The 115,343-nt window shown below is 74.1% G+C and carries 99 protein-coding genes and 1 riboswitch (1 of these 100 running past the window's edge); of the genes, 37 read left to right on the forward strand and 62 right to left on the reverse strand.

Going from position 1 to position 115,343, the window contains the following annotated elements; translation table 11 throughout:
• The coding region (locus AB7F12_RS07760; RefSeq protein WP_428502857.1) for a CoA transferase at positions 1-242 on the reverse strand (242 nt) is incomplete at its 3' end.
• Complete coding sequence (locus tag AB7F12_RS07765) at positions 239-778, reverse strand: MaoC family dehydratase (RefSeq protein WP_428502858.1); 540 nt, start codon at positions 776-778, stop codon at positions 239-241. The genes AB7F12_RS07765 and AB7F12_RS07760, both read right to left, overlap by 4 nt.
• A 140-nt stretch (positions 779-918) precedes the next feature.
• On the opposite strand from AB7F12_RS07765, the gene AB7F12_RS07770 reads away from it, so the two are divergent.
• Entirely contained in the window at positions 919-1,683 is a 765-nt protein-coding gene (locus AB7F12_RS07770; RefSeq protein WP_428502859.1) for a FadR/GntR family transcriptional regulator, read from the forward strand.
• Positions 1,684-1,721: 38 nt separating this feature from the next.
• Here the strand turns inward: AB7F12_RS07770 and AB7F12_RS07775 are convergent, their stop codons facing one another.
• A complete protein-coding gene (locus tag AB7F12_RS07775; RefSeq protein ID WP_428502860.1) occupies positions 1,722-2,765 on the reverse strand; it encodes an LLM class flavin-dependent oxidoreductase in 1,044 nt (347 codons plus the stop codon).
• Between the two features lie 525 nt (positions 2,766-3,290).
• On the opposite strand from AB7F12_RS07775, the gene AB7F12_RS07780 reads away from it, so the two are divergent.
• A complete protein-coding gene (locus tag AB7F12_RS07780; protein ID WP_428516452.1) occupies positions 3,291-4,694 on the forward strand; it encodes an amidase in 1,404 nt (467 codons plus the stop codon).
• A gap of 147 nt (positions 4,695-4,841) precedes the next feature.
• Here the strand turns inward: AB7F12_RS07780 and AB7F12_RS07785 are convergent, their stop codons facing one another.
• Positions 4,842-5,708, reverse strand: coding sequence for a DUF1932 domain-containing protein (locus AB7F12_RS07785; protein WP_428501582.1), 867 nt, complete (start codon positions 5,706-5,708; stop codon positions 4,842-4,844).
• Between the two features lie 32 nt (positions 5,709-5,740).
• Positions 5,741-6,568 carry a metal-dependent hydrolase gene (locus AB7F12_RS07790; RefSeq protein WP_428501581.1) on the reverse strand — a complete coding sequence of 276 codons (828 nt, stop codon included), beginning with the start codon at positions 6,566-6,568 and terminating at the stop codon, positions 5,741-5,743.
• 108 nt (positions 6,569-6,676) lie between these two features.
• On the opposite strand from AB7F12_RS07790, the gene AB7F12_RS07795 reads away from it, so the two are divergent.
• Positions 6,677-7,438: an HpcH/HpaI aldolase family protein gene (locus AB7F12_RS07795; protein WP_428501580.1), complete on the forward strand. Its 762-nt coding sequence runs from the start codon at positions 6,677-6,679 to the stop codon at positions 7,436-7,438.
• Here AB7F12_RS07795 and AB7F12_RS07800 read toward each other — a convergent pair.
• The 4 genes from AB7F12_RS07800 to AB7F12_RS07815 all read right to left on the reverse strand — a co-directional run bounded on the left by AB7F12_RS07800 (position 7,418) and on the right by AB7F12_RS07815 (position 13,822).
• Entirely contained in the window at positions 7,418-8,569 is a 1,152-nt protein-coding gene (locus AB7F12_RS07800; RefSeq protein WP_428501579.1) for a YihY/virulence factor BrkB family protein, read from the reverse strand. The two genes, AB7F12_RS07795 and AB7F12_RS07800, sit on opposite strands and share 21 nt — an antisense overlap.
• A 90-nt stretch (positions 8,570-8,659) precedes the next feature.
• Positions 8,660-9,640: a methylmalonyl Co-A mutase-associated GTPase MeaB gene (gene meaB / locus AB7F12_RS07805; RefSeq protein ID WP_428501578.1), complete on the reverse strand. Its 981-nt coding sequence runs from the start codon at positions 9,638-9,640 to the stop codon at positions 8,660-8,662.
• 67 nt (positions 9,641-9,707) lie between these two features.
• Positions 9,708-11,906: a methylmalonyl-CoA mutase gene (gene scpA, locus AB7F12_RS07810; protein WP_428501577.1), complete on the reverse strand. Its 2,199-nt coding sequence runs from the start codon at positions 11,904-11,906 to the stop codon at positions 9,708-9,710.
• Positions 11,903-13,822 carry a methylmalonyl-CoA mutase family protein gene (locus AB7F12_RS07815; RefSeq protein WP_428501576.1) on the reverse strand — a complete coding sequence of 640 codons (1,920 nt, stop codon included), beginning with the start codon at positions 13,820-13,822 and terminating at the stop codon, positions 11,903-11,905. The genes scpA and AB7F12_RS07815 overlap by 4 nt, the downstream gene beginning before the upstream one ends.
• Before the next feature lie 199 nt (positions 13,823-14,021).
• Between AB7F12_RS07815 and AB7F12_RS07820 the strand changes: the two genes are divergently transcribed.
• The 4 genes from AB7F12_RS07820 to cydC are packed head-to-tail and all read left to right on the forward strand — an operon-like array spanning position 14,022 to position 19,977.
• Entirely contained in the window at positions 14,022-15,509 is a 1,488-nt protein-coding gene (locus AB7F12_RS07820) for a cytochrome ubiquinol oxidase subunit I (protein ID WP_428501575.1), read from the forward strand.
• A 13-nt stretch (positions 15,510-15,522) separates the two neighbouring features.
• Positions 15,523-16,524 (forward strand): cytochrome d ubiquinol oxidase subunit II, encoded by a 1,002-nt coding sequence (cydB, locus tag AB7F12_RS07825; protein WP_428501574.1) that lies wholly within the window; start codon positions 15,523-15,525, stop codon positions 16,522-16,524.
• Positions 16,525-16,549: 25 nt separating this feature from the next.
• Positions 16,550-18,265 (forward strand): thiol reductant ABC exporter subunit CydD, encoded by a 1,716-nt coding sequence (gene cydD / locus AB7F12_RS07830; protein WP_428501573.1) that lies wholly within the window; start codon positions 16,550-16,552, stop codon positions 18,263-18,265.
• Entirely contained in the window at positions 18,262-19,977 is a 1,716-nt protein-coding gene (gene cydC, locus AB7F12_RS07835; RefSeq protein ID WP_428501572.1) for a thiol reductant ABC exporter subunit CydC, read from the forward strand. Before cydD ends, cydC begins: the two co-directional genes overlap by 4 nt.
• On the opposite strand, the gene AB7F12_RS07840 is transcribed toward cydC, so the two are convergent.
• From AB7F12_RS07840 to AB7F12_RS07850, 3 genes are all read right to left on the reverse strand, one after another.
• Entirely contained in the window at positions 19,974-20,681 is a 708-nt protein-coding gene (locus AB7F12_RS07840; RefSeq protein WP_428501571.1) for a TetR/AcrR family transcriptional regulator, read from the reverse strand. The two genes, cydC and AB7F12_RS07840, sit on opposite strands and share 4 nt — an antisense overlap.
• Before the next feature lie 32 nt (positions 20,682-20,713).
• A complete protein-coding gene (locus AB7F12_RS07845) occupies positions 20,714-21,469 on the reverse strand; it encodes an SDR family oxidoreductase (protein WP_428501570.1) in 756 nt (251 codons plus the stop codon).
• A gap of 339 nt (positions 21,470-21,808) precedes the next feature.
• Positions 21,809-23,392, reverse strand: a complete 1,584-nt coding sequence (locus AB7F12_RS07850) for a Na+/H+ antiporter (protein WP_428516450.1) — start codon at positions 23,390-23,392, stop codon at positions 21,809-21,811.
• Positions 23,393-23,548: 156 nt separating this feature from the next.
• Between AB7F12_RS07850 and AB7F12_RS07855 the strand changes: the two genes are divergently transcribed.
• Complete coding sequence (locus AB7F12_RS07855; protein WP_428500277.1) at positions 23,549-24,073, forward strand: YbhB/YbcL family Raf kinase inhibitor-like protein; 525 nt, start codon at positions 23,549-23,551, stop codon at positions 24,071-24,073.
• On the opposite strand, the gene AB7F12_RS07860 is transcribed toward AB7F12_RS07855, so the two are convergent.
• Both AB7F12_RS07860 and AB7F12_RS07865 read right to left on the reverse strand, forming a co-directional pair.
• Positions 24,074-24,436 (reverse strand): hypothetical protein, encoded by a 363-nt coding sequence (locus AB7F12_RS07860; protein WP_428500278.1) that lies wholly within the window; start codon positions 24,434-24,436, stop codon positions 24,074-24,076.
• Positions 24,437-24,456: 20 nt separating this feature from the next.
• Positions 24,457-25,179 (reverse strand): DUF1990 family protein, encoded by a 723-nt coding sequence (locus tag AB7F12_RS07865; RefSeq protein ID WP_428500279.1) that lies wholly within the window; start codon positions 25,177-25,179, stop codon positions 24,457-24,459.
• Between the two features lie 6 nt (positions 25,180-25,185).
• Between AB7F12_RS07865 and AB7F12_RS07870 the strand changes: the two genes are divergently transcribed.
• From AB7F12_RS07870 to AB7F12_RS07885, 4 genes are read left to right on the forward strand one after another with little or no spacing between them, the layout of a single operon-like run.
• Positions 25,186-25,464, forward strand: coding sequence for a hypothetical protein (locus AB7F12_RS07870; RefSeq protein WP_428500280.1), 279 nt, complete (start codon positions 25,186-25,188; stop codon positions 25,462-25,464).
• Positions 25,461-26,285 (forward strand): DUF1990 family protein, encoded by an 825-nt coding sequence (locus AB7F12_RS07875; protein ID WP_428516448.1) that lies wholly within the window; start codon positions 25,461-25,463, stop codon positions 26,283-26,285. Before AB7F12_RS07870 ends, AB7F12_RS07875 begins: the two co-directional genes overlap by 4 nt.
• 10 nt (positions 26,286-26,295) lie before the next feature.
• The gene (locus AB7F12_RS07880) at positions 26,296-26,895 is read left to right on the forward strand and encodes a hemerythrin domain-containing protein (protein ID WP_428500282.1); all 600 of its coding nucleotides are present in this window, start codon (positions 26,296-26,298) and stop codon (positions 26,893-26,895) included.
• Positions 26,896-26,903: 8 nt separating this feature from the next.
• Positions 26,904-27,728, forward strand: coding sequence for a family 1 encapsulin nanocompartment shell protein (locus tag AB7F12_RS07885; protein ID WP_428500283.1), 825 nt, complete (start codon positions 26,904-26,906; stop codon positions 27,726-27,728).
• Positions 27,729-27,872: 144 nt separating this feature from the next.
• Here the strand turns inward: AB7F12_RS07885 and AB7F12_RS07890 are convergent, their stop codons facing one another.
• Positions 27,873-28,481, reverse strand: coding sequence for a hypothetical protein (locus AB7F12_RS07890; RefSeq protein WP_428500284.1), 609 nt, complete (start codon positions 28,479-28,481; stop codon positions 27,873-27,875).
• Positions 28,478-29,260, reverse strand: coding sequence for a hypothetical protein (locus AB7F12_RS07895; RefSeq protein WP_428516446.1), 783 nt, complete (start codon positions 29,258-29,260; stop codon positions 28,478-28,480). The genes AB7F12_RS07890 and AB7F12_RS07895 overlap by 4 nt, the downstream gene beginning before the upstream one ends.
• Positions 29,261-29,397: 137 nt before the next feature.
• On the opposite strand from AB7F12_RS07895, the gene AB7F12_RS07900 reads away from it, so the two are divergent.
• Positions 29,398-30,336 carry a hypothetical protein gene (locus AB7F12_RS07900; RefSeq protein WP_428500286.1) on the forward strand — a complete coding sequence of 313 codons (939 nt, stop codon included), beginning with the start codon at positions 29,398-29,400 and terminating at the stop codon, positions 30,334-30,336.
• Positions 30,337-30,358: 22 nt separating this feature from the next.
• Here the strand turns inward: AB7F12_RS07900 and AB7F12_RS07905 are convergent, their stop codons facing one another.
• Positions 30,359-32,296: an ABC transporter ATP-binding protein gene (locus AB7F12_RS07905; protein WP_428500287.1), complete on the reverse strand. Its 1,938-nt coding sequence runs from the start codon at positions 32,294-32,296 to the stop codon at positions 30,359-30,361.
• A gap of 91 nt (positions 32,297-32,387) precedes the next feature.
• Here AB7F12_RS07905 and AB7F12_RS07910 point away from each other — a divergent pair, with 91 nt between their 5' ends.
• Positions 32,388-33,515: an AbrB family transcriptional regulator gene (locus tag AB7F12_RS07910; RefSeq protein WP_428500288.1), complete on the forward strand. Its 1,128-nt coding sequence runs from the start codon at positions 32,388-32,390 to the stop codon at positions 33,513-33,515.
• Here the strand turns inward: AB7F12_RS07910 and AB7F12_RS07915 are convergent.
• Genes AB7F12_RS07915 through AB7F12_RS07935 form a run of 5 tightly spaced genes read right to left on the reverse strand, consistent with a single transcriptional unit; the run spans position 33,499 to position 37,935 of the window.
• Positions 33,499-34,383 carry an ABC transporter substrate-binding protein gene (locus tag AB7F12_RS07915; protein ID WP_428500289.1) on the reverse strand — a complete coding sequence of 295 codons (885 nt, stop codon included), beginning with the start codon at positions 34,381-34,383 and terminating at the stop codon, positions 33,499-33,501. The two genes, AB7F12_RS07910 and AB7F12_RS07915, sit on opposite strands and share 17 nt — an antisense overlap.
• On the reverse strand, positions 34,384-35,517 hold the full coding sequence (locus tag AB7F12_RS07920) for an epoxide hydrolase family protein (RefSeq protein ID WP_428500290.1): 1,134 nt from the start codon (positions 35,515-35,517) through the stop codon (positions 34,384-34,386).
• Between the two features lie 4 nt (positions 35,518-35,521).
• Positions 35,522-36,283 (reverse strand): SDR family NAD(P)-dependent oxidoreductase, encoded by a 762-nt coding sequence (locus AB7F12_RS07925; RefSeq protein ID WP_428500291.1) that lies wholly within the window; start codon positions 36,281-36,283, stop codon positions 35,522-35,524.
• A 12-nt stretch (positions 36,284-36,295) separates the two neighbouring features.
• Positions 36,296-37,297: an acetamidase/formamidase family protein gene (locus AB7F12_RS07930; RefSeq protein WP_428500292.1), complete on the reverse strand. Its 1,002-nt coding sequence runs from the start codon at positions 37,295-37,297 to the stop codon at positions 36,296-36,298.
• A gap of 41 nt (positions 37,298-37,338) precedes the next feature.
• Entirely contained in the window at positions 37,339-37,935 is a 597-nt protein-coding gene (locus AB7F12_RS07935; protein WP_428500293.1) for a class I SAM-dependent methyltransferase, read from the reverse strand.
• A 34-nt stretch (positions 37,936-37,969) separates the two neighbouring features.
• Between AB7F12_RS07935 and AB7F12_RS07940 the strand changes: the two genes are divergently transcribed.
• Positions 37,970-39,373 carry a PLP-dependent cysteine synthase family protein gene (locus AB7F12_RS07940; protein WP_428500294.1) on the forward strand — a complete coding sequence of 468 codons (1,404 nt, stop codon included), beginning with the start codon at positions 37,970-37,972 and terminating at the stop codon, positions 39,371-39,373.
• 200 nt (positions 39,374-39,573) lie between these two features.
• Complete coding sequence (locus tag AB7F12_RS07945) at positions 39,574-41,853, forward strand: bifunctional lysylphosphatidylglycerol flippase/synthetase MprF (RefSeq protein WP_428500295.1); 2,280 nt, start codon at positions 39,574-39,576, stop codon at positions 41,851-41,853.
• A 567-nt stretch (positions 41,854-42,420) separates the two neighbouring features.
• On the opposite strand, the gene AB7F12_RS07950 is transcribed toward AB7F12_RS07945, so the two are convergent.
• From AB7F12_RS07950 to AB7F12_RS07960, 3 genes are read right to left on the reverse strand one after another with little or no spacing between them, the layout of a single operon-like run.
• A complete protein-coding gene (locus tag AB7F12_RS07950) occupies positions 42,421-43,095 on the reverse strand; it encodes a hypothetical protein (protein ID WP_428500296.1) in 675 nt (224 codons plus the stop codon).
• A gap of 5 nt (positions 43,096-43,100) precedes the next feature.
• Entirely contained in the window at positions 43,101-44,786 is a 1,686-nt protein-coding gene (gene ilvD, locus AB7F12_RS07955; RefSeq protein WP_428500297.1) for a dihydroxy-acid dehydratase, read from the reverse strand.
• A complete protein-coding gene (locus AB7F12_RS07960; protein ID WP_428500298.1) occupies positions 44,783-46,129 on the reverse strand; it encodes an MFS transporter in 1,347 nt (448 codons plus the stop codon). The genes ilvD and AB7F12_RS07960 overlap by 4 nt, the downstream gene beginning before the upstream one ends.
• 200 nt (positions 46,130-46,329) lie before the next feature.
• Here AB7F12_RS07960 and AB7F12_RS07965 point away from each other — a divergent pair, with 200 nt between their 5' ends.
• Positions 46,330-46,845: a L,D-transpeptidase gene (locus AB7F12_RS07965; protein ID WP_428500299.1), complete on the forward strand. Its 516-nt coding sequence runs from the start codon at positions 46,330-46,332 to the stop codon at positions 46,843-46,845.
• 90 nt (positions 46,846-46,935) lie between these two features.
• On the opposite strand, the gene AB7F12_RS07970 is transcribed toward AB7F12_RS07965, so the two are convergent.
• From AB7F12_RS07970 to AB7F12_RS07990, 5 genes are all read right to left on the reverse strand, one after another.
• Positions 46,936-48,894 (reverse strand): DEAD/DEAH box helicase, encoded by a 1,959-nt coding sequence (locus AB7F12_RS07970; RefSeq protein WP_428500300.1) that lies wholly within the window; start codon positions 48,892-48,894, stop codon positions 46,936-46,938.
• A 311-nt stretch (positions 48,895-49,205) separates the two neighbouring features.
• Complete coding sequence (locus AB7F12_RS07975) at positions 49,206-51,677, reverse strand: Tex family protein (RefSeq protein WP_428500301.1); 2,472 nt, start codon at positions 51,675-51,677, stop codon at positions 49,206-49,208.
• A 128-nt stretch (positions 51,678-51,805) separates the two neighbouring features.
• Positions 51,806-52,675, reverse strand: a complete 870-nt coding sequence (locus tag AB7F12_RS07980) for an FAS1-like dehydratase domain-containing protein (protein ID WP_428516444.1) — start codon at positions 52,673-52,675, stop codon at positions 51,806-51,808.
• A gap of 12 nt (positions 52,676-52,687) precedes the next feature.
• A complete protein-coding gene (locus tag AB7F12_RS07985) occupies positions 52,688-53,884 on the reverse strand; it encodes a class I SAM-dependent RNA methyltransferase (RefSeq protein ID WP_428502848.1) in 1,197 nt (398 codons plus the stop codon).
• Position 53,885: 1 nt separating this feature from the next.
• Positions 53,886-55,958, reverse strand: coding sequence for an APC family permease (locus AB7F12_RS07990; protein WP_428516442.1), 2,073 nt, complete (start codon positions 55,956-55,958; stop codon positions 53,886-53,888).
• 98 nt (positions 55,959-56,056) lie between these two features.
• Between AB7F12_RS07990 and AB7F12_RS07995 the strand changes: the two genes are divergently transcribed.
• Together AB7F12_RS07995 and AB7F12_RS08000 are read left to right on the forward strand one after the other, a co-directional pair.
• Positions 56,057-56,719 (forward strand): potassium channel family protein, encoded by a 663-nt coding sequence (locus AB7F12_RS07995; protein WP_428502689.1) that lies wholly within the window; start codon positions 56,057-56,059, stop codon positions 56,717-56,719.
• A gap of 5 nt (positions 56,720-56,724) precedes the next feature.
• Positions 56,725-57,381, forward strand: a complete 657-nt coding sequence (locus AB7F12_RS08000; RefSeq protein ID WP_428502691.1) for a potassium channel family protein — start codon at positions 56,725-56,727, stop codon at positions 57,379-57,381.
• An 18-nt stretch (positions 57,382-57,399) separates the two neighbouring features.
• On the opposite strand, the gene AB7F12_RS08005 is transcribed toward AB7F12_RS08000, so the two are convergent.
• Both AB7F12_RS08005 and AB7F12_RS08010 read right to left on the reverse strand, forming a co-directional pair.
• The gene (locus AB7F12_RS08005; RefSeq protein ID WP_428502692.1) at positions 57,400-58,143 is read right to left on the reverse strand and encodes a DUF3159 domain-containing protein; all 744 of its coding nucleotides are present in this window, start codon (positions 58,141-58,143) and stop codon (positions 57,400-57,402) included.
• A 59-nt stretch (positions 58,144-58,202) separates the two neighbouring features.
• Positions 58,203-58,580, reverse strand: coding sequence for an OB-fold nucleic acid binding domain-containing protein (locus AB7F12_RS08010; RefSeq protein ID WP_428502693.1), 378 nt, complete (start codon positions 58,578-58,580; stop codon positions 58,203-58,205).
• Positions 58,581-58,953: 373 nt separating this feature from the next.
• Here AB7F12_RS08010 and AB7F12_RS08015 point away from each other — a divergent pair, with 373 nt between their 5' ends.
• A complete protein-coding gene (locus AB7F12_RS08015; protein ID WP_428516440.1) occupies positions 58,954-59,499 on the forward strand; it encodes an alpha/beta hydrolase in 546 nt (181 codons plus the stop codon).
• Between the two features lie 39 nt (positions 59,500-59,538).
• On the opposite strand, the gene AB7F12_RS08020 is transcribed toward AB7F12_RS08015, so the two are convergent.
• Together AB7F12_RS08020 and dut are read right to left on the reverse strand one after the other, a co-directional pair.
• Positions 59,539-63,117 (reverse strand): DUF3710 domain-containing protein, encoded by a 3,579-nt coding sequence (locus tag AB7F12_RS08020; RefSeq protein WP_428516438.1) that lies wholly within the window; start codon positions 63,115-63,117, stop codon positions 59,539-59,541.
• Positions 63,117-63,614: a dUTP diphosphatase gene (gene dut, locus AB7F12_RS08025; RefSeq protein ID WP_428501986.1), complete on the reverse strand. Its 498-nt coding sequence runs from the start codon at positions 63,612-63,614 to the stop codon at positions 63,117-63,119. Before dut ends, AB7F12_RS08020 begins: the two co-directional genes overlap by 1 nt.
• Positions 63,615-63,688: 74 nt before the next feature.
• Here dut and AB7F12_RS08030 point away from each other — a divergent pair, with 74 nt between their 5' ends.
• Positions 63,689-64,177 (forward strand): DUF3093 domain-containing protein, encoded by a 489-nt coding sequence (locus AB7F12_RS08030; RefSeq protein WP_428501973.1) that lies wholly within the window; start codon positions 63,689-63,691, stop codon positions 64,175-64,177.
• 74 nt (positions 64,178-64,251) lie between these two features.
• Here the strand turns inward: AB7F12_RS08030 and AB7F12_RS08035 are convergent, their stop codons facing one another.
• The gene (locus AB7F12_RS08035) at positions 64,252-64,554 is read right to left on the reverse strand and encodes a DUF4193 domain-containing protein (RefSeq protein WP_013675177.1); all 303 of its coding nucleotides are present in this window, start codon (positions 64,552-64,554) and stop codon (positions 64,252-64,254) included.
• A gap of 352 nt (positions 64,555-64,906) precedes the next feature.
• Here AB7F12_RS08035 and AB7F12_RS08040 point away from each other — a divergent pair, with 352 nt between their 5' ends.
• Both AB7F12_RS08040 and cei read left to right on the forward strand, forming a co-directional pair.
• Positions 64,907-66,004, forward strand: a complete 1,098-nt coding sequence (locus AB7F12_RS08040; RefSeq protein WP_428501974.1) for a phosphotransferase family protein — start codon at positions 64,907-64,909, stop codon at positions 66,002-66,004.
• Positions 66,004-66,669: an envelope integrity protein Cei gene (gene cei / locus AB7F12_RS08045; protein WP_428501975.1), complete on the forward strand. Its 666-nt coding sequence runs from the start codon at positions 66,004-66,006 to the stop codon at positions 66,667-66,669. The genes AB7F12_RS08040 and cei overlap by 1 nt, the downstream gene beginning before the upstream one ends.
• A gap of 23 nt (positions 66,670-66,692) precedes the next feature.
• On the opposite strand, the gene AB7F12_RS08050 is transcribed toward cei, so the two are convergent.
• Entirely contained in the window at positions 66,693-67,553 is an 861-nt protein-coding gene (locus AB7F12_RS08050) for an inositol monophosphatase family protein (protein WP_428501976.1), read from the reverse strand.
• 409 nt (positions 67,554-67,962) lie between these two features.
• Here AB7F12_RS08050 and AB7F12_RS08055 point away from each other — a divergent pair, with 409 nt between their 5' ends.
• From AB7F12_RS08055 to AB7F12_RS08065, 3 genes are all read left to right on the forward strand, one after another.
• Positions 67,963-69,345 (forward strand): RNA polymerase sigma factor, encoded by a 1,383-nt coding sequence (locus tag AB7F12_RS08055; RefSeq protein WP_428501977.1) that lies wholly within the window; start codon positions 67,963-67,965, stop codon positions 69,343-69,345.
• Positions 69,346-69,453: 108 nt separating this feature from the next.
• Positions 69,454-69,765 (forward strand): hypothetical protein, encoded by a 312-nt coding sequence (locus AB7F12_RS08060; RefSeq protein WP_428501978.1) that lies wholly within the window; start codon positions 69,454-69,456, stop codon positions 69,763-69,765.
• Positions 69,766-69,874: 109 nt separating this feature from the next.
• Positions 69,875-70,276: a hypothetical protein gene (locus tag AB7F12_RS08065; RefSeq protein ID WP_428501979.1), complete on the forward strand. Its 402-nt coding sequence runs from the start codon at positions 69,875-69,877 to the stop codon at positions 70,274-70,276.
• A gap of 45 nt (positions 70,277-70,321) precedes the next feature.
• Here AB7F12_RS08065 and AB7F12_RS08070 read toward each other — a convergent pair whose 3' ends face one another.
• The 5 genes from AB7F12_RS08070 to AB7F12_RS08090 form a co-directional block, all read right to left on the reverse strand.
• Complete coding sequence (locus AB7F12_RS08070) at positions 70,322-71,128, reverse strand: NAD(P)H-binding protein (RefSeq protein ID WP_428501981.1); 807 nt, start codon at positions 71,126-71,128, stop codon at positions 70,322-70,324.
• A gap of 135 nt (positions 71,129-71,263) precedes the next feature.
• Positions 71,264-72,517, reverse strand: a complete 1,254-nt coding sequence (gene fmdA / locus AB7F12_RS08075) for a formamidase (protein WP_428501982.1) — start codon at positions 72,515-72,517, stop codon at positions 71,264-71,266.
• Between the two features lie 94 nt (positions 72,518-72,611).
• On the reverse strand, positions 72,612-73,250 hold the full coding sequence (locus AB7F12_RS08080) for an AmiS/UreI family transporter (protein ID WP_428501983.1): 639 nt from the start codon (positions 73,248-73,250) through the stop codon (positions 72,612-72,614).
• Between the two features lies 1 nt (position 73,251).
• Positions 73,252-73,542, reverse strand: a complete 291-nt coding sequence (locus tag AB7F12_RS08085; protein WP_428501984.1) for a zinc ribbon domain-containing protein — start codon at positions 73,540-73,542, stop codon at positions 73,252-73,254.
• A gap of 156 nt (positions 73,543-73,698) precedes the next feature.
• Entirely contained in the window at positions 73,699-74,730 is a 1,032-nt protein-coding gene (locus AB7F12_RS08090; RefSeq protein WP_428501987.1) for a substrate-binding domain-containing protein, read from the reverse strand.
• 128 nt (positions 74,731-74,858) lie between these two features.
• Between AB7F12_RS08090 and AB7F12_RS08095 the strand changes: the two genes are divergently transcribed.
• Positions 74,859-75,347: a MarR family winged helix-turn-helix transcriptional regulator gene (locus AB7F12_RS08095; protein ID WP_428516436.1), complete on the forward strand. Its 489-nt coding sequence runs from the start codon at positions 74,859-74,861 to the stop codon at positions 75,345-75,347.
• Between the two features lie 6 nt (positions 75,348-75,353).
• On the opposite strand, the gene AB7F12_RS08100 is transcribed toward AB7F12_RS08095, so the two are convergent.
• The 9 genes from AB7F12_RS08100 to AB7F12_RS08140 all read right to left on the reverse strand — a co-directional run bounded on the left by AB7F12_RS08100 (position 75,354) and on the right by AB7F12_RS08140 (position 85,372).
• Positions 75,354-75,578 carry a formate dehydrogenase subunit delta gene (locus AB7F12_RS08100; protein ID WP_428502337.1) on the reverse strand — a complete coding sequence of 75 codons (225 nt, stop codon included), beginning with the start codon at positions 75,576-75,578 and terminating at the stop codon, positions 75,354-75,356.
• Complete coding sequence (gene fdhF / locus AB7F12_RS08105; protein ID WP_428502336.1) at positions 75,571-78,393, reverse strand: formate dehydrogenase subunit alpha; 2,823 nt, start codon at positions 78,391-78,393, stop codon at positions 75,571-75,573. The genes AB7F12_RS08100 and fdhF overlap by 8 nt, the downstream gene beginning before the upstream one ends.
• Positions 78,390-79,889, reverse strand: a complete 1,500-nt coding sequence (locus tag AB7F12_RS08110) for a formate dehydrogenase beta subunit (RefSeq protein WP_428502335.1) — start codon at positions 79,887-79,889, stop codon at positions 78,390-78,392. The genes fdhF and AB7F12_RS08110 overlap by 4 nt, the downstream gene beginning before the upstream one ends.
• On the reverse strand, positions 79,886-80,362 hold the full coding sequence (locus tag AB7F12_RS08115; RefSeq protein WP_428502333.1) for a formate dehydrogenase subunit gamma: 477 nt from the start codon (positions 80,360-80,362) through the stop codon (positions 79,886-79,888). The genes AB7F12_RS08110 and AB7F12_RS08115 overlap by 4 nt, the downstream gene beginning before the upstream one ends.
• 103 nt (positions 80,363-80,465) lie before the next feature.
• Entirely contained in the window at positions 80,466-81,146 is a 681-nt protein-coding gene (locus tag AB7F12_RS08120; protein ID WP_428502332.1) for a metal-dependent transcriptional regulator, read from the reverse strand.
• A gap of 57 nt (positions 81,147-81,203) precedes the next feature.
• A complete protein-coding gene (locus AB7F12_RS08125; protein ID WP_428502331.1) occupies positions 81,204-82,091 on the reverse strand; it encodes a metal ABC transporter permease in 888 nt (295 codons plus the stop codon).
• Positions 82,088-82,831 carry a metal ABC transporter ATP-binding protein gene (locus AB7F12_RS08130; RefSeq protein WP_428502330.1) on the reverse strand — a complete coding sequence of 248 codons (744 nt, stop codon included), beginning with the start codon at positions 82,829-82,831 and terminating at the stop codon, positions 82,088-82,090. Before AB7F12_RS08130 ends, AB7F12_RS08125 begins: the two co-directional genes overlap by 4 nt.
• Positions 82,828-83,706: a metal ABC transporter substrate-binding protein gene (locus AB7F12_RS08135; RefSeq protein WP_428502329.1), complete on the reverse strand. Its 879-nt coding sequence runs from the start codon at positions 83,704-83,706 to the stop codon at positions 82,828-82,830. Before AB7F12_RS08135 ends, AB7F12_RS08130 begins: the two co-directional genes overlap by 4 nt.
• Before the next feature lie 163 nt (positions 83,707-83,869).
• Entirely contained in the window at positions 83,870-85,372 is a 1,503-nt protein-coding gene (locus AB7F12_RS08140) for a glycosyltransferase family 39 protein (RefSeq protein WP_428502328.1), read from the reverse strand.
• Between the two features lie 94 nt (positions 85,373-85,466).
• Here AB7F12_RS08140 and AB7F12_RS08145 point away from each other — a divergent pair, with 94 nt between their 5' ends.
• Genes AB7F12_RS08145 through AB7F12_RS08160 form a run of 4 tightly spaced genes read left to right on the forward strand, consistent with a single transcriptional unit; the run spans position 85,467 to position 89,648 of the window.
• Positions 85,467-86,897, forward strand: coding sequence for an MFS transporter (locus AB7F12_RS08145; protein ID WP_428502214.1), 1,431 nt, complete (start codon positions 85,467-85,469; stop codon positions 86,895-86,897).
• Complete coding sequence (locus AB7F12_RS08150) at positions 86,894-87,079, forward strand: hypothetical protein (protein WP_428502213.1); 186 nt, start codon at positions 86,894-86,896, stop codon at positions 87,077-87,079. Before AB7F12_RS08145 ends, AB7F12_RS08150 begins: the two co-directional genes overlap by 4 nt.
• The gene (gene hydA, locus AB7F12_RS08155; RefSeq protein ID WP_428502215.1) at positions 87,079-88,539 is read left to right on the forward strand and encodes a dihydropyrimidinase; all 1,461 of its coding nucleotides are present in this window, start codon (positions 87,079-87,081) and stop codon (positions 88,537-88,539) included. Before AB7F12_RS08150 ends, hydA begins: the two co-directional genes overlap by 1 nt.
• 50 nt (positions 88,540-88,589) lie before the next feature.
• Positions 88,590-89,648: a maleylacetate reductase gene (locus AB7F12_RS08160; protein ID WP_428502212.1), complete on the forward strand. Its 1,059-nt coding sequence runs from the start codon at positions 88,590-88,592 to the stop codon at positions 89,646-89,648.
• A gap of 28 nt (positions 89,649-89,676) precedes the next feature.
• Here AB7F12_RS08160 and cobN read toward each other — a convergent pair whose 3' ends face one another.
• Positions 89,677-93,285, reverse strand: coding sequence for a cobaltochelatase subunit CobN (gene cobN / locus AB7F12_RS08165; protein WP_428502211.1), 3,609 nt, complete (start codon positions 93,283-93,285; stop codon positions 89,677-89,679).
• Positions 93,286-93,338: 53 nt separating this feature from the next.
• A riboswitch (cobalamin riboswitch) is annotated at positions 93,339-93,458 on the reverse strand.
• A gap of 133 nt (positions 93,459-93,591) precedes the next feature.
• Here cobN and AB7F12_RS08170 point away from each other — a divergent pair.
• The 3 genes from AB7F12_RS08170 to AB7F12_RS08180 are packed head-to-tail and all read left to right on the forward strand — an operon-like array spanning position 93,592 to position 96,928.
• Positions 93,592-94,770, forward strand: a complete 1,179-nt coding sequence (locus AB7F12_RS08170) for a precorrin-3B synthase (protein ID WP_428502210.1) — start codon at positions 93,592-93,594, stop codon at positions 94,768-94,770.
• On the forward strand, positions 94,767-95,393 hold the full coding sequence (locus AB7F12_RS08175) for a precorrin-8X methylmutase (protein ID WP_428502209.1): 627 nt from the start codon (positions 94,767-94,769) through the stop codon (positions 95,391-95,393). The genes AB7F12_RS08170 and AB7F12_RS08175 overlap by 4 nt, the downstream gene beginning before the upstream one ends.
• Before the next feature lie 2 nt (positions 95,394-95,395).
• Positions 95,396-96,928, forward strand: a complete 1,533-nt coding sequence (locus AB7F12_RS08180; RefSeq protein ID WP_428502208.1) for a precorrin-2 C(20)-methyltransferase — start codon at positions 95,396-95,398, stop codon at positions 96,926-96,928.
• Between the two features lie 134 nt (positions 96,929-97,062).
• Here the strand turns inward: AB7F12_RS08180 and AB7F12_RS08185 are convergent, their stop codons facing one another.
• The 3 genes from AB7F12_RS08185 to cbiE are packed head-to-tail and all read right to left on the reverse strand — an operon-like array spanning position 97,063 to position 99,787.
• Positions 97,063-97,833: a cobalt-precorrin-6A reductase gene (locus tag AB7F12_RS08185; RefSeq protein ID WP_428501747.1), complete on the reverse strand. Its 771-nt coding sequence runs from the start codon at positions 97,831-97,833 to the stop codon at positions 97,063-97,065.
• Positions 97,821-98,564, reverse strand: coding sequence for a precorrin-4 C(11)-methyltransferase (gene cobM / locus AB7F12_RS08190; protein WP_428501746.1), 744 nt, complete (start codon positions 98,562-98,564; stop codon positions 97,821-97,823). The genes AB7F12_RS08185 and cobM overlap by 13 nt, the downstream gene beginning before the upstream one ends.
• The gene (cbiE, locus tag AB7F12_RS08195; protein ID WP_428501745.1) at positions 98,561-99,787 is read right to left on the reverse strand and encodes a precorrin-6y C5,15-methyltransferase (decarboxylating) subunit CbiE; all 1,227 of its coding nucleotides are present in this window, start codon (positions 99,785-99,787) and stop codon (positions 98,561-98,563) included. Before cbiE ends, cobM begins: the two co-directional genes overlap by 4 nt.
• Positions 99,788-100,512: 725 nt before the next feature.
• Between cbiE and AB7F12_RS08200 the strand changes: the two genes are divergently transcribed.
• On the forward strand, positions 100,513-101,436 hold the full coding sequence (locus tag AB7F12_RS08200; RefSeq protein WP_428501744.1) for an IniB N-terminal domain-containing protein: 924 nt from the start codon (positions 100,513-100,515) through the stop codon (positions 101,434-101,436).
• Positions 101,437-101,524: 88 nt separating this feature from the next.
• Here the strand turns inward: AB7F12_RS08200 and AB7F12_RS08205 are convergent, their stop codons facing one another.
• The 4 genes from AB7F12_RS08205 to AB7F12_RS08220 all read right to left on the reverse strand — a co-directional run bounded on the left by AB7F12_RS08205 (position 101,525) and on the right by AB7F12_RS08220 (position 105,503).
• Entirely contained in the window at positions 101,525-102,265 is a 741-nt protein-coding gene (locus tag AB7F12_RS08205; protein ID WP_428501743.1) for an ABC transporter ATP-binding protein, read from the reverse strand.
• A gap of 47 nt (positions 102,266-102,312) precedes the next feature.
• Positions 102,313-103,182, reverse strand: coding sequence for an ABC transporter permease (locus AB7F12_RS08210; protein ID WP_428516434.1), 870 nt, complete (start codon positions 103,180-103,182; stop codon positions 102,313-102,315).
• The gene (locus tag AB7F12_RS08215; RefSeq protein ID WP_428501741.1) at positions 103,146-104,153 is read right to left on the reverse strand and encodes an ABC transporter substrate-binding protein; all 1,008 of its coding nucleotides are present in this window, start codon (positions 104,151-104,153) and stop codon (positions 103,146-103,148) included. Before AB7F12_RS08215 ends, AB7F12_RS08210 begins: the two co-directional genes overlap by 37 nt.
• A gap of 357 nt (positions 104,154-104,510) precedes the next feature.
• Positions 104,511-105,503: a GAF domain-containing protein gene (locus tag AB7F12_RS08220; protein ID WP_428516432.1), complete on the reverse strand. Its 993-nt coding sequence runs from the start codon at positions 105,501-105,503 to the stop codon at positions 104,511-104,513.
• A 286-nt stretch (positions 105,504-105,789) separates the two neighbouring features.
• Between AB7F12_RS08220 and AB7F12_RS08225 the strand changes: the two genes are divergently transcribed.
• Positions 105,790-106,971: an acyltransferase gene (locus tag AB7F12_RS08225; RefSeq protein WP_428501739.1), complete on the forward strand. Its 1,182-nt coding sequence runs from the start codon at positions 105,790-105,792 to the stop codon at positions 106,969-106,971.
• Positions 106,972-106,976: 5 nt separating this feature from the next.
• Here the strand turns inward: AB7F12_RS08225 and AB7F12_RS08230 are convergent, their stop codons facing one another.
• The 4 genes from AB7F12_RS08230 to AB7F12_RS08245 all read right to left on the reverse strand — a co-directional run bounded on the left by AB7F12_RS08230 (position 106,977) and on the right by AB7F12_RS08245 (position 115,026).
• Positions 106,977-112,118 (reverse strand): ATP-binding protein, encoded by a 5,142-nt coding sequence (locus AB7F12_RS08230; RefSeq protein ID WP_428501738.1) that lies wholly within the window; start codon positions 112,116-112,118, stop codon positions 106,977-106,979.
• A gap of 3 nt (positions 112,119-112,121) precedes the next feature.
• Positions 112,122-113,492, reverse strand: a complete 1,371-nt coding sequence (locus tag AB7F12_RS08235) for a hypothetical protein (RefSeq protein WP_428501737.1) — start codon at positions 113,490-113,492, stop codon at positions 112,122-112,124.
• 92 nt (positions 113,493-113,584) lie between these two features.
• Positions 113,585-114,250, reverse strand: coding sequence for a LuxR C-terminal-related transcriptional regulator (locus AB7F12_RS08240; RefSeq protein WP_428501736.1), 666 nt, complete (start codon positions 114,248-114,250; stop codon positions 113,585-113,587).
• Positions 114,241-115,026 carry a sensor histidine kinase gene (locus tag AB7F12_RS08245; protein ID WP_428502758.1) on the reverse strand — a complete coding sequence of 262 codons (786 nt, stop codon included), beginning with the start codon at positions 115,024-115,026 and terminating at the stop codon, positions 114,241-114,243. The genes AB7F12_RS08240 and AB7F12_RS08245 overlap by 10 nt, the downstream gene beginning before the upstream one ends.
• Before the next feature lie 221 nt (positions 115,027-115,247).
• Between AB7F12_RS08245 and AB7F12_RS08250 the strand changes: the two genes are divergently transcribed.
• Positions 115,248-115,343: the beginning of an Hsp70 family protein gene (locus tag AB7F12_RS08250; RefSeq protein ID WP_428502759.1), read on the forward strand. It continues 2,493 nt past the right edge of the window; only the first 96 of its 2,589 coding nucleotides appear in the window; the start codon lies at positions 115,248-115,250; its stop codon lies beyond the right edge, outside the window.

Genomic DNA, 115,343 nt, shown 5'->3' on the forward strand with positions numbered 1-115,343 from the left:
CCACGACCCTCCCGGGTGCGGATGTCGAGAGTGACCGACGACTTGTCCCGGTTGAACGACTCGAAGAACAACGAGTCCCCGTCCTCGGCAAACGGCGGGACGTGCCGGCCCACGTCCCCACCAACAGACGGGTCCTCGACCTTCACAATGTCCGCACCCAGCTCGGCCAGATGCATCGACCCGAACGGCCCGGCGCCGTACTGCTCCAAAGAGATGATCCGCACGTCCTCCAACGGCCTCACCGGCGCACCGGCTCGTTGTCCAGCGACAACGGCGTCGCAGCCTGGGGGAACGAGGAGGCAGCGCGCTCGGCGCCCCGCCGGTGCACGTAGAACGTGCGCCGGAACGTGAGCACCTCCACCGCGTCCTGGTTCAACGTCCGCGTCCGGATCGTGACGATCCCGGCTTGCGGCCGGCTCGCGGACTCCCGCTTGCCCAGCACGATCGATTCCGACCACAGGGTGTCGCCGGCGAACACGGGCGCCGTGAGCCTCAGGTCGTCCAGGCCCAGATTCGCGAACGCGTTCTGGGTGGTGTCGACCACCGACTGCCCGATCGCGACCGCGATCGTGAGGGGCGAGGCCACCAGCATCCGGCCGAACTCGGAGGACTCACCGACCTGCGCGTTGAAGTGCGCCTGGTTGGTGTTCATCGTCAGCAGCGTGAACCAGCTGTTGTCGGTCTCGGTGATCGTGCGGCCGAGCGGGTGCTGGTAGACGTCGCCGACCCCGAAGTCCTCGTAGAACCGACCGGTCCAGCCCTCGCGCAGCCCTGGCATGGCAACTCCTTGAAAAGGTCATATGTCTTACATAAGCTGGTATTGCTCGATGCGGTGAAAAGTGCTCCCGCACTCAGCCCCTCACGTCATGCGACGTAGGGTGGTGCCGCAGCGTCGATTTCTGGAGTGGTGGCTGGTCCATGGCAGAACACGTCACCGCGAGAACCGCACCCGCCGCGGCGCGCCGCAAGGTGCATCTGCGCGTGCAGCGCATCCGCCCCGCGTACCAGCAGATCGCCGACGAGCTACGCACCCAGATCGTCAGCGGGCAGATCGGCAGCGGGGACCGCCTCCCGAGCGAGCCCGAACTCGGCAAGGCGTTCGGGGTCGGCCGCGGCACCATTCGCGAGGCGCTGCGCGTGCTGGCCAGCCAGAACCTGATCGAGACCCGGCGCGGAGCGACCGGGGGGTCCTTCGTGTCCGCACCGGACCCGGAGCGGACCGTGGCCGCCCTCGGCGCCAGCCTCGGGATCCTGGTGGACACCCCGCGCCTGCGGCTCGAGGACCTCTTGGAGGCCAGGCTTCTCCTCGAACCCATGGCTGCACGCCTGGCGGCCGAGCGCGCGGATGCCGAGACGGTCAGCGCCGTGGTCGCGGCCGCGGAGTCCCAGCGGGAGCCGTTGGACCCCAAGAGCTACTCCGAACACTTCGACTTTCATGCCACGATCCTCATGGCGACCGGAAACCTCATGTTCACGATGATGGGTCAGCCGGTCGCCGATGTCCTGCGCACCCGGCTGCACCGGGCCGAGGTCGTCAAGAGTTCTGAATGGGACCAGGCCAACGAGTCGCATCGGGTTATCGCCGAGCACATCGCAGCGGGCGAGCCGGCCGCCGCGGAGCAAGAAATGCGGACGCATCTGAACGACCTCCGCTCGCTCTACCAACGCGCCGGGTCCTGGTAGAGCGAGCGGCCTGCGCTACCGCCGCCCGAATGCAACGGCTATTTCAACAGCGGCACGACTTCCTTGCCGAACCGGTCGATGTCGGTGAGATAGTCCTGGAACGTCAGCATCATCCCGGACACGCCGTTGACCGCACTCAGTTCCCTGATCTTGTCGGCAACGGTCTTCGCATCGCCCATGATCCGCCCGATGGTGAACATGAACCCGTCGGACCCGAGCATGATGTTCTTGGTCGAGGCCTCGTCGGTCGAGGTGTCGGTCGAGGCGATCCCCATCATGTTGGCGACGGCCTCGAAGTCCTGGTGTTCGCGCCAGCTCTCGACGGCGTCTTCGGCCTCGGCGACGGAGTCCCTCAGGACGACGGTGTACAGCGGGTAGGCCCCGACCCGACGACCGCTCGCCACAGTCGCCTTCTGCAGACGTTCTGACTGCATGGTCAGGTCCGCGACCTCCGGTTTTCCGACCAGGAACTGGTAGTCGCCGAGCTCGGCGCAGAACTCGATCCCGCGATCCGAGCCACCCGCGCAGACGAGCTCGATCGGATGCTTCGGCTCGGGGCCGAGCATGCAGTCGTCCATCTGGAAGAACTCGCCCTTGAAGTTCGAGCGTCCGGTCTCCCACAGCTCCTTCATGATCTTCACGTACTCGGTCGCGTGGTCGTAGCGGTTGGAGAAGTGCTCGTCGCCCGGCCAGATGCCCATCTGGGTGTACTCGGGCTTCTCCCAGCCGGTGACGATGTTGAGGCCGAACCGTCCGCCCGCCATGTCCTGGATGGTGGCGGCCTGCTTGGCACACAGAGGCGGGGGTGTCGTCAGTGTGGCCACCGAGGCGTACAGCTTGAGACGACTCGTCCGGACAGCGAGTCCCGCCATCACCGCGAAAGAGTCGAGGGTGTGGTTCCAGGGCTCGGTGGGGCCGTCGAACCCGCGCAGCTTGACCGGCGCGAGCAGGAAGTCGAAACCGTAGTGCTCCGCCTTCAGGGCGGTCTGCTCCATCAAGAACCAGTCCGGAACGAACTGCGGCGAGTTGGTGGAGAACACCCACCCGTTGTTCATCGTCGGCATGAAGAGTCCGAGCTTCAAATCGAGCCTCCCGTCGAGTGGAAAACCAGCGACCGCATGGCTGAAGAACGGATCGCGTCAATGTCCGACGCCATCCGATCAGCCGCACGTGACCGGGCCGCAGACCTCAGGCGACCGCGTCCTTGATGGGAAGGGACTTTAAACGTCCGACATATTGACGTCAAGGAGCACGGTGGGCGACGCTCTCCTCCGACGAGAGCGTCGTCGGTGCTCCTCGGAGCCCCGACGACGGAGCAGGAACCTGTTCGGAGGAAGCAAGATGTTGATGGACGACAGTGATCTCGCAGCTCCCGTCCTGAGGGCTCGTGCGGCTCGCCTCGGTCGAGACCTCAGCCCGAAGGAGACCGAGGACCTGGCAGCGGCCGTCGCGGGCAACGAGGCGACGAGCCAGGCGCTCCGCGCTCGACCGGTGCGGCTGATGTCGGGCCGAACCGACCACGCCCTCGGCGACGCATGGCTGCACCCCGACGCCTGCTGGAGCTCCCGTCCCGGTACGCCCGGCACGTCGACCACAGGGGCCGACCAGTGACCGCCGACTTCGCAACGCTGGGTATCGACGCACTTCTCGACGCGTACGCCCACGGCGACACCACGCCGATCGACGTGCTCGCCGCGAGCAGGGCGAGGATCGCGGCCTACGACGAGACACTCAACGCCATCGTCACCGTGATCGGAGAGCGCGCCGACAAGTCCGCCGAGGAGGCTGCTCGCCGCTGGGAGGCCGGCACGCCTCGCCCGCTCGAGGGCGTTCCGTTCGGCGTCAAGGACGTTCTCGACGTTGCCGGCGAACGGACCACCGCCGGCTCACGACTCCACGCCGACCGGGTCGCAACGCAGACCGCCACCGTCGTCAGACGCGCCGAAGCAGCCGGAGCCGTCCTGGTCGCCAAGGAGGGAACCACAGAGTTCGCGATCGGCGGACCGTGGAACCCCCTGAACGGCCCCGTCCGCAACCCCTGGGACACCACTCGTTGGAGCGGAGGGTCCTCGAGCGGATCCGGCGCTGCGCTGGCAGCGCGCTATTACCCGATCTCCATCGGATCCGACGCCGGCGGCTCCATCAGAGTCCCCTCGGCCTGGTGCGGCCTCACCGGGCTCAAACCCACACTCGGCGCTGTTCCCCGTACCGGGGCCGTGCCGCTGTCCCCGACCACGGAGACTGTGGGACCGATGTCGCGCAGCGCAGCCGACACCGCGCGCCTGTTCCAGGTGATCCGAGGCCACGACAACCTCGACCCGCGGTCACAACACTATCCGACACAGGTCGGCGACGCCCCGTGGCCGCCGAAGAACGTGACCATCGGCATCCCCGACTCCTACTTCTTCGACGTCTGTGACGACGCGGTGAAGGAGGGGTACGACGCCTTCGTCGACGTGCTCCGACAGGCCGGCGCCAGGACCACGCCCATCCGCCTGCCATCGGCAGGGCTCGCCCAGGCTGTCGGATACCAGGTGCTGTTCACCGAGGCCGCCGTGACCCACGCGGAGCACGCCGGCCGCCTCGGCGACTACGACCCCGTCCTGCTCCAGCGGATGCACGCCGGCCTCCTGACCTCTGCCGCTGACTACCTCCGAGCCCTGCAGTTCCGTCACGAACTCCAGTTGGAGCTCGCCGATGCCTTCCGCGACGTGGACGTCATCGCGTTGCCTGCGACTCCGTCCACCGCTCCCGACCTGGATGAGCTCACCGTCGACATCAACGGGCAGAAGCTTCCCCTCTACGAAGCGCAGTCGCGCTCGACGATGCTGTGCAACCTCTCCGGGGTGCCCGGCCTCGTCCTTCCGACAGGCCACGACGCACAGGGTTGTCCGACGTCGATCCAGCTCGTCGTGCCGCCGTTCCAGGAGGACGTCGCACTGACACTCGCACTGGGCTTCCAGGAACTGACGAACGTGCACTGCACCTTGCCGCGGTTGCTCGAGAAGTAGGCCACCGCTCAGCGGCAGCGGACAGGGAACGGCCCGCGGCCCGGTCGACACGGCGGAGCCGGTTGATCCGGCAACGGGTCGACACCCGGTGACCGGTTCGGGGGAGCGACCCCGACCCGGTCGGCGATCGCGACTCCCCGTTCACGATCACTCGGGTCGCTCCGGTCGGTACAGCTGGAGGTCGAGGGTTCCGGCGGCGAGCCGGCGGTATACCTCCGCCGCCGCGCGGGAGAAGCCGTCGGGCAGCCCCTTCGCCGCGACCGTGTCGGCGGCCTCGTCCATCTCCCCCGCCCAGCGCCAGGCCCGGTCGCCCGACCTCCCCCCGAGCGCGGCCAGCTGCGCGTCGAGGTCCCCGCCCATGCGTCCCACCTCGGCGCGCAGGTCCGCCAGCACGCCGTAGTCGCGCGCGGCGGCCGTCATGACGGCCCAGATCGTGGGCAACGCCTTGGTGTGCAACGCGAAGCACGCCTTCAGCGCGCTGGCCGCGCCGAGGTCCGCGTCGAGGACCCGCGCCGCGAACGGGGAGCCCTCGAACAGGGACGCGACGGCAGGCGCTGCCGTGCCCGCCAGCCACAGCACGGTCCGCCCCGCCTCCCACGCCGCGGGACCGATGACCGAGCCGTCGACGACCCGGTCCCGGTCGAACAGCGCGGCGATCTTCTCGACCGTGGCGGGCGAGACCGCGTTGGCGTCGACGTACAGCGGTGGGTGGGGGTGGTCGCGGACGGCGTCGGCGACCTGGCCCGCGACGTCGAGGGCCGCGTGCGGCGGGCAGATCGAGATGACGACGTCGCTGCGCCGGGCGAGCTCGGCGACGTCGGGGACCCCGACGAGGTCGGCGATCTCGGCGCGTTTGGACGTGACGTCGCTGCGCCCGGCCGCCGCCCACACCACCGCCCCCGCCCGCGGCTTGAGCGCGGACCCGAGGGCGGCGCCCATCGCGCCGGGATGCAGGATCCCGACGACGGGCCGGTCGGGCAGCACGGCTGCGTGGCTCACCTCGGCATTGCTCACCTCGGCATCATCACCCATCGCGCGACGCGCCGTCAGCGGGGCTCGCGGACGGCGAGCAGGTCCCCCACCCGGTCCCGCAGCTGCAGGGCGAGCTCACCCGCCCCCGGGACGACGAGCAGCACCAGCAGGAACACTGCGAGGGCCAGGGCCGGCGCGACCAGCAGCGTCTCGACCCGCCCGCCCGTGCGCATCCGCAACGGCCGCGGCCCGCCGACGGGGTACCAGCGGCGGCGGCGGATCGGCAGCGGCCACAGCAGCGGCGCCCCGGACTCGGTGACCGCGTCGCCGACCGAGTGGACGAGCACGCCGAGGGTGACCGCGGTGCCGAGCCAGCCGGCGGTGCCGTCGACACCGCCGGGCATCCAGGCGTCGACGGCGTAGGTGAGGCCGGCCGCGATCAGCAGCGACGGCGGGCCGGGGACGATCGCGTCGAGACCCTTGATGGCCAGCGCGATGCAGACGAAGAGGGTGCCGAGCAGCACCGGTGCGCCCCAGGCGGCCGAGGCGGCGTTGATCCCGAGCCCGAGGCCGACGGCGAACAGCGCGGTGTGGGTGAGCCCGCGGTGGGTGCCGCGGCCGGTGTCGCGCGGTGCGCGGGTGAGCCGGTAGGCGAACCCGGAGAGCGGGCGCACGACCTTCGAGGCCACGGCGGAGGCCCACGAGAACCGGGTCGTCGCCATCGACGAGGGATGGTCGAGGTCGGGCAGCAGCGCGGCGCCGGCGCACACGGCCGCGAACGTCAGCACCCCGCCCGCGTCGGGTGGCGCCCCCGACCAGCCGGTCGCGAACCCGGCGACGCCGAGCCCCAGAGCCGCTCCCGACAGGGCATGACTGACCCCGAGCACCGTGCGCCCCACCATTTCCCACCGCGCCCGGCCCTGCGCGCGGACGGCTCGAGGAACTGTAGGCGGCCCGGTCTGCACGCATCGTCAGGCGCGCCGGGGGGCCCGTGCGGCAGGGTGGGGATCATGGGTGAGAGCGGACTTGTGGACGTGCTGCGCGGTGACGCCGTCGGGGGCTGGCTGCAGCTGCCCGGATCGGCGACGGCCGAGGTGATCGGCTCGGTGGGGTTCGACGTGGTGTGCGTCGACACCCAGCACGGCCTCATCGGCTCCGACGCGCTGTTGCCGATGCTGCAGGCGCTGGCGGCGACCGGCACCCCGTCGATGGTGCGGGTCCACTGGAACGAGCCCTCCCCGATCACGGAGGCGCTCGACCGCGGCGCGGCCGGTGTCGTCGTCCCGATGGTGAACTCCGCGGCGGAGGCGGCCGCGGCGGCGTCGGCGTGCCGCTGGCCCCCGCGCGGCACCCGCAGCTACGGGCCGACGCGGCACGGGTTCATGACGTCGGCTCCCGCCGACCCGGTGTGCGCGGTGATGGTGGAGTCGGTCGCGGCCGTCGAGGCGGTGTCCGACATCGTCGCCGTCGACGGGGTGGACGCGGTGTTCGTGGGCCCGTCGGACCTGGCGCTGTCGATGGGCCTGCCGACGTCGGCCCAGGACGGCGACGCCGACTACGACGCACTGCTCGACACGGTGGTCAAGGCCTGCCGGGCCAGGGACATGCCGGTCGGGATCTTCTGCGCCTCGGCGGGGCACGTGCAGCGTTTCCGGGAGCTGGGGTTCACGTACTTCTTCGTGCGCGGCGACGGCGCGCTGCTCGCCGAGATGGCGGCCGCGGAGCTGGCGGCGAGCCGGCCCGGTGGCGCGTCAGCGCTGCGGCGCGGGTGACCCGCCGTCGGGGGTCGGGTCGGTCGGGCCGTCGGGGCCCTCGATCGGTTCGCGTTTCTCCAGCGCGCCCCGGCGGTCGGACAGCCGGGCGGGCCACAGCTCCTGGATGGCGGCGTTGAGGTGGGCGCCGAGCACGATCGCGAAGCCGATGAAGAACGCCGCCAGCAGGAACGCGATCGGCGCGGCCAGCGCACCGTAGGTGTAGCCGGTGCCGGTGAGCCAGTCGATGTAGACGCGCAGCCCCGTCACCCCGACCAGGAACACGACGGCGGCGAACAGCGCGCCGGGCAGCCCGCGCCACCACGGCGGCTTGGCCGGCAGCGCCACCTTGTAGAGCGTGGTGAGCGCGAGGACCAGGATGATGCCGATGACGGGGTAGTACAGGTCGGAGATCAGTGTGATCGCCGTGGGCCGCCACGGCTCGGGCAGGATGCCGGGCAGCCGGTCGGGGCCCAGGGCGAGCAGCGGCAGCGCGATGATCCCGCCGACGAGCCCCACCAGGTAGAGCAGCAGCGCCAGGATGCGCTGCCACACGGGGTTGCGGATGCCGTACTGGCCGTGGGCGCGGGTGATGGCGTCGACGAACGACGACATCGCCGAGGACCCCGACCACAGTGAGATGAGGAAGCCGAGCGAGATCAGCTCGCTGCGGCCCGTCGTCAGGATCTGGGAGACGGTCGGGGCGATGATCTCGTCGACGGCGTTGCGGCTGAAGATGCCGCTGGTCGCCGCCACGATCCGGTTCTCGACGATCTCCGCGGTGTCCGGGCCGAACCAGCCGCCGATGTAGCCGAGCGCCCCGAGCAGGCCCAGCAGCAGCGGGGGCAGCGACAGCGTCTGCCAGAACGCGGCCGCCGCCGACTCGGAGAAGATGTTGTCGTCCCAGGCGCCCCCGAGGGTGCGGGTGATCAGCCGCCGCGCCCCGGGTGCGCGCGTGCGTTTCCCGTCGTGGACCTCGGCGACGGCGGGGAGCTCCTCGGTCTCGTCCACGGGCTGCTCGACGGGAACGGCCGGCGCGGGGTCGGGGGTCGCGGGGTCGGGGGTCGCGGAATCGGGGGTCGCGGATGCCGGGCGTGGCTCGTCACCGGGCGGGGACGTGGACCCGTCCTTCCCGGTGTGCAGCTCGGTCACGCCGTCCAGGATGCTCCACCGCAGCATGTCGCGCCCGATCCGTGGCCGGGCCGTGACCGGCCCGAACGGGTCCTCGTGCGTCCGCCGGCGTCAGCCGAGCAGGTCGAGCACGGTGCGAGCGGCCACGCTCGGCGGCATCTCACCGGCGCGGACCTCCCGTTCGAGGGCCGGGAGCTGCTCCCGGACACCGGGGTCGGAACGCAGCCGGTCCATGAGCTGGTCGCGCACCATGGCCCACATCCACCCCACCTGTTGCGCCGCGCGGCGGTCGGCGAGCTCCCCGGTGCCGTCGAGGGTGGCGCGGTGCTTCTCGACGGCCGCCCAGACGTCGTCGAGGCCGGCGCCGGTCTGCGCGGAGCACGGCAGCACGGGCGGGCGCCACGACTCGCTGGCCGGCGTCATCAGCCGCAGCGCCGCACGCAGCTCGGCGGCCGCGCCGCGCGCCTCCTTCTCGTGCGGGCCGTCGGCCTTGTTGACGGCGACGACGTCGGCGATCTCGAGGATGCCCTTCTTGATGCCCTGCAACGCGTCGCCGGTGCGGGCGATGGTGAGGAACAGGAAGGTGTCGACCATCTCCGACACGGCGATCTCGGACTGCCCGACGCCGACGGTCTCCACGAGCACGACGTCGAACCCCGCCGCCTCCATGAGCACGATGGTCTCGCGGGTGGCGCGGGCGACGCCGCCGAGCGTGCCGGCGCTGGGTGAGGGCCGGACGAACGCGTTCTCGTCGACCGAGAGCCGGGCCATCCGGGTCTTGTCGCCCAGGATCGAGCCCTTGGTGCGGGTCGAGGACGGGTCGACGGCCAGCACGGCGACGCGGTGGCCGTCGGCGGTGAGCCGGGTGCCGAGGGCCTCGATGAACGTCGACTTGCCGACGCCGGGGACACCGCTGATCCCGACGCGGCGCGCTCCCCCGGCGTGCGGCTGCAGCCGCGAGAGCAGCTCCTGCGCCGCGAGCCGGTGGTCGGGCCGGTGGGACTCGACGAGGGTGATGGCCCGCGCGAGCAGCGACCGCGACCCGCCGAGCACGCCGTCGGTGAGCGCGTCGACGTCGATGCGCCGTGCCACGAGCCTCCTTCTGTCCCCCTGCGCCGGGTCCGGCGTCAGGCTGGTTCGATCATGATCCGGGGCTGCGTCAGGTCGAGCTCGGCGGGGTGTCGGTGTCGTCCCCGTGCAGCGTGGCGGTCAGCTTCCCGACGAGGTCGACGGCGGCCTCCGCGATCACCGTGCCGGGACCGAACACCGCGGCGGCGCCCATCTCCAGCAGGGTGGGGACGTCGGCGGGCGGGATGACGCCACCGACGACGACCATGATGTCCGCGCGGTCGAGCTCGGCCAGCGCCGAACGCAGCTCCGGCACCAGCGTGAGGTGCCCGGCGGCGAGCGAGCTGACGCCGACGACGTGCACGTCGGCCTCGACGGCCTGGCGCGCGACCTCGCCGGGGGTCTGGAACAGGGGGCCCACGTCGACGTCGAAGCCGAGGTCGGCGAACGCGGTGGCGATCACCTTCTGGCCGCGGTCGTGGCCGTCCTGGCCCATCTTGGCGACGAGGATGCGGGGCCGGCGGCCCTCCTCCTCGGCGAACTCGTCGACGAGCTCGCGGGCACGGGCGATCGCCGGGTTGCGCCCGGCCTCCTCGGAGTACACGCCGGAGATGATCCTGATCTGGCCGGAGTGCCGCCCGAACACCTTCTCCAGCGCGTCGGAGATCTCCCCGACGGTGGCCTTCGCGCGGGCGGCGTCCACGGCGAGGGCCAGCAGGTTCTGCGAGGCGTCGCGGGCCGATCCCTCGGCGATCGCGGCGGCGGCGCCGGTGAGCCTCTCCAGCGCGGTGTCGACCTCGCGGGAGTCGCGCTCGCGGCGCAGCCGCTCCAGCTTCTCCAGCTGCTCGCGGCGCACGCCGGCGTTGTCGACCTTGAGGACGTCGATCTGCTCGTCGGACCCGGTGACGAACTTGTTGACGCCGATGACGGGCTGGCGCCCGGAGTCGATGCGGGCCTGGGTGCGCGCCGCGGCCTCCTCGACGCGCAGCTTCGGGATGCCGGCGTCGATGGCCTGGGCCATGCCACCGGCCTTCTCGACCTCGCTGATGTGCGCCCACGCGCGGCGGGCGAGGTCGTAGGTGAGGCGCTCGACGTAGTAGCTGCCGCCCCACGGGTCGATGACGTCGGTGGTCCCCGACTCCTGCTGCAGCAGCAGCTGGGTGTTGCGGGCGATGCGGGCGGAGAAGTCCGTCGGCAGCGCGAGGGCCTCGTCGAGGGCGTTGGTGTGCAGCGACTGCGTGTGGCCCTGGGTGGCGGCCATCGCCTCGACGCAGGTGCGCACGACGTTGTTGTAGACGTCCTGCGCGGTCAGCGACCAGCCGGAGGTCTGCGAGTGCGTGCGCAGCGACAGCGACTTCGCGTTCTTCGGGTCGAACTGCGCCACCAGCTTGGCCCAGAGCAGGCGCGCGGCCCGCATCTTGGCGACCTCCATGAAGAAGTTCATGCCGATCGCCCAGAAGAAGCTCAGCCGCGGCGCGAACCTGTCGACGTCGAGTCCCGCGTCGATCCCGGCCCGCAGGTACTCCACGCCGTCGGCCAGGGTGTAGGCGAGCTCGAGGTCGTTGGTCGCTCCCGCCTCCTGGATGTGGTAGCCGGAGATGGAGATCGAGTTGAAGCGGGGCATCTTCTCCGACGTGAAGCGGAAGATGTCGGAGATGATCTGCATCGACGGCTGCGGCGGGTAGATGTAGGTGTTGCGGACCATGAACTCCTTGAGGATGTCGTTCTGGATCGTCCCCGTGAGCTGCTCCGGTGCCACCCCCTGCTCCTCGGCCGCCACGATGTAGAGGGCGAGCACGGGCAGGACCGCGCCGTTCATGGTCATCGACACCGACATCTTGTCCAGCGGGATGCCGTCGAAGAGCTGGCGCATGTCGTAGATGGAGTCGATCGCGACGCCCGCCATGCCGACGTCACCGGAGACCCGCGGGTGGTCGGAGTCGTAGCCGCGGTGGGTGGCCAGGTCGAACGCGATCGACAGGCCCTTCTGCCCGGCGGCGAGGTTGCGCCGGTAGAAGGCGTTGGACGCCGCGGCGGTGGAGAACCCGGCGTACTGGCGCACCGTCCACGGCTGGGTGACGTACATCGTCGGGTAGGGCCCGCGCAGGTAGGGCGCGATGCCCGGGAAGGTGGCGAGGAAGTCGACGTCGTCGAGGTCGGCGGCGGTGTAGAGCGGCGAGACGGGGATGCCCTCGGGCGAGTCCCACGGCGCCGGGCCGTCGCCGGCGGGGGCGGCCGCGGGGGCGGCGCCGCCGTCGAGGTCGATGCGGGTGAAGTCGGGAACGGTCATCGGGCGTCCTCCCCGTTCTCGAGAGCTGTGTAGACGTCGTCGATCACGGCGAGCGCGTCGCATCCCGCGAACAGCGTGGCGTCGACACCGTCGACGTCGGCCTTGCCCGCCAACAGGATCCGGGTCGCGCCCGCGCCCCGGAGCGCAGCGGCGGTCTCCGCGGCGCGCTCGGTGTAGGCGGTGTCGGTGCCGCAGACGACGGCGACGGTCGCGCCCGACTCGCGGAACGCGGCGACGACGTCGTCGGTCGACGCCGTGGCCCCCGCGTCGGGGGCGGCGATGCCGCCCGCGTTGAGCAGGTTGCGGGCGAACCCGGCGCGGGCGCTGTGTGCGGCGACCGGGCCCAGCGTCGCGAGGAACGCGGTCGGGCGGGCGCCCGTCTCGGCGAGGAAGGCGTCGGACCGGTCGCGGCGCTCCTCGAACGCGGCGGCGGCCCGGTACACGGGCAGTCCCCCGCTGTCGGCCGGGGCGGGATGGGGGTCGCGTTCGAGGGGTTTCTCGTCGAGGTCGGGGAACTCGCTGACCCCGGTGACGGGTGTGCGCCGGGTGGCGACGGCGCGTTCCCGGCGCGCGCGGACCGCGGCGACGGCGTCGGCCACGAATCCGGAGTCGAGCGCGGCGACCGCACCGCCCGCGCCCTCGACCTCCTGGAAGAACGCCCAGGCGGCCCGGGCGAGGTCGGCGGTGCGCGACTCGACGTACCAGGAGCCGCCCGCGGGGTCGACGACCCGCGCGAGGTGCGACTCCATGATCAGCAGCGACTGGGTGTTGCGGGCGATGCGCCGGGAGAACGGCGTCGCGATCCCGACCGCCTCGTCGAAGGGGGCCACGGTGACCGCGTCGGCGCCCCCGACTCCGGCCGCGAACCCGGAGACGGTGCCGCGCAGCAGGTTCACCCACGGGTCGCGGCGCGTGGTGCCGACGGGCGAGCTGACGGCGTGCTGGACCTGGCCGGGGGCGTCGGCGGCGCCGCAGGCCTCCAGGACCCGTGACCAGAGCCGCCGGGCGGCGCGCAGCAGCGCGATCGTCGCGAACTGGTCGGCGGTGGCGGCGTAGCGGAACTCCAGCAGGCGGGCGGCCCGTCCGATGTCCAGCCCGCCGCCGGTGAGCGCGCGCAGGTAGGCGACGCCCGCGGCCATCGACCAGCCGAGCTGCTGGGCGTCGGAGGCACCGGCACCGTGCACGGGCAGGGCGTCGACCACGATCGCGTGCAGTGCGGGGAAGCTCTCGGCGGCGCGGCGGGCGAGCCCGACGACGGAGTCGACGGCGGGGCCGTCGCCGGTGGCGGCGCGCAGGCCGATGGGGTCGAGACCGAGGTTGCCGCGGACCTGCGCGGGGTCGACGTCCGAGGCCTCGACGTGGGCGAGGAAGGCCTCGGCGGCGGCCTCGGCGTCGGCGCCCGCGTCGAGGGCGACGGGGGCGAGATCGAGCAGGACGCCGTCGAGGGCGGCGGGGATGGCGGCGACGGGGACGCCGCGCTCCCCAGCCCCGAGCCACAGCGAGGTGACCCCGTTGTCGAGGTCCTCGGCGACCGCGGCGGCGACGGCGGCGGGGTCGGCGGCGGTGTGGCGGGCGCGGACGTCCCAGCCGTCGGGGACGTGGCCGTGGGCGCGGCTGCCGCGGACGTAGGGCGCGGCGCCCGGGACGCCGGTCGCCTCGAGAGCGGCGGCCGGGGCGTCGTCGGCGGTGTAGAGCGGGCGGACCGCGATGCCGTCGAGGGTCTCGCGGACCAGCTTGCCGACCCCCGAGCCGGCGGGGGCGTCCTCGGCCAGGCGGCCGGCCTTGCGCAGCACCCCGTCGACCAGGACGGCCCACTCGTCGCGGGTGGGCGACGGGAACTCGGCGGCGAGGGCGAGCTCGTCGGGCTCCTCGGGAGCACCCCGCTCCACCACCTGGGGGTCGACCTGCGGGGTCATCGTTCTCCCTTCCTGCACCACGGGCCGCCGATGGCCGCGGGGTTGCGCGGAGTCTAGGTCGGTGCACCGGACCCCGGCACGGTCTGTGTCGCCGGGCTCACGCACGCGGACGCGGTGTCGCGCAGCACAACGACCGGCACCGGACTTTCTACGTGGTGTAGAACTACTACAGCTCGTAGAACATCAGGCCGGAGGCACCATGGACGCGCTCGACCTCGCCCGCTGGCAGTTCGGGATCACCACCGTCTACCACTTCCTCTTCGTCCCGCTCACGATCGGCCTGTCCGCGATCGTCGCGATCCTGCAGACGGCCTGGCACCGCACCGGCAAGGTCGAGTACCTGCGCGCCACCCGGTTCCTCGGGAAGCTCTTCCTGATCAACTTCGCGATGGGCGTCGTCACCGGCATCGTCCAGGAGTTCCAGTTCGGCATGAACTGGAGCAGCTACTCGACGTTCGTCGGCGACGTCTTCGGCGCCCCGTTGGCCATGGAGGCGCTGCTCGCGTTCTTCCTGGAGTCCACGTTCATCGGCCTGTGGATCTTCGGCTGGGACCGGCTCCCCCGGCGCATCCACCTGGCCTGCATCTGGATCGTCGCGATCGGCACCAACTTCTCCGCCTACTTCATCATCGCCGCCAACGCCTGGATGCGCCATCCCGTCGGCTTCGCCGTCGACCCCGTGACCGGCCGGGCCCGGCTCACCGACATCTGGGCCGTACTCACCAACGCCCAGGCCTGGTCGACCTACCTGCACGTCGTCTCGGGCGCCTTCATCGCCGCCGGCCTCTTCGTCGTCGCCGTCAGCGCGTTCAAGCTGATGCGCGCCCGGTGGCCCCGCCGTGCCGGCGACCCCGCGCCGCACCCGTCGGAGGACGGGCTGTTCCGCAAGACGCTGCGCCTCGGGCTCGCCGTCACCGCGATCGCCGGTGCGCTCGTCGTGTTCTCCGGCGACAACCAGGCCAAGCTCATGGCCCGGTACGAGCCGATGAAGCTCGCCGGCGCCGAGGCACTGTGGAACGACGAACAGGGCGCCGGGTTCTCGCTGTTCGCCGTCGGCGACATCCGCGAGGGCCGCAACCACATCAACGTCCAGGTCCCCGACGTCCTGAGCTTCCTGGCGACCGGTGACCTCGACGGCGACGTCCAGGGCATCAACGACGTCCAGCAGCGGCTCGAGCAGGAGTTCGGGCCCGGCGACTACCGGCCGAACATCGCCGTCCTCTACTGGTCGTTCCGGCTGATGATGGGCCTGGGCATGGCCGGCGTCGGGATCGGCGTCCTCGGGCTGTGGCTCACCCGCCGCGGCCGGCTCCCGTCGAAGCGCTGGATGTACCGCGTCGCGATCCTCGGGCTGCCCGCCGCGCTGGCCGCCAACGTCTTCGGCTGGATCCTCACCGAGATGGGCCGCCAGCCCTGGACCGTGGTCGGCGAGCTGCTGACCGCCGCGAGCGTCTCGCCCGGCGTGAGCCTCACCGAGGTCGCGATCTCGCTGTCGGCGTTCACCCTGCTCTACGCCGTGCTCGCCGTCATCGAGGTGAAGCTGCTGCTGCGCTACGTCGCCGCCGGCCCGGCCGCGGTCATGCCCTACCCCTCCGACGACCCGGACGACGACGACACAGGTGGCGCGCAGGGCGAGGTCCCCACGGCCCGCGACGGCGACGACCGCGTCCCCGCGTTCGTCTACTGACAGGAGCGCAGACATGGACCTGCAGACCATCTGGTTCCTCGCCATCGCCGTCCTCTGGACCGGCTACTTCGTCCTCGAGGGCTTCGACTTCGGCGTCGGCATGCTGCTGCCCGTCGTCGGCCGCGACGACACCGACCGCCGCGTCATGATCAACTCGATCGGGCCGGTCTGGGACGGCAACGAGGTCTGGCTCATCACCGCGGTCGGCGCGACCTTCGCCGCGTTCCCCGCCTGGTACGGCTCGATGCTGTCGGGCCTCTACCTGCCGTTCCTCGCGATCGTCCTCGCGCTGATCGCGCGCGGCGTCGCGTTCGAGTACCGCGGCAAGGTCGACGACGACCGCTGGCGGCGACGCTGGGACGTCGCGATCGTCGTGGGCAGCACCGTGCCCGCGCTGATGTGGGGCCTGATCTTCGCCAACCTGCTGCGCGGGCTGCCGATGGGCCCGAACCACGTCGTCGACGCCGGGCCCGCCGACCTGCTCACCCCCTACGCCCTGCTCGGCGCGCTCGTCACCGGCAGCCTGTTCCTGCTGCACGGCGCGGTGTTCCTGTCGCTCAAGACCGACGGCCCCGTGCGGGTCCTGGCCCGCGCCGTCGCGCTGCGCGCCGCCGTCGTCGCCGTCCCCGCCCTCGTCGGCTTCCTCGGCTGGACGCTGGCCCACCGCCCGACCGGCTGGACGCTGCCCGTCGCGGTCGTCGCCGTCGTCGCCCTCGTCGCCGGAGCCGGCCTGGCCGGACGCGGCCGGGAAGGCTGGGGGTTCGCGTCGACCGCCGTGGCGGTCCTGGGCACCTCGGTGGTGATCTTCGGGTCGATGTTCCCGGTGCTCATCGCGTCGACGACCGACCCGGCGCTGTCGCTGACCGTCGCCGGGGCCGCGTCCGGCCCCTACACCCTGCAGGTCATGAGCTGGATCGCGCTGGTGCTGCTGCCCCTCGTGATCGGCTACCAGGCCTGGTCCTACTGGGTGTTCCGGCGCCGGGTCACCCGCGCGCACATCGCCCCCGCGCACTGACACCCGCCGCCCTCCGGAGACCACCGTGAAGCCGCTCGATCCCCGCCTGCTGCGCGCGGCGCGCGCCGTGCGCACGCACGTCGCCGTCACCGCGGCCTGCGGGTTCGCGCTCACCGGGCTCATCCTCACCCAGGCCTGGCTCGTCGCCCACATCATCGGCGGAGCCACCGGCGGGCAGGGCCTCGACGAGCTCGGCCCCCTCGTCGCCGCGGTCGCCGGCGTCGCGATCGGGCGGGCCGTGCTCGCCTACGGCGCCGAGGCCGCGGCCCTGCGCAGCGCCGCCCGCGCCAAGTCCCAGCTGCGGCGCCGGATCGTCGCCCACGTCACCGCCGCCGACGGACGGCACGCGCCGGGCCGCGGCCCGGCCACCGCCGGCGAGGTCGCCACCCTCACCACCCGCGGCCTCGACGCCCTCGACGACTACCTCGCCCGCTACCTGCCCCAGCTCGTCCTCGCCGCGCTCGTCCCGATCGCGGTGCTGGTCGTCGTCGCCTCCGCCGACTGGGTCTCCGCGGTCGTCATCGCGGCCACACTGCCGCTGATCCCCCTGTTCATGGCGCTCGTGGGCATGCACACCCAGGCCCGCACCCGGAAGCAGTGGACGCTGCTGCAGCGCCTCGGCGGGCACTTCCTCGACGTGGTCGAGGGCCTGCCGACGCTCGCCCTGTTCCGCCGGGCCAAGGCCGAGGCCGCGCTCGTGCGCACGGTGACCGACCAGCACCGCGACGCGACGATGGGCACCCTCAAGGTCGCGTTCCTGTCGGCGTTCGTACTGGAGCTGCTCGCCACCCTCGCCGTCGCGCTCGTCGCCGTCGAGGTCGGGTTCCGGCTGCTCTACGGCCACATGGACCTGACGACGGCCCTGCTCGTGCTGATCCTCGCGCCCGAGGCCTACCTGCCGCTGCGCGAGGTCGGGGCCCGCTTCCACGCCAGCATGGAGGGCATCGCCGCCGCCGAGTCGGCGTTCGCCGTGCTGGAGGCCCCGCGCGCTGTCGTGCCCGGCAGCGCCCACACCGCGCGCCGCGGCACCGTCGCGCTCACCGTCGACGACGTCCGGTTCACCCATCCCGGCCGCGACACCCCGGTGCTCGACGGGCTGACGCTGCGGGTCGACGAGGGCCGCAGCGTGCTCGTGACCGGACGCAGCGGCGTCGGCAAGTCGACGCTGCTGTCACTGCTGCTGCGCTTCGCCGAACCGCAGGGCGGCGAGATCCGCGCCGACGGCGTCGCCCTGAGCGAGCTCGACGCCGACGCCTGGCGCACCCGCGTCGCCTGGGTGCCGCAGCATCCGCACCTGTTCGACGACACCGTCGCCGGCAACATCGCACTCGGCGACCCGTCCGCGACCTGCGAGGAGATCGCCGCCGCGGTCGCCGCCGCCGGGCTGACCGAGGTCGTCGCCGCGCTGCCCGACGGGCTCGACACCCGCGTCGGCGAGCGCGGAGCGCGCCTGTCGGCCGGGCAGCGCCAGCGTGTCGCCCTGGCCCGGGCGTTCCTGCGCGACCCCGACCTCGTCCTGCTCGACGAGCCCACCGCCCACCTCGACCCCGACAACGCCGCCGCGGTCCGCGCCGCCACCGCCCGGCTCCTGCAGGGCCGCACGGGCATCGTCGTGGCCCACGACGCGGGCTGGGCCGAGATCACCGACGAGGCCGTCGTCCTGCGCGAGGGCCGGATCGACAGCGCGCCGCCGGCCCTCGTGGGTGCCGACGCTCGCCACCCGCAGGGGGTGTCGTCGTGAGCGGGCCGTTGCGGCGCATGGTCGGGCTGGCCCGGCCGCGGGGGGCGCGGTTCGCGCTCGGGGTGCTCGCCGGGGCCGCCGCGACCGCCTCGGGGGCCGGGCTGCTCAGCCTCGCCGCCTGGCTCATCGCCACCGCCGCGACGCACCCCTCGGTGACCGCGCTGTCCGTCGCGGTCGTACTCACCCGCGCACTCGGCGTCACCCGCGGCGTGACCCGCTACCTCGAACGGCTCGTGACCCACGACGCCGCGCTGCGCACGCTCGCCGACGTCCGCGTCCGCGTCTACGAACGACTCGCCCACACCGAACCGGTCCGCAGGTTCCGCTCCCCCGACCTCGTCACCCGGCTGGTCAGCGACACCGACGCCACCCAGGACCTCCTGGTCCGCGGGCTGACCCCGCCGCTGGCCGCCGTCGTCGCCGGGGCGGGCGCGGTCGCCCTCGCGACGGCGCTGCTCGTCCCCGGCGGGCTGCTGCTCGCGGCGGGACTCGCCGTCGGCGGGCTCGTCGTGCCGGTCGTCGCGGCGGCGCTGAGCCGGGCGTCGGGAACCCGGCAGGCCGCGGCCCGGGCCGAGCTGAGCACCGCGCTGGTCGACGCACTGCACGGCGCCCCCGATCTCGCCGCCTACGGCGCCACCGGCCGCGCCGTCGCGCGCGTCGAGGCCGCCGACGCCGCGCTCACCACCGCCGCCCGCCGCGACGCCGGGCTGCTCGGCCTCGGCGCAGGCGCGTCCGCGCTGGTCGCGGGCCTGACCCTGTGGGCGACGCTGCTGCTCGGGGTCGCCGCGGTGCAGGCCGGGACGCTCGGGACCGTCCCCCTCGCGGTCCTCGTGCTGACCGCGCTCGCCTCCTTCGAGATCGTCGCCCCCCTGCCCGCCGCGGCCGCACGCCTCGGCGCGGTCCGGGCCTCGGGCCGGCGCCTGTTCGACGTCCTCGACACCCCGCCCGCGGTGCGCGATCCCGGGGGTACGGGGGTCCTCGCGCCGGGGGCGTGCCGGATCCGCGACCTGCGGGTCCGCTACGCCCCCGGCGAGCCCTGGGCACTCGACGGGCTCGACCTCGACATCGAGCCGGGGCAGAAGGTCGCCGTCGTCGGCCCCAGCGGATCGGGCAAGAGCACCCTCGCGGCGGTGCTGTTCCGGTTCCTCGACGCGGACTCGGGCACCGTCGAGATCGGCGGCACGGCGCTCACCGCCGTCCCTGCCGACGCGGCCCGCGCGGTGGTCAGCGGCGTCCCGCAGCAGCCGCACCTGTTCACCGGCACGGTCGCCGCGAACCTGCGGCTGGCCCGCCCCGACGCGAGCGACGCCGACCTGTGGGACGTGCTGCGCCGGGTCCGGCTCGCCGCCGACGTCGCCGCGATGCCGGGCGGGCTCGGCGCCGACGTCGGCGAACACGGCGAACGGCTCTCGGGCGGCATGCGGCAACGCCTCGCACTGGCCCGCGCCCTGCTCACCGACGCGACGCTGCTCGTCCTCGACGAACCGACCACCCACCTCGACCCCGACACCCGCGACGCCGTCCTGGGCGACCTGCTCGACGCCGCAGGCGACCGGGCCCTGCTGCTGGTGACCCACGACCTGGACCGGCTCCAGGCGATGGACGCCGTCCACGTCGTCGTCGACGGGCGGGTCGTGCAGCACGGCACCCACGCCGAGCTGCTGGCGCGCGACGGCTGGTACCGGTCGGCGCACCGGCTCGCGCCCGTCTAGGAAGGGGCGCCACGCCGCTCGGCCCGCAGCTCCCGCGTGCGCGCCGACACCCGTGAGCCCAGCAGCCCCGCCGCGGCGTCGACGAGCTGGCTGACGAACAGCCGATGGTCCTCGCGCCCCGCCCGGGCCCGCTGCGCCGTCTCCACCGCCACGAACCGGACCGTGAGGAACCGCCGGTGCAGCTCGACGGCGTCCGGTTCCAGGAGCGGTTCCAGCAGCGCGCGCCAGCGGCCGATGCTGCCGCCGGGCCGGTCGAGGGCCAGCGGCGCCATCGACGGCACCGGCCGGGTCAGCAGGTCGGCGACGGTGCGCAGGTAGCCGGCACCGGCCGCGCCCTGGTCGAGCTTCGCGGCCAGCGGCTCGACCAGGGCGGCGGCCAGCTGGTGCACGGCGTCCCCGGCACCCGGTCCGCCGACGACGGCGGCGGCCCCCGGGCCGGCGGCGAACTCGTCGAGCAACCGGTGCCGGTGCTGCTCCACCGCGGGGGCGTGCCGGTCGAGCAGCGCCTGGACCAGGCCGTCGCGGTCGGTGAACCAGTACTGGGCGGCGATGACGTTGCGCGCACCCGCGGCCCGGCCGATCTCGCGCAGCGACACCGTGTCGCTGCCACGGTCGGCGAACAGCTCCTCCGCCGCGCTGAGCAGCCTCGACCGGGTGTCGCGCCCGTCGGCCGCACCCCCGTCGGGCCCCGCAACACCCGTCATCGGCGCAGGCTACCGGCCGGCCCCCGGCCCGATCAGGCCTTGGGACCGCCGGCGACGTAGACGACCTGCCCGGACACGAACCCGGCGCCCTCGCTGACGAAGAACGACACCGTGTGGGCGATGTCGTCGACCTGCCCGGCCCGCGCCACCGGGATCTGCGCGGCCCGGGCCGACACGTAGCTGTCCCAGTCCTCCCCGATCCGCTCGGCGGTCGCCTTCGTCATGTCGGAGACGATGAACCCGGGGGCGATGCAGTTCGCGGTGACACCGAACTTGCCCAGCTCGATCGCGAGGGTCTTGGTGAAGCCCTGCAGGCCGGCCTTGGCGGTGGAGTAGTTCGCTTGGCCGCGGTTGCCCAGCGCCGAGGTGCTCGACAGGTTCACGATCCGCCCGTACTTCGCCTCGACCATGTACTTCTGCACGGCGCGGGCCATCAGGAACGAGCCGCGCAGGTGCACGTTCATGACCGTGTCCCAGTCGAGCTCGGACATCTTGAACAGCAGGTTGTCGCGGGTGACGCCGGCGTTGTTGACCAGGACCGTCGGGGCACCGAGCTCGGCGACGACCCGGTCGACCGCGGCGGCCACGGCGTCGGCGTCGGCGACGTCGGCACCGACGGCGACGGCCCGCCCTCCCGCGGCGACGATCGTGTCGACGGTGGCCGCGCAGGCGGCCTCGTCGAGGTCGAGGACCGCGACGGCGAACCCGTCTGCGGCAAGCCGGATGGCGGTGGCCGCCCCGATCCCCCGTGCCGAACCCGTGACGATCGCGACGCGTGCCTCAGCCATGCCAGCTGTTCCTTCCGTTGTCACCGCGGTGTGCCGGCGCCGATCGTCGCATCCGGGCGGCACCCCGGCCGCCCTGGGCGGGCCCACGTCACACGGACCCGGCGCAACCCTCACAGTCGTGGGCACACCCGGAACGCGGCGCACCCGGAACGCGGCACGGCGCCGCCGGCTCCCGAGGGAGCCGACGGCGCCGGATGGGTGACGAGTCGGTGGCGGGCGCCGGTGCGCGCCCGGTCCGGGAGGCTCTGTCCCGGAGCTGTCGGTTCCGAACGCTACCCGGTGACCCATGTCACGTCAACGCCGTTCGCCGAGCGACTCTCAGGGCTCTGACCTGCAAGATCAGTCGAGCAGGACGGTGCGCAGATCGAGCCGGTGCAGCACCCGGTCGGCGGCTTCCGGGTCGACACCGGGCTCGCGGCGGGCCGCGAGGATCTCCGCCCGGGCGGCCGCGAGGGCCGCTGCCTGCACCGCACCGAGCGTGGCCCGGCTGGCACGCAGCGTGGCGAAGCGGTCCCGTTCCTCGCCGCTGAGCGTGTCCCCGGCGAGGACGGCCTCGAGCCTGCCGATGCTCTGGTGCAGCACCGCCGACACCTCGTCGGGGAGGTCGGCGGCCCGCTCGCGTTCCACGAGCCGGGTGAGCGCCGCCTGCCAGGCGCGGCGGGCCAGCGCCCGCTCGGCGGCGTGCTCGGCCTCGGCGTCCTCGGACACCTTCAGCACCCGCACCACGATGGGCAGCGTGAACCCCGGCAGCAGCAGCGTCACCACCAGGACCGAACAGGCGACGACGACGATCTCGGTGCGCGCCGGGAACGCGGCACCGGTCGAGGTGAGTGTGGGCAGCGCGAGGGCGAGCGCCAGCGTCGCGAGCCCGCGCATCCCGCACCAGGCCAGCACGACGGCCTCACGCCCGGTCCGGGGCGCACCCGTCGGGTCGGCACGGCGGCGCACCGCGAGCAGCGCGCCGGTCATCCACAGCGCCCGCAACGCGATGACGACACCGCAGACGATCGCGGCGTGGACGAGCATCCGGGGCAGGTCCGCCCCCGCATCGGTGACGACCTGGCGCAGGTCGAGCCCGATGAGCCCGAACGCCACCCCGGTGACCAGGAGCTCGACGACGTCCCAGAACGACCGCTGCACCAGCCGTTCCGCGGCCTCGTCGGCGTCGGAGTGCGCGCGCACCTGCAACGCCACCACCACGACGGCGACCACACCGGAGGCGTGCACCTCCTCCGCGAGCAGGTAGACCGCGAACGGCAGGACGACGGTGAGCGCGCTGCGCCCGGTGGTGTCGGTGACCTTCGACGACACCCACCGGGCGATCCTCGCGACGACGAGCCCGATGACGACGGCGAGCGCCGCACCCAGCAGGAACCGGCCGGCGACCACCGGGACGCTCAGCTCGTCGCCGCTGACCGTCGCGAAAACGGCGGCCTGGAACACCACGAGCGCGGTGGCGTCGTTGAACAGGCCCTCGCTCTGCAGGACGGCGAGCAGCCGCCGCGGCATGCGGACCGGCCCGGCGACCGCCTCGACCGCGACCGGGTCGGGCGGCGCGACCATCGCACCGAGCGCGACCGCGGCCGACAGCCCGATGCCGGGGATCAGCGCCATCGCGGTCCCCGCGACCACGGCGATCGTGACGGCGACGAGCGCGACCGCCAGTGTCACGATGCTGCGCCACCGCGCCCTGAACAGCGCCCACGACGTGCGCTGGGCCGTCGCGAACAGCAACGGGGGCAGGAACAGCGGCAGGATCAGGTCGGGATCGAGCTCGAACCCGTCGGGCAGGCCCGGGACGAACGCGACCGCCGCACCGAGCACGACCATCAGCGCCGGCCACGGCAGGCTCAACCGGTCGCCCACGCCGACGAGCACGACCGCGGCCAGCATCAACCCGACGACGAGCAGCAGCAGCTCCACATGCGACAGAGTGCCCCGCCGGTGGGCGCTGCGGGCGAGCGGTCCGGGTGGTTACGGTGGCCCAGATCCCCTCACGGCGCGGTCACCCGCGCGTGGGGGCGCCGACCAGCCACGAGACCGTCCGCGACCGGCGGGCGTCGACCCCGAGGAGCAGCGATGGCGCACGACCCCTATGCCGACCTTCCCCAGGTCCCGTCCTTCGACGTCACCAGCACCGACTTCACCGACGGCGCGACGCTCGCGATGCCGCAGGTCAGCGGCATCTTCGGCGCCGGCGGCGAGGACCGGTCACCGCAGCTGTCCTGGAGTGGTGCCCCCGAGGGCACCCGGTCCTACGTGGTCACCTGCCTCGACCCCGACGCCCCGACCGGGTCCGGGTTCTGGCACTGGGCCGTCGTCGACATCCCGGCGTCGGTGACCTCGCTCGACGCCGGCGCCGGCGACGGCGCGCTGCCCGAGGGCGCGTTCACCCTGGCCAACGACGCCGGCCTGAAGAACTACCTGGGCGCCGCCCCGCCCGCGGGACACGGCCCGCACCGCTACATCTTCGTCGTCCACGCCGTCGACGTGCCCTCGCTGGGCATCCCCGCCGAGGCGACCAACGCGTTCCTCGGCTTCAACCTCTTCTCCCACACCCTCGCCCGGGCGACGATCACCCCGGTCTACGAGATCAAGGAGTGATCACCGCGCGGTGGCCAGAGCGAGCGCGTTGAGCACCGCCCAGCCACCCGCCACCGCGACGGCCTTGCGGGCGGCGCCGCGGTCCGGCAGCGCGACGCCGAGCGTGACGGCGTCGCCGATGTCGGCCGCGACCCGCACCGCGAGCGCCACCTGCACGGCACGCCCGCGCGGCGCCAGGACCACGGCCAGCCCGGACACCGCGTCGCGCACCCCGACGGCGCGGGCGAGCGTCGCGACCGGCGGCGACGGGTCACCGTCGCGCGGACCCAGCCCGGTGGGACCGGTCAGCACGGACGGGCGGACGACCACGGCGACGCCGTAGGCGGTGGTGAGCGCGCCGAGGACGCGGGCGACGGCAGACACGGCCTGTTCCTCCGAGGGGTTCAGGCCGCCGCGACGCGGCGGGTGCGGACGGTGACACCGCCGACCGGACGTCCGCCGGCGTGGCTGGTGATCCGCAGCAGGACCTCCGTCCAGAGGTTGAGCTGGATCTCCTTGGCCGCGAGGAGCTTGTCGTAGAGGACGCGGGACACCACGTCGCCGGGCCGGGCCCACGACTCGATGCCCATCACCAGGCCGTCGTCGTCGTCACGCGCGCGGAACTCGATCTGGCCGGCCTCCAGGTGCCCGCGCAGCGTCGCGAACCGGAACCCGGTGTCGTCGACGTCGACCACCCGCACCGGGCCGTCCCACGGTCCGGGCAGCCGGATCAGGAACTCGTCACCGTCGCGCATCGTGCCGGCCTCCCCGCGGGTGCGGCGGAACACCGCGACTCCCGTGGGGAACCACTCGTTGATGTCGCGGACCAGGTCGGCCATCAGCCCGCGGGCATCGAGGTCGGAGCCCGCGATGCGCACCGTGTAGCGGCGGTGCAGCAGGTCACCGTGGCCGTCGGCCGCCTCCTGCACCCGGTCGTCACGGTGGCGTCGCGGCAGGGCCGGGGCCTCGTCGGACGCGTCGCCGTCGACCTCGCTGCGGTGCAGCGGGACGGTGCGCCACATGTAGCGCCAGCTCACCGCGGCCAGCCCGACGGGCCACCGCACGAGGGCGGCGACCCGGCGGTGACGACGGGTCCCGGTGGCCGCCTTGCGGCTGAGCACTGCCATGCGCGCATGAGAACACGTCCCACGGGGAACGCGCTCGTCGTGACCGTCGGACGACTGCTGCACCGAATCGGGTTCCGTGCCATCCACCTCCAGGCCACCTCGCTGGGGTCGATCGTCTTGTGCATCGCGCTGTGGCTGCGCGCGAAGACCGTCGACCAGGACGAACGCGGCAACGCCGAACGGCGTGCCCTGTTCGTCGGGCTCTGGCCGCCCATGTTCTGGGCGATCGGGGAGTCGGTGCGCCAGAACGAGGACCGCGGCCTGCTCCGGGGACCCCGGACATGAGGGCGCGGGGGCTCGTCGCCGAGCTCGACCGGCTTCCGCCCCTGGGCGTCAACTACGCGGAGTCCGAGGCCCCGCGCGGCCCCGGCGACCCGGGCTGGCACGTCGACCTCGCGCGCGCCGAACTGGGCACCGAACCGCCCGGTGACCCCGTGCCCGGCGGCATCTTCGAGGCGGCGTGCGTCCTCGTGCGCGACTACGAGTTCTCCGACCACCGACTGATCCGCGGCGTCTTCCGGCCCGCGGACGAGCTGCTGGGCCGCAACATGCTGCTGGAGGGCCGGTTCCTGTTCCTGCGCTTCTACCTCGGCGTGCGGGTCACCGGTGTCCTGGAGGGCACCCGTGACGGGCCCGACGGGCCGCAGCGCGTGTGGGGCTGGACCTACCGGACCCTCGACGGCCACCTCGAACAGGGAAAGCTCACCTACGAGGTGGTCAAGGACCTCACGACGGGCGTCGTCGCCTTCCGCATCGACGCCTACTCCCGGCGCGCCCCCATCCGCAACCCGGTGCTGCGCGCCGGGTTCCGGGTGTTCGGGCGCCGGACCCAGCTCGACTTCTACCGCCGCGTCGGGCGCCGCATGCACGACCTGCTGGCGGGCCACCGGCCCGGCGACCCCCTCCCCCACCCGACGCGGCTCGCCGGCGACGTCGTGCTCGCCCCGTCGCAGAGCCGGATGCGGCCGTGGGACCCGATCGCGCTGCCGCTGCGCCACCCCGGTGTCCACGTGCACCAGCACCGCACGTCCGTGGGCCGAAGGGGCCGTGCACGGCGACCCACCACAGTGGTGTCCCGGCGCGCCGGGACGACGGATCGGGCGTAGCGTCCCGGCCGTGCCCGACATCACCGAACTGATCCTCGACGACCACGAATGGTTCCGTCGCCAGTTCGCCGCACTCGACGAGCTGCGCAGGTCGACCCCCGTCGACACGACCGCCCTGCGCGAGGTGTGGCAGCCGCTGGCCGACCACCTCGACGTCCACGCCGTCGCCGAGGAGGAGGTCTTCTACCCGCAGCTGCTGCGCCGCGGTGGCGACGACGCCGAGGACGAGACGCTCGACGCCATCGGCGACCACAACGACATCCGCGACGGCGTGCACGCCGCCGCCCGCCACCCCGTCGGCACCCGGTCCTGGTGGGAGGCCGTCCAGGCGGCACGCGACGCCAACGACGAGCACATGTCCGAGGAGGAGAACGAGGGCCTGCCCGACTTCCGGCTGCACGCCCCCACCGGGCTGCGGGAGTCGCTGGGCCGCCAGTTCACCACGTTCATGCAACGACACAAGGGCGCCCGCGACCTCGACGTCGGCGACAAGGACCCCGAGACCTACGTCGCGCGAACCGCGGAACGCAATACGATCACCCCGGGTGACGACGACGGGGCCGGGCGCCTCGACGGGTCGCTCGGCATCGGCAGCCTGAAGGGGAAGTGACCACGCCCATGACCACACCCGCAGACCACCTCCTGCGCGGACTCGCCCCGATCCCCGCCGAGGCGTGGACCCAGATCGACGACGAGGCCCGCGAGCGCCTCACCCCGCTGCTGGCCGGACGGCGCGTCGTCGACTTCGACGGCCCCGGCGGCTGGTCCCACTCCGCCGTCAGCCTGGGCCGCACCGAGGACCTGCTCGGCCCGCCGGAGGGCGTCACGTCCGACGGTGTCCGCACCCGGCGCCGCCGCGTCCTGCCGCTCGCCGAGGTCCGGGTGCCCTTCACCGTGGCGCGCGCCGAGATCGACGACATCCAGCGCGGTGCCGCGGACCCGGAGTTCGACGACCTCGCCCGCGCGGCCCGTGTCGCCGCCGAGATCGAGAACCGCGCGATCCTGCACGGCTGGGCCGCCGCCGGTATCGAGGGCCTCGGCGCCGTGTCCCCCTACCCGGCGGCGACGCTGGGCACCGACTGCAACGCCTACCCCGGAATCGTGGCCCGCGCCGTGGACACGCTGCGCCGCAACGGTATCGAGGGCCCCTACTCCCTCATCATCGGGCCGGAGGGGTACACGCGGATCGTCGAGACCACCGAGCACGGCGGCTACCTGCTGTTCGACCACCTCGCCCGGATCCTCGGCGGTTCCATCATCTGGGCGCCGGGCACCGACGGCGCGATCGTCGCCAGCACGCGCGGTGGCGACTTCCGGCTCGACGTCGGCCAGGACCTGTCGATCGGCTACTCCCACCACGACGCCGACACCGTGCACCTCTACCTGGAGGAGAGCTTCTCCTTCCGCGTCGTCGAGCCGGACGCCGCCCTCGCCCTGTCCTGACCTCGCGCACGGCGCACCGGCCCCGCCCGATCCCGCCGATCCGACGGGCTGTGCCGGGACCGCGGCCGTGCCGTGCCGCGGACGTCGTCCGGCCGGGACCCGTATTCGGGTCCCGGCCGGGTCGTTCGTGCACGGGTGGGCCGGTCAGAAGCTCAGCAGCCGGTCGAAGAACGTCCGGTAGCGGCCGAGTGCCAGGCGCAGGTCCTCCGTGGACGCGGTGTCGTCGTGCAGGTCGCGTTCGAGATCGCTGCGCTGGGTGCGGAACGTCTCCTCGATCTCGTCGAGCACCCGGCCGACCAGCTCGTTCGCCTCTCGCACCGCGGTCCGCGGCTCGTCGACGAACTGGGCCTTGAGGACCTGCCACCGGTCCTGGTAGTCCGCAGCCCGCTGCCGCGGGATGAGCGCGTTCTCCTCGGTCCCGGCCTCCGGTACCGCCGACGGCTCGGACAGCCGCGCCGCTCTGCTCTCGCCCTGCGGTGCGTGCCCGTCGGACGCGTACCCGTCGGTGGCGTGCCCGTCGGTGGCGTGGTCGCGATCGGTCCTCGGGGACTCCGGGTGCGCGGCGGGTGCCGCGTGTCCCGCGGCGCCGGCGTCGTGGCTCTCACCGGGACCACCCCAGCCGCCCGGGCCGCCTGCCTCCGCGGCGCGGGGATCGGTCATCTCGTGGTGGCGCTGGTCCAGGGGGTCGTCGAGTCGGTCCTGCATGGTGCCCTCCGTGGTGGTCGTCGCGTGCGCGTCCGTCGGCCGGCTCATCGGGTCGGCTCCTCGTGCCGGTTCGGCGTGCCCCAGGCGGCGTCGGGGGCGACCCCACCGTCGTGACGGGCGGCCTCACGGCGGTCGGCCTCGTGACGGCCGGCGTCGTGACGGTCTACGTGATGACCGGTCTCGTGACGGTCGCTGTGGCGGTCGGCCTCGTGACGGTCGGCCTCGTGACGGTCGGCCTCGTGACGGTCGGGGGCGCCGTCACGGGAACCGTCGCCGGTCGTGCCGCGGGCGTCGCCACGGCCGTGGTCGCCGGACTCGTCGAGCAGGGCGTCCACCAGCGCCCGGTAGGAGGTCACGGCGTGGCGCAGCTCCTCGGTGTCGACACCACCGCGCGCGTTGCGCTGGGCGATGGCGCGGGCCTCCCGGTAGCGCTGGACGACGACGGGGTGCTCGACGGAGACGTCCTCGGCACGCTGGTCGAAGTCGGCCACGGGGTAGCCGCGGGCGGTCATGACCTCCGCGACGAAGGTGTCGGCGCGCTCGACCGCGCGGTCGGGATCGTCGACGAACTCGCCCTGCAGGACCAGCCAGCGGTCCCGGAACCCGGCGCGTTCGCGGTCGTCGAGGGGACGCAGGTCCAGGGAGCGGTGCCGCTTCTCGCGCTCGGCGAGGCGCCGCTCGGCCGCGCGCTCGTCGTCGGTCTCGGCGACGGCGCGCTCGTACTCCGGTCCGAAGTGCTCTCGCAGCCGCTCACTGCGGCGTCGTCTGCCGACCAGGTAGGCCGCCACGCCGATGCCGAGCAGGACCACCACGATGACGATGATCACTACGATGACTGTCGTGTCCATGCGTCCGAGTGCCCGGACGATGTTCGTCACAACCCGTTCGCACGGTTCGAAGATGTGACACCCATCACATCCTCTTGAGTAGGGAGGCACGCGATGGGCCACGTGGGTGCACGACGATGAGCGAGAACACCCCCGATCGGGTGGAGACTGCCGCCGAGGAGCTGTACGGCCTCGCCCCCGACGACTTCGTCCCGGTCCGCGACGAGCTGGTCGCCGCCGCACGGGAGGCGGGCGACCGCGACGCCGCCCGCGCCATCGCCAGGCTGCGCCGCCCCACCCAGGCCGCGTGGCTGGCCAACCTCCTCGCCCGCGAGCGCGCCACCCAGCTCGACGGGCTGCTGTCGCTGGCCGCCGACCTGGGCGACGCGCAGCGCACCCTCGACGGGGCCGCCCTGCGCGCGCTCTCGGTCCAGCGCGGCAAGCTGGTGGCCGCGATGGCCCGGGAGGCGCGGGCGCTCGCCGGCCGCGACGGGCACAAGATCGCCGAGAGCACCGAGCGCGACCTGCGCGGCATCCTCGACGCCGCGCTCGCCGACCCCGACATCGCCGAACAGGTCCGGTCGGGGCGGCTGCACCGCACCGTCAGCTACTCCGGGTTCGGCCCGGACGCCCTCGCCGGGGCCGAACCGCGGCCCGCCCCGAGGCGCCGTCCCGGCCCGGAGGTGCCCGCCGCCGGCGCCGACACCACCGGGACGGCCGACGACCCGTGGGCGATGCCCGACGACGCCGCCGCCCGCGCGGAGCAGGAGCGCCGCGCGCGCGAGCTCGCCGACGCCCGCCGCGCCCTCGACGACGCCCGCTCGACCGCCGACGAGGCCCGCACCCGCGAAGAGGCCGAACGGCGCGCCCACGAGGAGGCCGAACGACGCCTCGCCGACGCCAAGGCGCGCGTCGCCGACCTCGCCGCCGAGCTGGAGCAGGCCCGCGGCGCGCAGCGCGACGCGACCGAGGCCGAGCGCAGTGCCGCGGCCGAGCTGCGCGACGCGGCCGCCCGTACCCGCGCCGCCGCGGCCGACGTCGAACGCGCCCAGGCGAAGGTGGCCGACCTGTCGTGAGGCACCCGCCCGAGCGGTGCGGTCAGCTCGCCGCAGCCGTGCGACGCGGGTCGCGGGGGGACTCCACCAGCTCGTGGCCGTCGCGGAACAGGACGCCGTTGCGGCAGCGGGCCTCGACCTTCCCGTCGGCGAACTGCTCGGTGTAGAGCCGCGCGTACAGCCCGCCCTGCGCGAGCAGCTCGGTGTGCGTCCCGCGTTCGACGATCTCCCCGTTCTCGACGGCGAGGATCTGGTCGGCGCCCAGGATCGTCGAGAGCCGGTGCGCGATCGCGATCGTCGTGCGGGACTGCGTCGCGGTCTCCAGGGCCTGCTGGACGAGCCGTTCGCTCGCGGTGTCCAGCGCGCTGGTGGCCTCGTCGAGGATGAGCACGGGCGGGTCCTTGAGCAGCACCCGCGCGATGGCCAGGCGCTGCTGCTCCCCGCCGGAGAGGCGGTAGCCCCGCTCGCCGACGATCGTGTCGTAGCCGTCGGCGAAGCTCACGATCCGGTCGTGGATGTTCGCCGCCCGCGCGGCCGCCTCGAGCTCGTCGTCGGTGGCATCGGGCCTGGCGTAGCGCAGGTTGGCCGCGATCGTGGCGTGCAGCAGGTGGGTGTCCTGGGTGACCATGCCGACCGCGGCGCGCAGCGAGTCCTGCGTGAGGTCGCGGACGTCGTGGCCGTCGAGCAGGACGGCGCCGCGGTCGACGTCGTAGAGCCGCGGCACGAGGTAGGACATCGTCGTCTTGCCCGAGCCGCTGGGGCCCACGATCGCCGTCAGCGTGCCGGCAGCCATCTCCGCGCTCACCCCGCGCAGCGCCCACGGCCGCGCCGGCGTGCCGGGCTCGGTGGTGTCGTCACGGTCGGCGAGGGGGTAGCTGAACCAGACGTCGCGCAGCGTCACCGCGCCGCGCACCGTCGCCGGCTCCAGTGCGCGGGCGGCCGGGGCGTCGACGATCCGGGGTTGCAGGTCGAGGTAGGAGAAGATGCGCCCGAACAGCGCGAGCGAGGTCTGCACGTCGAGTGAGACGCGCAGCAGGTTGACCGTCGGGAACAGCAGCCGGGTCTGCAACGTGGTGAACGCGACGACCGTGCCGGCGCTGACCCCGCTGCCCGCCCCGATGAGCAGACCCGTCACCAGGTAGACGAGCGCAGGGGTGACCCCGAGGAACGTCTGCACGACGGCGAAGAACGTCTGCCCGGTCATCGCCTGGCGGACCTGCAGCCCGACCTGGTTGGCGTTCTCGTCGCGGTAGCGGCGCACCTCGTCGGCCTGCCGGTTGAACACCTTGGCCAGCAGCACCCCGGACACCGACAGGGCCTCCTCGGTGATCGCGGTCATGTCCGACAGCGACTCCTGGGTGCGGCCCGCGATCCTGCGGCGGACCCGGCCCACCCGGATCTGCAGCAGCACGAAGATCGGCACGAGCGCGACGGCGACCAGCGTCAGCTGCCAGCTGAGCAGCAGCATCGCGATGAGCGCGGCCGCGACGGTGACGACGTTGCCGAGGATCGACGTGGCCGTCTCGGTGAGGACGCTCTGGACCCCGCCGACGTCGTTGGCCAGCCGGGACTGGATGGCGCCGGTGCGGGTGGCGGTGAAGAACGACAGGTCCATCCGCTGGAGGTGCTCGAAGAGCCGCCCGCGCAGGTCGGCCATGACGCGGTTGCCCAGCAGCGTCGTCTGCCAGGTCTGCCACACCCCGATCAGCGCCGACACCACCGGGATCGCGATCATCCCGGCGACGAGCCACACCAGCAGCTCCATGTCGACGCTCCCGCCCGGCGGGAACAGGGCCTTGTCGAACGTCGCCTGGGTCAGGAACGGCGTGATGATGCCGAGCCCGCTGGACACGACGACCGCGGTGAGGATCCCGGCCAGCGCGACCCGGTGCGGGCCGAACAGCGCCCACACCCGCCGCCCGATCCGGTCGCCCGCCGGACTCGTCCCGGTGATCACCTCTGCGTCGTCCGCCCCGCTCACATCGCCGTCCCCTCGGTGAGACCGGCCACAGCGCACCGGCCGCGTCAGCCTGCCAGGCGCGACGCCGCCGCGCCCGTGACAGGGTCGGGGCGTGGGACCGACGTGTCCGGGAACGGCGTCGGCGGCGGCACGGGCGCCGTCGCGACGCGACCGGCTGCGCGCCGTCGCCTGGGGTCGCTGGGCGCTGCTGGCGGTGCTCACCGTCGCGCTGACGTTCGGGTTCGGGGCGCTGGGCGTGCCGTCACCCGCGCTGTTCGCGGGCCTGCTCGTCGGCACGGTGCTGGCGCTGCTCGGGCGGGCCCCCGCAGCCGTCCCGCGGCCCGCGACGACCGGCGCGCAGGCGGTGATCGGCGTCGTCATCGGGCTGATCGCGCAGAGCGACACCCTCGCCGCCGTCGCCCGCGACTGGCTGCCGGTCCTCGGCATCGGGGTCGCGACCCTGCTGGCCAGCATGGGTGCGGGCCTGCTGATGGGGGTGCAGCGCGGGGTGTCGCCGCTGACCGGGATGCTCGCGCTCACCGCCGGCGGCGCCTCCGGGCTGGTCGCGATCAGCCGCGAGCTGGGCGGTGACGAGCGGGTCGTCGCCGTCGTGCAGTACCTGCGGGTCGGGCTGGTGACGGCCACCATGCCGGTCGTCGCCGCACTCGCGTTCGGCGCCCAGCACTCCCCCGCCGCCGGCGGGGCCGGCGCGAGCGCCCCCTGGTACGTCGGGCTGGGGGTACTCGCGCTGTGCTGCGCCGTCGGGGTCCCGCTGGGCGTGCTGACCCGGGTCCCGGCCGGGGCGCTGCTGGGCCCGATGGTCGTCGCGCTGGCCCTCGCCCTGTCCGGGTGGTCGTTCGGGTCCACACCGCCGGCGCTGGTCGTCGACGTCGCCTACGCCGTCATCGGCTGGCAGGCCGGGGTGCGGTTCACCCGGGCGAGCCTGCGGACCGTCGCGCGGGTGCTGCCGCTGGCGATCGGGCTCATCGTCGTGATCATCGGGGCGTGCGCGGCCCTGGGCGTGGCGCTGTCGCACCTCACCGGTGCGACGCTGCTGGAGGGCTACCTCGCGACCACGCCGGGCGGCATCTACGCCGTCCTCGCGACCGCGATCTCGGCGGGCACGAACGTCACGTTCGTGGTGGCGATGCAGGTGCTGCGGGTGGTGCTGATGCTGCTGCTCGCTCCGTTCCTGGCCCGCCTCGCGGGCCGGCGCTGGGGCACTACCGGAGCCGACTGACCCGCCCCGGCGGCGGCGCCGGCACCGCGCCCGGATGCAGCACCGACGCGAGCGCCTCGACGCCGTCGACGAGCCGGGGCCCGCCACGCACCACGTACGACGCCGAGTCGATCGCGACGACCGGGCCCGCCGGCAGCCGGTCCAGCACCGCCCGGCCCTGGGCGACGGCGTCGTCGAGGCCGAACCCGCACGGTGCCACCACGGTCAGGTCGGCCCCCAGCGCCGCGATGTCGTCCCAGGTCACGGCGACGCTGCGGGCGCCCTCGGTGCCGCCCGCGGCGCTCCCGCCCGCGCGCCGGACCAGTTCGGGCACCCAGTGCCCCGGCAGGTAGGGCGGGTCGGTCCACTCCAGTACCAGCACCCGCGGCCGGGGCCGGCCGCCGACCGACCGCGCGACCGAAGCGAGCCGGTCGCGCAGCCCGGCGACGAGCGCCACACCGGCCGCGGCGTGTCCCGCGCGGGCCGCGACCGTCACGATCGCGGCGAGCACCTCCTCAACGGAGTGCGGGTCGACCTCGACCACCCCCGCCGCCGACCCGATCGCGGCCAGTGCCGCGGTCACGTCCCCCGCGGGCAGGGCGCAGACCCGGCACAGGTCCTGGGTGAGGATCAGGTCCGGTGCGGCCGCGGCCAGCCCCGCCCGGTCGAGCTCGTACATCGCCAGCCCGCGGGCCGCCCGGTCGCGCACGACTGCGTCGACACCCGCGGGGTCGAGCCCGGCCGGCAGCGCCGTGTCGACGACGACCGCGCACCGCTCCCGCACCCCGGCCGGCTCGTCGCACTCGTAGGTCACCGCGACGAGGTCGTCGGCCAGCCCGAGCGCCCCGACGATCTCCGTGGCCGCCGGGAGCAGGGACGCGATCCGCATTCAGCGCACCATCCGGAAGAACGTCCGGATGTCGTCGACCAGCACCTCGGGCTGCTCCATCGACGCGAAGTGCCCACCCACCTCCGGGTGGTTGAGCATCCGCAGGTCGGTGAAGCGCCGCTCCAGCCAGTGCCGCGGCAGCCGGCGCATCTCGTGCGGGAACACCGTCGCCCCCGTCGGCACCTCGACGAGGTCGTAGCGGGTCTTGCCGTAGCTCTCCCAGTACAGCCGCGCCGACGACGCCGCGCTGCCCGTCAGCCAGTACGTCATCACGTTGTCCAGGAGGCGGTCGCGCCGGATCGTGTTCTCCGGCCGCCCCGCGCAGTCGGTCCAGTCCCAGAACTTCTCGACGATCCACGCGCACTGCCCCACCGGCGAGTCGGTCAGGGCGTACCCGACCGTCTGCGGCCGGGTGGACTGCTCGGCGGAGTAGCCGGTGCCGAAGCGGCGGAACCGCTTCGCGTCGAGCATGCCCTTCTTCTCCTCGCGCGTGAGCGGGCGACGCTCGTCGTCGGGCGGCACCTCGGCCAGCGGCATCGTCAGATGGATGCCGACGACGTTCTCCGGCGCCCCCGTCCCCAGCATCGCGGTGATCATCGAACCCCAGTCCCCGCCCTGGGCGCCGTAGCGCTCGTAGCCGAGGCGGTCCATGAGCTGCGCCCACGCCGTCGCGATCCGCTCGATGCCCCAGCCCGCGATCCGCGGCTTGCCGCTGAACCCGAACCCGGGCAGCGACGGGACGACGACGTGGAACGCGTCGGCCGGGTCGGGCGGGTCGACCAGGTCGTCGATGATGTCGAGGTACTCCACGATCGAGCCCGGCCAGCCGTGGGTGAGGATCAGCGGCAGCGCGTCCTCGTGACGCGACCGCACGTGCAGCGCGTGCACGTCGACGGTGTCGTCGGCGCCGCCGTCGAGCACGGTGCGGATCTGGGCGCGGGCGTTGAGCTCGGCCTCGCAGCGCCGCCAGTCGTAGCCGTCGGCCCAGTAGGCGCACAGCTCCTGCAGGTAGTCCAGCGGGACGCCCTGCGTCCAGCCCTCGACGGTCGCCGGCTCGGGCCACCGCGTCCGGCGCAGCCGGTCGCGCAGGTCGTCGAGATCGGCCTGGGGAGTCTCGATGCGGAACTCGCGCACGCGACTACAGTTGCACGCCGCGTGTCAGTGCGCCGTCAACGACCAGGTTCGCGCCGCTGATCCGGCTCGCCAGCGGGCTCGCGAGCATGACCACGGCGTACGCCGTCTCCTCGGGGGTGCCCATCCGCCCCGTCGGGTTGAGACCGAGCGCGAGGTTCCACAGGTCCGGGTTGCCGCTCTCGATGCCCTGCCACACCCCGCCGTCGAAGTAGACGTTGCCCGGCGACACCGCGTTGGCACGGATCCCCTTGGGCGCCAGGTCGAGCGCGAGCCCGGACACGTAGTGCACGAGCGCGCCCTTCATCACGCCGTAGGAGCCGTTCGCGAAGTCGATCTCCCGGCCCGACACGCTCGACACCGCGATGATCGACGCCGCGTCGCTCTGCTCGAGGTGGGGCATGGCCGCCTCGACCAACCGCACCGTGTGCATGAGGTCGACCTCGAAGCTCGCCTTCCAGTTCTGCTCACCCGGGCCGATCGCGAGCGCGCTGACGTTGGCGATCACGATGTCGATCCCGCCGGCCTCGCGCGCCTCGTCGGCCACCCACTCGGCCAGCGCGTCCCCGTCGGCCACGTCGAGCGACCGGCCCGCGACCTCGTACCCCTTGCCGCCCAACAGGTCCACCCGAGCGCGGACCTCGTCCTCGCTGCGCGCGCAGAACGCCACCCGGGCACCCTCGGCCGCGAGCATCTCGACGATCGCGGCGCCGATGCCGCGGGTACCGCCGGTGACCAGTGCCCGGCGGCCGGCAAGTTGCAGGTCCATGAAAGAGATCTCCTAGAGGGTCGCGGACTGCTCGCGCAGGTGGGCGTGCATCCCGTTGTAGGCCCGGCCCGCAGGCAACAGCGCCTTCGAGACCTTCGTGACGGCCGAGTAGTTGGTGTCGACGACGTTGGCCAGCGGTGACTCGCTGACCTGGGTGAGCAGCTGGTAGGCGTCGAGCCGGTCGAGACCGTACAGCTCGCCGAGCCAGCCGATCATGCCGACCTGGCTGGCCCGCCACGCGTCCTCCAGCGGCCGCGACGACCCCACCACCACGTAGTGGGTGTCGGACTCGATGCGCGGCCACACCGGGCCCGCGCCGCCCTTGATCAGCTCGACGAGCAACGTCACGTCCATCGCACCCTCGACAGCGGTGCCGCAGCTCTCGCCCTCACCCTGCCGGTAGTGCCCGTCGCCGACCGAGAACATCGCGCCCTCGACGTTGACCTGCAGATAGCAGGTGACACCCGGCTTCATCTCGGGTGTGTCCATGTTGCCGCCGAACATGTCGGGCACCAGGCTCGACCGCACCTCCCGGCCCGCCGGCGCGACACCGACCGTGCCCAGCATCGGGTTGCACGGCAGCTCCAGGCGCATGTCGACGCTGCTCGCCTCGAACAACACCGTGTTCGCCGCGCGGTCGAGCTGGTAGATCCACGTCCGCTCCGGCAACGGGTCGTGCAGCAGCGCCGTGCGGTCCGTCGCGGACAGCGCACCGAAGAACGGGATGGTCGTCGACGCGCCCCAGTCCCGCGCCGGGGTGAGGTCGACGATGTGCAGGGCGAGGGTGTCCCCCGGCTCGGCGCCCTCCACGAAGAAGGGTCCGGTCTGCGGGTTGACCTCGGCGAGGTTCAACACCTGCCCGGGGCGGTCGGTCACCTTCGTGATCCGCCCGGAGAACGCGTCCTCGGTCCACAGCCTCAGCAGCGTGCCGGGGGTGATCCGGTGGCTCGGCGCGACACCGCCGAAGGTCCACACGTACTGGTCGCGTTCGGGTCGGTACTCGACGACGTCCACGCGGCCGATCGTCGAGGGTGGACGGTCCCGGACGCAAGCCCTCAGGGCCTGCGATGAACCGACACCGCGTAGTTCCCGCCGTCGTAGGGGGCCCGGTCCCACGTCGCGAAGCGGCTGTCCCCGACCAACCCGGCCGCCGCGCACCACCCGTCGTAGTCGTCGAGCGCCGGCCAGCCGGGCTGCAGGCTGAACCCGGCGACGAGCAGCCCGCCCGGGCGCAGCGCGCGGGCGCACGCGGCGACACCCGCGGCCCGGTCCCCGGCCGCCATGTACGGCACGACATTGCCCGCCAGCACGACCAGGTCGAACGCCCCCGCCACGGCGAACGCCTCCAGGCCCCCGTGGTGCCACGTCAGCTGCGGCGCCTTCCCACGGGCGACCGCGATCATGTCCGCGTCGGGGTCGAGCCCCTCCACCGCGACCCCCCGGCGGGCCAGCTCGATCGCGACCCGGCCCGTGCCGCAGCCGCCGTCGAGAACACGCGGTGCGGGCCGCTCACCCAGCAGAGCCGTGACCAGGTCGGCCTCGCCGTGCGGGTTGCCGCCCGCGGCCTCCATCCGGGCCCAACGGTCGTCGTAGGTACCGACGTCGACCGCGCTGCGCCAGCGGTTCCAGTCGTCCGGGAGCTGTTCGGCCATACCGGCGAGCCTAGTGAAGGTCCATGATCGGGCCGTGGAGCAGATCGCGTCGCCCGGCGCCGTGCACCAGTCACTGACCGACGGCATCGGGGCCACTCCCCTGGTCCGCCTCGACCGGGTCGTCGACGGCATCGCCGCCGCCGTCCACGTCAAAGCCGAGTACGCCAACCCCGGCGGCAGCGTGAAGGACCGCGCCGCGTACGCGATGGTCACCGCCGCCGAACGCGACGGCCGGCTGCCCCCCGGCGGCACCGTGTTCGAGGGGACGTCGGGCAACACCGGCATCGGGCTGGCCATGGTCGCCGCCCGCCGCGGGTACCGGTGCGTGCTCGTCGTGCCCGACCGGACCGCCGCCGAGAAGATCGCGCTGCTGCGCGCCTACGGCGCCGAGGTCGTCCTCACCCCCGGCACCGTGCCCCAGCACGACCCCCGCCACGTGCGCCGCCTCGCCGAGCGGCTCGCCGCCGAGACCGACCGCGGCTGGCTCGCCGACCAGTACACCAACCCCGCCAACCCGCTCGTCCACGAACACACGACCGGCCCCGAGATCTGGGCCCAGACCGGCGGGCGCATCACGCACCTCGTCGCCGGAGTCGGGACGGGCGGGACCATCAGCGGCACCGCCCGGTACCTGCGCGCCACATCCGGTGGGCGGGTGCGGATCGTCGCGGCCGACCCGGCGACGTCGCGCTACTCCGGCGGCGACGGCAGCCCCTACACCGTCGAGGCCGTCGGGCACTACCTGCACCCCGACACCGTCACCGACGAGTGGCCCGAGACCTACGACGCGTCGGTCGTCGACGAGTTCGTCCAGGTCCCCGACGGCGACGCCGTCCGGCTGGTCCGTCGCGTGGCCCGCGAGGAAGGGATGCTGCTGGGCGGGTCCTCGGGGACCGCGCTCGTCGCCGGGCTCCAGGTCGCCGCCGGGCTGGGCCCCGACGACGTCGTCGTCGTGATCGCCCCCGACTCCGGCCGGGCCTACCTCAGCAAGTATTTCGACGACGACTGGTGCACCCGGCTCGGGTTCGTCGACGCGCCCGAGGGCCCCCTCGTGCGCGACGTCCTGCCCGCCGCCGCGCCCGGGCTCGTGGTCGTCCCCGCCGGGCGCCGCGCGGGCGAGGTCCTCGCCGCGCTGCCGGGCGACACCCCCGACGTCGTGCCGGTCGTCGCCGACCGCGCCGCGACGAGCCCCGACCGGGCCACGGGCGACGTCGTCGGCGCGGTGTCGGTGACCGAACTGCGCCGGGCCGCGCCCGGCGATCCCGTGCGCCCCGGGCCACTGCTCGCGACGATCGGCATCGGCGAGCCCGTCGCCGCAGCGCTCGGCCGCGTGCCCGACGACGGCCGCCCGCTGCTGGTCGTCGCCGACGGCCGGATCGTCCGGTCGGTGCCGCGGGCCGCCCTCACCCGCCCCGGGGCGCCACCCCGGCCGGCGTAGGGCGCCACCCCACCGTCGACACGGGCCCCGAGCCCGACGGCAGCCGCCACCGGGCCGTAACGGACCCGGCCGTCGCCACGAGTTCCGGACCATGGCCTTGCCGCCGTGCCGGGCACGGGGCACGCTGCCAACCCAGGAGATCGGCGGAGGCCGGACCCGGCCGTCGGCAGCGGGGCCGGCGTACGACGAGGGGGCAACGGATGTCCGAGGCCGCGGTGCAGGAACCCGACACGACCGGCGATCCCGCACCGGAACCGACACCCACGGTGCTCGCGGTGGTGAAGCGGCTGCCGTTCACCGCAACCTGCACCCTTGTCATGATCGTCGTCGGGCTGGCGACGGGCACGCTCTGGTCGGCCCTGGAGGACCGCACCTGGTACGACCAGGTCGGCTACGGCCTGCCCGCGTTGCTCGACGGCCACGTCTGGACCCTCGCCACCGGCCCGTTCTTCGCCGTCGGACCGATCTTCTACATCCCGATGGTGCTGTCGTTCGTGCTGTTCACCGGCTGGGCGGAGTGGAAGCTCGGCACCGCCCGCGCCGCCGGGGTCACGATCGGCGGACACCTCGTCGGCATCCTGGGCGCGGCACTCGTCCTGCTGGCCACCCGACCCACCGGCTGGCCCTGGGCGGTCACCCTCGGCGCCCAGATCGACGCCGGGTTCTCCGCGGGCGCGTTCGCCGCGCTCGCCGTCACCGCAGCCGTGCTGCGCTCGCCGTGGCGGCTGCGGCTGCGGCTGGGCATCGGCATCTACCTGATCGTCGCCCTCATCTACGGCGGCAACCTCGCCGATCTCGAACACTTCGTCGCCGGCTTCGCCGGACTGCTCGCCGGGCACGCCCTGACCCGCGGACTCGGCGCCGACCGCACCGGCCGCCCCAGCCGCCGCGAATGGCGGCTGTTCGCCGTCGCGGGAGTGCTGGTCATCCTGCTCGGCACCGTCCTGTCCTGGCTCATCCCCTCCGACGGGCCCCTCGGGCCCACCGGCGACACCGAGAGCGACTGGGTCGACGTCCTCATCACCCTCGTCCTCGCCCTGTTGCTGGTCAACGGCCTCCGCAAGGGCAAGCGCACCGCCTGGCGGTGGGCCGTCGGCATCGGGATCCTCAACGTCGTGGTCGGGCTCGCCGTCGCCGTCATCGTCATCGTCGCGGTGGTCCTCGACGAGCCGTGGGAGATCGTCGGCGGACCGCTGTTCGTCGCCGACCGGCTGCTGTGGCTGCTCCTGCTGGTCGTGCTGATCGTCGGCAGGCACGCGTTCCGCACCCCGTCGCGACGGCGGATCCGCAAGCGTCAGGAGTTCGCCGCCGACCGCGGCGACGCCATCGCCGCGCTGCACCGCCACGGCGGCGGCACCATCTCGTGGATGGCGACGTGGCCGGCGAACCGCTGGTTCGGCACGGCTCCGGCGCCCGACACCGCTCCCGCCGCCCCGCTGCTGAGCAGCCCCACCGAGAATCCCGGGGCCACCGCCGACACCTCCTCCGACGCCTCGGAATCCTCGAATGCTCCGGATGGCTCCGACACCGGGGACCCACCCGGTTCCGCCGCCGGGTCCGAGCCCGGCATCGTGATCGCCTACCAGGCGCACGCCGGCGTCGCGATCGGGCTCGGCGACCCCATCGGCCCGGCCGGCTCCCACATCGACGCCGTCGACGCCTTCTCCCGGATGGCCGACCGCGCCGGGCTCGTCCCCTGCATGTTCTCCGTCGGCGACGCCACCGCAGCGGCCGCGGAGACGATCGGCTGGAAACACGTCCAGGTCGCCGAGGACACCCTCATCGACCTGCCCGGCCTCACGTTCACCGGCAAGCCCTGGCAGAACGTGCGCTCGGCCATCAACCGCGCGAAGAAGGAGGGCATCACGTTCCGGATGGTGACCCTCGCCGACGAACCCTGGTCCCTCGTCGAACGCATCCGCGGGATGAGCGAGGAGTGGGTCGGCGACAAGAGCCTGCCCGAGATGGGCTTCACCCTCGGCGGCGTCGACGAGGCACTCGACCGGCCGGTGCGCGTCGGGATCGCCCAGGACGCGCACGGCACCCTGCACGGGGTGACGTCGTGGCTGCCGGTGTACGGCCCCGGCGGGCAGGTCCGCGGCCGCACCCTCGACCTGATGCTGCGCCGCCCCGACGGGTTCCGGCCGGTCGTGGAGTTCCTCATCGCGCAGAGCGCCGCGACGTTCCGCGACGAGGGCGTCGAGATCGTCTCACTGTCCGGGGCGCCACTGGCCCGGGCCGAGGGCGACGGCCCGGTGCACGGACTCGCCCGGGTGCTCGACCAGATCGGCGACGTCCTGGAGCCGCTCTACGGGTTCCGGTCGCTGCACGCGTTCAAGGCGAAGTTCCAGCCGCGCTACGAGCCGATGCACCTGGTGTACCGCGACGAGGCCGACCTCGCCCGCATCGGCATCGCCATCACCCGCGCGTACCTGCCCGACACCCCGGTGCACGAGCTGGTGAAGCTCACCCGCACCTGAACACCCGCGAGGCCGCCCCGACCGCAACGTCCCGGCCGCACCACCGTCCTGACCGCGACCGCATCACGCGCGCGCACCGTCCGCGCGACCGTGTCACGAGCGTGCACCGCGCGCGGGCGTGTCATGAGCGCGGCCGAGGCGCGCCCAGGACACGCTCGGTGGCACCGCCGCACTCCCTGACCGTGGACGCGACCACCGAACGTGTCACCAGCGCGACCACACCGCGCCCGTGACACGTTCAGCGGCGGCGCGACGCTCCAGGCGCAACGCGCGCCCTCCACCACCGGACGTGTCATCAGGGCGGCTCGGCAACGCTCACGACACGCCCGTCGACGACCGCACCCCCGAACGTGTCCTGGGAGCACACCCGACAACTCCCACAACACGCCCACGCCCGCAGCGCGCGCCCGCGCGGCTACGCGGCCGGTCGCCCCGCCTCGCCCCGCCCCCGGCACCCCACGGCGACGCCGGCCGAGGGACTGCCGGACGGCGAGCCGTCGGGACGGCGGGGTTCTGCGCGTCACCAGCGCGCCGACGACGCCGGCACCACGACCCCGGCGCGGGTGGTCAGCCCGCCCGGCCCGCCGCGAGCCAGAGCAGCGCCGTGACGGTGTCGGCGTCCGCCTGCGCGGCGGGGACGCCGGCGGCGTCGCGGGCCCGCGTCGCGGCCTCCGACCCCAGGTGCGTGGCAACCCAGGTGAGGGCCCGGTCGTCCGCGTCCCCGCCGGCCGTCCGCTCGCCGAGCACCTCCGCGGCCAGCCGCAGCGCCCGGCCGGCGCGACCGCCGTCGGCGGCGGCGAGGATCGCGACCTCGTCCCTGGCGGGCTGCGCCGACCGCGTCGCGACGGTGGCGGCGACGGCCGCCTCCAGCCGGTGGTCGACGAGGTCGGCGACGCAGGCGTGCTCGTCGAGGTCGGCGGCGAGGATGGCGGTGTGGTGGCGGCCCACCGTCGCCGTCCACTCGACGAGGGTGTCCTGCGGGTAGGCGGCCGGGTCCGCGAGGGGTGGGATCCGGTAGCTCAGCTCCCGCTCGGCGCGCGCCTGGGCGAGCGCGAGGCGGAGCTCGGGGACGCCGTCGGTGCGGCCGACGTCGGGGAGGTCGTCGGGGCCGTAGCCGTCGAGTCCGGGCAGGGTGAGGATCGGCCGCAGCCCGGTGCCGGGCTTGGGGACGCCTCCGCCGCGCCGGCGCCGGGCGGCGACCTTGTCGGCGCGCCGCTGCCCGGCCGGCCGCTTACGGATCACCGTGCTCAGCCGCAGACCGCGCCGCCGGCCGCGGAGCCGACGAGCTTGATGTACTTGCCGAGCACCCCGGTGCGCAGCGCGGTCTCCCGCGGTGTCCACCCGGCGCGGCGGCGGTCGAGCTCGGCGTCGTCGACCCCGATGTCGAGGGTGCGGGCGGTCATGTCGAGGGTGATCGGGTCGCCGTCGCGGACCAGTGCGATGGGGCCGCCGTCGGTCGCCTCGGGGGCGATGTGGCCGACGCACAGGCCGGTGGTGGCGCCGGAGAAGCGCCCGTCGGTGATGAGCAGGACGTCCTTGCCGAGCCCGGCGCCCTTGATCATCCCGGTGACGGCGAGCATCTCGCGCATGCCGGGCCCCCCGCGGGGCCCCTCGTAGCGGATGACGACGACGTCGCCCGCGACGACGGTGCCGTCGGCGACGGCGTCGAGGGCGCCCTGCTCGCCGTCGAACACCCGGGCGGTGCCGCTGAAGGTGGCGGAGTCGAACCCGGCGCTCTTGACGACGGCACCGTCGGGGGCGAGCGAGCCGCGCAGGATGGTGAGGCCGCCGGTGGGGTGGATGGGGTCGGACAGGGCGTGCACGATCGTGCCGTCGAGGTCGGGCGGGTCGATCTCGGCGAGGTTCTCCGCGACGGTCCGGCCGGTGACGGTGAGGGCGTCGCCGTGGATCAGCCCGGCGTCGAGGAGGGCCCGCATGACGACGGGCACCCCGCCGACCTGGTCGACCGACGACATGACGTAGCGCCCGAACGGCTTGACGTCGGCGAGGTGCGGGACGCGGTCGCCGATCCGGTTGAAGTCGTCGAGGGTGAGCTCGACCTGCGCCTCGTGGGCGATGGCGAGCAGGTGGAGCACGGCGTTGGTGGAGCCGCCGAAGGCCATGACGACGGCGATCGCGTTCTCGAAGGCGTCGCGGGTGAGGATGTCGCGGGCGGTGATGCCCTTGCCGAGCATCCCGATCACGGCTTCGCCGGAGGCGCGGGCCGACCCGTCACGGCGGCGGTCGACCGCGGGCGGGCTCGCCGAGCCGGGCAGCGCCATCCCGAGCGCCTCGGCGGCCGAGGCCATGGTGTTGGCGGTGTACATGCCGCCGCACGCGCCCTCGCCGGGGCAGATGTTGCGCTCGATCTCGACGAGCTCGTCGCGGGTGATGAGCCCCTTGATGCAGGCGCCGACGGCCTCGAACGCGTCGGAGATGTTGACCTCGCGCCCGTCGACGTGGCCGGGCAGGATCGATCCGGCGTAGACGAACACCGACGCCAGGTCGAGCCGGGCGGCGGCCATCAGCATGCCGGGCAGGGACTTGTCGCAGCCCGCGAGCAGTACGGTGCCGTCGAGCCGTTCGGCCTGCACCACCGTCTCGACGGAGTCGGCGATGATCTCGCGGCTGACCAGCGAGTAGTGCATGCCGACGTGGCCCATGGAGATGCCGTCGGACACCGAGATCGTGCCGAACTCCATCGGGTAGCCCCCGCCCCGGTGCACCCCTTCCTTGGCGGCCTGGGCGAGGCGCTGCAGCGACAGGTTGCAGGGGGTGATCTCGTTCCAGCTCGACGCGATCCCGATCTGCGGTTTGGCGAAGTCGTCGTCGCGCATGCCGACGGCGCGCAGCATCCCGCGGGCCGCGGTGCGCTCGATGCCGTCGGTGACGTCGCGGCTGCGCGGCTTGAGGTCGGGTGCCTGGGAGGTCATTCGCCGCTCCGTGACGTGGTGGGGTGGTCGGGGGAGCCCAACCTATCCCCGTCCCCGTCACGGATCTTCCGCCGGATCGCGACGACGACGACCGCCGACAGCGTCATGAAGCCGGCGACGCACCACATGCCTGCGCGCAGCGAGCCGGTGAGGTCCTCCAGCCAGCCGGTCAGGTAGGGGCCGACGAAGCCGCTGAGGTTGCCGAAGGAGTTGATCAGCGCGATGCCGGCGGCGGCTCCGACACCGGTGAGGAACAGCGGCGGCAGCTGCCAGATCACCGGGATCGCGGCGAACACCCCGCACGCGCACACGGTGACGGCGGCGATGACGAGCCACGGCGAGTCGAGGTAGAGGGCGACGGCGACCGCGGCCGCGCCGATGAGCACCGGCACGGCGACGTGCCCGATCCGCTCCCCCGTCCGGTCGGAGTGGCGCGCGACGAGCACCATCACCACCGACGCCACCGCGTACGGGATCGCGGTGATCAGCCCGATCTGCAGGCCGGTGAGTGAGCCCTCGAGCTCGTCGACGACCTGCGGCAGGAAGAACGCGAGCACGTAGAGGCCGAACACCACACCGAAGTAGACGACCGACAGCGCGATCACCCGCCCGTCGCGCAGCGCCGCCTTCAGCCCGGGGCCGTGGGGCACCTCGGCCTCGTCCTCGCGGGCGATCGTCTCCTCCAGGGCGGCCGCCTCGTCCCTGGTCAGCCAGCGCGCGTCGCGTGGCCGGTCGGGCAGCACGGCGAGCACGGCGATGCCCAGGAGCAGCGCCGGGATGCCCTCGACGAAGAACATGAACCGCCACCCGGCGTCGAAGCCGAGGACACCCTCGCCGTTGTCGATGAGCAGCCCGGACACGGGCCCGCCCAGCACCGACGACAGCGGCACCGCCAGGAAGAACAGCGCCACCACGCGGGCCCGCTGCACCCGCGGGAACCAGTAGGTCAGGTACAGGATGATCCCGGGGAAGAACCCGGCCTCGGCGAAGCCGAGCAGGAACCGCACCACGTAGAAGCTGACCGGGCCCTGCACGAACGCCGTCGCGGAGGCGATGATGCCCCAGGTGATCATGATCCGGGCGATCCACAGCCGGGCGCCGACGCGGTGCAGGATGATGTTGCTCGGCACCTCGAAGAAGAAGTAGCCGATGAAGAACAGGCCGGCGCCCAGCCCGTACGCGGTCGCCGAGAGACCGAGGTCGGGGCGCATCGTCACCGAGGCGAACCCGACGTTGACCCGGTCGACGTAGTTGAGCAGATAGCACAGGCCCAGGAACGGCAGCAGCCGCCGCATCGCCTTGCCGACCGCACCCGCGACGGACGCGGACTCCGGTGCCGACATCCCGACCACCTCCTCGCGCCGGCCCCGTACGGCGCCATGAGGTCCTACCCCGGGGGGTCTTCGCCCACAACTCGGGACGGACCGCCCGAACACCTCTCCGGGGATTGTCGACGGGTACCGGACGGCCCCGGCGCGTCGCCGTCACCTCGTCCGGACATGATCGTTGGCCGTCGCGGACGACACGTCGGGAAAGGACGTACATGGGCGAGCACAGCACACGGCGCGCCCCGCGGTTGCGGGGTCCGGCACGCGCCGGTGCACTGGTCGGAGCGGTGGTTCTGGTCGCGGGGGCGGCGGTGGATGTCCTCGCCGGGACCGCGTCGGCGGCCGACCACGGCGGCGGGCACGGCGGCGCGACGGTCGCGGGCACACCGTGCACGGTCACGGCACGGGCGTGTGTCGACCTGGCCGCGGACAAGGCGTGGCTGATCGCCGACGGCACCGTCACCACGGGGCCCGTCGGCATCAGCCACGGCGGGCAGGGCAAGGAGACCCCCACCGGCACCTTCGATGTGCAGTGGAAGGACAAGAACCACAGGAGCGCCGAGTTCGACGACGCGCCCATGCCCTACTCGGTGTTCTTCGCCCCCGGCGGGATCGCGTTCCACGAGGGCAACCCGAAGAACCCGTCGGCGGGGTGCGTGCACCTCGCCCACGACGACGCGGTCACGTTCTACGGCGCCCTCGAGGTCGGCGACGAGGTCCAGGTGCACTGACACCCGCTGCACACACGACGACCGCTGCACACGACGACGGCCGGGTCCGCGGATCGCGGGACCGGCAGTCGTTCGTCGTGGGAGCAGCTGTCAGGAACGCGCCTCGGCGCGGTCGCGGCGCACGTTGGCGCGCCGGCCCTTGAGCGTCGTCACGCCACGCAGGGACCGCAGCACGTCGTCGGCGGCGTGCTCCGGGATCTCCACCAGCGCGTGGCGCTCGTGGATCTGGATGGCGCCGATGTCGCGGCCGGAGAGCCGGGACTCGTTCGCCAACGCACCCACGATGTCCTGCGGGCGCACCCCCGCGGCACGGCCGGCGGAGACGAACAGCCGGGTCGTGCCCGCCCTGGGCGGACGCGGACCCTGGCCGCGGCTGCCGCCGAACTCGCGGCGGCCACCCGCCCCACCGCGGCTGTCGCGGTCGCGGTCGCGGCGGCCCTCGCGGGGCGCCGACACCACGGGGATGTCGATCTCGTCCTCGGGCGCGCCGGAGACGTCACGGGCGATGCGGACCGCCGCGGCGGCGACCTCGGTCGCGTCGAACTCGTCGGACAGCGCGGCGATCATGGCGGCCACGCCGTCGTCGGCGCCGCGGCCGGCGGTCGCGCGGTCGGCCAGCAGCCGCTCGCGCAGCGCCACCTTGGTGCGCTCCACGCGGGACGCGGCCAGGTCGGCGACCGTCGGCACCGGGGCGACCGGCACCGGGGTGCCGGTGAGCCGCTCGATGTTGCGCAGGTGGCGCACCGAGGCGGGCGCCACCAGCGTGATCGCCACGCCCTCGCGCCCCGCGCGGCCGACCCGGCCGATGCGGTGCACGTAGGACTCGGGCGACTTCGGCACGTCGTGGTTCACGACGTGGGTGAGCGTGTCGATGTCGAGGCCACGGGCCGCGACGTCGGTGGCGACCAGCAGGTCGGTCCGGCCGCTGCGCAGCCGGTCGACGACGCGGGTGCGGTGCTCCTGGTCCATGCCGCCGTGCAGCGCCTCGGCACGCAGACCGCGGCCGGTGAGGGCCTCGGTGACGGCGTCGACGTCGGCGCGGGTGCGGCAGAACACGATCGCCGCGGTCGGGCGCTCGAGCTCCAGGATGCGGCCCAGCGCCGCCGTGGTGTGGGTGCGCTGCACCATGTACGCGGTCTGGCGGACCCGGGGCGCCTCGCCCTCGGGGACCTCTTCGCGTTGGATGCGCACCATCACCGGGTCGGTGAGGTAGGTGCGGGCGAGCGTCTCGATGCGCCGCGGCATGGTGGCCGAGAACAGCACACCCTGCCGGGTGGCCGGGGTGGACTGCAGGATCGTCTCGATGTCCTCGACGAAGCCCATGTCGAGCATCTCGTCGGCCTCGTCGAGGACGACGACCTCGATCTGGTCGAGGCTGAGCGCACCGCGGTTGATCAGGTCGATCGCGCGGCCGGGGGTGGCGACGACGATGTCGACGCCGCGCTTGAGCGCGCCGAGCTGCGGTCCGATCGGGGCGCCACCGTAGACGGCGAGCACCCGCGCGCGGATGCCCTTGCCGTAGCGGGCGACGGCCTCGGTGACCTGCATGGCGAGCTCGCGGGTCGGGGCCAGCACCAGACCCATGGGCGCCGTGCGACGCCCACCGGCCGGCGCGGTCGCCAGCTTCTGCAGCATCGGCAGCGCGAACGCCGCCGTCTTGCCGGTGCCGGTGGCGGCCTGACCGATGAGGTCACGGCCCTGGACCAGCGGCGGGATCGCCTCGGCCTGGATGGGGCTGGGGCGCTCGTAGCCGAGCTCGTCGATCGCGCGCTGGAGCGCGGGGTCGAGGTCGAGGTCGGCGAACCGGACGCCGTCCTCGTCGTCGGAGTCGTCGTCATCGGCGTCGTCGACGGAATCCAGGTCGTCGACGTCGGAGTCGTCCGAGTCGTCCACGCCGGGGACGTCCGCGTCGGCGGCGGTGTCCGCGGGATCGGTCGCGTCGGCCGACGCGAGCTCCTCGACGGAGTCGATCTCCGCCGCGAGCGCGGCGTCGTCGAGCTCGGGGGTCGCGGGGACGTCGTTGTCGGGCAGGTCGAGCAGGGTGTTCACACACGTCCTCTGTTGCGGCAGGGAGAGCGCGTCCGTCACTGGACGCGGGCACTCACGGAGATCACTCACGGAAGCCCGCGGGGCCCTGCGGCGTGCAAAGACGTGGACCATCTGGGGCTCTCGGTCCGGCGCAGCGCACCGGACCGACACACCAGTGTCCCATGACGCTCCCCGACGATCACGCCCGGGGCCGGGTCTCTCCGGTCACGTGGTGCTCCGTACTGCCCAACGTCACCCGACGGCGCGCTGTTCCCGGACGCCGCCCGGGCGCCGGCGACGTCGTCGCCGGCGCCCGCAATCGGCCGGTACGGCTACTTCCCGAAACCGGCGCGGCGCATCGCCTCGGCCATCGCGTTGTTGGCCGGTTCCGGCCGCGGACGCGACTGTCCTGCACGCTGGCCGCCGCCGCCCTGGCTGCCGCCGCGCCGGTCGCCGCCCTGCTTGTCCCCGCCGCGCCGGTCGCCGCCGGGCCGCGGTCCCCGGTCGCCGCGCTGCCCACGCTCACCACCGCGCTCGCCACCACCGCGGCCGCCACGCTCGTTGCCGTCGCGGCGCTCGCCGTCGCCACCCCGGCGGCCACCGTTACGGCCGGCGCCGGGCTCGTCGTCCAGCCGCAGGCTGAGCGAGATGCGCTTGCGTGCCTCGTCGACGTCGAGGACCTTCACCCGCACGACGTCACCGGACTTCACGACCTCGCGCGGATCGGACACGAAGCTCGTCGACATCGCCGAGACGTGCACGAGACCGTCCTGGTGCACGCCCACGTCGACGAACGCGCCGAAGGCCGCGACGTTGGTGACCACGCCCTCCAGCAGCATCCCCGGTTTCAGGTCGGCGATCTTGTGCACGCCCTCGGCGAAGGTCGCGGTCCGGAACGCGGGGCGCGGGTCGCGGCCGGGCTTCTCCAGCTCGGCGAGGATGTCGGTGACGGTCGGCAGGCCGAACGTGTCGTCGACGAACCGCTTGGGCTGCAACGTCTTCAACGCGCCGGCGTTGCCGATGAGCTCGCCGATCGACACCTTCGCGGCGTCGACCATCCGCCGCACCACCGGGTAGGCCTCGGGGTGCACGCCGGAGACGTCGAGCGGCTCGTCGCCGCCGCGGATGCGCAGGAAGCCCGCACACTGCTCGAAGGCCTTGGGGCCCAGCCGCGGCACGTCCGACAGCGCGGTGCGGGTGCGGAACGGGCCGTTGGCGTCGCGGTGGGCGACGATCGCGGTGGCCAGCGACTCGCTGATGCCCGACACGCGGCGCAGCAGCGGCGCCGACGCCGAGTTGACGTCGACCCCGACCGCGTTCACACAGTCCTCGACGACCGCGTCGAGCGAGCGCGACAGCGACGACTCGGGCAGGTCGTGCTGGTACTGGCCGACACCGATCGACTTCGGCTCGATCTTCACCAGCTCCGCCAGCGGGTCCTGCAGGCGCCGCGCGATCGACACCGCGCCGCGGATGGAGACGTCGAGGTCGGGCAGCTCCGCCGACGCGTAGGCCGACGCCGAGTACACCGACGCGCCCGCCTCGCTGACCATCACCTTCGTGAGCTTGAGCCCCGGGTTGGCGGCGATGAGCTCACCGGCCAGCGCGTCGGTCTCACGGGAGGCGGTGCCGTTGCCGATCGCGACGAGCTCGACGTCGTGGGCCGCGGCGAGCCGCGTCAGCGTGGCGAGCGAGCCGGCGCGGTCGTTGCGGGGCGCGTGCGGGTAGATCGTGTCGGTGGCGACGACCTTGCCCGTCGCGTCGACGACGGCGACCTTCACCCCCGTGCGCAGCCCCGGGTCGAGACCCATCGTGGCGCGGGTCCCGGCGGGCGCGGCGAGCAGCAGGTCGCGCAGGTTGGCCGCGAAGACGCCGATGGCGCCCTCCTCCGCGGCGGTCCGCAGCCGGACCCGGATGTCGATGCCCAGGTGCAGCAGGATGCGGGTGCGCCAGGCCCAGCGGACGACGTCGGAGAGCCACTTGTCGGCCGGGCGGCCCTCGTCGGCGATGCCGAAGTTGGCGGCGATGCGCCGCTCGTACTCGGTGGGCACGCCGGGCTCGCCCGGTTCGGCCGCGGGCTCCAGCGCGACGTCGAGCGCCTCCTCCTTCTCCCCGCGGAACACCGCGAGGATCCGGTGGCTGGGCAGCGTCGTGAACGCCTCGGAGAACGCGAAGTAGTCGGAGAACTTGGCCGCGGCGGGGTCGTTCTCCTTGCCCGCGCGGACGGTCGTGACGAGGCGACCCTGGTTCCACATCCGCTCGCGCAGACCGCCGATGAGGTCGGCATCCTCGGCGAAGCGCTCGACGAGGATCGAGCGGGCCCCCTCGAGCGCCGCCGCGGGGTCGGCCACCTCACCGGTGACGTAGGGCTCGGCGGTGGCGGTGGGGTCGAGCGACGGGTCGCCCAGCAGCGCGTCGGCCAGCGGTTCCAGGCCCTGCTCCCGGGCGATCATCGCCTTGGTGCGCCGCTTGGGCTTGAAGGGCAGGTAGATGTCCTCGAGCCGGGCCTTCGAGTCGGCCGCGAGGATGCGCGCCTCGAGGGCCTCGTCGAGCTTGCCCTGGCCGCGGATCGACTCCAGCACCGCCTCGCGCCGCTCGTCGAGCTCCCGCAGGTAGCGCAGGCGCTCCTCGAGGGTGCGCAGCTGCGCGTCGTCGAGGGCTCCCGTGGCCTCCTTGCGGTAGCGGGCGATGAACGGGACGGTCGACCCGCCGTCGAGGAGGTCCACCGCGGCGATGACCTGGTGCGGGCGCACGCCGAGCTCGTCGGCGATCCGCTGCTGTACCGAAGCTGCCTTGTCCGTCACCCGACCATCGTGGCGAACCGGGCGGCGCGGGTCACCGCCGGGTCGTCCTCCGGCCCCTGTCGCCGATGCGGTACCGCCGGCCGGCGCCGCCGTGGTGGGCGGCCGGGGTCGCGGCGCGGCCGCCGCCCTCACACGGGGTCGAAGCGGACCGTGCCCGTGATCGAGGGTGGGCCGTCGGCGCTGCCCGCGGCGAGGTCGGCGGTGTCCCCGGTGGCCGGGCCGCCCGCGGCGAGGACCGTCGAACCGGCGAAGGCGGGGGCGCGCAGCCGGTACTCGAACGCGCGCACGGTGCGGTCGGGGGCGTGCCGGCGGGGCAGCTCCAGCAGCAGCAACGCCAGCAGCGGGCCGTGCACGACCAGCCCCGGGAAGCCCTCGACCCGGGTCACGTACGGGAAGTCGTGGTGGATCCGGTGGGCGTTGTAGGTCAGCGCGCTGAACCGGAAGAGCATGACCTCGTCGGGCTGCAGCCGCGCCGTCCAGGGGCCGTCGGCGGTGTGCGGGCCCGGCTCCGCCGCCACCGCCGCCTCGACCCGGCGCCCTTCCCCCGGCTTCTGCTGCCGGTACACGAGGTCCTCCTCCTCGGTCAGGAGCAGGACGCCGCCACGGCGGAACTCGTGGCGCAACGTCACGAACAGCATCTCGCCGCTGCGGCCCGACTTCGGCGTCATCGACGCGATCGCGCTGCGGCGCACCACCTCGTCGCCGACACCGACCGGCGCGTGCCACTCCAGGCGGCCGCCGGCGAACATCCGCCGCCGGTCCGGGATCGGGGGCAGGAAGTGCGACTCGCGGACGTGCCCGTCCTCCCCGAGCTCGTGCTGGGCGGCCCGCTCCAGGAAGGAGAACCGGTGCCACAGCGGTGGCAGGACGCCGTCCCCGGCCGGTGCGGGCCGGTCGAGCAGGTCGGCGAAGGCCTGCACCGCCCACGCCCCGATCCGGTCGGTCTCCTCGACGGGCCCGGGCGCCCAGTCCGCGACGTACTCCGCGAGTGCTGCCATTCCCCGGTTCTATCAGGCGCCCCCGGGGGCTCCCGGCTCCAGCAGTGCCACGCACTCCATGTGGTGGGTCATCGGGAACGCGTCGAACGCCCGCAGCGCCGTGAGCCGGTAGCCCTGGGCGGCGAAGAGGCCGACGTCGCGGCCCAGCGCCGCCGGGTCGCAGGCGACGTGCACGATCCGCCGCGGTTCCCGCTCGCAGATGCCCGCGACGAGGGCCTTGCCCAGCCCCGAGCGGGGCGGGTCGGCGACGACGACGTCCGGGTCGGCGAGCGAGCCGAGGACGTGCTCGACCCGCCCGACCCGCCACGTGAGCTGCGGGAGGTCGGAGAGCGCGACCTCCCCGTCGTCGACCGCGCCCGAGGACGACTCGACGACCGTCACCCGGCCGTCGGGACCCACCTGGTCGGCCAGGACCGAGGCGAACAGCCCGGCGCCGCCGTAGAGGTCCCACGCGGACTCGCCGGGGCGGGCCTGGGCCCAGTGCGTGATGACACCGGCGAGGGTGCCCGCCAGCTCGGGATGGACCTGCCAGAACGCGCCCGGTCGCAGCCGCCACTCCCGGCCCGCGGCCCGCTGCACGACGGGGGCGCCGTCGCGCTCGTCGTGCACGGCGCCGTCGGCGTCGACGACGACCTCGAACTCCGAGCCCGGTGCGTGCGGGCGGGCGAGCACACCGGGCAGGGCGCCCTCGGGGGCGATCGGGCAGTCGGCGACGGGCAGCACGTCGTGGCTGCGGTGCGCGCGCAGCCCGGCGCGCCCCTCGGCGTCGACGGCGAGCCGGACCCGGCTGCGCCAGCCGAGGGGGCCGCCGGGCAGCTCCTCGACCTCGACGTCGCTGTCGATCCCGGCGAGCCGCGACAGCTGCTCACGCACGACGGCCGTCTTCAGCTCGCGCTGCAGTTCCGGCGTGGCGTGCTGCCAGTCGCAGCCGCCGCAGCCGCCGGCCCGGGCCCAGGTGCACGCGGGGGCCACCCGACCCACGTGGGGGTCGCGGACGGAGATGGCGTCGGCGCGGCAGAACGAGCCGCCGGTGTCCTCGGTGACGACGGCCAGGACGCGCTCACCGGGGAGGGCGTGCCGGACGAACACCACGCGGCCCTCGTGCCGGGCGACGCAGTGCCCGCCGTGCGCGACGGGGCCCACCTCGAGGTCGAGGACCCGGTCGGTCCACTCGCCGGCCTCGGCGCGGGGCCGGGTGTCGGAACGCATGTCATGTCCTCTTGTCGGTGGTGCGGGTCTCGGTGCCGCCCTCGCGTGCGGCGCGGCCGGGCGCCTTCTGCTCGCCGGGCAGCTGCGCCATCGACGGGTAGCCGCGCCGCGACGCCCCCGGCGCGAACGGCTGGCGGCGGACCGCCGCCCGTTCCGAGGACTCCAGCTGCCACGGCACGCTCGTCACCATCACGCCGGGCTGGAACAGCAGCCTGCCCTTGAGCCGCAACGCGCTCTGGTTGTGCAGGACCTGCTCCCACCAGTGTCCGACGACGTACTCGGGGATGAACACCGTGACGACGTCGCGGGGGTTGTCCCCGCGGATGCGCTTGACGTAGTCGAGCACCGGCTTGGTGATCTCCCGGTACGGCGACTCGACGACCTTGAGCGGAACGGGCAGCTTGCGGCGCGCCCAGTCGTCCATGAGCCGCTTGGTGTCGGCGTCGTCGACGTTGACCGTCACCGCCTCCAGCACGTCCGGGCGGGTGGCGCGGGCGTAGGCGACAGCCCGCAGCGTCGGCTTGTGCAGCGTCGACACCAGCACGATCGCGTGGTTGCGCGAGGGCAGCACGGTGTCGGACTCGCCTGCGACGAGCTCCGCGGTGACCCGCGTGTAGTGCTTCTGGATGGCGAGCATCAGCGCGAAGAACCCGGCCATGGCCGCGATCGCGATCCAGGCGCCGAGGGTGAACTTCGTGATGAGGACGGTGACGAGCACGACACCGGTCATGCCGGCACCGAAGCCGTTGATGGCCTGGGCGCGGCGCATCCGGCGGCGTTCGGCGTCGTCGGTCTCGGTGGCGAGCTTGCGGCTCCAGTGCCGCACCATGCCCGTCTGGCTCAGGGTGAACGACACGAACACGCCCACGGTGTAGAGCGGGATGAGGCGCGTGACCTCGGCCTGGAAGCCCACGACCAGCAGGATCGCGAACCCGGCGAGCACCAGGATGCCGTTGGAGAACGCGAGCCGGTCCCCGCGCGTGTGCAGCTGGCGGGGCAGGTAGCGGTCCTGCGACAGGATCGAGCCCAGCACCGGGAACCCGTTGAACGCGGTGTTGGCGGCGAGCACCAGGATCAGCGCCGTCATCACGACGACGAAGAAGAACCCGGGTGTGAAGTCGTGGAAGACGGCGTCGGCGAGCTGGGCGACCATCGTCTGCTGCACGTAGCCCGGTGGTGCGTCGGGGAACTGGTGGGCGGGGTCCGCGGCCATCTTCACCCCGGTCAGCTCGGCCAGCGCGATGAGCCCGAGGAACATCGACACCGACAGCACGCCCAGCATCAGCAGCGTCGTCGCCGCGTTGCGCGACTTCGGTTTGCGGAACGCGGGAACGCCGTTGCTGATCGCCTCGACCCCGGTCAGCGCGGCCGCCCCCTGGGTGAACGAGCGCAGGATCAGCAGCACCAGCGCCAGGCCGGTGAACGCGTCGCCCTCCGCGAGCAGGTGGAGGTCGGCGCTCGCGGCCTTCACCTCGTCGCCCAGCAGCAGCACCCGCGTCAGACCCCAGATGATCATCGTGCCGATGCCGAACATGAACGCGTACACGGGGATCGCGAACGCCGCGCCCGACTCGCGGATGCCGCGCAGGTTCACGGCCGTGAGCAGGGCGATCGCGACGACCGCGAAGATCACCTTGTGCTGGGCGACGAACGGGATCAGCGCCCCGATGTTCGCCGCGGCCGCCGAGATCGACACCGCGACCGTCAGCGTGTAGTCGACCAGCAGGGCGCTGGCGACGGTCAGCCCCGCCCGCCTGCCCAGGTTGACCGTCGCGACCTCGTAGTCGCCGCCGCCGGACGGGTAGGCGTGCACGTTCTGCCGGTAGCTCGTGACGACCGTCAGCAGCACGACCGCCACCGCGATCCCGATCCACGGGGCCAGGGTGAACGAGGTGACCCCGGCGACCGACAGGGTCAGGAAGATCTCCTCGGGCGCGTAGGCCACCGACGACATCGCGTCGGAGGCGAACACGGGAAGCGCGATCCGCTTGGGAAGCAGATTGTGGGCGAGACGGTCGCTGCGCTGGGGCCGGCCGACCAGGATCCGCTTCACCGCGACGGCGAGCTTGGGCACGAGCGGCAGCCTATGCGGTGCCGACGGACCACACGCGATAGCGTCTCGCCGACATCGGTGAACGCGGTCCGCGCACGCGGACGAGGAGGACCACCGCGATGTACGTGGTGATCATGGGTTGCGGCCGCGTGGGTTCGTCCCTCGCCGCCGGGCTGGAACGACTCGGGCACGAGGTGGCCGTCGTCGACCGGGACCCGCAGTCGTTCCGGCGGCTCGGTCCCGAGTTCCGTGGCAGGCAGGTCGTGGGCGAGGGGTACCACCGCGAGGTGCTGACCGAGGCGGGGATCGGCAAGGCCGACGCCTTCACCGCCGTCTCCTCCGGCGACAACTCGAACATCATCGCCGCGCGGGTGGCGCGCGAGACGTTCGGCATCGAGCGTGTCGTCGCCCGCATCTACGACCCCAAGCGCGCCGCCGTCTACGAGCGCCTCGGCATCCCCACGGTCGCCACCGTGCCGTGGAGCACCGACCGGCTGATGCGGATGCTGCTGCCCGACGGGGTGGCCACGGCCTGGCGCGAGCCGTCGGGCACCGTCGCCGTGCTGCCGCTGCCGGTGCACGAGGACTGGATCGGCCGGCCGATCCGCGAGCTGGAGGAGGCGACCGGGGCCCGGGTGGCGTTCATCGTCCGCTTCGGCACCGGCGTGCTCCCCCGCTCCGACACCGCCGTCCAGGCCGAGGACACCGTCTACGTGGCCGCGGTCTCCGGCACGGTCAGCGACGTGACGGCGGCCGCCGCGGCACCGCCGCAGGAGGGATGAGTCCGATGCGGGTCGCCATCGCGGGAGCGGGTGCGGTCGGGCGGTCCATCGCGCTCGAGCTCGTGGAGAACTCCCACCAGGTCATGCTGATCGAGCGTGAGCTGGCCAACGTGCAGCCGGAGGCCGTGGAGGCCGCCGAGTGGGTGCACGCCGACGCGTGCGAGCTGTCCTCCCTGGAGGAGGCCGGGGTCGAACGCTGCGACGTCGTCATCGCCGCGACCGGCGACGACAAGGTCAACCTCGTCGTGTCGCTGCTGGCCAAGACGGAGTTCGCGGTCCGCCGCGTCGTCGCCCGCGTCAACGACCCCCGCAACGAGTGGCTGTTCGGCGAGAACTGGGGTGTCGACGTCGCCGTGTCGACCCCGCGCCTGCTGGCCGCCCTGGTCGAGGAGGCGGTGGCCGTCGGCGACCTGGTGCGGCTGCTGACGTTCCGCCAGGGCCAGGCCAACCTGGTCGAGATCACCCTCCCGGCGACGACGCCGCTGGCGGGCACGCCCGTGCGGGCGCTGCGGCTGCCGCCGGACTCGGCTCTGGTCGCGATCCTGCGCGGTGGACGCGTGATCGTCCCGCAGTCCGACGACGGTCTCGAACCCGGCGACGAGCTGCTGTTCGTGGCGACGTCGGCCGTCGAGGAGGACATCCGGGCGGCGCTGGGGCACTGAGCCGGCCCGGGCCCCGGGTCAGGTGTTCCCGGCGGCCGGGGCGGCCTTGGCCCGGCGCACGGCCAGGAACGTGCCGAGCAGCGCGACGCCCATCAACGGGTAGCCCATGAGCAGCCGGGCCACACCGAGCCAGTTCGCCTCGTCGACGTTGTAGAGCCAGCCCTGGACGACGACACGCGCGGCGAACACCAACGTCCACAGCACGGTGGCGAACATGTAGGCGCGCAGCATCCGGGGGTCGGAGCGCCAGGAGTGCCCGTGACCGTTGATCCCGTGCCAGATCACACCCGCGATCGGCCAGCGGACGACCAGCGACACCAGGCACGCCAGGCCCAGCGCAGCGCTGAGCAGCAGGCCGGGCAGGTAGAAGTCGCGCGCCTCCCCGGAGCGGCTGGCGATGAACGCGCAGACCGCGACACCGATCAGCGCCGACACGGCCGGCTGCAGCTTCTCCCTGCGCACGATCCGCACGATCGCGATGAGCACCGCGGTGCCGACCGCGGCGAACAGCGCCGGCCTCAGCGCGGTGAGGATGTTGACGACGACGAACACCGCGACCGGAACCGTCGAGTACACGACGCCGCTGACGCCGCCCATCTGCTCGAGCATCGTCGGCATCTCGCGCTCGGGGCGCTCCTGCGCCTGCTCCGCACGGTCGCCGCGGGCCGCGGCGCCGTCGGGCACCCGCGGGACACGATCGGTCGGCCGGTCGTCGCCGACGACGGGCAGTACGTCGGTCGGCGGGTCGCCGTGCTCGCCCACACCCGGGTCCGCGCCGTCCGGACGGACGGCGCCGCGACCATGCTCCCGGTGAGGACCCGTCACGAGCCCTGACAGATTTCGTAGTACGGGTTGTAGAGCACCTTGCGACCGTCGCGAATCGACAACCGGCCACGCACGCGCATCGTGCGGCCAGGGACGACACCGGGAATCCGGCGGCGCCCCATCCACACCAGCGTCACGCCCTCGGTGCCGTCGAACAGCTCGGCCTCCAGTGAGGCCGCAGCATCCTGCGGGCAGAACTCCACGGACCGGAGCCTACCGAGCATCGTGACCTCCTGGCCGCAGGCACAGTCACTGGCCCGCTGCGCTCCGTCACGCTCGGCGTCCTCGGACAGGTCGTCGGCGTCGAGCACCTCGACCTCGCTGGTCAGACGTTTGAGCATGCGGCGGAATGGCCCACCGTCCGTGCTGCCCATGATTCTCCTCGGCTGCTCGGGCGCGGGCCGCGTCCGACGGACTCTCCGACGGATCCGGCCGCTACCCTGCAGATCGTAACGCGCTGGAAACAGCATTGGTGCCCGGAAGGGACCCGTGGTGCGGCGAACGGGAGCGATCCCCTCGAATGTGTGATCTGCGACGATGCACTCGGTGACACCGACCCCGTCAGGTGATCTCGTCGCAGTCGTTCTGCCTGGTTCCGGCTCCGATGCGCTGTTCGTCCGATCCGCGTTCGACGCGCCGCTCGCCGCGGTGGGCGCGCAGTTGATCGCCCCCGATCCCGATCCGGGTCGTGGCGTCGTCGCCGGCTACCGGTCGGCGCTCGACGAGGCCCTCCGGACCGTTCGGTCCATGACGTCGGACACACGTATCCGGCTCCTCGTCGGGGGTGTGTCGCTGGGCGCCCACGTGGCGGCGGGCTGGGCGGCGCGTCAGGGACCGGCCGCGCCCGTCGCGGGGCTGCTGCTCGCCCTGCCGGGCTGGACCGGAGCCCCCGCCGACGCACCCGCCGCGCGAAGCGCCCTGGTCACGGCGCACCAGGTCCGCGCCTCGGGTCTCGACGCGACGCTCACCGCGCTGCGCGCCTCCGCGCCGCGCTGGCTCGCCACCGAGCTCGCCCGCTCGTGGACCGCGCACGGCGACGGGCTCGCGGACGCGTTCGACGAGGCCGCAGCGACGCCCGCCCCCGGCGCCGGCGTCCTGCGCGGGCTCCCGGTCCCCGCCGGTGTCGTCGCGTGCGTCGACGATCCGGTGCACCCCGTGGCGGTGGCGCGGCGCTGGGCGGAGCTGCTCCCCCGGGCCCGGCTCGTCGAGACCCGGCTCGATGCCGTGGGCGCCGACCCGGCCACGCTCGGCCGGGCCGCCGTGCTGGGCTGGCTGCATGCGTCGACCCGCTGATCCGTCCGGCGGCTCCGGGCGGATCAGCGGGTCAGCGGGTCAGCGGGGCCGGTGGTGGCGGCCGGCCGGGTAGGGCTGCTCGTCGCCGTCGAACATCCGGTTGGGGTCGCCGTTGAGGAAGGCCAGCGCGGGGCGGCCCTCCAGGTCGTCGGCGCTGGGCCGGCGCGGACGGCCGTGCCGTCCTGACGACTCCCGCTCGCCGGCCCCGTCCTGGCCGTAGGAGTCCCGGTCGTAGGAGTCCCGATCGTAGGAGTCCCGGCGGTAGGAGTCCCGGCCGTAGGAGTCCCGGCGGTAGGAGTCCCGGTCGTACGGGGCGTCCGGGCCGTGGGGGTCCCGGCCGTAAGGGGCCCCGTCGAAGGACGGCCCGCCATAGGAGTCCGCGTCGTACGGGTCAGCCGCCCGGTAGTGGTCGCCCCGGTAGGAGTCGGCCCCGTGGGACTCGGCCCGGTAGGAGTCGGCCCGGTAGGAGTCGGCCCGGTAGGAGTCGGACCCGTAGGAGTCGACCCGGTGCGGGTCCTGCCCGAGGCGGTCCCGGTCGTACGCGGCGGCGCCGTGGCCTCCGGGACCGTAGGGGTCGGCCCCGTAGCCGTCGCCGCGGTACGGGTCGCGGGCGGTGCGCGCGGGCCCGTGGTCGCCCGGCACGTCGTGGCGCGCCGACCCGCGGTCGGACCCGAGCGGGTCCGGTCCGGCCGGCGACGGCTCGTACACGGGGGCACCGTAGGCCGGCCCGCCCGTGGGTGCGCCGTGGCGCCCCCGGTCCGCGTCGCGCTCGACCGGCGCCGGGTAGGACGCCGCGGCGCCGCCGTGGTCGGCGGGCGCGCGGTGCCCGCCGGTCGGCGGGAGGCCCCGGTCGGCGCGGGAGCCGGTGGGCTCGCGCAGGCCGTAGGCGCCGCTGCCGAACTCCCCGAAACCGGTGGAGCCGTGCCGGCTCACCGCCTCGGGGGCGGCGCGCCGGCCGCTCACGGGCGGCTGCGCACCGGTCGGCAGACCGGTCTGGGGGTCGACGGCGCGCCGATCGTCGCGGTCCTCGGCGCGGCGACGCCCACCCGGGCGGGCCCCGGCCGGGGGCCGGAACGCGGAGCGTCCGTCGTCGGCGGCACGGCGACCGGTACGGGGCGGACCGTCGAAGGGCCGGCCGGCGGTGGGGTCGCCGCCGCGGTTGTCGTACGCGCGGGGCGGTGTCGGGATCCCGTCGGGGCCGGCGCCGTCGACGCGGTGGCCGTCCGTGGGGGGCACGGCCCGGTATCCGCCGGTCGGGTCGGGGGCGCGGTGACCGCCGGTGGGCGGCACGGCGCGGTATCCGCCGGTCGGCTCGGGTGCCCGGTGCCCGCCGGTGGCACCGGGGGTGCGGTACCCGCCGGTGACGCCGCCGACCGGACGGGTGGGTACGTCGTCGCGGCGGGCGGGGTGCTCGCTGCGCGGGGCGACGGCTCCGCTGTCGGCGGCGGGTGCGAACGCGTCGCCGCGGTAGGCCCCCGTGTCGGACGACGACGGACCGGCGGGGCGGGCGTCGGCCGGGCGCCGGTAGGCGCCGCTGTCGCCGCGCGCCGGGGCCTCGTCGCGGCGGAACGACCCGCTGTCGCCGCCGTGGGCTCCGGTGTCGGAGCCGCGGGCGGGGAAGCGGCCGGAGCCGTCCGCGTACGGGCGCTCGGGCGCGGCGGCGGGGCGGTCGTCGCGCGGGGCGGGTCCGCGACCGTCGGCGGGGTTGGTGTCGGCGGGCCGGCGGCGCGGGGTCTCGTGGCGGCCCGAGTCGGGGCCGGGCGCGAACCCGGGCATGTCGGGGCGGCCGCGGCCGTCGACGGGGCGGGCGTTGGGCGGGGGCCCGTCGAAGGACCGGCGGTCGGCACCGCGCCCGGCGGGCGCACCGTCGGCACCGCGCCCGGCGGGCGCACCGTCGGCTGCAGCGCCGGTGGTGCCGAAGCCGTTGACGCCGGAACCGTTGACGGCAGAACCGTTGGCGCCGGAAGCGCCGGCTCCGGAACCGTTGCGTCCGAACCCGTTGGGAGCGGTGCCGTTGGGAGCGGTGCCGTTGAGACCGGTGCCGTCGAGACCGGCGCCGTCGGGACCGCGGCCGTTGGGACCGGGGCCGTTGGGACCGGGGCCGTTCGTCGCAGCCCGGTAGGCGGCGGTGCCGTCGACGCCGCGGTCCGCGGCTGCGGGACCACGTGGGGCCGCACCGTCGACCGGGCCACGGTGCGCACCGGTCCCGTTGACACCCGACCCGTTGACGCCTGGCCCGTTGACGCCTGTCCCGTTGACGCCGGACCCGTTGACGCCGGACCCGGGGGCGACGACGGGGCCGCCGTTGACGCGACCGTCGACCGGCGCACCGTTCGCGCGACCGGTCACACCGCCACCGACCGCGCCGCCGGCAGCGCCGTTCGCGGCGCCGCCGAACCCGGCGTCGGGACCGCCGGAGCGGCCGTCGACCGCCGGGCGGAACGCCGCGGCGCGACCGTCGAAGGGCGGCCGGTTCGGCCCGGTGCCGTTGCCGTTCGCGGCGGGGCGGCGGGCCGGGTCGATCGGGCGCGGACCCGCGCCGGGGTGACCGTCGGGCCGACGGCCCGGGCCCTGCGGCGGGCGCGGGCCCGCGGGGCGGCGGCCCTGCGGAGGACGCGCCGGCGTGGGCCGCACCGGGATCGCGGTGGTCGGCAGGTCGCGCGGCTCGGGTGCCTCGGGCACGACCTCGCCCGCGGCCTTCGCCTTCTCCGCGGCGGCCACCTGCTCGTCCTGGCGCAGCTTGAGGTCCGCGGGGAGCTCCAGCGGCAGGACGGTCCGGGGCGGGTACGGCAGGCGGCCGCGCACGACGACCATGCCGCGCAGCATCAGCCGCAGCGCGGCGTCGAGCTCGGCGGCGGAGGACTGCGGGCCGGTGGCGACGCCGTACACCATCCAGCGGGGGCCGTCGACACCGACGAACACCGAGCCGGCGACGTCGGTGTGGGCGTGCAGCTCGAGGCCCCACTCCCCCGACGACTGACGGACGGTGGCGCCGCCGTCCCGCAGCGACGCCTCGATCTCGGACGCGAGCGTCGGCCACAGCTCCTCGGAGCGCGGCGCGGCCAGCGCGCTGACCGACAGCTTGCCCTGCGGGATGAGGACGTGGACGGCCTGCATCGTGCCCGACGGCGGAACCGTGAGGTCGACGTCGCCGTCGGCGGGGACGGGGACACGGACGGCGCCGAAGTCGGTGAGGCCGGTGAGGATCTCCCGGGCCCACTCGGTGTGGGCGGGGTCGTCGCGGAAGTCGTCGTCGGCGGCGGCGCCACCGTTGTGGAGCCGCTCGTACTCCTTCGGGTCGACGTTGTCGTCGGCGCCGGCGTCGGGGGTGGTCGCCTCGAGGTCCTCGACGTCGAACGGGCCGACCGCGTCGGGGTCGAAGGTGCGGCGCCGCGGTTCGGGGTCGCCGTCGCGTTCGTCGTACTCGTCGTCGTAGTCGTACTCGTCGTCGAAGTCGTCGTACTCGTCGTCGGCGTACCGGTCGTCGTCGGCGTACCGGTCCGAGGAGCGGCCGCGGCCACCCCTGTCGCGGGTGTCGTACTCGTAGTCGTCGTACTCGTCGTCCGGGCCGGCTGCCGGAGCGGCGGAACGCAGCCCTGTGCGGTCGCGTCGTGCCACTACGCAATCTCCTCGATGGCGTGCTGGGACAGCCGGTCGTGGCCCCCGGTGGAGCCGTAGCCTCCGGCTCCGCGTTCGGAGCCGGGCAGGACGTCGGTCTCGACGAACCTGACGTGTTCCACTCTCTGAACGACCAACTGGGCGATCCGGTCACCCTTTCTCAGGACGAGTTCCGTCCGAGGGTCGTGATTGATCAGACACACACGGATCTCGCCGCGGTATCCGGAGTCGATCGTGCCCGGTGTGTTGACGACGGACAGCCCGGCGCGGGCGGCGAGCCCCGAGCGGGGGTGGACGAAGCCCGCGTAGCCGGGGGGCAGCGCGACGGCCACGCCGGTGCCGACCACGGCGCGTTCGCCCGGTCCGAGGGCCACGTCGGACGTGGTGACCAGGTCGGCCCCGGCGTCGCCGGGGCGGGCGTAGGCGGGGAGCGGAACGGCGGCGTCCAGCCTGACGAGCGCCACGTCCAGCGCCGGGCCCACGAGCGGTTCGGGCAGCGGCGCGGCGGTTGGCTCGGGCTGGGGAGCGTCGAGGGAGCCGGGCACGACGGACGACGCTACCCTCGACCTCCGTGAGCGAGAAGCCGTCACCCCCGGAGTCTGCGACGTCCGGCCGTGTTGTGTTCGACGAGCGGTTGTACGTCCCGGTGTGGTGGTATCTGATCGCCGCTGGGATCGGGGCGCTGCTCGGGGCGGAGATCCACATGGGCTACCCCGGGGTGCGCTCGTGGATCGGCTACGTGATCGCGATCCCGCTGCTGGTCGGATCGTTGTTCTGGCTGGGCCGCACCCGCGTCCGCGTCGACGACGAGTCCTTGACGATCGCCGACGAGACGATCCCGTTGAGCGCCGTGGGGCGGACCGACACCGTCGAGAGGCGGGACAAGCAGGTCGCGCTGGGGCCGCAGCTGGACCCGCAGGCGTTCCTGATGCACCGCGCGTGGGTGGGCCCGGTGGTGCGCATCGAGAACGTCGACCCGACCATCGACGAGCCGTACTGGATCGTCAGCACGCGCGACCCCGCGAAGCTGCGGGCAGTACTGGCCGCCGCGCGGCGCTGACGGCCGGGCCCGGGAACGTCGGGAGCCCGGCCCTGCCCCGGGTCGGGGGGCGGGGCCGGGCTCCCGGTCGTCGGTCAGGCTGCGCAGTCGCGGCAGATGAACTGCGCGCCGCGGGTCTCCGCGAGCCGGCTGCGGTGGTGCACGAGGAAACAGCTCGCGCACGTGAACTCGTCGGCCTGCTTGGGCAGCACCTTGACCGTGAGCTCCTCGCCCGACAGGTCCGCGCCCGGGAGCTCGAAGCTCTCCGCAGTGTCCGACTCGTCGACATCGACCGCGGACGACTGCGCCTCGTTTCGCCGCGCCTTGAGCTCGTCGAGCGAGTCCTCGGCCATGTCGTCGCTCTCGTTGCGACGTGGAGCGTCGTAGTCGGTCGCCATCTTTCCCACCCTCAACTTCTGCACTGTGTCTTCGCCGTGCCGCGACAACGTCGCGACCGCGGGGTTTGTGCCCGACCTCCACGTGATGCCGGTCTCAGTGCAGTGGCCCGGGCCGGCGCGGGTTGCTTCCCCGTGCAACGACCGACGGAGCGGTACTGACTGTCCCCCGGGGCCGAGAGGGTAGCCGAGGCCGGGCCGACCCGCCGCCCCGCCCGAGAACTCGTCGCCGAGCGGATGGCGGGATGGGCAACCGGCAGGCCGTATCGCGTTGATGCGGGCGCATCGAACGTGTGCGTGACACCCGTCGCGAGTCCGGCGTGCCGGGCCTGCGGGGGCACTAGGGTCTGCGCTCGTGCCCGATCAGTCCCTCGCCGAAGCGACGGCGTCCTCGCACCCGGGAGCCGACCCCGCCGCCGTCGGCCGTTGGCTCGCCGGTGAGCTCGGCGATCCCGCCTGGCAGGAGTGTTCGCTCGCACCGATCGGCGCCGGCCGGTCGAACCTGACGTACCGGGTCACCTCGGCCGCGGGTGCGGTGGTGCTGCGCCGCCCGCCGGTGGGCTCGGTCGCGGCGACGGCGCACGACATGGGGCGTGAGCGCACGGTCGTCGACGCGTTGCGCACCACCGCGGTGCCGGTCCCCCGGGTGCTCGCGTACAGCGAGGGCGGCGCGCCCGTCGACGCCCCCTGCTACGTGATGGAGCTCGTCGACGGTGTGGTGCCGCTCGAGGACCCGCCCGCCGGCTGGGCCGACGCGCCCGCCGACCGGGCCCGCGCGGGCGCGGCGCTCGTCGAGGTCCTGGTGGCGCTGCACGCCGTCGACCCGGACGCGGTCGGGCTGTCCGGGTTCGGGCGCCCCGAGGGCTTCATGTCACGGCAGGTGCGGCGCTGGAACTCACAGTGGGAGTCGGCGCGGGAGGGCGGGCTGACCGTCGGCGCGGACACGGAGTCCTCGCTCACCGCGCTGTCGTCGAGGCTCGCCGCCGCGGTCCCCACGACCCAGCGCAACACGATCGTCCACGGCGACTACCGCATCGACAACTGTGTCTACGACGCGACGGACCCCGGGCGCATCCTGGCGGTGCTCGACTGGGAGCTCTCGACGCTGGGGGATCCGCTCGCCGACCTCGGGTTGATGCTCGTCTACTGGTGCCAGGCCGAGGAGCATCCAGTCTGGCGGGCGGCGCAGCACATCCCGTCGCCGACGCGGCTGCCCGGGTTCCCGCTGCGCGCGGACATCGCGAGCTCGTATGCGGCGGGCTCCGGTCTCGACCTCGGACCGCTGCCCTGGTACACGGCGTTCGGGGCGTTCAAGCTCGCGGTCGTCCTCGCGGGCATCCTCGCCCGGGTGCGGGCGGGCTCGGTGCCCGCCGACATGGCCGAGGGTCTCGACGGGGCGGTCGACCCGCTCGTCGTCCTCGGCCACCACGTGCTCGACGAGGGGATCTCCTGATGCCCGCCTCCGGGGTGGCGTCGCGGCCGACGCGCCCCTACCAGCGGCGCCGCCGGGGTCCGGTCGTCGTCCTGGTGTCGGTCCTGGCCGTCGTCGCCCTCGTCACGTGGACGACGGTGCTGATCACGTCGGCGGGCCGGTCGGGGACGGCGTCGTGCCCGGCCCCCGCCGCCGGTGGGGCGGGCGAGGTCGTCGAGCCCTCCACGCTCGACACGGTGACGCCGGCGGCGGCGTCCGCGGTGAAGGTGCGGGTGCTCAACGGCGGCGGGCAGCGTGGGCAGGCCAACCTGGTCGCGGCCCAGCTCGGCGACCTCGGGTTCACCGAGGGCGGCGCGCCCGACAACGACCCGCTGTTCCCCGGCGGGGACCTGGAGTGCCGCGGGCAGATCCGGTTCGGTGCGACCGGGACCGCGGCCGCGGCGACGCTCGCGATCGTGCTGCCGTGCACCGAGCTGGTGCGCGACGCGCGTGCCGACGACACCGTCGACTTCGCCGTCGGCACCGCGTTCTCCGACGTGAAGCCGGGCCGCCCCGCGCGTGACGTGCTCGACCAGCTGGCCAACCCGCCGGCCGACACGTCGGGCGCCGAGGGCGGCACGGCGGGCCCGCCCCCGCCCGCGGTCGACCCGACGACGCTGCAGGAGGCGCGCGACGCGTCCTGCTGAGCAGGGGCCGGCCGGCCCCCGGCTCAGACCTGCGCGGCGCCCTGCTCCCGGGCCAGCGCGGCCAGCGCGTCGGCGATGCCGGGCGTGGCGACGAGGATCGCCTCCGCGCCGAGCCCGTCGTCGGGGGCGGTGGCACCGGGCGGGCCGGGCACCCGCACGACCGCGCCCGCCTCGGCGGCGATCAGCCCGGACGCCGCCCAGTCGTACCAGCTCAGCCCGTGCTCGACGTATCCGTCGAGCCAGCCGGTGGCCACCGCGCAGACGTCGAGCGCCGACGAGCCGGCCCGGCGCACGTCGCGCACCCGCGGCAGCATGCCCGCGACCATCCGGGCCTGCCGGGCGCGGCGCTCGGCCCGGTAGGAGAAGCCCGTCGCCACCAGGGACTGGGCGAGGTCGGTCTCCACGGTGACCGACAGCGGGCGGCCGTCGAGCGTCGCTCCCCCGCCTCGGGCGGCGCTCCAGGTGCGGCCCGACACCGGGTCGAGGACCACGCCCGCGAGCGACTCGCCGTCGAGGACCGCCGCGACCGAGATCGAGTACGCCGGGATGCCGTACAGGTAGTTGACGGTGCCGTCGATGGGGTCGACGACCCAGCGCGCGCGCCCGGCGTCGCCGCCGTCCTCCTCGCCGAACACGTGCTCGCCGGGACGCAGCCGGGCCAGCCGGGACCGGATCAGCGCCTCGACGGCCTCGTCGGCCGCGGTCACCACGTCGGTCGGGGACGACTTGGTGCGCACCGCCCCGGCGACGTCGCCGCCGGCGGGCTGCCGCGGCGGCGGGAGCGAGCGCAGGTGCTCGGCGGCCTCGCGCGCCACCTGCTCGGCGACGGCGCGCAGCACCGCGGGGTCGTCGGAAAGGGGCTCGGACTCGGCTCGGGCCTGCATGGACGTCATCCGATCACACGGGCACCGCGCCGATCGCCGACGCTCGGCGTCCGCGGGGTGGACCCGTTCGGCGGACGCGCGACGTCGTCACCGGACCGGCGCATCCGTCCCGGGGCGCGTCCCGTTCGTTCCGGCCGCGCGACCTGCGGCGATCGTCCTCCGGGAGGCCACTGGGGGCGCCGCGGCGACCGTCCGGCGCAGTGGGGCGGCACGCAACCCACGCGACGTGCGAACTCTCGGCGGCGAGGTAGTTACAATGACGCGGTACCCCGCCCCCACGAGGCCGGCCGAACACCAATCGACGGCGGTCCGCGGCGCAGCGAGGTCATCGATCAGTCCCGAAATCTCGACAGCCGGATCCCTTCGTGTCCCCGGCGAACAGCAGAGCGCACGCAGCGAGAGGGCCTAGGTGGCAGCCGCAGACTCCGCAACCCGCACCGACTCGACCGTCGACGAGGCGGTCGCGTCGGCTCCGACCCGCCGCCGCAAGGCGGGTACGACGGGAGCTCCCAAGAAGACCGCGACGAAGACGACGCGCCCGCGGGCCGGAACGGCCGGTAAGCCGGCCACGAAGAAGGCCGACGGCGAGGGCGACGGCGACGACGCCGAGCTCGACGGATCGCCCGAGGCGGGTGAGCTCGAGGACGTCGAGCTCGACGACCTCGAGGTCGACGACGAGCCCGAGACGGCCGACTCGGACGACTCCGACGACGAGGAAGAGGACGACGAGGAGGAGGAGCCGACCAACACCGGCGCCAACCGTCGTGCCCCGACCACACGCAGCTCGCAGCAGAAGCAGTCCGGCGACTTCGTCTGGGACGAGGAGGAGTCGGAGGCCCTGCGGCAGGCCCGCAAGGACGCCGAGCTCACCGCCTCGGCCGACTCGGTCCGCGCGTACCTGAAGCAGATCGGCAAGGTCGCGCTGCTCAACGCCGAGGAGGAGGTCGAGCTCGCCAAGCGGATCGAGGCCGGCCTCTACGCGGCCGAGCGGTTGCGCCGGGCGATCGAGGCCGGCGAGAAGGTCTCCCCGCAGCTGCGGCGTGACCTGCGCTGGATCGTCCGCGACGGCGAGCGCGCCAAGAACCACCTGCTCGAGGCGAACCTGCGTCTCGTCGTGTCGCTGGCCAAGCGCTACACCGGCCGCGGCATGGCGTTCCTGGACCTGATCCAGGAGGGCAACCTGGGCCTGATCCGTGCGGTCGAGAAGTTCGACTACACCAAGGGCTACAAGTTCTCGACGTACGCGACGTGGTGGATCCGGCAGGCCATCACCCGCGCGATGGCCGACCAGGCCCGCACCATCCGTATCCCGGTGCACATGGTCGAGGTCATCAACAAGCTGGGTCGTATACAGCGTGAGCTGCTCCAGGACCTCGGCCGCGAGCCGACGCCCGAGGAGCTCGCCAAGGAGATGGACATCACCCCGGAGAAGGTGCTGGAGATCCAGCAGTACGCCCGGGAGCCCATCTCGCTCGACCAGACGATCGGCGACGAGGGCGACTCGCAGCTCGGTGACTTCATCGAGGACTCCGAGGCCGTCGTCGCGGTCGACGCGGTGAGCTTCACGCTGCTGCAGGACCAGCTGCAGTCGGTACTGGCCACGCTGTCCGAGCGTGAGGCCGGCGTCGTCCGGCTGCGCTTCGGCCTGACCGACGGCCAGCCCCGCACGCTCGACGAGATCGGCCAGGTCTACGGCGTGACCCGCGAGCGGATCCGCCAGATCGAGTCGAAGACGATGTCGAAGCTGCGGCACCCGTCGCGGTCCCAGGTGCTGCGCGACTACCTGGACTGATCCCAGACAGTCGTACCCCCGGTGCCCGGGACGCCGTGTGCGTCCCGGGCACCGGTGCGTCCGGGCCCGGTACGGGGACAACCCTGCCCCGGTGCGCAGGTCAGCCCGGTGCCGCCGGAGGTCCCGGTCCGCATCGAGTCCGGCGCCGGTGACGTCACCGCCACCGGTCTCGACACGCCCCGTTTCCAGGCGACGGCGGGGGCGTCGACGATGAACCTCGACTTCGCCCGGCCGCCCGAGCGGATCGTGGTGCGCACCGGTCCGGGCAACATCAGTGTGCGGGTCCCCGACGTCGGGTACCGGGTCGAGACCGGGACCGGCGTCGGCACCCGCGACGTCGGGGTCCGGGTCGACCCGTCGGCCCCGCGGACGATCGTGGTGTCCAGCGCCGTCGGCAACGTCAGCATCGTCGGGCGCTGACGACGGACCGCGGCCACGACGGCGGGCCCGCACCGCATCCGGGTGCGGGCCCGGCCGTCCGCGGGGTGGGCGGGTACCGTCCCGGCGGGTCGTCGAGAGGGAGGCGTGCGTGGTGGAGGACCTCGACGACGGCGCGGGGCCGCGGGCTCCGGAGCTGGTTCTCGTCCGCCGGGCGGGCACGGGCGCGGACCTCGTCGCCGGTGTGCCGACGACGATGTGCTGTCTGCGCTCGACGGTGCGGGGCAGCCGCGCGGTGGTCTATCGCTCGGGGCACGGCCAGGGGGTCGTGGGCGTGGTCGACTTCGTGTCCGACGCCGTGGGGCGGCCCGGCCGGGGGTGGGAGGCCGACGGGGTGTACCGGCCGGTCGAGCCGCCGCTGCCGCGGGCCGACCTGCTGGCCGATCCCGTCCTCGGTCCGGTGTTCGCCCACCTGCAGAGCAGGCGCGGGCTGCCCGTCGCCGCCGCGCGCCGGCTGTGTGAGCTGCTGCGCGGTTCCGGGACCCACGCCTGACCCGACCACGGTTGCGGTGCAGGGTCGGCGCCGGCCCGATCCGGGTCAGGAGAACAGGTCGGTGTGCGCCGTCGCCCACTGCGCGAACGTCGTCGCCGGGCGTCCGGTCACGTCGGCGACGGTCGTCGTCGGGGGTGCGGGATGCGCGGCGGCGCCGGCCAGGACGGTGTCGACGTACCAGGCGGCGTCCCCGCCCATGGCCGGGGCCAGCGCCTCGATCGTCTCGTCGCGGCTGCCGACGACGAACCGGACCTCCCGGCCGAGTGCGTCTCCGAGGAGCCGGCAGAGGTCGCGGCGGGTCAGGGTGGCGGGTCCGGTGAGCGCGAGGGCGGCCCCGGTGTGGCGGTCGTCGAGCAGTGCGGCGGCGGCGACCGCGGCGACGTCGGCCATGGCGACCGGGGCGCTCGCGGCGTCGGGCCACGGCTCGGTGACGGTGGAGTCGGCGCGGATGCGGGGTGCCCACACCCGGGTGTTCTCCATGAAGTCACCGGGCCACAGGTGGGTCCAGGCGACGCCGCTGTCCTCGACGGCGCGGGTGACCGCGCCCCACCAGCTCTCGTGCTCCCCCGAGAGGTCGACGATCCGCCCCACCCCGGCGCGGGCGGCGGCCGCGGTCACCGCCGACGCGGTCGCCGGGTCGGGCGCGAGGTACATCCGGTCGACGCCGTCGAGTGCGGCGGCGACGGCGTCGGGGCGGCCCTGGTGGCCCTGCACGACCTGCACCCCGGCGGGCAGGGCGGCGCGTCCGGGGTCGACGGTGAGGGCGCGCACGTCGGTGGCGCCCGCGGCGAGCAACCGCTCGACGACCATCCGGCCGATGTTGCCGGTGGCCCCCGTGACCAGGATCGTCATCGCGCCTCCGCTCCGTGTGCCCGGCCTTGATCATTCCCCACCGGGCGCGGGAACGGTCGCGCGGTGCCGGGCCCAGGCGCGCGACGACGGCCCCGCCCGCCCGAAGGCGGCCGGGGCCGTCGCCTGTCGCGGGGCTCAGCCTCGCGACATCGGGACACCCATTCCCGGGTCGACCTGGTGCGGGCCGTTCTTGCCGGGCCGCACGTCGAAGTCGAAGATCGCCGTCGGGATGTAGACCGTGGAGCAGGAGTTCGGGATGTCGACGACACCCGAGAGCCGGCCCTCGATCGGCGCCGCGCCCAGGATCATGTAGGCCTGGATGGGGCTGTAGCCGAACTTGGTCAGGTAGTCGATGGCGTGCAGGCAGGCCCGCTGGTACGACAGGTGCGAGTCGAGGTAGCGCTGCTCGCCGTCGAGGGTGACCGAGGTGCCGGAGAAGGCCAGCCACTCGCTGTACTGCGGGTCGGTGTTGCCCGGCATGAAGATGGCGTTCTCGGAGACCCCGTAGGTCTCCATGCCGCCCTTGATGACGTCGACGTGCAGGTCCATGAACCCGCCCATCTCGATCGCCCCGCAGAACGTGATCTCGCCGTCGCCCTGGGAGAAGTGCAGGTCACCCATGGACAGGTTCCCGCCCTCGACGAACACCGGGTAGAACACCCGGGTCCCCTTGGTGAGGTTCTTGATGTCCTGGTTCCCGCCGTTCTCGCGGGGCGGGGCGGTGCGGGCGGCCTCGGCGGCGGCCCGGTCGAAGTCGGCACCCGACAGGCTGCCGAGGATCGCCGAGTCGGGCAGCGGCGGCAGCGCGAGCGGCGGGACGCGGCCCGGGTCGGTGTCGATGAGGGCCTGTTCGCGGGCGTTCCACTTCGCGAGCAGGTCGTGCGACGGCGCGGTCCCCATGAGGCCGGGGTGCACGATGCCGGTGAAGGAGACGCCGGGGACGTGGCGCGACGTCGCCTGGCCGCCCTGGAAGTCCCAGATGACCTTGTAGGCGTCGGGGAACTGCTCGGTGAGGAAGCCGCCGCCGTTGCTGGTGGCGAAGACGCCGGTGTAGCCCCAGCCCTGGCCGGCGAGGGGTCCGGAGTCCTCCTGCGGAATCGGGCCGACGTCGAGGATGTCGACGATCAGCAGGTCGCCGGGCTGGACGCCTTCGACGGCGATCGGGCCGGACAGCACGTGCACGCCGGCGAGCGGGGCGTTGAGGATGTCGTCGGCGGAGTCGTCGTTGACGATCGCGCCGTCGAACCATTCCCGGCAGTGGACGCGGAACGAGTCGCCGGGCTTGACGTGCACCTGGGCCGGGATGTCCGGGTGCCAGCGGTTGTGACCGATCTTCTCCTGGTCGGTGAACTTCTTGGTCGAGTCCAGGGGGAACACGACGTCGGGCATGGAGGACCTCCGATGTGTCGGTGCGGGAACCACGAGGTGCTGGGTCTGCGGCCGCGACGCCGGGCGTCGCGGGCGGGACGGTCGCGGCGGGGTGTCAGGTCGCGGCGGCGGTTCGTTCGGTGGTGACGGGCGCGGTTCCGCCCCGGGGTCGCAACGGCACCCAGAGTGCGGCGAAGACGACGATGCCGGCGACGGCGAAGATCGTCGCGATCAGGCCGGCGTTGCTGCCGCCCCAGTAGCCCAGCAGCAGCAGGGCGGCGGGCAGGGCGCCGGTGACCCAGCCCTGGACGGCGGCAACGGCGCCGGTGTAGCGGCCGAGGCCGTCGTGTGCGCGGCCGAGCAGGAGGTAGAACAGCAGCCACAGGAACGCCCAGTAGAGCCAGATGACACCGAACACGGGGTCGCGGAGCTGGAAGAAGTTCGCCAGCGAGTAGGCGACCGCGGCGACGGCGACGAACAGCGAGAAGTAGCCGAGGCCGGTTCCGTCGAGGTTCATGAGCAGGTTGAACGCGACGTAGAGGTAGGTGAAGCCGAACAGGTAGAGCCCTGATGCGTTGAGGATCTGGTCGGTGTTGCCGTTGGCGGTGAAGATGAGGTAGGTCGGCGTGATGACCTGCAGGACACCGACGAAGATGTTGAGCGGGGCGGCGGAGCGGCCCTCCACCCAGCCGAGGAGCATCGCGCCGTTGACGAACAGGACGGCGCCCACGTAGATCAGTCCGACGGCTCCCATGTCACGGCCTCGGCAGCCGGCGCAGGGCCGGGTTCGGCGGGGCGAGCGGGGTGCGTTGCGACGCCGGGCGCCGGGGCGGGGCCGAGACGACCGCGGGGGCGTCGGCGGTGGCGCGGGTCCGGTCGATCAGGCTCATGGCGGTGTCGGCACCCCGGCCCAGCATGGGCGCGGTGTACTGCCGTGCCGAGGCCGTGGCGCAGCCGGGGCACGGCGCGGTCGCGGGGGCGGTGCCGATTGGGGTGGTCAGGTCGAAGGCACCGTGGGCGTTACAGCGATAGCGGTAGAGGGCCACGAGCTCTCCTTCCACGTCGTTGTGGGGATTCCCGGAACCGGCGTGATGGCGATCACCGGAAACAATTTCCTGGGAAACTACGGCGTGTGACCGGGGCTGTCAACGACCAGCCCCGATCACCCGCTCCCGACGCGGGGAACAGCAGGTGGGAGCTGCTCAGAGCTCCTGGATGACGTCCCAGCGCAGGCCGTCGGCCACCGCGAGGAACACCCGCTGCTTGAGGTGCCGGTCGCGCACGACGACCGTCCCCCGCGGGCTCTCGTAGGCCAGCCCCTCCGACACCGACGTCACCGACCCGACCTCCGCCGAGTGCGCCCGCCGGATCAGCGCCGACAGCAGCCGGACGCCCTCGTAGCAGGACTCCCCCAGGCTGTTGAGCACGGGCGCGTCGGGGCCGAACCGGCTGAAGTAGGCCGCCGCGAAGTCGAGCCCCGGCGTCGTCCCCAGGTCCTCGAAGTAGCCGGCCGAGGTCAGCAGCCCGCGCGTGTTGCCCGCCCCCGAGGCCAGCAGCACGTTCTCGTCGATCAACGAGCTGAACCGCAGGATGTCGCGGTCCATCCCGCGCCCGCTGAACTGGCGGTTGAAGCACACCGCGTCGTCGCCGATCAGCAGCATCAGCACGGCCTCACAGCCGCTGGCCTCGATGCGCCCCAGCGGCCCCGAGAAGTCCGACGTCCCCAGCGGGACGTACATCTCGTCGCACACCGTGCCGCCGATCGCCCGCAGGTACTCCTTGGCGATGTGGGCCGACCGGCGCGGCCAGATGTAGTCGTCGCCGACGATCGTCCAGCGCCGCACCCCGACGGTGCCCGCGAACCAGTCGAGCGTCGGGCCCAGCTGCAGGTCCGGCGTCTCCCCCGTCAGGAACACCCCCGGGCGGTGCTCGCCACCCTCGTAGAGCGCGGTGTAGGCGTAGGGCACCCGGCCCCCGATGCGCGGGGCGACCGCCTCCCGCACCGCGGAGATGTGCCAGCCGGTGACGGCCTCCACCGCACCGGCGCGGATGAGCGCGTCGACCTCGGTGGCCACGACGTCGGGCGCCCGCCCGCCGTCGACGGGCAGCAGCCTCAGCTCGCGGCCGAGGACACCACCCTCGTCGTTGATCTCGGCCGCCGCGAGATCCGCGCAGCTCTCGCACGACGGCCCGAAGATGCCGGCCGGTCCCTGCAGCGGGACGACCAGCGCCATGGTGAGGACGTCCGGCCCGCCCGAAGGCGGGACGGTCAGCCGCTCGGCCTCCTGGCCCGGGGTCATGGGACGACGCTAGCGACCCGGTGGGCCCGGTTGTTACTCCGATCGTGGGTTAGCATGCGACGATGGCAGCGCGTCCGGACCCTTCGGAGCTCGTCGACGGCCCTGTCGAGGGCCGCGTGGGCCTCGTCGACGACGAGACCCTGCGCGTGCTGACCCTCGTGGAGCGCTCGGTCGAGCAGCGGCTCGACGAGGCCCTCAAGGCCCACGGCGGCGACATCGAGCAGTGGCGCATCCTGTCGTTGCTCGTCGCGCGCGGCGGCTGCCCGATGAACGTCGTGGCCGAGCACGCGATGATGCTGGCGCCGAAACTGTCCAAGCTGGTCGACCGGATGGTGTCGGCCAACCTGGTGCTGCGCCGCCCCGACGAGTTCGACCGGCGCCGCGTCCTCGTCGCCGCCTCCCCGCGCGGGCGCCAGGCCCACGCGGCGTGGGAGGAGGCCACGGCCGACGTGCGGCGCCAGTTCAGCGAACTGCTCGGGCCCGACGCGGAGCTCTTCGACGACCTGCTGCGCCGGCTGCGCAACGGACTGCAGGGGCCCACCCCGGCCTGACCGGTCTCAGGACGTCGGCACCGCCGGCGCCAGCAGCTCCACGACCCGCGCCACGACCGGGTCGACGTCGGCTCCCCCGCCGGCCGCCGCCACCAGCCGCTGCCGCATCCGCGGGTCCCAGAACCGCACCAGGTGGGCCGCGATCGCCGCGGCCGCGTCGTCGGGCGGCCGGTGCGCGAACTGGGCGACGATGTCGGAGACCATCCGCAGCTCCGGTCCCTGCTCAGCCACGCGCCGCCCCCACCGTCGACTCCTCCTGCGCGGGCGCGGCGCCCGCCGCGGCCGTCGACGGCGTCACCTGGACCGCGGTGACCTTGTACTCGGGGCAGTTCGTCGCCCAGTCGGAGTTGTCGGTCGTGACGACGTTCGCGCCGCTCACCGGATGGTGGAACGTCGTGTAGCAGACACCCACCGGCATCCGGTCGGAGATCCTGGCGCGCAACGAGGTCGCCCCCACCCGGCTGGCGAGCTCGACCCGGTCGCCGTCGGCCACGCCGCGGACCTCGGCGTCGTGGGGATGCAGCTCCAGGACGTCCTCGGGGTGCCACGTCACGTTCGCGGTGCGCCGCGTCTGGGCGCCGACGTTGTACTGCGACAGGATGCGGCCCGTCGTCAGGATCAGCGGGAAGCGGCGGTTGCTGCGCTCGCGCGTCGGCACGTACGGGGTGACGACGAACCGGCCCTTGCCGCGGACGAACCCGTCGACGTGCATGATCGGCGTCCCCTCGGGCCGCTCGGCGGTGCAGGGCCACTGCACGGAGCCGACGGCGTCGAGATGGGCGAAGGACACCCCGGAGAACGTGGGCGTCGTCAGCGCGATCTCGTCCATGATCTGCGCGGCGTCGTCGTAGTGCATCGGGTAGCCCATGGCCGCCGCGATCTCGCAGACGATCTGCCACTCCTGCTTGCCGGTCCGCGCCGGCATCACCGGGCGGACCCGGTTGATGCGGCGCTCGGCGTTGGTGAACGTGCCGTCCTTCTCCAGGAACGACGTGCCGGGCAGCAGCACGTGGGCGAACTTCGCCGTCTCGTTCTCGAACAGGTCCTGCACGACGACGAGGTCGAGCGCGGCCAGTGCGGCGTGCACGTGGCCGGTGTTCGGGTCGGACTGCGCGATGTCCTCGCCCTGTACGAACAGCGCGCGGAACGAGCCGTCGAGCGCGGAGTCGAACATGTTGGGGATGCGCAGGCCGGGCTCGTCGAGCAGGTCTACGCCCCAGAGGTCGTTGTAGACCTCCCGCACCGAGCCGTCGGAGACGTGGCGGTAGCCGGGCAGCTCGTGCGGGAACGAGCCCATGTCGCAGGAGCCCTGCACGTTGTTCTGCCCGCGCAGCGGGTTCACCCCGACCCCCGACCGGCCGATGTTGCCGGTGGCCATCGCCAGGTTGGCCATGCCCATGACCATCGTGGAGCCCTGGCTGTGCTCGGTGACGCCCAGGCCGTAGTAGATGGCGGCGTTGCCGCCGGTGGCGTAGAGCCGGGCCGCGGCGCGCACCTGCTCCGCCGGGACACCCGTGACCTCCTCGACGGCCTCGGGTGAGTGCGCGGGATCGGCGATGAACTGCTCCCACTCGGCGATGTTCTCGCAGCGGGCGTCCACGAACTCGCGGTCGACGAGCCCCTCGGTCACGACGACGTGCGCCATCGCGTTGACGATCGCGACGTTCGTGCCCGGGTTGAGCGCCAGGTGGTGCTCCGCCTCGATGTGCGGGCTGCGGACCAGGTCGATCGAGCGCGGGTCGGCGACGATGAGCCGGGCGCCCCGGCGCAGGCGCTTCTTCATCCGCGACCCGAACACCGGGTGGGCGTCGGTCGGGTTGGCGCCGATCACCATGATCACGTCGGCGTCGTCGACGGAGGCGAAGTCCTGGGTGCCCGCCGAGGTGCCGAAGGTCTGGTTCAGCCCGTAGCCGGTCGGTGAGTGGCAGACCCGCGCGCAGGTGTCGACGTTGTTGTTGCCGAACGCCGCCCGCACCATCTTCTGGACGACGTAGACCTCCTCGTTCGTGCACCGCGACGAGGTGATCGCGCCGATCGAGCCCACGCCGTGCTCGGCCTGGATCGCGCGCAGGCGCGCCGCGGTGTGGGTGATCGCCTCCTCCCAGGAGACCTCGCGCCACTCGTCGGCGATCGTGTCGCGGACCCGGGGCCGCATGACCCGGTCCGGGTGCGAGGCGTAGCCGAACGCGAAGCGCCCCTTCACACAGCTGTGCCCCTCGTTCGCGCCGCCGTCCTTGTGCGGCACCATCCGCACGAGCTCGTCGCCGCGCAGCTCGGCCTTGAACGAGCAGCCGACGCCGCAGTACGCGCACGTCGTGATCACCGACCGGGTCGGCATGCCGAGCTCGACGACCGACTTCTCCTGCAGCGTCGCCGTCGGGCAGGCCTGGACGCAGGCGCCGCAGGAGACGCAGTCGCTGGAGAGGAAGTCGGTGCCGCCCGGGGAGACCGCGGAGTCGAAGCCGCGGCCCTCGATGGTCAGCGCCAGGGTGCCCTGCACCTCGTCGCAGGCCCGCACGCAGCGCGAGCAGAGGATGCACTTGGCCGGGTCGAACTCGAAGTACGGGTTCGAGGTGTCCTTGAGCAGGTCCATGTGGTTGGCGCCGGCGTCGACACCGGAGCCGTAGCGGACCTCGCGCAGGCCCGTCACGCCCGCCATGTCCTGCAGCTCGCAGTCGCCGTTGGCCGAGCAGGTCAGGCAGTCGAGCGGGTGGTCGGAGATGTAGAGCTCCATGACCCCGCGGCGCAGCTTGGCCAGCTTCCCGGTCTGGGTGCGCACCACCATGCCCGGCGCGACGGGTGTCGTGCAGGACGCCGGGGTGCCGCGGGCGCCGTCGATCTCGACGACGCAGAGCCGGCAGGAGCCGAACGCCTCCAGGCTGTCGGTGGCGCACAGCTTGGGGACCTCGAATCCCGCCTGCGCGGCCGCACGCATGACCGACGTCCCCGGGGGTACCGCGACGGTCGCCCCGTCGATGGTGAGCTCGACGGTGGCCTCCCCCGCGCGGGCGGGCGTGCCGAAGTCGGGTTCTCTCAGGAGCGTCACCGGAAGTCCTCCGCGAAGTGCGTCACGGCGCTGCGTACCGGGAGCGGGGTGAGCCCGCCCATGGCGCACAGCGACCCGTCGGTCATCAGCTCGCACAAGTCCTCGAGCAGCACGAGGTTGGCCTCGCGGTTCTCACCGGCCCGGATGCGGTCGATCGTCTCGACCCCGCGCACCGCGCCGACCCGGCACGGGGTGCAGCGCCCGCACGACTCCTCGGCGCAGAACTCCATCGCGAACCGGGCCATCGCGGACATGTCGACGGTGTCGTCGAACACGACGATGCCGCCGTGCCCGACCATGGCCCCCGACGCGGCGAACGCCTCGTAGTCCATGGGCAGGTCGAAGCGTTCGACGGGCAGGTACGCCCCGAGCGGCCCGCCGACCTGCACCGCCCGCACGGGCCGCCCCGACAGGGTGCCGCCGCCGTAGGTCTGCACCAGCTCGCCGAGCGAAATGCCGAAGGCCGTCTCCAGCACGCCGCCGCGCGCGACGTTGCCGCCCAGCTGGAACACCTGGGTGCCCCTGCTGCGCCCCACCCCGAGCGCGGCGTAGGCCTGCGGGCCGTCGGCCAGGATCGTCGGCACCGACGCCAGCGACAACACGTTGTTGACCACGGTCGGCCGCCCGAACAGCCCCTCCAGCGCGGGGATGGGCGGCTTGGGCCGGACCACGCCGCGCCTGCCCTCGAGACTCTCCAGCATGGAGGTCTCCTCGCCGCAGATGTAGGCGCCGGCCCCGACACGGACGTGCACGTCGAAGGCGAATCCCGAGCCGAGGACATCGGGGCCGAGCCACCCCTGCCCGCGGGCCGCGACGATGGCGGTCCGCAGTGCCGCGACGGCGTCGGGGTACTCCGAGCGGACGTAGACGTAGCCTTCGGCCGCCCCGACCGCGTACGCGGCGATCGTCATCCCGGTGAGCAGGGTGAACGGGTCGCCCTCCAGCAGCATCCGGTCGGCGAAGGTGCCGCTGTCGCCCTCGTCGGCGTTGCAGCACACGAACTTCAGGTCCGACTCCGCGGCTGCGACGGTCTTCCACTTGACGCCCGTCGGGAACCCGGCGCCGCCGCGCCCGCGCAGGCCCGACTCGGTCACCGCGGTGACGACGTCGGCCGGGGCCATCGCGAGCGCCGCGCGCAGGCCGTCGAGGCCGCCGTGGCGTTCGTGGTCTGCCGGGTCGGCCGGGTCGACGACGCCGACCCGGGCGAACGTGAGCCGCTGCTGCGCGCGCATCCACGGCAGGTCCTCGACCCGTCCCAGGCCGGGGGCGGTGCCGTCGAGGAGCCCGGCCGCGACGAGGCCGTCGACGTCCTCGGGGGTGACGGGGCCGTACCCGACCCGGCCCGCCCCGGTCTCGACCTCGACCAGCGGTTCGAGCCACAGCATGCCGCGCGAGCCGGTGCGCACGACGTGGGCGCCGGCACGTTCGAGCAGCTCGGCGACCTCGTCGGCGCCGACCGACACCGCCGCCGAGTCCTTCGGCACGTAGACCGTCATCGGTTCTGCCCGATCAGTGCGTCGAGCCGCGCGGGGGTGACGCGGCCGTGCAGGCGCTCGCCCACCTGCACCGCCGGGCCGAGCGCGCAGTTGCCGAGGCAGAAGACCTCGTCGAGGGTGACGGCGCCGTCGGGCGTGGTCTGGCCCCGCGAGATCCCGAGGCTCGTGACGGCATGTTCGAGCAGCGCCTCCCCGCCGACGGCCTGGCAGGCCTCGGCGCGGCACACGCGCACGGTCACGCGGCCGGGCGGGGTGGTGCGGAAGTCGCGGTAGAACGTGACGACGCCGTGCACCTCGGCCGTGGACAGGTTGAGCCGGTCGGCGAGCACCGGGACCACCGACGGGGGGACGTGCCCGAGCTCCTCCTGCACCGCGTGCAGGATCGGCAGCAGGGCACCGCGGGAGCCGCGGTGGGCCTCGACGGCCCGGCTCACGACCTGGTCCACCCGTCCGGGGGGCGCCTCGATACTCATCGGCGGTCCCGACGATCACGCCTGCGTGTCATGCAGGTGACTGTGGGGTGGTCGCCCGGAACGGTCAAAGCGAACGTTCCTATGCGGTGATAGACGTCGCCTATCAGGCGTCGTGGGTGCGCTGTCCGATCACCTCGACGCGGATCGCCCGCGCCGCCGGGACACCCAGCACCAGTGCGCTCGGGCCGTGCACGACGTCGATCGTGCCCGCGGTGGCATGATGCTCGGCCACCTGCAGGACGCTGCCCAGGGCGATCCCGAGCCGGTCGAGATGGCGCAGGATGCCCGGGTCGGTGTCCGACACCCGCACCACCCGTACCCGTGCCTGCTCGGCGACCGCGTCGAGGGTCAGCTCCGCCTCGTTCGGCATGCCGCCGTCGGCGTTCGGAATGGGGTCGCCGTGGGGGTCACGGTCGGGCTCGCCCAGGCGCGCGGCGAGCCGCTCGACGAACGTGTCCGACACCGCGTGCTCCAGGACGTCGGCCTCGTCGTGCACCTCGTCCCACCGGTAGCCCAGGTACTCGACCAGGAACGTCTCGATCAGCCGGTGCTTGCGCACGGTGGCCAGCGCGATCCGCCGGCCGTCGTCGGTCAGCTCGATCGTGCCGTAGCGGGCGTGGGTGACCAGCCCGCGCTCGGTCAGCCGGCGCACGACCTCCGACACCGACGACGCCGCGAGCCCCAGCCGGCCGGCGAGCCGCGACACCGTCACGGGCTCGTCCGACCACTCCCCGGCGGTCCACAGGACCTTGAGGTAGTTCTCCGTCGCCGCGGACTCCGACATTCGGCCCTCTCGTCGCACACCCCGATGCCCGGAACGGTACGGCAGCGCGCGCGTCGCTCAGAGCCGCTCCCCGTGCACGACGGCGTCGACGACCGGCCGTCCACCCCCGGGCCCGCGCCACCGGGTCACCAGCCCACGTGGCCCGAACAGGTAGACGAGCGTGAACGCCGCCCCCTGGGTGACGACGACCAGGCCGCCGGGCGCGGCGTCGAGCCAGTAGCTCAGGTACAGCCCGATCGTCGCGCACACCGCCGACAGCACCGGTGCGAGCAGCAGCATCCGGGAGAACCGGTCGGTGAGCAGCTGCGCCGTCGCCCCGGGCAGGATCAGCATCGCGACGACGAGGATGACCCCGACGACCTGCAGGGCCACGACCGCGGTGAGCGCGAGCAGCCCCAGCAGCAGCGCGCCGAGGCGGCGCGGCGAGAGCCCGATCGCGTGGGCGTGGCCGGGGTCGAACGCGTAGAGGACCAGGTCACGACGCTTGGCCAGCAGCACGGCGGCCACGATCGCCCCGAGCGCGACGACCTGGACGAGGTCGGTGACCGACACCCCCAGGACGTTGCCGAACACGATGTGGTTGAGATCGGTCTGGCTGGGTGTCACCGAGATCAGCACGAGCCCGAGCGCGAACAGGGTCGTGAACACGATCCCGATCGCGGCGTCCTCCTTGACCCGGCTGGTGTCGCGGATCGCCCCGATGAGCCCGACGGCGAGGAACCCGAACACCACGGCGCCGATCGCGAACGGCAGGCCGAGGACGTAGGCGAGGACGACGCCGGGCAGCACGGCGTGCGACACCGCGTCGCCCATCAGCGACCACCCGATCAGCACCAGCCAGCACGACAGCAGCGCGCACACCACCGCGGCGACCACCGTCGTCACCAGGGCACGGATCATGAACCCGTAGGACAGCGGCTCGATGATCAGGTCGATCGGGTTCATGCCGGACGTCCCTGCTCCAGTGGGTCGACCCCGAACGCGCGGGCCAGGTTCTCCGGGCGCAGCACCTCGTCGACCGGGCCGTGCAGCAGCACCCGGCGCAGCAGCAGGACCGCCTCGTCGGCCAGCGCCGGAAGGGCGTGCAGGTCGTGGGTGGCGATCAGGACCGCGCAACCGGCAGCCGCCAGGTCGGCCAGCAGCGCCGACATCGTCGCCTCCGAGCGCTTGTCCACGCCCGCGAACGGCTCGTCGAGCAGCAGGACCTCGGCTCCCTGCGCGATCCCGCGGGCGACGAAGGCACGCTTGCGCTGCCCGCCGGAGAGCTGCCCGATCTGCCGGTCGGCCAGCTCGGTCAGCTCCACCCGGGCCAGCGCGTCGGCGACGGCGACCCGGTCGGCCGCGTGGGACCGCCGCAGCGGGCCCAGCCGCCCGTAGCGGCCCATGGTCACGACGTCGCGGACCGACACCGGGAACGACCAGTCGACGGCCTCGGCCTGCGGGACGTAGCCGACCATGCCGCGCCGGCGCGCCACGGCCGGGTCGTGACCGGCGATCCGGACCCGGCCCGCGTCCGCCCGCAGCAGCCCCATGATCGACTTGAACAGCGTCGACTTCCCCGAGCCGTTCATGCCGATCAGCCCGCACACCGTGCCCGGGTCGAGCCGCAACGACACCCCGTCCAGGGCTACCACGGGTCCGTAGCGCACGGTCAGCCCGTCGACCTCCACCGCCGCGGCGCTCACTCCGCCGCTCCGGTGAGCCCCGCGATGATCGTGCGGGTGTCGTGGCGGATCAGGTCCAGGTAGGTGGGGACAGGCCCGCCCGGTTCCGACAGCGAGTCGACGTAGAGCACGCCGCCGAACCGGGTGCCCGTCGCGGCGACGACCTGGCGCATCGCGCTGTCGGACACCGTGGACTCGCAGAACACGGCCGGGACGCGGTTGTCGCGGACGAAGGCGATGGTCGACGCGACCTGCTGCGGCGTCGCCTGCTGCTCGGCGTTGACCGCCCAGATGTAGCGCTCGGTCAGGCCCGCGTCGCGTGCGAGGTAGGAGAACGCGCCCTCGCACGTCACGAGCGCGCGCTGGGTCGGTGGTACCGCGGCCAGGGCCGACACCAGCTCGTCGTGGACCTTGCGGAGCTCGGCCTTGTAGGCCTCGGCGTTGGCGCGGAACGCGTCCGCGTTGGCGGGGTCGAGGTTCGCGAACGCCGCGACCATGTTGTCGACGTAGCGCGCCACGTTGTTCGGGCTCATCCACGCGTGCGGGTTCGGCTTGCCCGCGTAGGCGTCCTCGCTGATGTCGATGACCTCGACCCCCTCGGAGACGACGACGTGGGGCACCGTCAGCTCCGAGACGAACCGGTCGAACCAGAGTTCGAGGTTGAGCCCGTTGTCGACGATCAGGTCGGCCTCAGCGGCCTTGCGGATGTCGCCGGGGGTGGGCTCGTAGCCGTGGATCTCGGCGCCGACCTTGGTGATCGACTCGACCTGCAGGTGCTCCCCCGCCACGTTGCGGGCGATGTCGGCGAGCACCGTGAACGTGGTGAGGACCAGCGGTGTGTCGGCGGCGCGCGCCGGGCCCGCGCCGGAACACCCGCTCAGGGCCAGCAGCAGCACGAGCAGTACCGCTGCTGGACCGGTCCGGGGGCGCGTGGCGCCCCGGAGGGGTCGGCGGGGGGTCGACCCATCGCCGCATCGCGAACCGGACATGACGGGCAGAGTAAAAGTTCGGGTGCCCGAAATCTAGGTTTCGGCTGGTCTGACCTCTTGAGACAGTGTCTCAGCCGACATGGCGGATCTGGGGCCAGAGCTGCGCCCAGCTCGCGGTGGGACCGCGGCAGACGACGACCGGCGCGCCCTGCTCGTCGTTGTCCAGGCCGATGCCGTTGTCGATGCGCGCCAACGATTCCACCGACCCGCACCAGCGGGCGAGCGCGGCGGGCGGGTAGCCGACGACGATCGCCGTGGTCGCCGCCGCCGGCGGCGGGCCCCACTCGCCGTAGCTGTTGTGCCCGCTGTGCACCGGCGGCAGACCCAGGGCCGGACCGAAGCGGTCGACGGCTCCCGCCTCGCCGTAGTTCGCCGTCAGGATCACCGTGCTCGCGCGCTCGGTGGGCGGCAGGGCGTCGACGGCACGCGCGAGCGTCGCGACGAACCCGGGCCAGCCGACCTGCTCCCCCGCGTCGTAGTTGACCGCGGCGATCGGCGAGCCGGGCAGTGCGGCGGCCGGGACGAGCGGCAGGAAGAGCAGGGCGCTGACCGCCGCGGCGAGCGCGACGCCGGCGACGAGGAGCCCGCGCCGGACCCGTCGCGCCCCCCGGCCCGCCCACGCCACGACCGGGCCGGCCCCGGCGGCGAGCAGCAGCGGGTAGAGCCCGACCATGTAGTACGGCTTGCCGCCCGTCGCGACGAACACGACGAGCAGTACCACCCAGGCGACGGCGAAGGCACGCCAGCGGCGCAGGGCCGGGTCGCGGGCGAGGCGCCACAGCCCGGTGCCCCAGACCGGCACGAGCAGCGGGCTGACGATCACCAGCTGGTAGGGCACGAGGATCCAGCGCGACGCGCTGGTCCCGGAGCTGCCCCCGGCGATGGCGGCGGAGAGCTGGAGCATCGGCCAGCCGTGCCGGGCCTCCCACACCAGGAACGGCGCCCAGACCACGAGCGCGACGAGCCCGCCGAGCCAGGGCCACGGCGTGCGCAGGACGTCGCGCGGCCCGGCGACGAGGATGCCGATCAGCAAGGCGCCCACCAGGAACGCGGGCAGCACCTTGTTCTGCAGTCCGACCCCGGCGGCGAGGCCGACGAGCAGCCACGTCGCGCCGCCGTCGCGCAGCGCCCGCACCCCGAGCCAGGACACCAGCGCCCAGGCGAGGACGTCGAAGGTCGTCGTCGACAACAGGTGCCCGACGGCGAGCAGGAACGACGACGCCCCGGTCGCGGCGGCGGCCAGCAGCTGGGCGCCCCGGCCGCCGCCGAACTCGCGCGCGATCAGCCCGGCGCACACCACGACGAGCGCCGCCGCGAGCGCGGACGCCACCCGCAGGCCGACCAGCGAGTCGCCGAACAGGACCGTCGCGACCCTGGCCAGCAGTGGGGTGAGCGGCGGCTGGTCGACGTAGCCGAACGCGAGCTCGCGTCCCGCGCGCAGGAAGTACAGCTCGTCGCGGTGGTAGCCGTAGCGGCCTGCGGTGGCGAGCAGCGCGACGAGGACGACGGCGGCGGCGCCACCCACGCCGGGCCACCACAGCCGGGACCGCACCCGCTCGCCGACGACCGTCATCGCCACCCCCCTCGGCGGCGCCCATCCTGCCGCGCCCGCGCCGCCGCACGAAACTCGTTGACCTCGACCCGGGTCGAGGGCGCACGCTTGCCCGGTGAGCAGCGCGACGGACGACCCGACATCCACCCCGGCGACGGCGCCGGCGGCCGCGCCCGGCACCGACCGGGCCGCGGTGCGGCCGGAGCTGTTCGGGCCCGGACGCCGCGCCACGACGGTCGGCATCCTGCTGCTGATCAGCATGATCGCGTTCGAGGCGATGGGCGTGGGCACCGCGATGCCGGCGGTCGTGGCCGACCTGGGCTCGGTGGCGTCGTACGCGTGGCCGTTCGTGGCGTTCACGGCGGCGAGCGTCGTCGGGACCGTGCTGGGTGGACGCTGGTGCGACCAGCGGGGGCCGCGGGGCACGCTGATCACCTCGCCGATGCTGTTCGGGGCCGGCCTGCTGGTGGCGGGGACGGCACCGTCGATGGCGCAGCTGCTGGTGGGGCGTGTGCTGCAGGGGCTGGGCGCCGGGGCGGTGGCCGTCGCGGTGTACGTGCTGATCGCGCTCGTGTACAGCCAGCGGGCGCGCCCCGCGGTGTTCGCGCTGATCTCGTCGGCGTGGGTGCTGCCCGCCCTGGTGGGGCCGCCCGTCGCGGGTGTGGTCACCGAGCGGCTGTCGTGGCACTGGGTGTTCCTCGGGATCGTGCCGTTCGTCGTCGTCGCGGTGGTGCTGGTGCTGCCCGCGGTCCGCGACCTGCCGGCGGCCCGGCCTGCGCCCGGCGGCGCGCACGGGCGCGCGGTCGTCGTCGCCGCCCTCGCCGCGGCGGCCGCGGTCGCGGCGCTGAGCTGGGCCGGCCAGCACCCGACGGGCTGGCCGGCCGCGGTGGTCGCCGCCGTCGCGCTGGCACTGCTGGTCCCGGCGCTGCGCCGGCTGCTGCCGGTGGGCTCGTTCCGGGCCCGCCGCGGCATCGCGGCGGTCGTCGCGTCGCGCGGCCTGCTCTCGGGCGCCTCCTTCACCGTCAACGCCTACCTGCCGCTGATGCTGACCTCGACGCACGGCTGGTCGTTGTCGGCCGCCGGCATCCCGCTGATCGTGGGGGCGCTGGGCTGGTCGTCGGCGGCGGCGTGGCAGGGCCGGCACCCGGACCTGTCGCGGCCGGCGCTGCTGCGGGTGGGGTTCGCGTTCGTGGCCGTCGGGATCGCGGGGCTGCTGGTGGTGGCGCCGTCGTGGGGTGTGGCGTGGCTGTCGCTGCCGTTCTGGGTGGTGGCAGGCGTCGGGATGGGGCTCGGGTTCTCGTCGTTGTCGTTCCTGCTCCTGGCGCGGTCGGCGGAGTCGGGGCCGGGTCGGGTCGGGTTCGACTCGGCGGCGGCCCAGCTCACCGACCAGCTCTCGCAGGCGACGCTGGTCGGTGCCGGCGGCGCCCTGCTGGCGACGACGGCCTCCCCCGCCGTCGCCCTGCCGTTGCTGATCGCGGGGTTGCTGGTGCTGGCCGTGGCGGGCACGGGGATCGCGGGCCGCACGGCGGGCGCGACGAGCCGGTGAGCCGGCGGCAGCCGGCCGGGGCCGGGGACCCGCCCGCGGTACTCTTCCCGGTCACCGGCATCACCGGCCTGCAGCAGCTCGGCGCCCGGCCGTTCGTGCAGAACCCGTTCTACGGCGCCGCGCTGATCGTCGATGTCGTCCTCTCGTTCGCGGTGCGTTCGCGCCGCAGGAAGGCCGCGTGATGGCCCACGAGTTCCAGCTGGTCGTGCGCGGAGCCACGGTCGCCAACGCCGACGGTCACACCGTCGCCGACGTCGCCGTCCGGGACGGGGTCGTCGTCGAGGTCGGCGCCCAGGTCGCGGGCAGCGGGGAGCACGAGCTCGACGGCCGCGGCAAGGTCCTCGCGCCCGGCGGCATCGACCCGCACACCCATTTCCACACCCCCAGCCCCGACGGCTCGCTGATGTCGGCCGACGACTACGAGAGCGGGACGCGCGCCGCGGCGGCGGGCGGCGTCACGACGGTGATCAACTACGCGTTCCAGCAGCTCGGCGAGTCGCTGTGGACGACGCTGGAGCGCGAGGCGGCGAAGGCTGACGGGCGCGCGCACGTCGACTACGGGTTCCACCCGATCCTGACCGACCTGCTCGGCGGTAGCTCCCTCGCCGAGCTCGCGCCGCTGGTCGAGGCGGGCTACCCCAGCGTGAAGATCTTCACCGCCTACGACCCGTTCCGCGTCACCGACCGCGAGGCCATCCGTGTCCTGGCCGCCGCGGCCCGGGCGGGCGCACTGGTCAACATCCACGCCGAGGACGACGGCCTGACCCACTACCTGACCGACACCCTGGCCGCGGTGCCGGCGACGGTCGAACCCATCCTCGGCACCTTCAAGCGCAGCCGCCCCGAGGTCGCCGAGGAGCTGGCCATCGAGCGCATGGCGGTCTACGCGCGCACGGTCGGCTGCCCGGTGTACTTCGTGCACCTGTCCTCGCGCGGCGCCGTGGAGGCGGTGCGGCGCGGGCGCGCGGCCGGCGGCCGGATCTACACCGAGGTGCGGCCGGCGTACCTGTTCCTCGACGAGTCGCGCTACGACCAGCCCGACGGCCAGCGCTACGTCTGCGTGCCGCCGCTGCGCACCGCCGACGACCAGGCCGCGCTGTGGGACGCCATCGCCGCCGGCGAGATCGAGACCTCGGCCAGCGACCACACCACCTACTCCAGCGCGCAGAAGCTCGCGGCGTACGAGTCGTTCGTCGACATCCCGCCGGGGTTCGCCAGCGTCCAGACCGGCCTCGGCCTGCTCTACGGCCGCGGGGTCGCCGCCGGGCGGATGACCCTCGAGCAGTTCGTCGCGATCACCTCGGCCAACGCGGCGAAGCTGTTCGGGCTGTGGCCGCGCAAGGGCCGCATCGCGCCCGGCGCGGACGCCGACCTCGTGCTCATCGACCCCGACCGCACGACCACGCTCGCCGACGAGCCGTTGCAGTCGGCGTCGGACTACGACCCGTTCGTCGGCATCGAGGTGCGGGGCTGGCCGTCGGTGACCGTGTCGCGTGGCGACATCGTCCACCGCGACGGGACGATCACCAGCACACCCGGACGCGGCCGATGGCTGCACCGCCGGCTCGGCGATCCCGCGACCGACCCGGCGATCCCGAGCTTCTCCCCGCGCACGGGCGCCCCGGGGCCGGCCGTGCCCTGACCCGACCGGCGCCCGCCGGCGCCGGTGGCTTCTGCGACGATCATCCGACCATGACTGCACCTGTCCGCTCCTTCGACCACGAGTTCGCACCCACCCGCATCGTGTTCGGGCCCGGCCGGTCGGCCGAGGTCGGCGACGAGGTCGCCCGGCTCGGCACATCCCGGGCGATGGTGATCATGAGCGGGCACGCGCCCGGCGGGGACACGGTGCGGGCCGCGCTCGGCGACCGCGTCGCGGTGAGCTGGCACGAGATCGCCCAGCACGTGCCCGCCGACATCGCCGCGCGGGCCACGGCCTCGGCACGTGACGCCGGTGTCGACGTGATCGTCAGCCTCGGCGGCGGCTCCGCGACCGGCCTGGCGAAGGCCGTGGCGCTGGAGCTGGAGGTCCCGATCGTCGCCGTCCCGACGACCTACGCCGGCTCCGAGCTGACCCCGGTGTACGGGATGACCGGCGGGCAGCGCAAACGCACGGGATCCGACGAGCGGGTCCGGCCTCGCGTGGTGCTCTACGACCCCGAGCTGACGGTCGGCCTCCCGGCAGCGGTGACGGGCCCGAGCACGTTCAACGCGTTGGCGCACTGCTTCGCGGCGATGTGGTCGCCGGCCCCGAACCCGCTGATCGCCGCACTCGCCGCCGACGGCGTGCGCACCCTGTGGGCGTCGCTGCCCGTCGTCACCGACAACCCCACGGACCTCGACGCCCGCGCCGGACTGCAGTACGGCGCCTTCCTGGCCGGGACGGCGCTCGGCTCGGCCGGGACCGGTCTGCAGCACCGCATCTCCCACGCCCTCGGCGGGCGGCTGGGCCTCGTCCACGCCGACACACACTCCGTGGTGCTGCCCTACGTCGTCGCGCTCAACACCCCGGCGGCGCCGGACATGGTCGCGCGGGTGCGTCCGTACCTGGGCGACGATCCCGGCCACTCGCTGTGGGAGCTCGCCGGCCGGATCGGGCTGCCGCGCGACCTGGCTGCGCTCGGCGCCACCGACGAGGCGCTCGACGGCGTCGCCGACGACGTCGCGGACACCCCGAACCCGGTCCCGGCCACACGCGCCACGATCCGGGCACTGCTCGAGCGCGCGTACCGCGGTCGTGAGTGGCAGTAGTCGCCGCAGCGACCACTGCCACCCGCGGTCAACCCTCCAGGTCGCCCTCGGACTCCAGGTACGCGGTGCGCAGCGCTGCCAGCGTGTCGGGCTCCGGGGACGCCCACATGCCGCGCTCGACCGCTTCCAGCAGGCGCTCGGCCATGCCGTGCAACGCCCACGGGTTCGACTCGGTCAGGAACGCCCGGTTCTGCGGGTCGAGGACGTACTCGGCGGTCAGCCGTTCGTACATCCAGTCGTCGACGACGCCGGTCGTGGCGTCGTAGCCGAACAGGTAGTCGACGGTCGCGGCCATCTCGAAGGCGCCCTTGTAGCCGTGGCGGCGCATCGCGGTGATCCAGCGCGGGTTGACCACGCGCGCCCGGAACACCCGGGCCGTCTCCTCCGACAACGTCCGGGTGCGGACCGACTCCGGCCGCGTCGAGTCGCCGATGTAGGCCGCGGGGGCGGTGCCGGTGAGCGCGCGCACCGTCGCGACCATCCCGCCGTGGTACTGGTAGTAGTCGTCGGAGTCGGCGATGTCGTGCTCGCGGGTGTCGGTGTTCTTGGCCGCCACCGCGATCCGCCGGTAGGCGTTCTCCATGTCGTCGCGGGCGGGGACGCCGTCGAGGCCGCGGCCGTAGGCGTAGCCGCCCCAGGTCGTGTAGACCTCGGCGAGGTCGGCGTCGCCGCGCCAGTCGCGGGACTCCACGAGCTGCAGCAGGCCCGCGCCGTAGGTGCCGGGCTTGGAGCCGAAGACGCGGGTGCGGGCGCGGCGCTCGTCGCCGTGGCGCTCGCGGTCGGCGGCGACGTGGGCGCGCACGAAGTTCTGCTCGGCCGGTTCGTCGAGGCCTGCGACGAGGGCGACGGCGTCGTCGAGCAGGGCCAGGACGTGGGGGAACGCGTCGCGGAAGAATCCGGAGATGCGGACGGTGACGTCGATGCGGGGGCGGCCCAGCTCGTCGAGCGGGATCGGTTCCAGCGTCACGACGCGCCGCGACATCTCGTCCCACACCGGCCGGACGCCCAGGAGCGCGAAGACCTCGGCGACGTCGTCGCCGCTCGTGCGCATGGCGCTCGTCCCCCACACCGACAGCCCGACGGACCGCGGGTACTCCCCCTCGTGGTCGCGTCGGTAGCGCTCGACGAGCGACTCCGCCATCGCCTGCCCCGTCTCCCAGGCCAGCCGGGAGGGGACGGCCTTGGGGTCGACGGAGTAGAAATTGCGCCCGGTCGGGAGCACGTTGACCAGGCCGCGCAGCGGTGAGCCCGACGGGCCGGCGGGGATGAAGCCGCCCGCGAGGGCGTGCAGGACGCGGTCGATCTCGTGGCGGGTGCCGTCGAGGCGGGGCACGACCTCGGTGGCGGCGAACCGCAACACGGGCTCGGCTGCCGGCGCTTTGTGAAGGCGCGCAACCCCGGGGACCGCGGCGGGGTCCCAGCCCGCCGCCTCCATGTCGGCGACCAGAGCGTGGGCCAGCTCCTCGACCGCGTCGGTGCGCGCCTTGGTCTCCGAGCCGTCCTCGGCCAGGCCGAGGGCTTCCCGCAGCCCGGGGACGCATCGCTCGCCGCCCCACATCTGCCGGGCGCGCAGCATCGCGAGCACGAGGTCGACGCGCTGCGCGCCGGTCGGCGCCGCTCCGAGGACGTGCAGCCCGTCGCGGATCTGGACGTCCTTGATCTCGCACAGCCAGCCGTCGACGTGCAGGAGCATGTCGTCGAAGTGGTCCTCCTCGGGGCGCTCGGCCAGCCCGAGGTCGTGGTCGAGCTTGGCCGCCTGCATCAGCGTCCAGATCTGCTGGCGGATCGCGGGCAGCTTCGCCGGGTCGAGTGCTGCGATGTTGGCGTGCTCGTCGAGCAGCTGCTCCAGCCGCGAGATGTCGCCGTAGGACTCGGCGCGGGCCATCGGCGGGATCAGGTGGTCGACCAGCGTGGCGTGGGCGCGGCGCTTGGCCTGGGTGCCCTCGCCCGGATCGTTGACCAGGAACGGGTAGACCAGCGGCAGGTCGCCCAGCGCGGCGTCGGTCCCACAGGCCGCGGACATGCCCAACGTCTTGCCCGGCAACCACTCCAGGTTCCCGTGCTTGCCGACGTGCACGATCGCGTCGGCACCGAAGCCGTCCTCGTCGCGCGGCGCGGCGAGCCAGCGGTAGGCGCCGAGATAATGGTGCGACGGCGGCAGGTCCGGGTCGTGGTAGATCGCGACGGGGTTCTCGCCGAACCCGCGGGGCGGCTGCACCATCAGCACGACGTTGCCCGACCGCAGCGCGGCGACGACGATCTCGCCGTCCGGGTCGGCCGAGCGGTCGACGTAGTGCTCGCCCGGCGCGGGCCCCCAGTGCTTCTCGACGCCCTCGGTCAGCTCGGCGGGCAGCCGGGCGAACCACGACCGGTAGCGGGCCGCCGAGATGCGGACCGGGTTACCGGCCAGCTGCTCCTCGGTGAGCCAGGCCGGGTCCTGCCCGCCGGCCTCGATGAGCGCGTGGATCAGCGCGTCGCCGTCCCGGTCCGCGACGCCCGGGAAGTCGCCGACGTCGTACCCGGCCTCGGCCATGCTGCGCAGCAACGCGACCGTCGATGCCGGGGTGTCGAGACCGACGGCGTTGCCGATGCGCGCATGCTTGGTCGGATACGCCGACAGCATCACGACGATCCGCTTGTCCGCGTTGGGGATCCGGCGCAGCATCGCGTGCCGCACCGCGATCCCGGCGACCCGGGCGGCCCGCTCGGGGTCGGGCACGTAGACCGACAGGCCGTCGGCGTCGATCTCCTTGAACGAGAACGGCACCGTGATCAGCCGGCCGTCGAACTCCGGGACGGCGACCTGGGTGGCGACGTCGAGCGGGGTCATCCCGTCGTCCGACTCCGCCCACGACGTCCGGCTGCCGGTCAGGCACAGCCCCTGCAGGATCGGGACGTCGAGCGCGGCGAGCTCGGCGACGTCCCACGCCTCGTCGTCGCCCCCGGCCTGCGCGGAAGCGGGCTTGGTCCCACCCGCGGCCAGCACGGTGACGACCATGGCGTCAGCGGCGCGCAACGTCGTCAGCAGCTCGGGCGGGGCCTGGCGCAGCGACGCGCAGTACACCGGCAGCGGCCGACCGCCGGCGTCCTCGATCGCCGTGCACAGGGCCTCGACGTAGCCGGTGTTCCCGGCGAGCTGCTGGGCCCGGTAGTAGAGGACGGCGACGGTCGGGCCGTCGCTCTCACGCGCGGCGCGGTCGAGGACGCCCCAGGCCGGGAGCTCGGCCGGCGGGTCGAAGCCCTCGCCGGTGAGCAGCACCGTGTCGGACAGGAACGCCGCGAGCTGCGCGAGGTTGTCGGTGCCGCCCTGGGCCAGGTAGGCGTGGGCCTGCGCGGCGACGCCCGCGGGCACCGTCGACAGCTCCATCATCTCCGCGTCCGGCGCCATCTCCCCACCGAGCGCGACGACGGGCCTGCCGGAGGCCAGGACCGTGTCGAGGCCGTCCTCCCAGTAGCGGCGCCCACCCAGGATGCGCACGACGACGACGTCGACGCCGTCGAGCAGGGCGGGCAGCTCCTCGGCGAGGGTGCGGGCCGGGTTCGCGAGGCGGTAGTGCGCGCCGCTCGCGCGCGCGGACAGCAGATCGGTGTCCGATGTCGAGAGGAGCAGAATCCCGGGACGGGACTGGGGGCGCATGGCCGGCCTTCCTCGGGATCCTCGTCCCGGGTGGGGTTGGCGGCGGGCAGGTGAGTGTCCTGGCTCCCGGATCGGCGCTCGCCCCGGCCTTCCGGGCTGGTGCCCGTGGCCGTCGGTGGGGTCCGCTCCCCGGTGACAGTGGCGGGACCGCGCCGGACTCGCACCGGCTTCCTCGGTTCCGCCCGCCATGAAGTTGTCGTGCGGCTCTCACTGTCCGCAACGCCGCACGCGCGCGTCAAGCCGAGCGGCCCCGGAGTGACGATCGGCTCCCGCCACGCCCGCAATGCGGTGTTTACAGTGACGGCCGTGCCCCCGTCCGTCGCCCCGCCGCCACGCGTGCGCGCCGACGCCTGCCCCGGCGTCCTCGCCCCGCACGACGCCGCCGACGGTGCGCTGGCCCGGATCCGGCTGCCCGGCGGGGTACTGACGGCGGCCGCGGCGCGGGCCGTCGCCGACTGCGCGCAGCACCACGGCGACGGCGCCGCGCACCTGACCTCCCGCGGGAACCTGCAGCTGCGCGGCCTGCGCCGTGACGACCCGGCCGCGCTGTCGGTGCTGGTGGACGCCGGTCTGGTGCCGTCGCGGACGCACGAACGGGTGCGCAACGTGCTGGCCTCCCCGCTGTCGGGCATCGCCGGTGGGCTGGCCGACGTCCGCGGCCTCGCGGCCCGGCTCGACGCCGCCGTGTGCGCGTCTGCCCCGCTCGCCGGACTGTCCGGGCGGTTCCTGTTCGCCCTCGACGACGGCCGTGGCGACGTCGCCGCCGAGGCCCCCGATCTCTGTTGGCGGGCCCGGACCGCGACGTCGGGAACGCTGCTGGTGGCAGGCACACCGGTCGGGTCGGTGGCGCTCGCCGATGCCGTCGACGTGCTGGTCCACGCGGCGGAGGCGTTCCTCGCCCTCGGCTCCTCCGGGGCCTGGCGTGCCGCCGAGGTCGACGGTGCCCCGGCACACCTCGCCGCCGCTGTCCTCGGGAACGAACGGCACGGTGAGGCAACTGAACGGCGCGACTGCGCCGATCGTCGGCCGGGGGTCGGGGACGTGCTTCGTGACGACGGCGGGCGTGCGCTCGTCATCGCACCCGTGCTCGGCGAGCTCGCCGCCGACGACCTGCGGCTGCTCGCCCGGCTGGCCCCGGAGGTGCTCGTCACGCCGTGGCGGACGATCGTGCTGCCCTGCGGCGGCGACGCCGGGGCCCTCGCCGCCGCGGGGTTCGCCGTCGACGCCGACTCCCCCGCCACGCTGGTCAGCGCGTGCGCCGGGTCGCCGGGGTGCGCGAAGTCGCTCGCCGACGTCCGCTCCCACGCCCGCACGATCATCGTCGACACGCAGACGCGGACCCACGTCGTCGGCTGTGGGCGACGCTGCGGTGCCCCGCACGGCGCGCACCGCTCGCTCGTCGCCCGCGCGGACGGCAGCTACGACACCGAGGTCGTGAGCGGCGACGGTCGCCGCTCGCAGGGCAGTTCCGGAAGGACCGCATGACCAGCAGCTACATCCGCGACGGCGCCGAGATCTACCGGCAGTCGTTCGCGACGATCCGCGCCGAGGCCGACCTGTCGCGGTTGCCGTCCGACGTCGCCCGGATCGCGGTCCGGATGATCCACGCGTGCGGCCAGGTCGACCTCGTCGACGACATCGCGGCCTCGGCGGGCGTCGTCACCGCCGCCCGGGACGCGCTGCGCGCCGGGGCGCCGATCCTGTGCGACGCGATGATGGTCGCCGCCGGCGTCACCCGCGCGCGGCTGCCCCGCGACAACGAGGTGATCTGCACCCTGCGCGACGAGCGCGTCCCGGCACTGGCCGCGGAGCTGGGCAACACCCGGTCGGCGGCGGCGCTGGAGCTGTGGCGGCCCCACCTCGGGGGCGCGGTCGTCGCCATCGGGAACGCGCCGACCGCCCTGTTCCACCTGCTCGACATGATCGACGCCGGTGCCCCGCGCCCGGCCGCGGTCCTCGGCATCCCCGTCGGCTTCATCGGCGCCGCGGAGTCGAAGGACGCCCTCGCCGCCCGCACCGACCTCGAGCACCTCGTGGTGCGCGGGCGGCGCGGCGGCTCGGCGATCACGGCGGCGGCGCTCAACGCGCTCGCGAGCGAACAGGAGTGACGGTGCCCGGCACGTTGTACGGAGTGGGCGTCGGCCCCGGCGACCCCGAACTCGTCACGGTGAAGGCGGCGCGGCTCATCGCCGGCGCCGACGTCGTCGCCTACCACGCGGCACGCCACGGCCGGTCGATCGCCCGGCGCATCGCCGAGCCCTGGCTGCGCGGCGACCAGATCGAGGAGGCGCTGGTCTACCCCGTCACGACGGAGGCCACCGACCATCCCGGCGGCTACCAGGGCGCGATCGACGCGTTCTACACCGACGCCGCCGCCCGCCTCGCCGCGCACCTCGACGCCGGCCGCGACGTCGTGCTGCTCGCCGAGGGCGACCCGCTCTTCTACGGCTCCTACATGCACATGCACAAGCGGCTGACCCCGCGGTTCCGGGCCGTCGTCGTGCCGGGGGTGACGTCGGTGAGCGCGGCGTCGGCGGCACTGGGCCGGCCGCTGGTGGAGCGCGACGAGGTGCTCACCGTCCTGCCCGGCACGCTCCCGCGCGACGAGCTGGCCCGCCGCCTCGCCGCGACCGACTCCGCGGCGGTGATGAAGCTCGGCCGGACCTTCGACACCGTCCGCGGCGCCCTGGCCGACGCCGGGCGCCTCGCCGACGCGCACTACGTCGAGCGCGCCACCACCGACGGCGAACGCACCGCCGCGCTGGCCGACGTCGACCCCGCCGACGTCCCGTACTTCTCGATCGCGATCGTCCCGGGCCGGGTGGCGTCGAGCGTGCCGGCGGAGGCCGCCGCGGACACCGCCGCGGCGCCCGCCGGGGACCCGGCGCGCGTCGCGGGGCCCGGCGAGGTCGTCGTCGTCGGGACCGGCCCGGCCGGGCGCGACTGGCTCACCCCGCAGACCGCCGCCGCGCTCGCCCAGGCCGACGACCTCGTCGGCTACGGCCCCTACCTCGACCGGGTCGCGCCCAACCCGCGTCAGACCCGGCACGCCTCCGACAACCGTGTCGAGGCCGAACGGGCCGCGCTCGCCCTCGACCTCGCCGCCGCGGGCCGTCGCGTCGTCGTCGTGTCCGCCGGGGACCCGGGGGTGTTCGCGATGGCCGCCGCGGTGCTGGAGGTCGCGAGCGAGCAGAAGTACTCCGACGTCCCCGTGCGGGTGCTGCCCGGGATGTCCGCGGCGCAGGCCGTCGCCGCCGCCGTCGGGGCACCGCTCGGGCACGACCACGCGCTGATCTCGCTGTCGGACCGGCTCAAGCCGTGGGAGGTCGTGACCGCGCGGCTCGTCGCCGCGGCGACGGCCGACCTCGTCATCGCGATCTACAACCCGCGCTCCAACGCCCGGCCGTGGCAGCTCGGCGCGGCCCGCGACGTGCTGCTGGAACACCGTGCCGGGGACACACCCGTCGTCCTCGGCCGTGACGTCGGCGGTGCGGGACAACGGATCGTCGTGACGACGCTCGCCGAGCTGGACCCCGACGACGTCGACATGCGGACGTTGGTGATCGTCGGGTCGTCGGCGACGCGGGTCGTGCACCGCGGCGCCGGGACGACCGTGTTCACCCCGCGGCACTACGGCCCCTGACGCGCGCAACCTCCCTGCTGTCCCGCCGCTCGTCGACGACGCTGAGGTTGCGCCCGAACCGCCGCGCGCAACCTCACGGTCCGCTCGGCGCCCGAGCACGACCGTGAGGTTGCGCGCGGGGTGTCCGGCCGGGGTCAGCCGTGCAGCAGCTGCTGGGCCCAGGCCGCCGCGTCCTCGACGGTCTCGACCCGCTCCACGCCCGGCCCCGAGGGCAGCGGCGGGCGGCGCTGCACCACGACGGGGACCCGCACGTCACGCGCCGCCGTGAGCTTCGCCGCCGTCATGATCCCGCCGCTGTCCTTGGTGACGAGCACGTCGATGCGGTGCCGTTCGAGCAGGTCCCGCTCCCCGTCGACGGTGAACGGGCCACGGGCCAGCAGCACCTCGCACCGGCGCGGGACGGGCGGGTCGGGCGGCTCGACGGAGCGGACGAGGAACCACAGGTCGAGGTCGGCGAACGCGGCGACCTCCTGGCGGCCCGTCGTCAGGAAGACGCGCCTGCCCAGATCCGGCAGCAGCCGGGCGGCCTCGTCGAGGTCACGGACCCAGTGCCACAGATCGCCGGGGCCCGCGGTCCAGCCGGGGCGGCTGAGCACCAGCAGCGGCGTCGCGGTCATCGCGCACGCCCGCACCGCGTGGGCGGTGATCCGGGCGGCGAACGGGTGGGTGGCGTCCACGACGGCGTCGACCCTGTTGTCGCGCAACCACTGCGCCAGTCCGGCGGTGCCGCCGAAGCCGCCGATGCGCACCTCGCCCGGCGGCAGCGACGGCGCCTTGACCCGCCCCGCCAGCGACGACACCACCCGCATCCCCGGGGTGCCGACGAGCACGCCCGCCAGCCGGCGGGCCTCCCCGGTCCCGCCGAGGACGAGCAGGGTGCTGGGGTGGGGCGTCAGGACCGACACCGCCCGTCGGAGTAGAGGTGGGAGTCGGGGAACTGCTCTGCGGCGAGCGCGGGCCCGACGATCACGACGGCCGTCCGCTGGATGCCGGCCGCGCGCACGGCCTCGGCGATGCCGTCGAGGCGCCCGCGCAGCACGATCTCGTGCTCGCGGGTCGCGTGGGCGACGACGGCGGCCGGGCAGTCGGGGCCGTGGACGTCGAGGAGCTCCTTCACGACCTCCTCGATGCGGTGCACCGCGAGGTGCGCGACGACGGTACCCGCGGCCCGGGTGAGCTCCGCGATCCCCTCACCCTCGGGCATCGGGGTGGCGCGGGCGGCGATGCGGGTGAGCGTGACGGTCTGGGCGACCGTCGGGACCGTCAGCTCGCGGCGCAGCGCGGCGGCCGCGGCCGCGTAGGCGGGCACACCCGGGCACACGTCGTAGGGGATGTCGAGGGCGTCGAGGCGGCGCATCTGCTCGGCCATCGCGGAGAACACCGACGGGTCGCCCGAGGCCAGGCGCGCGACGTCGAGGCCGTGGGCGTGGGCACGGACCATCTCGCCGACGATCTCGTCGAGGGTCATCAGCGCGCTGTCGACCAGGCGGGCCCCCGCGGGTGCGAACCCGAGCATCTCCGGCGGCACCAGGCTGCCCGCATAGATGCACACCGGCGAGGAGGCGATGAGGTCGCGGCCACGCAGCGTCAACAGGTCGGGGGCGCCCGGTCCGGCGCCGATGAAATGGACGGTCACCGGTTCACGCTCATCGTCACGCTCCAGATCGTCACCGGCATCGCCGGACGCCAGCCGGTGAAGCCGCCGACCGCACCCGCACGGGCGACCGACAGCCGGGTCAGGGTCCCGCCGAGGCGGGCGTGGGCGGCGGCGAGGACACCTTCGGCCTCGACGGTCACCGCGTTGGCGACGAGCCGCCCGCCGGGTCGCAGCGCGGCGAGGCAGGCGTCGAGCACGCCGTCGCCGGTGACGCCGCCGCCGATGAACACCGCGTCCGGGGCGGGCAGGTCGGCGAGCGCCTCGGGAGCCCTGCCGGACACGACCTCCAGACCCGGGACGCCCAGCGCATCGGCGTTGCGGGAGATCGCGGCGACCCGGTCCAGGTGGGACTCGACGGCGACGGCCCGGCACGACGGGTGCGCCCGCATCCACTCGATCGCGATGCTGCCCGCGCCGGCGCCGACGTCCCACAGCAGCTCACCGGCCCGCGGGCCGAGCAGCGCCAGCGTGACCGCCCGGACCTCGCGCTTGGTGAGCTGGCCGTCGTGGTCGTAGGCGTCGTCGGGCAACCCGGCCGTCTCGCCGAGGACCCGCGCGTCCGGGCCGGGTTCGCAGGAGACCGCGACGAGGTTGAGCGCGTCACCGGGCGGGTGCGGCCAGTCGGACGCGTGCCCGGCGAGCAGCCGCTCCCCCGGACCGCCGAGCTGTTCGAGCAGGGCGAGCGCGCTGGGACCCCAGCCGTCGGCGTCGAGGAGGGCGGCGATCTCAGCGGGCGACTCCGCCCCGGCGGACAGCACGATCAGCCGCCTGCCGGGAGCGAGGGCGCGCCGGATCCGGGCGAGTGGGCGTCCGACGACGCTCACGACGTCGACCTCCTCGGCGGGCCAGCCCAGGCGCGCGCACGCCAGCGCCACCGACGACGGCGCCGGGAGCACGCGCAGCCGGTCGGGCCCGAGTACCCGGGCGAGGCTGGCGCCGATGCCGAAGAACATCGGGTCGCCGCTGGCCAGGACGCACACGGCGCGGTCGGCGAGCTCGGCGAACAGGTCGGGCAGGGCCGGCACCAGGGGGCTGGGCCAGGCCCGGGGGGTGGCGGTGAGGGATTCGGGGAGCAGCTGCAGCTGCCGGGGGCTGCCCAGGACCACATCGGCCGCCACGACGGCGTCACGGGCGTCGGCGGTGAGGCCGGGCCAGCCGTCGGCACCGATCCCGACGACCGTGACGCGCCCGCCGGTGCCCATGCGTGTCCCTTTCGTCGTGACCGTCCCGGTCGCCCGTGCCTCCCGGTCGACCGTGCCGTGTGTGCAGGCAACGCTAATCGCCCGCGCCGCGTGCGGTTCGTGAGTCCCGACACCACCGAGGCGGGCATCGACGGGGGCCGGTCAAGACCTTCCCATACCGAACCCATGACGACACTTGTCCGAATATGTACCGAAATCCTGTTCGAGTAGGCACCGAAGCGACATACCACATTCTTCCGACCCCCCTCACGTGACCATGGGGCGACAATCTCGCGTATCGCGTCAACCGGACAACACCGGTCACGCGGTCAAGCATTTCCGGCTACTGCGTAATCAGTTTCAAAAGAGGATCGCGCGAACAGCCAAGGACAATTCATCCGGACAGTTCCCGACGGGCTCGCCAACGACGCTTTCGTGACGAATACGCAGGTCAGATCCGCACTAGCGGACAGCCGCCGCTGCCGGAAGACCTCCGTGCCCCCACCCGGTAAATGAGCGTGGCGGCGCCCCCGCCCCCATTCCGACACTGCCCGGATCGGGTCTCGGCGCCGCGCACGAACTGTGGCGGTTCCCCGATCCCCGCCCGGCCGGCCGTGCTTAACGTTCAGCCTCGAACACCGGCCCACCCGGACCGGACGCGACACGGCACCACCGCGGACGCAGCACCCGCACACACCACGCACGCACCCACACATCCGAGAACCACCCGGACAACGGAGAACCCCATGAGCACCTCGCTTCTCGACTTCCTGATGAGCCTGCTGAACGACCCGGCCGAGCAGGCCGCCTTCCAGGCCGACCCCGCCGCCTACCTCGCGAACTGTGGGCTGTCCGACCTGAGCGCCGACGACATCCACGACGCCATCGCACTGGCCAACGACGACGAGTCGCACTCCTGGAAGGGCGGCCACGACCACGGCAGCCACCTGCCCCCGCCCCCGCCCGTGCACCACGGCCACGAGTCGCCCCACGAGGCCGCGGTCAAGTACCTGAACAACTACATCACCAACAACTACGTCTCGGTCGACGCCCGCGAGACCACGATCGACAACTCGATCCACCAGGACATCGACGCCTCGCACGGCGGCCACGTCTTCGCACCCGTCGACGTCACCGACGTCAACGCCACCGGTGACCACTCCGCGGCAGTGGGCGGCACCAACAACGGCAACATCGCCACCGGCGACGGCGCCGTGGCCGGCACCGGGAACCAGGTCGCCGAGGGCAACACCGACAGCGCCGTCAACTTCGGCGCCGGCGGCTCCGCGGTCAACAACCACGGCGCCTCGGCCACCGACGGCGGCGTCATCGGCGCCGGCACCGGCGGCGACCACACCGACAGCCACGACTCCCTGACCAACTTCGGCTCGGGCTCGGTCGCGAACGACGGCGGCAACGCCAGCCAGACCAACAGCAACAACCACACCGACTCGAGCACCCACAGCGACTCGGGCCACAACACCAGCACCGTCGACGACCACAGCACGACGGACAGCCACGCGACGACCGACTCGAACAACGACCTGTTCTCGCACAACGACGCCACGCTGACCGACGACCACAGCACCACCACGCACCTGCACACCGAGGACAGCCACGCCGTCACCGCCGACCACGGCGCCATCGCCACCGACATCCCGCTGGTCTGATCCGCGCCGCACCACCCGCAAGGGCCCGGGCCCGGCCCCGCTCCCGCGGGGGCCGGGCCCTCGGCCGTTCAGCGGTGGCGACCGGTGCTCACCCGGAGCGCAGCAGCCCCAGGAGCTGCGCCTCGTGGGCGGCCGCCGCGGCGGAGGCGAGCTCACGCGGGCGGGGCAGGTCGATCTCGACGACCGCCCGCACCCGGGCCGGTCGCGGCCCCAGCACGACGACCCGATCGGACAGGAAGACGGCTTCGCGGATGTCGTGGGTGATGAGCAGGACGGTCCAGCCGAAACGCGACCGCATCCCCTCCAGCCACTCCTGCATCCCGGTACGGGTCAAGGAGTCCAGCGCACCGAACGGCTCGTCGAGGAGCAGGACGTCGCGGTCCTGCACCACCGTCCGCAACAGCGCGGCACGTTGCCGCATGCCTCCCGACAGCTCGAACGGCCTGGACGTCTCGAACCCGGCGAGACCGAACGGCTCGAACAGCGGCTCGGCCCTCCTGCGCGCCTCCCGCCTGCCCATCCCCGCGATCTCCAGGCCGAGCGCGGCGTTGTCGAGCACGGTCCGCCACGGGAACAGCAGATCCTTCTGCGGCATGTAGCCGAACTGCGCGCCGGTGGCCGGACCGCCGTCGACGGACACCACGCCCCGGTCGGGCGCCACCAGGCCCGCGAGCACGGCGAACAGGGTGCTCTTGCCGCAGCCGCTCGGCCCGATGACCGACACCAGTTCGCCGGGCCCGGCGTGCAGGGACACGTCGTCGAGGACCTCGCGGTCCCCGAACCGCTTGGCCACACCCTCGACCCGGACCTCACGCACGGGCGCGCTCACCCCCACGACCGCACTCACCCACGACGGCGCTCACCCACGACGGCGACTCACCCACGGCGGCGCTCCGCCGCGTACCACGGCATCACCAGCCGCTGCAGGAGGAACGTCAGCCCGAACAGCGCGACGCTGATCGCGGCCGTCACGAGGACCGCGGCGAGCACCAGGTCGGTGCGGAACGAGTTCTTCTGCAGGTTCATGAAGATCCCGAGCCCCGCGCGGGCCCCGACGTACTCCGCGAAGACCGCGCCCGTCACGGCGTAGGTGATGCCGATCCGCAGCGAGGTGAAGAACGACGGCATCGCCGCGGGCAGCCGCAGGTAGCGGAACTCCTTCCAGCGCCCCGCCCCCATGCTGCGCACCAGGTTCGACGCCTCCCGGTCGGCGGAGGAGAAGCCCTCGACCAGCCCGATCGCGACGGGGAAGAAGGTCACCAGCGCGATGACGACGACCTTGGGCAGCAGCCCGAAGCCGAACCAGATGATCAGCAGCGGCGCGATCGCGATGATCGGGATCGTCTGCGACGCCACGAGCAGCGGCAGCAGCGCGCGTCGTAACCAGGGCGAGAAGTCGACGACGACCGCCAGCACCCACGCCACGGCCAGGGACACGGCGAAGCCCACGGCGGTGACCTGCACCGTCGGCACCGTGTTGGCCCACAGCGCCTCCCGGAACAGCCACCCCTGCTCCACCACCCGCAGCGGCGACGGCAGCACCTGGGGCCGGACGTCGAACGCCGTCACCGCCCACTGCCAGATCGCGACCAGGGCGGCGACCACGACCAGCGGCGGCACCACCCGGCGCCACCGCCCGCCCCGGCGGGCCACCGGCCCGGCGGGGACGCCCGGGTCGTGGGTGACGGAGCGGGCGGCGAACCCGGTACTCAGGACGTCGCTCCCAGGTAGCGGTCGGTGAACCACGTCGAGAAGTCGGGGCGGGCCGTGAGCGGCTTCCCCGCGGAGTCGACGAGGACGCCGGCGTCGAAGAGGAACCCGGAGAAACCCGCCCACTGTGCGGCGGTCTGCGTGCCGACGCGGCCGTTCGCGTCCTTCATGAAGGAGGCGGCCAGCAGCTGCTGACTGCGGTCGACGAGCTCGGGCTCGGCGAACGCCCCCGGGTTGGCGTCGCTGAGCATCCTCCCGGCCGCGGCGGGGTCGTCGGCCGCGAACTGGTAGCCCCGCTGCACCGCCTGCACGAACCTCGTCGCCACGTCGGGATGCGCCGCCAGCCAGGCACCGTTGCCCTCCAGCAGCACGCCGTAGGCGTCGGGGAAGCCGTAGTCGGTGTAGGCGAACGTCTTCAGCGGCTCGCCGCGCAGCTCGGCCTCGATGCCCTCCCACGCCGTGAACGGCTCGGTGAAGTCGACCTGCCCCGAGTACAGCGCCTCGTACGCCGACGTCCCGAGGACCACGGTGTCGAACGTGCCCCGCCCGCCCGCGTCCTTGATGACCGCCGCCATCTTCGGGACCTCACCGGGGTCGCCGAAGCCGCCGTAGGTCTTGCCGTCGAGGTCCTTGGGCGAGGCGATGTCGGTGCGGTCGGCGCGCACCGCGATCCCGGAACCCCAGTGCTGCAGGATCGCCATGACCGACACGATGTCGGCGCCCGCCGCCTTGGAGAAGGTGAACGAGTTCTGGAAGCCGATCCCGAACTCGGCCGCCCCGGATCCGACGAGCGTGTCGGGCGACGTGCTGTTGTACGGCAGGATCTGCACGTCGAGGCCGGCGTCGCGGAACCAGCCCTGCTCCTGGGCGACGAACAGCCCGGTGTGGTTGGTGTTGGGCGTCCAGTCCAGCGCGAGCCGGACCGTCGTGGCGCCGGTGGCGCCCGGGCCGCCGGAGGAACCCGAGCAGGCCGCGAGCACCAGCGCGAGCGCGGCGATCACCACCACCGGGAACCGGTACCGACGCGAACGTCGTGGAACGGGCACGTGAGTACGCACAGTCGTCGTCCTCCCTACGCCGGTGCTAACCGGGTCAGGTGCGAACGGTCGACGGCCGGTCCTGCCGCCCTCTCAGCCTCGGATCGTGAGTGCTCCCGCGGGTCGCGACGACGATACGTGTCGCCCCGGGCACGCTGCCACCCGAGTGGCGCACGTCGCTGCGCCGCCGCCGGACGAGCGCGACCTCCCCGTCGTCGCGGGCCGCCGGGACAGCGGTGCCGACGCGTCGCACCGCCGGCGGGCGACCCGGGCGCCGTCGGCAGGTCGCGGAACCGCCCGGGCGGGGCCGGGCGCCCGCGTCGGGGCTCAGGAGATGTCGGCGCGCCGGTGACGCGGCGTGCCGGGGCCGCCGTCGCCGTCCTGGTCGGCGTCGGTCGCGGCGCGGGCCTCACCGTGCTCGGGGCGCCGCGGCACCCGCGGCTCACGCCGGGCCCGCGAGTGCCGCGGCAGCGGGAGGTCACCGGCGAGCCAGGCGAGCGGACCGGCGTCGTCGCGGCGGTGCCGGCGCCCCGTGGGCGCGTCCCGCGGCACCGGCACCTCCCCGGTCACCGGGGCCGACGTGTCGCGCGGCGGCACCTCGCGGCGCACGGTCCCGTCACGGCGACCCACCTCGGCGACCACCGCGGCGGCGTGCGCCTCGACCGGCAGCGCCGCGCGGGCCGCCGCACCCGCGAGGAACCGCCCGGCCTCCTCGACGTCGGTGCGGTAGCGCTCGGCGAGGATCCCCGTCGCGTGGGCGAGCGGCAGACCCGACTCCAGGGCGGCCGTCGACCGGGCGACCGCCGCGCTGAGCCGGCTGAAGCCGGACGCGTCCGACAGCCGCGCCGCCAGTGCCTCCATCAACGGCCTGACCGTCTCCGCGAGCTCCCCCGGCACGGGCCGGAACCCGGTGCCCAGCAGCTGCACCGCGGCGACGGTACGGCCATCGAGGACGAGCGGGACGGTGACCGCACTGGCCAGCCCGGTCTCGGCCGCGACCGCCGCGACCTCCACCGAGTCCGACCGGGTCAGGTCGGCGGTGAGGACGACACAGCCCGTCGCGATCGCCTCCTGGACCGGGCCTGCCGCGCGCCGGTGCTGGAGCTCGCCGAGCCGCGTCGCCGCCGGGTCGGAGGCGAACACCGGGCCGGACAACGGATCCGGGGCGCGCGTGAACACGATCACCGCGCCCGCCACCCCCACCGCCATCGGCAGGGCCCCGCACACCCCCGAGACCAGCGCGCCGACGTCGAGCTGCGCTGTTCGCGTCCGGCCCACCTGAAGTGCGAGACCGATGAGGGTGGGGTCGTTCGCGAGCACTGCACCGTCCTTCCGCCGACCGTGCCACGTCGGGCACGTCGTGTGCGCGGCAGTCAACCATCGGTCACCGACACCCCCGACAGGGACCATCGGTGACCTACCGATCGGGGTAGTGTGCTCGCCCGATGACCGCATCGTCCACGAACGCGCCGGGACGACGGGGACCTCTCAGGCGACTCACAGCTCCCCCACAGCTCGACGGGCCACCCTCCGGACCCGTGCCCAGCAGGCTCCCCGATCCCACCCGCCGCGCACGACACCCGCAACCCACCCCGGGTCACGCGCGGTGACCGACGCGGCGCCGGCGCGCACCCCCCACCTGTACCCGGTCAACCTCGTCCGGGTCGTCACCTTCGCGTGCGTGATCGCCGTCCACACGATCTCGACGACGGCCCCCCTCGACAGCGTCGCCGCCGGCAGGTTCGTCGTCCTGCTGCACTTCACCCGGGAGGCGTTCTTCGCGCTCACCGCGTTCGTGCTCACCCACCGCCATCGCGACGAGCGGCCCGGCCCGCTGCGGTTCTGGCGGCGCCGGTTCCTGCTGGTCGGCGTCCCCTACGTCGTGTGGTCGGCGATCTACACGTGCCTCGGGCTGTCGACGGCCCCGCTACCCGCGGATGCGGCGCTGCGCGCGTTCGGCCACGCCCTGCTCACAGGCACCGCCTGGTACCACCTGTACTTCCTGCTGGTGGCGCTGCAGTTCTACCTGGTGTTCCCGCTGTTCCGGGTGCTGCTGCGGGCCACCCGGGGCCACCACCTGCCGGTGCTGGCCGCGAGTGCAGTGCTGCAGGTCGCCACCGACCTGTGGCTGCACGTCCCCTCGCCCTCGCCCGCCGAGGCGGCCGTCCTGCCGTACGCGACGTCGCTGCTGGTCAGTTACCAGTTCTTCGTCGTGTTCGGTGGGGTCGTCGCGATGAACCTCGCTGCCGTCGACGCCTGGATCCGCACCCACCTGCCGCTGGTGTTCCTCGCACCGCTCCTCACCGGGGCGGCCGTCGAGCTCTGGTACCGGCACTCGGTGGCGACGGGCGCCACCGCCCAGTTCGCCGCCGACGTGTTCCAGCCGATCATCGTCCCGTGGACGGTGTCGATCGTGGCCGCCGTATGGGGCGTCGGCGCGGTGTGGGCCGACCGCCGCGACCGCTGGCGGGGCTCGCGGTTCGTCGAGGCCGCGGCCGCCCGCTCCTTCGGCGTGTTCCTCGTCCACCCCGCGATCCTGTGGCTGCTCACGACCGTGCCGGACGCGCCCGCCGCCCGCCTGCAGCGGCCGTGGGAGACCGTGGTGACCTACGCCGTCACCATCGTCGCGGCGCTGACGTTCGTCGAGATCGTGCGGCGGACACCGCTGCGGCTCGCACTGACCGGCAAACCCCGGCGCAGGCCCCGCCCGGCCGTCGTGCCCGCCGACCACCCCGCCGGGGTCACGACGACCGGCCTCCCGCAGCCGGAGACGCGGCGCACCGCGTAGGCCGGTCAGGCCGTCGCGACGAGCTGCTCGCACGTGCGCACCAGCACCGCCGCGACCGCCCGCACCGCCTGCGACGACGCCGGGTGCGAGCCCGCCCGCTGCCAGTACGCGAGCCGTTCCGCCGCGGCCGCGCCCACCGCGGCCGGGCCGGCGTCGGGCGGCAACCCGAGCCGCGCCGCGGGCGACGGACCCGCCATCCCCAGCAGCTGCTCGGCGGCCGCGACCTCCGCGGGCGGGAGCACGACGGTGCCGGCGAGCAGCTCGTCGAGCAGATCGGTCTCGGCCAGCTCGTGGGCGCCCGTGCGGACCCGTTCCAGCTCGTACTGCAGGCGCCGGGCGTCCGCGGGCGGGTCGGTGCGCACCAGCAGTTCCAGACGCTGCAGCACCGACCGGGCGACCAGGATCTCCGAGCGCCCGACGAACCGCGCCGCGATCAGCTCACGCAGCCGCCCGACCCCGCTGCGGGCCAGCAGCCCGGCGACGACCGCCCCCGTGTCGGGCGCGTGCCGGGCCAGGTTGGCCGCCGCGCCCAGACCCGCCGGGCCCAGGCGCGCCGCCAGGCCCGGGTCGACCACGGCACCCCGGGCGAGAGCGTCGATCTCCGCCGGGGTCAGCGCCGTCGCCGCGCGCGCCAGGCCCCCGGACACGGGCAGCACGGTCCGGCACAGCCGCCGCACGTCCGAACGCCCCGCCAGCTCGGCCGCCGCACGCTGGGCGATCGCCGGGTCGAGCCCACCGGGCAGCTCGTCGGTGCGGGCGAGGACCCCGAGCGCGTTGGCCCGCGCGTGCGCCACGGCGCCGGAGTGCAACGTCGCGAAGGCCGACGCCGAACCCTGGGCGGGGGTCAGCAACAGGACGAGGGCGTCGGGCACCGGGTCGCCGGGGTCGAGCACCGTCTCGGTCCGCCCGTCCGTGCCCAGCCCGGGCGCGTCGATGATCGTCGCCTCGGCGAGCAGCGGGTCGGTGGTGTGCAGCTCGATCCGGTCCAGCGGTGCCGCCGGGTCGGGCGGCCAGGGACCGCCGTAGGGCGCCGCACCGCCCGCGGTGTCGACGGCCAGCGCCACCGGTCCGCCATGGCGCCACCAGACCGGGACCCGGGTCGGTGGGGGCGGCACCGGCCCGCCGGGGCGGCCCAGGACCGCCTCGACGAGTGTCGACGTCCCTATCCCCGGCGGCCCGGCGAACGCGATGCGCAGGGGCTCGTCGAGGCGTGCTGCCAGCGAGGCCAGCCGCGCGGCGTGCGGGGAACCCGCGTAGCACTCGCCGGCGACGGCGAGCACCGCCCGGACGCGGCCGACCAGCCGCCCGTCCGAGGTCGCGCGGCGGCGCGCGCCGCCGACGGGCACGACGGGCGGGGCAGGCCCGACGGGTGTGACCGGCGGGGCAGGCACGACGGGCGTGACCCGCGGGGCGGGAGGCGCGCTCGTGAGGACGACGCCCGGCTCCACGACCACCGGCCCGGCCGGGGCCTCCGCCGGGCCCGCTTCTGTCCGGTCCACCTGCGCCGGGGCTGCCTCTGCCCGGTCCGACCCTGCCCGGTCCGACCCTGCCCGGTCCGGCTCCACGGGTGTTGTCTCGACCGGGTGGGGCAGGGCCGCCCGACCGGCACCGGCTGCATCGCCGACACCGGGTGCAGCGCCGGCCGCAGCACCAGCAGCGACTTCGGCACCGGCTTCGGCACCGGCTTCGGCACCGGCGGTGACGACGGGGATCGGGCCGGTCGCCACGGGGTCCGGGGCCTGCCGGACGGCCACATCCGGTGCGCCGTCGGCGGCGGACGGCTCGGGGTCGGCCGCGTGCCGCGCCGCCGCGGCGGCAGGCACAGGCGTGTCCGGCCCGTCCGGGGCGGCGGTCGCGCCGGGCTCGGGGGCGCCCGGGCCGCGGTCGTCCAGCGCGTGCCGCCCACCCGGTTGCGGTGCGCCCGAGCCGAACCCGGGGTCGGCCCCGTCCTCCTGCCGGGTCGCGGGAGGCTCGTCCGCCGTGCCCACGTCGAACCGTTCCGGGTCGTCGGCGGCGTCGTAGGACGGCGCGGGTACCTGCCCCCCGCCGACCCCGCCGGTCGCGTCCGGGGTCTGCGTGAGCTCCTCGTCCTCCTCGTCGTGGCGTGGCACCGACTTCCACATGCCGTGCCCGGCAGCGACGTCCTCGGCAGGCCCGACACCGACGGGCCCGGCTCGGACAGGCGTGCTGTCGGCGGGCAGGTCCTCGCCGGGAGGGTCCTCGCCGGGCCGGTCATCGCCGGGCCGGTCATCGCCGGGCCGGTCCTCGCCGAGGCCGGTCCCGCCGAGGCCGGTCCCGTCGCGGTCGGTCCCGTCGCGGTCGTCCGCAACCGGCGCGTCGGCAGGGGGCTCGGCGTCCGGCGACGGTCCCCTCACCGCGACGGGCGGCTCGGCGCGCCCCGCCACGTCCGTGGCCCCGCCGTGGCGCAGCGCCGTGGCACCGGCGACCGCCCCGGCCACCCCCGAACCCACAGCGCCGGCGGCACCCACAGCGCCGGCGGCACCGGCGGCGGTCGGGCCCGGACCGGTGGGCGGCCCGGTCCGCGCGCCCTCGACCCCCTGCGGCGCACCGGGAGCGGCCGCCCGCGTACCGAGACCCCACGCCGCGGCCTGGGCGGCGTCGAGCGGCATCGTCTCCTCGTGGTGGGACGGGACCGGGACCGAACCCTCGACGGTCGTCCCCTCCCCCGGGCGGGAGTGCACGTCGATGCGGCCGCCGACGGAGGTGATGCGCGCCGACAGGTTGCGCATCCCGCGGTTGGGGCCCTGACCGAGCGAGGCCTGGTCGAAGCCGGGGCCCTCGTCGCGCACCCGGAACCGCAGCAGCCCGCCCTGGACGACGAGGCGCACCGTCACCGGTGCCCCGCCCGCGTACTTGCGGGCGTTGTTGACGGCTTCGAGGCAGCAGAACCAGACGGCGGCCTCGACGTCGGCGGGGAACCGGACACCGGTGAGGCCGGGAGCGTCGACGGTGACCGGTGAGGCGCCGCCGTCGAGCTCGCGTGCGAGTCCACCGGCGAGACCGTGCTCGGACAGCAGCGGCGACACGACACCGGTGGCGGTCTCGGCGAGGATGGACTCGGCGTTGCCGATCTGCTCGACTACCTGCACGAGCCGTTCCCGGGCCTGGTCGTACTTGCCCGTCTTCACCAGGTGCTCGACCAGGCCCATGACCAGCCGCAGCGACACGAGGTGGTGCTGGGCGCCGTCGTGGAGGTCGCGTTCGATGCGGCGGCGTTCGCCGTCCATCTCGGCGACGGCGGCGCGCCGCGACACCGCGATCTCCCCGGCGTGGGCGAGCGCCGCGCGCAGCTGGCGTTCCAGCTCGATGCCGTAGCGGCTGGCCTGGAGGACGGCACCGAGGCTGTCGGCGATGTCGGTGAGCAGGTTCTGACGCTGCGGGCCGAGCCCGGCGACGGCGGCGCGGTCCACGGCGATGGTGCCGATGCGTTCCTCGCCGTGGCGGACGGCGACCTCGGTGAGCTCGTCGGAGACGTGGCCGCCGGGTTCGGACCAGACGTAGGTGCGGTCGCGCAGCCCGGGACGCACGACGGTCAGCCGGCACGTGGACGCGCCGAGCCCACGGCCGACGGCCTCGGCGACGCGGGCCAGGTCGGGCGCGTCGGCCACGGTGGACCGGGACAGCGCGGCGATCCCGGCGAGGACGCTGTAGGGGGTGGGCCGGGTGCCGTAGAGGAGCCGGTCGACGACCTGTTCGGCGAGGGTGTGGACGGGGAGGAACGCGATCGCGGCGACGGCGCACGCGGCGACGGCGGAGACGGGCTCGGCCACGGAGTCGGGCAGGAACAGGGCCAGCGCGGTGTGCACGACGACGTAGAGCCCGCCGATGACCGCGGTGTCGACGGCGACGACGAGGCCGCGGCTGAAGCGGCGCTCGGCGTTCTGGAGGTCGTTGCTGCGCACGGCGACGAGCACGGCGGCGGCGACGGCGATGCAGGCGACGCGGGAGAACCAGAACAGCAGCGCGAGCGGGAGGTCGCCGGAGCCGCCTGCGGTGGGGTCGGTGAGGGTGAGCCCGTTCCAGCCGAGGCCCCAGACGAGGAAGCTGACGGCGGCGAGGACGACGGTGACCGCGCCGGCGGCGAGCAGGACGCTGAACAGCAGCCGGGCCTGGGTGCGTTGGACGTCGCTGGACCCGCGGCGGACCCTGCGCGGCAACGCGATCAGCCCGGCGGCCGGGACGAGGAACCCGAAGAACAGCACGCAGCTCACGGTGTGTGGGAGCAGCGCGGTGCCGAACCCGGCGGCGAGCAGGGTGACCGCGGCGACGCCGACGGTGACCAGCCCGGGGCGGCGGCGGGTGCCGTCGGGCTCCTCGTCGGAGCCGGGTGGGAACACGAGGAGCGCGACGATGTAGGCGGCGCAGGCGACACCGTGCAGCAGGACCTGGTGCAGCTCACCGATCTGCAGGCCGGTCGCGGTCTCGACGGCCGAGGCGGCGGCGTGGGCCTGGAGGTTGAACGCGCCCGCGGATCCCACGAGCGCGAGCACGAGCAGCCGCGACGACCAGGTGCGCCCGCCGGCGGGTGCGCGGATCGACATGGCGACGGCGAGGCCCAGGGAGATCGCGCTCAGGGTGTAGTCGAGCAGTGCCTGCGCGCCGGGTTCGCTGTGCCCGAGGGCGGCGAGGACTCCGGCGGCCCAGCTGTTCCCGGCGGCGGCGGATCCGCCGAGCGACGCGGCGAACCCGGGTGCGGTGGCGGCGATCCCGACGACGGCGCCGACGACGAGCCACACCAGCGACAGCAGTCCGCACGCGACGAGCAGCACCCAGTAGCCGGCGAGCAGCCACGGCTGGGCGCCGCGGCCGGGCGCGGTGTCGGCGGGCGGCCCGGGCGCGGCGGGTTCGGGCGCGGGCCGGGTCCAGGAGATGCCGGTGGGCAGCGCGACGGTGGGCGACTCCCAGCCGCGGGCGGGTGGCGCGGTGGTGGTCAGCACGTCGGTCACGGTGACGGCGGTGGTGGCGTCGGGGTCGGCCCGGCCGGTCCCGGAGTCGCCGCGCGTGTCCGGACGGCGGGCGGACACGTTGCGCCCCAACGTCCCTCCGGTCATCCGGAACGGGGGCAGCTCGTGTCCGGCGTGGTGCTCGCGGGCGGGCCGCGACGGGTCGGTCTCGCGCTCGTCCACGGTTCAGCCCCGGACCGCGGAGCTCACGGCCCCACCGACGTCGACCAGCGGTTCGAGCCGGTCGGGTATCCAGGCGCGCACGACGACGTGTGCCGGGCCGCCCCCGGGTGCCGGTTCGGTGCCGTCGAGCTCGACCGCCCCACCGAGGGCGGCGAGCCGTTCGGCCTCGTCGGCCAGCGCCTCCCGCATCGCGGCGAGGCCGACGGGCGCGCAGGCGTCGTCGACGGTGAGGGTCACCCGGCCGTCGACGTGGTCGAGGGTCACGGCGAGCTCCTCGTCGGCCGGCTGTTCGGCGAGGCCTTTCAGCGCGGCGGCGGCGACGTAGTAGATGCCGGACTCGATCTCCCAGCTGAGCCGCTCGTCCATGGTGCCGCCGAGGGCGACCGCGCGTGGGAGGTCGGCGACGACCTCGTCGAGGGCCCCGAGGGGCCCGTGGTCGCGCAGCACGTTCGGGTAGACGCCGCGGGCGATGACGCGGAAGCGGTCGAGCAGCTCGTCGAGGCCGGTGCGGGCGTCGGCGAGGCGCCGGGCGGCCGCGGCGCCGTCCTCGGCGCCCTCGGTGAGTACGGCGTCCTGGGCGGCGACGACGTCGGCGCGCAGCCCGGAGAGGCGGTCGGTGGTGGCGTGGGACAGCTCGACGACGAGCCGGCGGCGCTCCATGTCGCGGGCCCGGGCGAGCCGGGCCCGGGAGGCCTGCAGGGTGGTGGCGAGCTCGTCGGCGCGGCGGACCCGCTCGGCGAGCTCCGCGTTCTGCGCGACGCCGCGCAGCAGCATGGAGGCACCGTTGGCGACGTCGCGCATCAGCTGCTGGTCGGCCGGGGTGATCGATGCGCCCGGCTTGCCGACGGTCAACGCCGCCCGCAGCTCGGTGCCGTCGAGGATGGGGACGACGTGGTCGGTGTCGTCGCGGGTCAGCAGCACGGCGAGGTTGTCGACGGCGAGGTTGCCGGGCTGGGCCGCGGCGGGCGCGGTGGGTTCGGCGGGGTGGTGCGCGGCGAGGACCAGCCGGTCGCCGACCGCCAGCCACACCTCCCCGCGCGCGGCCGACGTGCCTTCGGCGACGACCTCGGCGAGCCCGGGCAGCGCCTCCTCCAGGGAGCCTGCGCGGATCCGGGCGGCGGCGTCGGCGAGCGCGCTGTACGGGGTGGTCTCCCGGTGGTGGGTGAGCCGGGTGACCAACCGGGTGATCCGGGGTGCGAGCAGCGCGAGGCCGACCGCGCACACCGCCGCGGCCGCGAACGGCAGCAGCACACCGATGCTGTCGGTGGGGCGCAGCAGCAGTCCCGCGCCCTCCACGACGACGACGACCACGACGGCCACCGCCGCCGCCACGATCAGGCCCCGCACCAGCCGTGCGAGTGTCGTCCGGTTCATCGCCCACCATGCCCGTCCGGCCGGGACGTGCCCGGGTTCGAGACGGTCACGCTAGAGGTACGGCGACCCCGCCGAACAGCCCCGGCGGGTGGTCAGTCGTCGTCACGCTGGGACCGCAGGAACGCGAGCACCGCCAGGACCCGGCGGTGGTTCTCCGAGGTGTCGGCGTGCAGGCCGAGCTTGCCGAAGATGTTGGCGATGTGCTTCTCCACGGCCTTGGGCGTGACGAACAGCTGCCCGGCGATGCCGTTGTTGGACCGGCCCTCGGCCATCAGCTTGAGGACGTCGGTCTCGCGCTCGGACAGCGACGCGACCAGGCCCTTCTTCTCCCCGCGGGGACGTTCCACGAGCCGCTTGGCCAGCGACGGCTCGATGACGATCTCCCCGTCGCGGATGCGGTCGAGGGTGTCGGAGAGGACCTCGACGCTGCCGACCTTCTCCTTGAGCCGGTAGCCGATCGCGTCCGTGCCGATGTTGAGGATCCGCATGAGGTAGTGCGACTCGGCGTAGTGCGACAGGAACAGCAGGCCCATGTCGGGGTACTTGGCGCGCAGGCGTTCCGCGGTGATCAGCCCCCCGTCGGGTTCCGGGGGCATGCGGATGTCGAGGATCGCGACGTCGCACGGTTCGGTGGCGAGCAGGTCGAGCAGCGAGTCGCCGTCGGCGGTGGCGCCGACGATCTCGTGGCCCGTGGCCTGCAGGAGCATCAGCAGGCCCTCACGGAACAGGGCACCGTCCTCGGCCAGTGCTACGCGCATGGAATCCTCGCAAGAATCGTGCCGACGCCGGTGCCGCCGGTCACGTCGATCGTCCCACCGAGGCCGGCGACCTCGTCGAGCATCTGCCCTCCCGCGTCCACCGGGACGTTGTCGACGGCGACCACCAGCGCCGCGTCCTGGGCGGTGATGGTGACCGTGACGTCGCGGTGCTCCCCGCCGAGCCCGGACAGGACCTCGGCGAGCGCGAAGTAGGCGGCGCCCTCGGCGGCCGGGTCGAACCTGCCGTCGGGGGCGACGACGCGGACGACGGCCTCGCTGCGGTCGGCGGCCTCCCGCAGGGCCGGGCCGAGTCCGGCCTCGTCGAGCAACGTCGGGTAGATGCGACCGGCGACGTCGCGCAGCTCCTGCAGCACGGCGTGCAGTTGCTCCTGCAGCTCGTCGATCGTCTCGTCGAGATCGGGCGACGCCTGCGCGATCCGGTGGCGCATCACGCCGATCCGCAGCGCGAGCGCCGAGATGCGCAGCGACGCGCCGTCGTGCAGCTGGCGTTCGAGCCGGCGGCGGCGGGCCCAGTGCGCGCGGTGCGAGCGCAGCAGCTCCTGGGGGCCGGGCGAGAGCAGCCGGACCGTCGGCGGCGCGGACACCGGCGGCGCGGGGACCGGCACGGCGTCCGGCGACACTGTGTCCGGCGACCCGGCGTCCGGCGCCGCGGCGCCGCTGAGGGGCGCTACGGGATCCGTTCCCACGGGCACCTCCTGCCACTCCGGACCCGCGCCGGGGGCACCGCCGGGGCGGTGCGCGGGCTCGACGGTCATCGTCGCAGCCTGCCTCCCGGTGGACCAGCGAGGAATGGGGAAAACCCCACCTCGGAACGGGGCGTTCCCCCGTCGTGCCGACGTCGCCTCGATCGGTAACGTTGCGACGCGTTCGGGCGACTCACGAACGAGCCCTACCAGGGTGAATGCCACCCGCAGGTATCTCGATCCAGCGGCGACTGCTCGTTACGATGTGTGCTGGTTCTCAGGGGGAGGCGGCGGTGGGTTACAACCTCGGAGTCGATCTGGGGACGACGTTCGTGGCGGCCGCGGTCGCACGCGATTCCCGGGTGGAGATGTTCACCCTCGGGGACCGG

The sequence above is a fragment of the Pseudonocardia sp. genome, assembly GCF_050250275.1.
Classification (GTDB): Bacteria; Actinomycetota; Actinomycetes; order Mycobacteriales; family Pseudonocardiaceae; genus Pseudonocardia.

Coding starts and splice junctions, on each gene's coding strand:
- AB7F12_RS07765 (WP_428502858.1), bottom strand. CDS start 778: ATGCCAGGGCTGCGCGAGGGCTGGACCGGTCGGTTCTACGAGGACTTC.
- AB7F12_RS07770 (WP_428502859.1), top strand. CDS start 919: ATGGCAGAACACGTCACCGCGAGAACCGCACCCGCCGCGGCGCGCCGC.
- AB7F12_RS07790 (WP_428501581.1), bottom strand. CDS start 6,568: ATGGTGGGGCGCACGGTGCTCGGGGTCAGTCATGCCCTGTCGGGAGCG.
- AB7F12_RS07795 (WP_428501580.1), top strand. CDS start 6,677: ATGGGTGAGAGCGGACTTGTGGACGTGCTGCGCGGTGACGCCGTCGGG.
- scpA (WP_428501577.1), bottom strand. CDS start 11,906: ATGACCGTTCCCGACTTCACCCGCATCGACCTCGACGGCGGCGCCGCC.
- AB7F12_RS07815 (WP_428501576.1), bottom strand. CDS start 13,822: ATGACCCCGCAGGTCGACCCCCAGGTGGTGGAGCGGGGTGCTCCCGAG.
- AB7F12_RS07820 (WP_428501575.1), top strand. CDS start 14,022: ATGGACGCGCTCGACCTCGCCCGCTGGCAGTTCGGGATCACCACCGTC.
- cydB (WP_428501574.1), top strand. CDS start 15,523: ATGGACCTGCAGACCATCTGGTTCCTCGCCATCGCCGTCCTCTGGACC.
- AB7F12_RS07840 (WP_428501571.1), bottom strand. CDS start 20,681: ATGACGGGTGTTGCGGGGCCCGACGGGGGTGCGGCCGACGGGCGCGAC.
- AB7F12_RS07845 (WP_428501570.1), bottom strand. CDS start 21,469: ATGGCTGAGGCACGCGTCGCGATCGTCACGGGTTCGGCACGGGGGATC.
- AB7F12_RS07855 (WP_428500277.1), top strand. CDS start 23,549: ATGGCGCACGACCCCTATGCCGACCTTCCCCAGGTCCCGTCCTTCGAC.
- AB7F12_RS07865 (WP_428500279.1), bottom strand. CDS start 25,179: ATGGCAGTGCTCAGCCGCAAGGCGGCCACCGGGACCCGTCGTCACCGC.
- AB7F12_RS07870 (WP_428500280.1), top strand. CDS start 25,186: ATGAGAACACGTCCCACGGGGAACGCGCTCGTCGTGACCGTCGGACGA.
- AB7F12_RS07875 (WP_428516448.1), top strand. CDS start 25,461: ATGAGGGCGCGGGGGCTCGTCGCCGAGCTCGACCGGCTTCCGCCCCTG.
- AB7F12_RS07885 (WP_428500283.1), top strand. CDS start 26,904: ATGACCACACCCGCAGACCACCTCCTGCGCGGACTCGCCCCGATCCCC.
- AB7F12_RS07890 (WP_428500284.1), bottom strand. CDS start 28,481: ATGAGCCGGCCGACGGACGCGCACGCGACGACCACCACGGAGGGCACC.
- AB7F12_RS07900 (WP_428500286.1), top strand. CDS start 29,398: ATGAGCGAGAACACCCCCGATCGGGTGGAGACTGCCGCCGAGGAGCTG.
- AB7F12_RS07915 (WP_428500289.1), bottom strand. CDS start 34,383: ATGCGGATCGCGTCCCTGCTCCCGGCGGCCACGGAGATCGTCGGGGCG.
- AB7F12_RS07925 (WP_428500291.1), bottom strand. CDS start 36,283: ATGGACCTGCAACTTGCCGGCCGCCGGGCACTGGTCACCGGCGGTACC.
- AB7F12_RS07935 (WP_428500293.1), bottom strand. CDS start 37,935: ATGGCCGAACAGCTCCCGGACGACTGGAACCGCTGGCGCAGCGCGGTC.
- AB7F12_RS07945 (WP_428500295.1), top strand. CDS start 39,574: ATGTCCGAGGCCGCGGTGCAGGAACCCGACACGACCGGCGATCCCGCA.
- ilvD (WP_428500297.1), bottom strand. CDS start 44,786: ATGACCTCCCAGGCACCCGACCTCAAGCCGCGCAGCCGCGACGTCACC.
- AB7F12_RS07960 (WP_428500298.1), bottom strand. CDS start 46,129: ATGTCGGCACCGGAGTCCGCGTCCGTCGCGGGTGCGGTCGGCAAGGCG.
- AB7F12_RS07965 (WP_428500299.1), top strand. CDS start 46,330: ATGGGCGAGCACAGCACACGGCGCGCCCCGCGGTTGCGGGGTCCGGCA.
- AB7F12_RS07980 (WP_428516444.1), bottom strand. CDS start 52,675: ATGGCAGCACTCGCGGAGTACGTCGCGGACTGGGCGCCCGGGCCCGTC.
- AB7F12_RS07985 (WP_428502848.1), bottom strand. CDS start 53,884: ATGCGTTCCGACACCCGGCCCCGCGCCGAGGCCGGCGAGTGGACCGAC.
- AB7F12_RS07995 (WP_428502689.1), top strand. CDS start 56,057: ATGTACGTGGTGATCATGGGTTGCGGCCGCGTGGGTTCGTCCCTCGCC.
- AB7F12_RS08000 (WP_428502691.1), top strand. CDS start 56,725: ATGCGGGTCGCCATCGCGGGAGCGGGTGCGGTCGGGCGGTCCATCGCG.
- AB7F12_RS08010 (WP_428502693.1), bottom strand. CDS start 58,580: ATGGGCAGCACGGACGGTGGGCCATTCCGCCGCATGCTCAAACGTCTG.
- AB7F12_RS08015 (WP_428516440.1), top strand. CDS start 58,954: ATGACGTCGGACACACGTATCCGGCTCCTCGTCGGGGGTGTGTCGCTG.
- AB7F12_RS08035 (WP_013675177.1), bottom strand. CDS start 64,554: ATGGCGACCGACTACGACGCTCCACGTCGCAACGAGAGCGACGACATG.
- cei (WP_428501975.1), top strand. CDS start 66,004: ATGCCCGCCTCCGGGGTGGCGTCGCGGCCGACGCGCCCCTACCAGCGG.
- AB7F12_RS08050 (WP_428501976.1), bottom strand. CDS start 67,553: ATGCAGGCCCGAGCCGAGTCCGAGCCCCTTTCCGACGACCCCGCGGTG.
- AB7F12_RS08070 (WP_428501981.1), bottom strand. CDS start 71,128: ATGACGATCCTGGTCACGGGGGCCACCGGCAACATCGGCCGGATGGTC.
- fmdA (WP_428501982.1), bottom strand. CDS start 72,517: ATGCCCGACGTCGTGTTCCCCCTGGACTCGACCAAGAAGTTCACCGAC.
- AB7F12_RS08080 (WP_428501983.1), bottom strand. CDS start 73,250: ATGGGAGCCGTCGGACTGATCTACGTGGGCGCCGTCCTGTTCGTCAAC.
- AB7F12_RS08090 (WP_428501987.1), bottom strand. CDS start 74,730: ATGGCGCTGGTCGTCCCGCTGCAGGGACCGGCCGGCATCTTCGGGCCG.
- AB7F12_RS08095 (WP_428516436.1), top strand. CDS start 74,859: ATGGCAGCGCGTCCGGACCCTTCGGAGCTCGTCGACGGCCCTGTCGAG.
- AB7F12_RS08110 (WP_428502335.1), bottom strand. CDS start 79,889: ATGACGGTCTACGTGCCGAAGGACTCGGCGGCGGTGTCGGTCGGCGCC.
- AB7F12_RS08115 (WP_428502333.1), bottom strand. CDS start 80,362: ATGAGTATCGAGGCGCCCCCCGGACGGGTGGACCAGGTCGTGAGCCGG.
- AB7F12_RS08120 (WP_428502332.1), bottom strand. CDS start 81,146: ATGTCGGAGTCCGCGGCGACGGAGAACTACCTCAAGGTCCTGTGGACC.
- AB7F12_RS08125 (WP_428502331.1), bottom strand. CDS start 82,091: ATGAACCCGATCGACCTGATCATCGAGCCGCTGTCCTACGGGTTCATG.
- AB7F12_RS08140 (WP_428502328.1), bottom strand. CDS start 85,372: ATGACGGTCGTCGGCGAGCGGGTGCGGTCCCGGCTGTGGTGGCCCGGC.
- hydA (WP_428502215.1), top strand. CDS start 87,079: ATGGCCCACGAGTTCCAGCTGGTCGTGCGCGGAGCCACGGTCGCCAAC.
- AB7F12_RS08160 (WP_428502212.1), top strand. CDS start 88,590: ATGACTGCACCTGTCCGCTCCTTCGACCACGAGTTCGCACCCACCCGC.
- cobN (WP_428502211.1), bottom strand. CDS start 93,285: ATGCGCCCCCAGTCCCGTCCCGGGATTCTGCTCCTCTCGACATCGGAC.
- AB7F12_RS08175 (WP_428502209.1), top strand. CDS start 94,767: ATGACCAGCAGCTACATCCGCGACGGCGCCGAGATCTACCGGCAGTCG.
- cbiE (WP_428501745.1), bottom strand. CDS start 99,787: ATGGGCACCGGCGGGCGCGTCACGGTCGTCGGGATCGGTGCCGACGGC.
- AB7F12_RS08200 (WP_428501744.1), top strand. CDS start 100,513: ATGAGCACCTCGCTTCTCGACTTCCTGATGAGCCTGCTGAACGACCCG.
- AB7F12_RS08235 (WP_428501737.1), bottom strand. CDS start 113,492: ATGAACCGGACGACACTCGCACGGCTGGTGCGGGGCCTGATCGTGGCG.
- AB7F12_RS08240 (WP_428501736.1), bottom strand. CDS start 114,250: ATGCGCGTAGCACTGGCCGAGGACGGTGCCCTGTTCCGTGAGGGCCTG.
- AB7F12_RS08245 (WP_428502758.1), bottom strand. CDS start 115,026: ATGACCGTCGAGCCCGCGCACCGCCCCGGCGGTGCCCCCGGCGCGGGT.